Raw genomic sequence first — 85764 nt, forward strand, 5'->3', positions numbered from 1 at the left:
GTCCACACCTGCATATGTCGCCAGCCGTGAAAATGTACCGACGGCTGGACCGACGCTGGTTAAATTGATCCCACAAAGTGGGATGTTGGAGCCGATGGTCCTACCGGATGGTTTATGGGATGACTTCTACTGCATCGAGAGCCTCATCGTGGGGATCGTCGGAACGACGCTGGTCGTCCTGCTGCCTGGGGATACGGCATGGCCGCTCCCGGCTTATTGCGCCCTCATGGCCGTCGTCGTGCTCGGCTTTGTCTGGCGGTTGGAAAAGGCCCCGAGGCTCCCGCCGGCGTGAACGAGGAGGCTGGAGGGGCGGCAAACACGCCGCCTCTCCGGCTTCGGCGCCCCGCCTCTTTCGCGAACGACCGTGTGGCAGGTACACTCTTGCATCGACCTGCGACGACCGGAGGCTCCGCATGAACCCCATGGAACTGCGCCAGCGTTGCCACACGTTTTTCTCGGGAGAAAAGCCGACCACGGCCGCCGAGGACTTCGCCGCCATGGCGCGCTGGTGCGAAGCGAACGACATCGCCCATGACGCCTACGGCGAGGGCGCGCTCGTGCAGGACTTCGAAAAGAAAATCGCTGAACTGCTCGGCTTCGAAAAGGCCGTCTTCTGCATCACCGGCACGATGGTGCAATCCGTCGCCTTGCGGCTCGCCTGCGAAGCCGCCGGCAGCCAGGTGGTCGCCCTGCATCCGACCGCGCACGTGCTGCTGCACGAGCGAGGCAACCATCAATTGCTCGACCATTTCAAGTCGCTGCACGTCGGGGATCCTTTCCGCACCTGGACCACCTCCGACCTCGAGGCCTGGCCCGATCGGATCGGCGCGGCGCTCTATGAATTACCGATGCGCGAGATCGGCGGACAGTTGCCGGGCTGGGCGGAGCTCGAAGCGCTCAAGGCGCATTGCCGGCAACGGAGCATTCACCTGCACATGGACGGCGCGAGATTGTGGGAAGCATCGGCCGGCTACAAGCGCTCGCTGAAGGAGATCGCGCAAGGCTTCGATTCGGTCTACGTCTCGTTTTACAAGGGCATCGGCGCGCATGCGGGCGCGATGCTGCTCGGCCGCGCGGATTTCATCGCGAAGGCCGACATGTGGATGAAACGCATGGGCGGAAACGTCTATCGCCGCTCGCCCTATGTCGTGTCGGCGGCGATGCGCTTCGACGAACGGCTGGCGAAGATGCCTGCCTACCTCGATCGCACCGAACGACTGTATGACGTACTGCGCGATTTTCCGCACCTGCAAGTCAATCCGGCGCGGCCACACGTCAACATGCTGCATGTGTATTTCCCGGTCGGCCGCGGGCGCCTGACCGAAATACGCAACGAGCTCGCGGCGGAGTACGGCATCTGGCTGTTCGGCGGCGCGAAACATGCCGCCTTGCCGGATCAGAGCGCGATCGAATGGTATGTGGGCGAAGCGTTGTCGACCCTGTCCGACGCGCGGGTCCGGGAGATTCTCGCGCTCGTGAGCACGCGCCTCTCGGTGCACCAACCTTCGCGACCGTCCTCCGCCGGCTCGGCCTGAGAGGCCGGTGCACAACGGGGCACAACATGTGCCTTCATGCGCCACAACCTACCTCTACATCGGCTCACACCTCATCAAAACCGGCTCAATCATCGGATTCTTGATTGGCACAGTTCATGCCTGGGGCCGGCGCACGATGACACGTTACGCTTTTCCTCTCCGCTCCCTTGTCCTTGGCGCACTCTCCTTGCTCCTGCCCCTTGGCTTGGTCGCTTGCGACGGTGAAATCAACGAGGACACCCCGCCGAACGACGTCCCTGCGCACGTCGATCTTTTCGCCTGCGGCGTGCAGCTCACCTGCCCTGCCTACTGCATTCACCTCTCCATTGCCGACTGTAGTAGTGGCGGACCGGAAACGCTGGGGTGCGCGGGTGAACTCTGGCTCGAAGGCGGGAGCGGAGCGCTCGAAGTGCACGACCGGCCGGGCCCCGGCAATTGGATGGGCGACAAGCTCACTTTGTTCTTGGGCGACGGCAAGGCGCTCGTCCAAAACCGAACGCGCAGTTGCCTCGACGCCCCCTGCGAGACGATTCCCTGGGAGCTCGGCGCGCACGAGCTGTGCGACGTGGCGACGCCGCCCGCTACCTGCCAGCCCGACAACTGCTCCGAACTTCCCGTCCTGGAAAACTGCGCTCCGCTCGAAACCGATTGGAGCTGCGGCGAGGTCGCGACGGCGATGTCCCCCATGCCGTGAGCTGGGCCGGCGGCAGGAAAACCTCCCAAAGCCTACCGCGTGGTCTCTTTGCCCTCGGGCCCCGCCCCTCCGAACGCGTACAAACGCGCGCCGGCGCCGCTTCCGTTTGACGATCCCGCCGGTGACGTGCGAGCAATCTGCCGATGGCATCGGCAGGCAAGCCCCATGGCGAGCGGCGCACCTTCATCGAGGAGGCGCGACGTGCGCAGATCATCGAGTGTACGATCGCCGTGCTCGCCAGCCACGGGTACGCGCACGCGTCGCTCGCGACGATCGCCGAGCGGGCGGGGATCAGCAAGGGCGTCATCTCGTATTATTTCGAGGGAAAAGAAGACCTGATCGCCCAGGTGCATGCCGAGACGATGACGCTCGTCACGAAGCTCGTCCTGCCTGCGGTGATGAAGGAGGCAAGCGCGTCGGACAAGCTGCGCGTTTACATCGAGGGCAGCATCTCGTTCGTGGAGACGCACGCCGCGCATGCCACAGCGCTGCTCGAGATCTGGAACGGCCTCCGCACGCCGGAGGGCCGTCCTGCGTTCGACGCGCGTGCGCACGAGCCGGGCCTCGAATTCCTGGAGGGCATCATGCGCCAGGGCCAGAAAGAGGGCGAGTTCCGCGCGTTCGCGCCGCGCGTCATGGCCCTCGCGATCCGCGGCGCGATCGACTGCGTCTTGCTTCAGCGGGTCGCTTATGGGGACAAGGTCGACCTCCGCGAAGCCGCGCGCGAGCTCGTGGCGCTCTTCGACGCGGCGATGCGAGACGTCGGGGGGCGTCGACCGACGCGCGACGCTCCGCCGCCTAAGGCGCGTCGTGGGCGTCGATGAACGACGAGAGGCGATCCCGGAGCATCGGGTCGATGATCGTCGTCAGATGCGTCCGACCCGGCACGATGACGGCCTCGAGGTCCGGTAGCTCCCGCCGCAAACGCGATGTGGTGGAGTAGGGCTTGTCGAATTCTCCGATGATCGACAATACCGGAAACTCGATCGCGCGCAGATCGACCGGCGGCGGCCACCACGTGCCGTGCCCCTTCGCGATGGCTTCCACGACGAGCGGATCCGGCGGCTCGCCGCCCATGGCCAATTCGAGGAGCTTTTCCTCATCGGGATCGGTCCCTTGCGGGTCCATCGCCTCGGCCTCCGCTCGGATGACCTCCTCTGTCTCTTCGAGGCCCATGGCGCCGAGGCTCGCCGTGAGGAATCGCTCCGGCGCGCGGTCCATCAATCCAAGCGTGATCGCACCCCCCATCGAATAGCCGCCGATGTGAGCCCGAGGGATGTCGAGGTGATCGAGCAGCTCGATCACGTCGGTCAGCATGCGTTCGCCGTACGCCGCCACGTCTTTCGGTTTGTCACTCTCGCCATGCCCCCGCTGATCGAGCAGCACGACCCGATGACGTGACGCGATTGCGCTGGAGATCCCGGGCGCGATCCAGTTCCCCTCCGCCGATCCCAGGAAGCCGTGCACGAGGACGACGGGGGAGCCGGTCCCTGCGTACTCCACGTAATGCAGCTTGATTCCATCTCTCGCCGAGAACCAGTGGTCGACAGGCTCGCTCGGCAGAGCCGGGGCCTCTGGTTCGTCCGCGTCTTCGGCGGTACAACCGAGCAACGAAGACGCAGCGACCGTGAGCGCAAGCAGTAAGACTTTCGACATAAGGATCCTCCTGGACGGGGATGGCCCGGCGCTGGACGAGCCGCGCACACGTCACCATCACCCGAAACGAAGTCGAGCCGTGGAAGCAAAGAATGCGAATGTTGCATCGACGACGACGCGCACGTGTTCCGCGCGCCGCCGGGACACGACGTCCTCCGAACCGTACGACGAGGCCAAGCATGAGGCAGCGCGCGCGTGTTGTCCAGGCGATTAACAATTTGACCCGTCGGTCAAATTTTAGGATACAAGGCCAACATCCGACCGCTCGTGTGGGGCAGAAGGATGCTGTTCCCGGCCGACGCTCCATCGCGCGCGCCGCCACCCGCGGTTGGCGGTCTGCGCTCGAATCCTCAACCCGGTTGCATCAACATCCGCGAGACGCAGAGCCCGTGCAAAGGAACGTTTCGTGCATGAGCTTTTGGCATGCGCGTATCGATTGCCTTGCTCTTCGTCGCCCCGCTGCTTTCTCCCCTCGGCTGTTCTGCCGACGTCCACCTCGATCGTTGTGATCCGGAGTTCTCGATGGAGCTCATGGCGGTGCCCCCCTCGAACATTTCCATCGGGGGCCGATGCCTGTCATCGGCGCCGCCGCTGCTTTCTTCGGGAGAATCGGCGTGCGCCGTGATCGTCGCCGAGCACGTGTCCGATACCTGCGCCTGCGATGCGGCCGCGGCGCGCATCCCCGTGGCGCCCGAACACGAGGCGGCTCTCGGGATGCTGCGCGAGACGGACCTCGCGCGCGAGCTCGATTGGAACTGCTTCTGCGAGATTCCTCAGCTCAGCGGCGCCGCGGCGGAGGGGTGTCGGACCGACACATCGAATCCCCCCATCGTCGACGACCACCCCGTCCATGGCTTCTGCTACATCGACCCAGCGCACGAGCCGCCGATCGGGAATCCGGAGCTGCTGGCGGTGTGCCCCGCGGAAATGCCGCGCGTGCTGCGTTTCGTGGGGACAGGCAAGGCATCTCCCAACGCGCTCGCCTCGGGCTCCCACGTCGCGGTGATGTGTCCAGCCCGCGTGTGCGCCAGCGGATCGGGGGAGTGACGATTTCAGTATCGCGGGCCCTCCGAGGAGCAAGCAATTGCAGCACTTGCCAACGGAAGAGCACAGCTCGTACCCTTGCGGGGATGTCGATGGAGGGATCATGCGCTGGGTCTGCTTAGCCATGTCGATGCTCGCGACGTCCGCGGGATGCACGCCGACGGTGGACATCGGCGGCGCGGGCGGGGGCGCCTCGACCTCCAGCGGTGGCATGGGCGGGAGCGATGCCACAACGGCCTCCAGCGCAAGCAGCGCAAGCTCCAGCAGCGCCAGCAGTTCCAGTTCCAGCAGCGCAAGCTCCGGCAGCGGGGGGAGCGGCGCCGGTGAACCATTCTGTGTGCCCGAGCTGCCCGCGCCGCCCATGATGACCGGCGTCGGCGACGCGCGGGTGGCGGATCTGAACGGCGATGGGAAGCCCGATATCGTCTCCCACGAGGGCACCAGCGTGCGCGTACACATCAACACCGGCGGCGGTACCTTCGCCGCTCCGGTGAGCCACGACGTGGGGGCGGTGTTTTACGATTGGGCGCTCGGCGATCTGAACGGCGACACGAAGCTCGATCTCGTCTTCAATGTCGTTGGGGGAGTGAGGGTGATGCTCGACGCCGGCGACGGCACCTTCGGCGCCGCGGTTGATGTCCCGATCGCAGGGGTCGCGGCGTACGAGCACGTGGCGCTGGGAGACCTGAACGGCGACGGAATGCTCGACATCACCGTGTCCACCAAGACCGGCGGCGGCCCCTTTTCCGTCACGATCGCCGGCGTGACCACGCTGCTCAACGCCGGTGACGGGTCCTTCTTCGCCGGCGCGGCGTACGAGTTCGAGATCTTTGCCAACGTCGGGTCGATCAGGCTCGGGGATCTGAACGGGGACGGCGCGCTCGACATCACCGTCAGCGAACACAGCGTCGGCGTGCTCTTCAACACGGGCGATGGGACGTTCGCGCCGTTGGTCGACCTCGGGTATCCCCATGTCGTCACCGATGTGGCGATATCGGATCTGAACGGCGATGGAGCGTTGGACCTCGTCGTCGCCGGCTATCCCAAAGAGTTCGTGAGCGTGCTGCTCGGTGCCGGAGACGGCACATTCGCCGCGCGCGTCGACCATCCGGTCACGACCGGCTCCAGCCTGGCCATCGCCGACGTGAACGGCGACGGAGCGCGCGATATCGTCTCGGTGTTGAACCGCGACGGCGTGGATGTGCTCTTCGGCGCCGGTGATGGCTCCTTCGCGCCCGCGGTCCATTACGCTTCCGGGAGCGGGCGCATCGATGTCGCGGACATGAACGGCGACGGAGAGCCCGATCTCGTCCTCGACCACGGCGCCGTGGGCCTCGTCTGGAACACCGGCGGCGGCGCCTTCGCCGCGCCGACGCGCTACCCGATCTCGACTGCGCCGGTGCTGTGGCCCTCCGAGACGCCTGCCACGGCAGCCATGGGCGATCTGAATGGGGACGGCAAGCTCGACCTCGTGGTCTCCCATTCCGGTGAGAACAACGTGACCGTCCTGCACAACGCCGGCGACGGCACCTTCACCGCGCCGGTCGTCTCCGCCGCAGGGTCCACGCCCAGCTCGGTGGCCATGGGGGATCTGAACGGGGACGGCAAGCTCGATCTCGCCGTCACGAACCAGTCCACCGGCACGGTGAGCGTCCTGCTCGCCACGGACGATGGAGCCTTCGCGGCCCCGGTCGGCTACGAGGTGGAGTCGAAGCCCAACTCGATCGTGATCGGCGATCTGAATGGGGACGACAAGCTCGATCTCGTCGCCGCCAACACGTCGAGCCCCAGCGTGAGCGTTCTCTTCAACAAGGGAAACGGCACGTTCGACGGCGCGATCCATCTCGTCACGCAGTCGCCCCCCAATGCCGTCGCTGCGGGCGATCTGAACGGCGACGGCAAGCTCGATCTCGCCGTCGCCTGCGCCACGGACCACAAAGTGAGCGTGTTCTTCAACGAAGGCGACGGGACGTTCGCCGCCCCCATCGCTCACGCCGTGGGCAAGGCGCCCGCCGCCGTGGCGATCGCGGATCTGAATGGCGACGGCAAGCTCGATCTCGCCGTCACCAATCGCGGCGACGGCACCCTCAGCGTGCTGCTCAACCAGGGCGACGGGGCCTTCCACGCGACGAGCTACTTCCCGATCGAGCTAGCCAGGTCCATCGCGGCGGGAGACATGAACGAGGATGGGAAGCTCGACCTGATCATTTCCTCGGCCACCGGCACAGTCCAACTGCTCTTCAATACCGGCGAAGGCACGTTCGCCCCCGCGCTCGTCTATATCGCCGTGCTCACGCCCCAGGCGGGGGCACTCGGGGACCTGAATGACGACGGCAAGCTCGACATCGCCCTCGCCATCGACGGGGGCAACGCCGTGACCGTCATGCTCAACAAGGGCTGTCCACCGTAACGGCAAGGAGGAACCGATACCATCCACCTCTACGGAGCCCCATGGCGCCCCAATGAAGGGCGCGGCGCCGCGGCCCGCTTCTGCCGAGGGACGAGATTGCGGCTGCCGACCGCCCATCGCACCCTCGGCGCATGTACCACCTGCCGAATCCCCCGGAGGTCTTCGAAGGCCGAACGGACGAGCGCGCGTGGCTCTGCGAGCGGCTCACGCAAAGCCCCCTCTCCATCCTTTGGGGCCCGGTCGGCCTCGGCAAGACGGGGCTCGCGCTGCGCGTCGCCGCGGACCTTCGATTCTCACGCGCCGCCTATCACTCGGCGCTCGACACGCCCGAGGACACGACCTTCCTCATCGGCCTCGGGCGGTGCCTCGCCGGGCTCGCCGGAGAGACGGTCGAATGGCTGGCGCAGGGGCGCTCGCGCGCCGATCTCATCCTGCTGAACATCGAGCTCGCCGAGCGCGCCCGCGCCGTCGTCCTCGTCGACGACCTCCACGCGGTCGATCACGACCTCACGGAACGGTTGCTCTTATCGATCAGCCGTCACGCGCGCGCGAGCCGTTTCGTCGTGATGACACGCACGCGCCCCCGCCACGAGGAGCTCGCGGACAAGGCGCTCCGCATCGAGCCGCTCCCCGAGGACGACCTCGTCCGGCTCGTGCGTCGCTGCGCGCCCTTGCGCTCCGCCCCCGAGGCGGCGGCCCTCGCGCGCGAGGCCATGGGCTCCCCCTTCCGCGCCCGCCGCTTGGTCCTCTCGCAGGGCGCCGATCCGGGCGGGTCGCTGCTCGTCGACCTCGGCGACGAGGCGAAACGCGCCGTGCAAGCCTTGCGGGTCCTCCGCTTCGCGGTCGCGTTGCCCGCGCACGTCGCGCGCGAGCTCGACGAACGCGGGCTGATCCGGCTCACGGCGGGCGGGGTTCGTCTCGACGATCGCCTGCGCTCGCTGGTGGACACCGAGCCCCTCGACGCCGAGGCGCGGCGTATCGCGCTTTCGCTGGTCCTCCACACCGAGGGCCCTGCCGCGGCGTTCGAGGCCGTGCGGCTCGCCATCGAGGAGGGCGACGCGGCGCTCGGCGCATCGCTGCTCGACGAGCGCCTGTTCACGCTCTGCGCGGCTGGGTATGCCGAGGGGCTCTTCGAGCTGCTCGGCCGCCTCGAAAGCCCGGCCCTGCTCGGGCATCGGCTCGGCTGCGCCGACTGGATCCACGGGGGCGCGTCGCTCGCATGGGCCACGGCCCTGCCCGAGCCCGCCGATCCCCACGTGCGCCTGCTCTGGTGCAGGTTGCTCGTGCATGGCGCCGCCGTCGCGCAGGCGCGCGACACGGCCCGCGCGCTCGCGGAGCACGGGCCGCTCGACGTCCAGACGGACGCGGCGTTGCTCCTCGCCGACATCCTCCGCCACACGGCGGAGGTCGACGCGTCGGTCGCCTTGCTCGAACGGATCGAGGTCCACAATCCCTCCCAGCGGATCGATCGCGACCTGCGGCTCGCGACCGCGCTCATGTTGCGCGGCGACTTCGCCCGCGCGACGGACATGCTCGCGTCCATGCCGGACCAGCTCCAGGGCCTCCGGGTCGAGGAGCGCCGCCGGCTGCGCGCCACGCTCGCCTCGGCGCTCCTCGCGTCTTCCCGCTTCCGCGAGCTCGAACGCGTGCTCGGCCCCGGCGAGCCGCCCGCCGATTGTCGCCCGACCGAGCTCTTCGCGCATCTCGCGCTGGCGGTCGAGCGCGGACGCTTTGGCCTGGGGCAGCGTCTCCTCGATCGCGTCGAGCCCTTCATCGACGAATCCGTCTACCTGCGCTTCGTCCACCGGTACAACACGCTCCGGTTGCGCCTCTTCGCGGGCCCCGGGCAAGGCCTGGAGGAGCTCGCGCGCGAGCTCGCCTTCGACGCCCCGCTCTTCAAGTTGCCGGAGCTCGTCGTGTGGGCCCTTTGCGCCAAGGCGGCCGTCGACGTCACGCATGCGCCGCCTGCCGCGCTCGCGGATCTGCCGGCCGGCATGGCGGTCCCGGAAGGAACGGCGCGGGTGCTGCACGAGGCGTGGCAGGGGATCGTCGCGGCACGTCGCGGCGCGGCGACGGCCTCGTTCACGGCGCCGCCGGACCTGCCGACCGACGTCGGGCTCGTCGCGCGACGCGCGGAGGCGGAGGCTGCGATCGCCCGGGAGGAGCTCGATCAGGCCGACGGCATCCTCGAAGGCGCGCTGGATATCGCCCAGCGCGAGGGCTTCGCGATCGAAGAGGCGAACCTGCTCGCCCTCCTGCTCGACGTCCGCCTCCTCCGCGCGGCGCGGGGCACGAGCGCGCGCACGCTCGTCGAGCTCATCGCGCGCATGCTTGCGCAGGCCGCGGAGCGACTCGGCTCGGCGCGCCTCGCCGCGGAGGCGCGCCTCGCGACGTGGCTCGTCTCGGACCGGAGGGACCCGGCCGTCCTCCTGGAGATGGCCGAAGACCCGGCCTCGCCCGTCGTGCGCCGGCGGGCGCGAGGGCTTCTCGGACGCGAGGTCACGCTCGACGCCTTGGACCGAAGAATCGTGGAGCGCTCGACCCACGCGGTGACGAGGAGTGAGGATCTGGTGGTGGTGGTGCTCGACCTCGAACAACGCACCCTGCGGCTGCCCTCGGGCAAGCAGGTGGACCTGTCGTCGGCGGACCTGCACGTGCGCATCCTGGAGGTCCTCGTGCGCGGCGGCGGGCGCGCGACGAAGCAGGACCTGGTCCTCGGCGCGTGGGGCCTCGCGAGCTACCATCCGCACCGCGATGACAAGCGACTCCAGGTCGCTGTCCACCGGATGCGGCAGGTGCTGGAAGAAAACCCGAAAGAGCCGGCGCTGCTCCTCCGCGACGGAGACGGCTACCGCCTCGGCGCGCCCGTGCGCCTCGGCCGCCTCGGCGCGCGCGCGATGTAACCGCCCGTAACCGGAAGCGCGCCCGACCGAGGTGCATAGTGCTCTCCGTCAACCCAACGCGCTCTCTTGCAGCGCGGAAATCGATAACGGAGGCACCATGTCTCGTTTTGCTGGTCTGTGTATGCTCCTTGCCCTGGCTCCCCTTGCTTGCGTGGCCTCGCCGGGCGCGGAGGACGAGATGGAAGACGCGCTCGACGAGACGGTGTCGAGCAGCGCGTCGGCGATCACCACCGGGACCGAGGAGCTGTTCGAGAGCAACATCACGACCGGCGCGCTCACGGCGACGCAGATTCGCACCAAGTACAGCTCGAAGCCTGCCACGTTCGGCAACTTCGTGCTGGGCATGCGTCAACGATCGTGCGGAACGAGCGGTTGTGGAGCCTGGCAGGGCGCCACGATCCCCGTGTACGAGCAGAGCAACGTGCTGGGCGACGCGTACGATTTCAGCGTCCCCATGGCAGTGAACGGCTTGGCACAGCTCAAATATGGGACCGGGACCAATGCCAAGAATCCGGTCGTGTACGGAACGGCGTATGTCACCCCTGCCTGGTACAACGGGCAATGCTGGGTGACCTTCAACGGCATGTTCAAGACGGCGTCCGGCAAGACGACGGCGACCATCTCCCATGACTATCAATGCATCGCGAACGGCAAGATTGCGGACAATCGGATCCTCCCGAAGCTCCCCCACGCGGCCGTGAATGCCACTCGCTTCATCGCCCGCAGCGACATCAGCGAGACCACGCCGCTCTCGGACGGGAGTTATGAAGAGCGCCAGTACGCGATTTATGCGCGGCTCGACCCGGCAGAGACGACGACGCTGGTCGTCGGCGACGACGGCTCGCTCAGGGCGAGCTGGTGAAGCGAGCGAAGGGCGCGGCTTCGCCACCTACCCGCGGCGCCCTCAACGCGCCTCGAGCCGGGCGCCCCCGCCGAGGAAGCGCTTCGCCGCCTCGTGCTTCACCACGCGCGTCGGCGCGCACAGCCTCAATTTCCCGCCCTCGACGCGATCGACCTTCGGCGCGCCCAGATAGGGCGATGAGAGGAACGCGCTCCGCTCGATGCACACCTCCTTCGCCCCGGCCGCGGGCTTCGGGACGTTGATCTCGCGCCGCACCTTCGTGACGACGTGCCCCGTCTCGGCGGCGAGCGCGGTGCCCGCCGCGAGATACCAGCGCTCCACGCCGAGCACCCCACCGAATCCGAAACCCACGCCCCCGCTTGGCCCGGGACCGGGCGCTTCGTACGCTCTGACCTCGGCCTTCGCCGCGAGCACCGTCGCCGAGCCACACGGGCCCGACAACGGAAACCCGACCTGCGCACCCTTCGGCTCGACCGTCGCGGCCAGCGGCGCCATCAGCCAGATCCGCAGCGGCACGCGCGTCTCGGCGAAGCCTACGTCCTTCGCGTGCAGCGCGAACTTCGGCTCGAATGTCTCCCACGTCTCCTTCGGCGGCGTGAGGTACGCGTGCCCGATCGACGCCGCGGGCAACACGACCGGCAGCCACGCGAACGTGAACCCGACGAGCGAGCGCCCGTCCGCGAGCGGCACGATCGGCGCTCCGGGCAACACCTCGATCTTGCTTCCGTCGGGGTAGGACGCCGTGAATTTCGTCGTGACGACCGGCGCGAGATCCTCGCGCTTCACGAACAGCCGGAGCCGCTCGACATCGAACTGGCTCCGCAGGTGGAACCACGCGCAGTTGGTGACATCGTTTTGCGCACCGTCGAGGAACGGCGGCTCGACCTCGACGAATGCCCCCTTCGCCGCGACCACCCGCATCGGCACCGCCTCCGCGACGTGATCCTTGCGCGCATCGAGCTTCGCGAGCTGGAGCCGCGGCGCGTCCTCCATCGCCGCCAGGTAAAACGGCGCATCGACCCATACCAGCACGCTGCCCGCGAGCGGCGCGGAAAGCGGCGCACCTTGGGGCTCGGCGCGCTCCAGCACCGGCGCCGCGGGCTTCTCGGCCGGCGGCGGAGGCGGGACGGGCGCGGGGGGCACCGGCTCCGGCGCAGGCGTAGGCGCAGGCCGCGCCGCCACGACGACCGGCGCCGGCTCCTCGGCGACCGGCGCTGAACTCCCGCCACAACCCACGAGCACGATCGCCACGGCGATCGTGCTGAACCGCAACACGTACATGCCGAGATACAATCAGTTCCCGCCCACAAACGCTACCTTGCTGCGCTGCGGCGGGTTGCGATCGATGTATCGGCCCGCCCGTCGGACACGTCCGGCCATCCTTAACGAATTCGCTGCGGAAGAATGGGATGCGCCCTCCTGGCCACCTCCTCATACCACACGCGGCGCCCTTGCCATGCCGATGCTCATGAGCAATAAAAGGTCCCCTCACCCTGGAGATGACATGATGAACAAATCGCGCTTCCTTGCAATCGGTCTCCTGGCTGCCCTCGCCGTGCCCGCGTGTGCTGCGCAGGATTCTACGCTGCCGGAGGAGACGGGGTCGGCCGCCTCCGCCGCTGCGGCGACCCGAATCTATGCCTCGGAGGGAGACCTCGACTTCTCCTTCGAGACGCTCGGCACTTTCGAAGAGCGCGACGGCGTCCGCGCCCTCATTTTTCGCGGCACCGCGAACCGCTACCTGAAGAACGTGTTCAGCTTCGTGCCCGATGACGCCTTCGGGCAAGCGAACATCATCAGCGAGCGCCGGCTCGAAGTCGTGATCCACGAGGGCCACGAGCTGAATAGCTTGCTCTCGGGCCTGCCGCTCTTCGTCTCCATCAACACCTTCACGGGCACGCCCAACCAGTACACCGCCCGCGTCGAGATCGGGGCGCGTTTTTACGATTTCCTCGGGGCGAGTGACCTCTGGATCGACGAGGTCGTGCAGCCCTTCTACGCCGTCAACGGCATCGATAACGTCGTCTATCGCGGCGGCGTCGACGTGCTCGGAAACCCGCTCACCGTCACGGCGCCCGACGGCGCGCCGTCGGTCTTCCCCGTCGACGCGAATAGCTACCGCCTCGACTGGTCATACGCGAATCTGCACGACGCCATCGATCCGCACACGCAGCACCTCTCCTTCAGCGCGACGCGCCCCAACGGCACCGTCGCGAACAAGACGGCGCGCCTCGTCGCGCGCGTGACGGGCCTCGCCCTCACCTCCGGCGACCCCTACGAAGTATGGCAGACGCCCCCGTGTGAGCCGGCCGTTTATAGCTGCTACCACAGCCAACCCGCGGGCACGACCGACTTCGCGGCGTGTGGCACCTACCGCCAGGTGCAGCGCTGCGTCTATGCGAATGCGTGTGACGTGAACCAGGAGCCCCTCTCGCTCTCCCCGCTCGACGCTGCCTCGCTCGAACCGGCACGCGCGGCGTGGAACCAGGGATCGACCGGCTACAACTGGCGCAACCTCCAGCCCGTCGCCGCCTACGACACGCCGGAGTGCCCGGAATCGCCGATCACGATCGCGAGCGTGATCGACGAAATCGCCTCGACGGATCAGAACCAGCCGGCCGTCGAATACGGCACGTTCACCGATCGCGCCGGCCTCTCTTCGACCACGTTCTTCGGATCGAACGGCGGCAGCGCCCTGCTCGCCGCGATCGACGCGTTCGCGGGCGGCGGCAACATCGAGGCGTGGCACTACAGCGAGCAGGTCTCGTGCCACAACTGCACCGACAACATCACGCGCGTCGTGCTCTTCTACCCGGATAGCGGCGTGGTCCTCGTCCTCGACGGCAATTACGGCTACGATTCCTGATCGGAAACCGGACGGGTCCTGCGATCCGACCGACGGCCTCTCAGCCTCCCCGACCAGCCTCGAACGCGCGGACGGCGTCGAATCCGCGCGCAGCGAAACGAGGCGCATAATCACGCTCCAGCGTTCGCTCCACGATCTTGCCGTACCGCGCCGGAGGCATGAGCCCCCAGGCACGATCCTCCGCGGCAATCGCGTCATTTCCCTTTGCGCTGGGTGGCGCGTAGTTCCGCTGCAGGCGCCCGAACATCGCCGGCAGCTCGGCATCGACGAGGCGTCGCACATCGTCGGCAAAGGGAAATTCGAGGAAATGGTCGAGCATGCTCCAGCCGAAGTCCCGGTGCCGGACCTCGTCGCGCAATACGCGGTCGAGCGTGCGCCGCGCTTGGGGTACGGTGCACCCTTCGCGCAGCACCTTGAACAGCGGCACCGCCACCGTTTCGCCCAGGCAAAACACCTCGATCCCTGCGCGCGCCGCGGCCAGGTGAAGGGGCTCCGACGAACTGCGGCGCAGCCCGAGCGTCTCCTGGGCGAGGACAGGCGCCTCCTTTCCGCCGGCCGCTCGGTATGTCGCGTGGCTCATGCGGGCGTGGGCGAGCTCGTCCTTGACGATACGTAGACCGTCGTGGATGAGGTCGGGCGAGACGCCGAGCTGGATGAGCCAGAGCGTCAGGTGCTGCGTGATCGCAGCCGAGCGGTATTCGGCGTGCACGCGGCGGAGCCATTCGGCGCGGACCGCGTTGCTCGCGGCGGCGCGTGGAGCGCGCTTCGAGGAGGGCGAGGGCATGGCAGGTTCAGGGGCTCGGCGATAGGCATACCGAAACGGTCATGCCGCAAGCGTCGCACGCCAGGTTGTAGCAGGGATCGATGACCGCTTCCTGGCACGTCTTGTCGTCGCCACACGTGACGCCGACGCAGTCCACCTTGGCAAAACAGCCAGCCTGCGGAAGAAGGGGAGGCTCGCAGCCCGGGACGAGCCAGCGGCAGTCCTCGGTCGCGCTGCACTCCGCCTCGGTCGCGAGGGCCTGGCACGTGTCCGGGGGATTGTCGGGCGGGATCGGGGGATTGCACGGAATCCCCGCATCGACGACCCAGACGTCGTCTTTGCACGTGGCCTTTGCGGGTTGAGGACCGCAGCCGACATTGAACTCGTAGTCGCACGTGAGGTCGCCGCTACAAGCCTCTCCCTGCAACGGCTGCTCGGGAGGACAGGAAGGCGCCTCGGTGGGAGGCGGGTTCGACGTGACGGTCGTCTCGATACAACCGGGCAACAACGCGACGGTCGCCACCTGGGCAAAGGTAATGACGAAGGGCTTTCGTCGAGGCTTCTGCTTGCGGGGAAGAGGCATGGTCGTTCTCTCCAAGGATGGCGCAAGATGGCGCAACGGGCGCGAGAATAGGCTCGACGGGACGAGCCATGCAACAACCGTGCGTTCAGCGGCGCCGGGTTCCTGATGTGCCGTGGGAATTCGAGCGCTGGCCTTCCTCACGCCCGCAGCACGCGCTCACTCTCGTCCGCCCAGCTCAACCACGCGCGCTCACGCGTGATGCCGAGGCGCAGCGTCAGATAGATCATTTTTTTCCACCGCGGCATCGTGTCGACCGGCTCCGCATAGTGCTGCGCCGCGATCGCCTCGTAGGTGGCGAGCAGCGCCGCATGGTGCTCACGCGCGAGCGCGAGCTGGGCACGTAGATCCTCGATGCCGACAAGCTCGGCCGCGAAAAACTTGATCATCAGCGGGTCGGCGTGCCGGGGCGCCTCGGGCGGCTCGCGAAACCAGTCGGCGAACGCACGCCGGCCTTTCGCCGTGATCGTGTACACCTTCTTGTCCGGCTTGCCCTGCTGCGCGACTTCCTTGAATCGCACGAGCCCCGCCTCGGCGAGCGTCGCGAGCTCGCGATACACCTGCTGGTGTGTCGCGCGCCAGTAGAAACCGGCGACTTCGTCGAACTCCTTCGTGATCTCGTAGCCCGTGGACGGGCGCGCGCCGACGACGGCCAGGATCAAATGCTTCAGGGACAAGGCGAGGCTCCTCCGATCGGTCTACGTATGCACAGAGTTGCATATCCCGACGCCGGATGCTAGGACCTATGCCACAAGGTGCATATGTGGTCGCGATGCCTTCGCTGAAGACGCCTTCTTCCGAGCCCATGCGCTGGGTGATCCTCGCCCTCGGTACGCTCGCGCTCTGCTTCTCCAACGGCGTTCACGCCAACGTCGTCGCGGCGTGGGTCGCGCCGGCTTTGATGTTGCGCTTCGTGATGATGTCGCCGCCGCGCTCCGGATTCGCCGTGACGGCGGTCGCGTGCGCCGTCGCCTCCTTCGTCACGTTCCGAGGCGCCATTCCCATGCCGGACGTGGAGTACGCCGTCACGAGCGTGATCTCCGGCCTGTTCGGCGCGATCCCTTATTTGCTGCACCGCCTCGTGGCCCCGCGCCTCGGAGGCGTACCGGGCTCCCTCGTGTTCCCTGCGGCAAATGTCACGCTTCTCTACGTGGTCTCTCTCGGCAGCCCGTTCGGCACGTGGGCGAACGACGCGTACGTCGAGCTCGATTTCCTGCTGCTCTCGGAGCTCGCGTCGGTGACGGGGCTGTGGGGCGTCGCGTTCTTCGTTGCGTGGTTCGGAAGCGCAGTGCAGGGGCTCTTCGAATCTCGCGCGCCTCGCGAGAACCGAGCGCTCGCTGCGTTCGGCGGATGCTTGCTCCTCGCGCTCGGTTACGGCACCTGGGCCCGGTATACGCCCCTGCCCCCGCGTCCAACCGTGCGCGTCGCAGCGCTCAGCAATCCTTCGACCCTGAGTGACCTCTTCTTCCAAGGCTGCGCCTCACGCGAGGACACCACCTGCCGCGCCGAACACAGCCGCGCACGTCTCGACGTCCTCTTCGAGATGTCCAAAACCGCCGCACAAAAGGGCGCGCGGGTGATCGTCTGGTACGAAGGCGCGGCGCAATACGACGAAGGACTCGAGCCCGCGTTCGTCGCGCGCGCCCAGGACTTCGCTCGCCAACACGACGTCCATCTCGTCGCCGGCGCCCTCCAGGTCCCCCGGGATCCCAACGCGCTGATGACCAACAAGGCGATGGTGTTCACGCCCGAGGGCCGCCTCGCGTTCGAATACGTGAAATCGATCCCGGTGCCTGGCGAGCCGATCGTCGCGGGCAAGGGCGAGGTGCAAACGCTCGACACGCCGTACGGACGCCTCGGCGTGATCATCTGCTTCGACGCCGACTTCCCCGCGCTCGGCCGCCAGGCTTCGCAGCGCGGCGTCGATCTGCTGCTCGTGCCGGCCAACGATTGGCGCGCGATCACGCCGCTGCACGGCGAGATGACGGTGTTCCGCGCGATCGAGGGCGGCTTCAGTCTCGTGCGGGCCGCGAGCAACGGCCTGTCGGTCGCGACCGACGCGCGCGGCGTGCGCCTCGGGTCGAACGATTCCTTCGCCTCGCCTGGCGCCATCTTGTACGCCGACGCGCCGATGGCGGGCCGCGCGACCCTTTACGCCAGATACGGCGACGTTTTTGCTTCCCTCTGCGCCCTCGCGCTCGCAGCCCTCACAACCAGCGCAATCGGGTCGGCTCTTCGGCGGCGGGGCGAGCAAAGTCGATGAACTGCACCGAGCACCGACACGAGCGCCGAGCCGTGGCACGCCTTCGTACGCGCCGTCGTCGACACGCACCCCATGCCGGCGACAAAGATCCCTTACGCTGCGCGCCGCGGTGACGTATCGTCGTGCCATGTCGTGTGATCGCCGCTTCGTCCTCCTGCTCCTGCTCGCCGCGTGTGGCGGCACCTCCTCGCCGCCACCTGCGGAGCCCGCCGCGCGTACCGCCGCCGATCTCGGGCCGATGTGCCATCGCTACTACGCGCGGCAAGCCACGTGCAACGACGACTACCTATCCGCGGTGCTCGACCTCCGCATCGAGCTCGACATGCCGAAGGGCATTGGCGAGCGCGTCAAGACCGAGGGGCGCGACGTGGTTCTGAAGGAATCACGCGTCCAGTGGGAGAGCGACATGGAGCCCGCGAAAATCGACGCGATGTGCGACGCGATGGCGACTCGCACCCCCGCCGACCAACTGGAGCGGCTGCTCAAGCAAGGCGACGCCTGCGAGGCGGCGGCCGACTGCAAGGCGTTCGCGACCTGCGCGGTCGGGACCGAACGGTCGTACATCGCGTCGGGCGCGACACACCACTAAGCGGAATCGCGCACCAGCAAGTGTGGAGCGACTCGCGCCTCCGAGCGGGAACCTCGACGCATGACACCTCTCCTTCGCTTTTACAGCGTCCAAGACGCCTATGGCGAGTTCTCCAATTTCGCGCCGTATCCCGTCTTCCTGGACAAGAAACGCTGGCCGACCTCGGAGCACTATTTTCAGGCCCAGAAGTTTCTCGATCCAAAGGTGCAGGAGCGCGTTCGCTGCGCGTCCACGCCGCTGCTCGCGGCACGGCTCGGGCGCGATCGGCGACAAAAACTCCGCGCTGACTGGGAATCGGTGAAGGTTTCGGTGATGCGCCGGGCGGTCGAAGCCAAGTTCCGGCAACATGACGACCTGGCCAAGCTCCTCCTGTCGACGGCAGACGCTCCCCTTATCGAGCACACCGACACCGATTCATTCTGGGGCGACGGCGGGGACGGCTCGGGCAAAAACATGCTCGGGCGCATTCTCATGGACGTCCGCACGATCCTGCAGACGGAAAGACGGCCTTGAGATGCCGTCACGAGCCCGGCATTACCCGCCGCGGCGCTGGCGGGCACGCAGCTCTTGCAGCGCTTCGCGTTCCTCGGTGCGCTCGGCGATGGCGGCGCGCTTGTCGTGGACCTTCTTCCCGCGACCGACGCCGAGGGCCACCTTCACGTGGCCATTCCGGAAATGCAGATCGAGCGGCACGAGCGTGTAGCCCTCGCGCATGATGGCGCGCTCGATCTGCTGAATCTCGCGCGCGTGGAGGAGCAGCTTGCGCGCGCCGCGCTCGTCGTGCGGAAATGCGCGGGCGTGGAAGAAGGATGCGATGTGCATGTTCCTCAGCCATACCTCGCCCCGCTCGACCACCGCGAACGCATCGGCCAGGTGCACGCGCCCCTCCCGCAGCGACTTCACCTCGCTCCCGCGCAGCACGATGCCCGCCTCGTACCGGTCCGATAGCTCGTAGTGGAACGTCGCCGCGCGGTTCCGCGCGATGACGTGCTCGTCGCTTTGCTTCCGTCCTGTCATGGGCGGCGTCTTTTTGATGTCCTGGGCCCCAGCGCTGGGACGGGCAAACGGTCTGCAAGAAGAGACTCCATGTCTACCGACGAGAGTCTACGCATCGCGCATGCGCAGGGAAAGTGCGATGGAGACGCTCGGCTTCGGAAATCGCGCACCCGTTCTCGCGAACGTGCCATGGCCCGAGCAAGTACGTCCGCGGACCAGCGATCTACGGCGCAGCCCCATCCTCCGACGCGCCCGGAGCGCCGCCATCCGGCCCTCGTCCGAGCGAAACCTCTTCAGCGCCTCGTCACGGCCGAGGTCCGAAAGCGCAAATCAACGACTCTCTTGTAGCTCGGCGAAGTTCGTGAGATACGCGCCCGTCGTGGGCCAAGGCCCGGGGCAGACAAGGATCTCCTCGTCCAGAGAGGGTGGAGCGCTTCGCATGATCGACTCCGATGCGGACATCGATGCCATCCGTCGCAGGCCAGGGATGTTCATTGGTGACGTCCACGACGGCAGTGGCTTGTTGCACATGGTGTGGGAGCTGCTTGCGAATGCGCTCGATGAGCATGTTCGAGGCTCTTGCCGGGCCGTGTCGGTCGAAGTTGGCGAAGACGGCTCGATGACGGTTCGGGACGACGGCCGTGGGATCCCTGTCGATCGAGTCGATGGGGTTCCTTTCGTTCAGAAGGCCCTCACGTCCCTGCACCGAACGCCCACCTTCGATGGCCACACGCCCCACGAGCATGTGGGACTGCATGGCGTCGGGTTGGTTGCGGTGAATGCCTTGTCCTCGTGGCTCAGCCTCGAGATCTTTCGGGACGAAAAGCACTACAGACAGCGCTACGAACGCGGTATCCCTTGTGACGCCCTCGAAGCGGTCGGCTCGACGAGCCAAACGGGGACGGCAATCACGTTCCTTCCCGACCCGACCATCTTTTCGAACCCGTGGTTCAACGCAGGCGCCATCGCTACACGGCTGCGCGAACTCGCATGCCTCGTGCCCTCGCTGAGCTTCTCCTTTGTCGATCATCGGAGGCACCACTTCCACGAGCCGCGCGGCATTCGCGTATTTCTTGAAAGAACACGCTCCCCAGGCAAGCGTATCTTCGGCGTCGTCGCCGTCGAAGAGGTCGAGAATGACATCTCGGTCGAGGTGGCGATGGAGTGGCGAGATCATCCCCGGACGTCGATTGACAGTTTCGCCAACATTCAACGTACGACCGAGGGCGGCACGCACGTCCGAGGTCTATTGAATGGCTTGGCTCGTGGGCTGCGGGATGTCGAAGGAGCGCGCGTGAACAAGCGATCGCTGGAGCAACTCCGCGACATCGTTGCCAGCGGCTTGCATGCAGTCGTTTGCGTCCGGCTCCGGGACCCCACCTATGCGTCCCCTACGACGAGCAGACTCGCAACACCGGCAGTGGCAACCGTCGTTTCGGCGGTGGTGCGCCGCGCCTTCGCGCATGAACTTCGACACAACGCTGAACTACGAGCGCATATCGTCGGCCAGATCAAACGCGTCGACCACCCTTGAAATCAACGTCCGCGCTGGCGCGGGTCGATCATGCCCTGACGCCACGCCGAGGTAAAGACGCCCGCCCCTTTCCCCGCACCGCATACGCAATGCCGTCCTGCAACGACGCGAGCGTCACCACGCCGCCGAGATCCGCGCCGAGGTCGACCAGCGCCTGCGCCACGGCGGGCCGGATGCCCGTCATGATCACCTCTGCGCCGAGCAGCTTCGCCGCCCGCGCGGCGCGCACGAGCACCTCGGCCACGTGGGTATCGACGTTGCTCACGCCGGTCACGTCGACGACGACGATCTGCGCCCCGCGAGCGTCCACCCCGCGCAGCATCGTCTCCACGAAATGCGCCGCGCGCACCTCGTCGATGGCCCCGATGAGCGGAATGGCCACCGCCTCGTCCGTGAGGGGGACGAGCGGCGTCCCGATCTCCTGAATGGCCAGCCGTTGCGCCTCGATGATCTGCTCCTGGAGCCGCCGCTGCTCCTGGGCCGCGCGCCTCTGTTCCGTCACGTCGCGCCCAAAGATCGCCAGGCGCGCGGGCCGTCCGTCGCCATTCCGCACCGGATACGCGGTCACCTCGAACCAGCGCTCGTCGCGCGCGGCATCGAAACGCGCAGGGGTGCCGGTGCGCCGCACCTCCTCCACCAAAAAGGCCCGGCGGTCCGGCTCATCGAGCGGGAAGACGTCGCGCCTCCCGACCGCCTCCGCCGGAGAGCACCCGAGCCGACCCGCGGCCGCCTGGTTGGCCATGACGACCACGCCTTCGAGATCCACGAGCAGGAGCAGATCCGTCGACGCGTCGAGCATGGCCTGCGCGCGCGCCTGGCTCTCGCCCAGCCGCTCCTCGGCCCTGCGCTCGGCCGTCACGTCCGTCGCGATGCCGCCGATCCAGCGAATGGTCCCCTCGCCGTCGCGTATGGGGAACTTGATGGATCGGTATACCTGTATGCCGTCGTCCCCTGGGCCAGACTCTTCCGCCACGATGGCTTCGCCCTTCGCGACCACCAGGCGATTGTTCTCCCTCCAGGCCGCGAAGACTTCGGGAGGAAAGAACTCGCTGGCGTTGTGCCCGACGATCTCGGAGACGTCCTTTCGGCCCATGAAGGCCGCGCAGGAATGGTTCGTGTGGCTGTACGTGTCCTCCAGATCCATCACGAAGATGAGCGCCGGGACGTGGTCGATGATCGTCTGCGTGACTCGATCTCGCTGCCGGACGGTCTCCTCGAGCTCGGCCACACGCTTGCGTAGCGTATCGTTCTCGAGCCTCAGCCTCTCGACGATTTCCATCTCGTTCGTCATCACGCCTCCCGCGCGGATGAACTTTACCAGGCCCCTCCCCAACAGAACAGAGAGGAAAACGCTGCCCTGACCGCTGTAGAATCGGCGAAGTACGCTGGATCGCTCCCCCGGGGCGTGCCAATCCCGGCTCAGCGTGCCTTGGAGCGATTGCGCTTCGATCCATCCATGCTGGAAAGTACGGAGGCGGTGTTCATGGGGCCTTGCAGCACGTAGGTAGCGAACGGCCCGTTGTTCAGGGAGCAGCCTTGGCAAAGGTTGCCGTAGCGATAGTAGCCGCTGCTCACGTCGTACCCGCAGGTCGTGGTGGCCGCGCCGAACAAGCATGAACCGAGCGAATCATCGTTGATGAATCCGAGCGCCTTGCAGGTCGTCATGGTCTGACCGGCGACGGCGTTGATCCGATCGAGCGGTCGATTGTTGCCCGTGGCGCGGAGGCCCCACATCTCGCAGACGCCGGCCGCGTGGTCGAGGACGCTCGTCATGACGTAATCGAGGTTCGAGCCCTCGCGGGTCCTGCCCTGGTGGACGCCCTGCGTCTCGGTGCAGAGCGCGACGCCGAGGGCCATGTCGCAATAGGCGAAGAATGGATTCTGCCCGTTCGGCGCGACCCAGTATTCCCCGTCGGGCGAGCCCGGGCACTGGGCTTTCTGCGCGGCGCAATCGACCGCGGCCGGCACGCAAGCACCCGCGACGCAGTTGAGGCCCGTGCCGCACTGGGCCGTCTGGGTGCAAGCCGTGCAGACCCCGTCGACGCACAGATGGAAGGCGCAATCGTCCGTTCACGCAATCGGAGCCACTCAGGCAACCCTCCCCGTCGGCGCAGGGGCCACAGATGGCGCCGCCGCAGTCGACACCTGTCTCGGTGCCATTCTTCACGGCATCCGCGCACGTCGGCTCCGCCCCGCCACTCCCGCCAGCTCCACCCGCCCCGCCACTCCCGCCAGCGCCACCCGCGCCGCCCATGCCGCCGGCCCCGCCCGTGCCGCCCACGCCGCCGGCTCCACCCACGCCACCGCTCCCCGCTTCACCGCCGGCCCCGCCGTTGCCCGGGGGGTGGGGTCACCGCGTCCCCGCCACAGGCGACGACCAGAAGGGCGGACACGAACGCCCCCGACCAAACTCCGAAACGCGAATGTTGCATGCGAGCCTCCTTTTACACGAGTGGCAAACCGATAGAAGACCGCAATTGGGAGACGACGTCAATGGACACCGTTGCTCTCTCCGATCTCGAGTGCTAGCGCTCTTCCTATTTGCACCATCCGCTTGCAACCCGGCTGCGTTATGCCCCCGTGCGTTGCGACGACGGCGCCGTGGCCTGAGGGGTGCTGAGATGGCATTCGAGGCACGACGGGACGCGTCGATGGGTCTTCGCGTCCGCCCGCGAAGATGGTAGATGCCCGGCCCATGAGCCAGGCCACGATTCGTCGCGCCACGCCCGCCGACACCGAGACCTTGCGCGCGCTCGCCTGCGCGACCTTCGTCGAGACCTTCGGCCACCTCTACCCGCCCGAGGACCTGCGCGACTTCCTTGAAACGGCCTACGCCGAGGACAGGGCCCGGGGCGAGCTGTCCGATCCGGCGCAGGCCCTCTGGCTGGCCGAGGCGGATGGCCGCGCCGTCGGGTATGCCCACGTGGGGCCGTGCAGGCTACCGCACGAGGACGTCACGCCCGCGTGTGGCGAGTTGAAGCGCCTCTATGTGCTGAAGACCGAGCAGGGCTCCGGTCTGGGCAGCCGGCTGCTGAAGCTCGCGCTGGATTGGCTGGAGCGACCCGGGCGCCTCCTGTGGATCGGCGTGTGGTCGGAGAACCACGGCGCCCAGCGGCTTTACGGCAAGCACGGCTTCGTGAAGGTGGGCGAATACGAATTTCCGGTCGGGCGTGTGCGGGACCGCGAGATCATCCTGCGCCGCGGCTGACATCATATTCAGCGGCAAGTTCGACGAGGAAGCCAACAAGACCAACAACCCTCCTGGCGGACCCCCTCGACCCTCCCCAACGACCGTCCCCTCCCCCCGAAAGACGCCCTCGTCCCTGTTCGACGACGGCGCCATCCCTCCCCAAAAGGCTCTCACCCCTCTCGGACGACGCTCTCGTCCCTCCCCTTCAACGCTGACCATCCCCGCCGAGCCCCTCCCGTCCCCCGTTCGCAACCCCTCGTCCCTTCCGGGACAGGGTTCTCCGTCTCCGCGAGGACATGCTCGACCCTCTTGCAGGAGGGTCTCGTCCTTCCCCGCAGGGACGGTCCTTCCTCCCCGAGACCCCCGCGCCCCTTCCGGAGGAGGGTCTCCTCCCCCTCGAAGACGCTCCCGACCCTCTTGCAAGAGGGTCTCACCCTCCCGGAAGACACGCTCACCTGTCTCTGGAGATGGTCTCCCCCCTCCCGGAGACGGTCTCACCGATACGTCCGTTCGCTCGCTACCCACCAAAAACATGACGCCGAGCGTGCCCGCGGTCACCACGGAGGATCCGAGAAAACACGCGCGCCCGATGCTAGCATCGCTCCCCCGAAGCGAGGACGAGGGGCGGGAGGCACGAACGAACGGCGATGCTGCAGAACGAAAACAACGGCCCCCCCGAGGCGCATCCCAAGAGCCCGGACCCCAATCTCCCTTTGGCCCGGACCGAAAGCGCGGAATCACTCGCGGAGCCGGGCGCCGAGGCGGACGCCGGGCCTTTGCGGGCCGGCTCCAGCATCAAGCACTACGAGCTCATCCGCAAGCTGGGCGAGGGCGGCATGGGGATCGTGTTCCTCGCCCGCGACACCAAGCTCGGCCGCCTCGTCGCCATCAAGCTCCTCCTCGAACACAGCGGCCAGGGCGCCGAGCGTTTCCTCGCCGAGGCGCGCGCCACCGCCCGCTGCAAGCACGAGAATATCGTGGTCATCCACGAGGTGGACGAGCACGACGGATACCCGTACATGGTGCTCGAGCACCTCGAAGGCCGCACCCTCAGCGCCTTTCTGGCGCAACGCGAGGTGCCCGGCGCGTTCGAGCCCCGCTCCCCCGCCGACACCCGCAGCGGGCGCGTGTCGCCGAGCCTCGCCGTCGAGCTCGTCCTGCCCGTGGTGCGCGCGCTCGGCTGCGCCCATCAGCTCGGGATCGTGCACCGCGATCTCAAGCCCGACAACATCTTCCTGACCGGCGGCGGGCACGTGAAGGTGCTCGATTTCGGCATCGCCAAGCGCTTCGAGGCCGAGGAGCTGTCCGCGATCACCGCCTCCCGGCCGCCGCTCGTCAAGGGCTCCGGCCTGACCGAGGACGGCGCCCTCCTCGGCACGCTCCCGTACATGTCGCCCGAGCAATGGCGCGCCGAGGACATCGACGCGCGCAGCGACATCTGGGCCGTCGGCATCATTCTATTTGAACTCTGCACCGGCGCGCACCCGCTCGCCCCGGCCAACCTGTTCCAGCTCTCGCAGGTCGAGATCCTCGACATCCCCATGCCCAGCGTGAGCGACAAACGCGCGGACGTGGGCCCGCTCGGCGCCGTCATCGACCGCTGCTTGAAGAAACACAAAGAAGAGCGCTTCAGCTCGGCCGAGGAGCTGCTCGCCGCGCTCGAAGCCGTCTTGCCCGGCCGAAAGTCCCTCGCGCCGAGCGAGGACGAGAGCCCCTTCGCCGGCCTCTCTGCCTTTCAAGAGGCGGACGCGGCGCGCTTCTTCGGCCGTGATCGCGACGTCGCCAGCGTCCTCGGCCAGCTCCGCCACCAGCCGCTCGTGGCCGTGGCCGGGCCCTCGGGCGCGGGCAAATCGTCCTTCGTGCGCGCGGGCGTGATCCCGGCCTTGAAGCGCTCGGGCGAGCGCTGGGAGACCTTCCTCCTGCGCCCGGGGCGCCGGCCCCTCGCCGCGCTCGCCGAGGTGCTCCTCCAGATCGCGGCGGCCGCGCCGGAGAGCACCCGGGCAGGCGCGAGCGAGCCGAGCGACCCTGAGGATCTCGTGGCCAGCCTGCGCGCGCAGCCAGGGCTCCTCGGGGCGCGCTTGCGGTCGCGTTGCCGCCGGCAGGGGAGCCTGCACCGCATTCTGCTCTTCGTCGATCAATTCGAGGAGCTTTATACCCTGGGGACCGACCCCGCCGAGCGCGCGGCGTTCGCCGCTTGCATCGAGGGCGCGGCCGACGACGCCTCGTCCCCGCTGCGCGTCATTCTCTCCATCCGCTCCGATTTCCTCGATCGCATGACCGAGGATCGAAAGCTGATGACGGAGGTGATCCGCGGGCTCTCGTTCCTGCCGCCCGTGGGGCACGAGGGGCTGCGCGAGGCCTTGACGCGGCCGATCGAGGCGACGGGGTATTCCTTCGAGAGCGAGGAGATGATCGTCGGCATGCTCGGCGCGCTCGAACGCACGCAGAGCCCGCTGCCCCTCCTGCAATTCACGGCCGCGAAATTATGGGAGGCGCGGGATCGGGAGCGCCGCCTGCTCACGCAGGGCAGCTACGAGCAGCTCGGCGGGGTCGCGGGGGCGCTGTCGACGCACGCGGACGCGGTCCTCTCGGGGCTCTCGTCGCTCGACCAGCGGCTCTGCCGGACGGTCTTCCTGCGCCTCGTCACGCCCGAGCGCACGCGCGCGGTGGTGAATTTGGAGGAGCTTTCTGCGCTCGCCGAGGACGGCCGCGCGGTGGAACAGGTGGTCCATCACCTCGCCGACGCGCGGCTCCTGCTCATCGAGACCTCCGGCGGGCGCGAGGGCACGACGGTGGAGATCATCCACGAGTCGCTGGTCGAGCGGTGGGCGAAGCTCAAGCAATGGCTCGACGAGAACGAGCTCGACGCGCAGTTCCTGGCGCGGCTGCGCGCCGCGGCCGAGCCGTGGGAGGCGAGCGGGAACGCCGAGGGTCTGCTCTGGCGGGATCGCGCGGCGGAGGAGGCGCGCGTGTGGCTCGAGCGCCGGCGCGCGCAGGGGCGCGAGGCGTCGGCGGTCGGGTTCGGCGCGCGCGAGGAGCGGTATCTCCAGGCCGTCATCGCGCTCTCGAAGCATGCGCGGCGCATGCGCCGGCGGCTCGCCGCGGGCACCGTCGTCACCCTCGGCGCCATTGCCCTCCTCGTGTCGCTGCTCGCGAGCCGGGCGAACCGAGAATCCGCGCGCGCGGATGAAGCTTCGGCGCTCGCGGATGAAGCTTCGGCGCTCGCCCAGGACGAGGCCCGGCAGACGCGCAATACCACCCGCATGGCCCTGGCGCGCGAGCTTCTGGAGACCGATCCGACGACCGCGCTCGCGCTGCTGCGCGAGGTGGAGCCGCCCGGCGTGCCGCGCGAATGGTCCGACCTGGCGCTGACGGCCATGCACAGCGGGCTCACGCTCGTGGTGCTCCCCCACCACGACAGCGTCTTTTCCGCGGCGTGGAGCCCCGACGGCAAACGGATTGCTTCTGCGTCCCGGGACAAGCTCGCGCGCGTGTGGAACGCGGATGGGACCGGTGAGCCCCTCCTTTTGCGTGGTCACGACAGCGCGATCAATGCGGTCGCCTGGAGCCCCGACAGCAAACGCGTCGCCTCCGCCTCCGACGACAGGACGGCGCGGGTGTGGAAGGCCGACGGGACGGGCGAACCCCTCGTCCTGCGCGGGCACGAGGATGCGGTGAGCTCCGTGGCCGTGAGCGCCGATGGAAAGCGCATCGTCACGGCGTCGTTCGACAAGACGGTGCGGGTCTGGAAGGCCGATGGCACCGGCGAGCCCCTCGTTTTGCGTGGCCACGACAATGCCGTCCTGTGGGCGGATTTCAGCCCCGATGGGAAGTACCTCGTCAGCGCCTCGCAGGACCGGACGGTGCGGGTGTGGAATGCCGACGGGACGGGCCAGCCCCTGATCTTGCGCGGGCACGGGAACAAGGTGCGGTTTGCATCATGGAGCCCCGATGGCAAGCGCATCGCCACCGCGTCGGAGGACAAGACGGCGCGGGTGTGGAATGCGGACGGGTCGGGCGAACCTCTGATCTTGCGCGGGCACGAGGGCTGGGTCCGTTCGGCGAAATGGAGCGCCGACGGCACGCGCATCATCACCACGTCCGACGACAAACGGGCGCGGGTCTACAGCGCCGATGGCGTGGGCGAACCCTGGATCCTGCGGGGCCACGAGGGCTGGGCGCGTGCGGCCGAATGGAGCCCGGATGGCCGGCGCATCGTCACCGCGTCGTCCGACAGGACCGTGCGGATCTGGGACGCCCGGAGGATGGGGGAGCGGCGGGTCTTCCGCGGGCATGACGGCGCGGTCTCTTCCGTGGCGTATAGCCCCGGCGGCGAGCGTATTCTCACGGCGTCGGAGGACGGCACCGCGCGGGTGTGGAAGGCCGACGGGTCGGGCGAACCTCTGATCTTGCGCGGGCACGAGAACTGGGTCTCCTCGGCGGCGTGGAGCCCGGACGGCAGCCGCATCGTCACCGCCTCCGAGGACCGGACGGCGCGTCTCTGGAATGCCGAAGGGACAGGCGAGCCGGTGGTGCTTCGCGGGCACGAGAGCGCGCTCAATGCGGCGGCGTGGAGCCCCGATGGCAAGCGCGTCGTCACCGCCTCCGAGGACCGGACGGCGCGCATCTGGAACGCCGATGGAAGCGGCGAACCGCGGGTCCTCCGCGGGCACGAGGGCGAGGTCCGCTGGGTGGCGTGGAGCCCCGACGGCGCGCATATCGCCACGACGTCCTCGGATCGGACCGTGCGGGTGTGGAATGCCCATGGGGCGGACGAGCCACGGATCTTTCGCGGACATGATCATTGGGTCGAATTCGCGGCATGGAGCCGCGATGGAAAGCGCATCGTCACCACGTCCTCCGACCGGACGGCGCGCGTGTGGGACCTCGAGGGGACGGGCGAGCCGCTGGTGTTGAATGGGCACGAAGGCTGGGTCCGTTCGGCGGCGTGGAGCCCGGACGGTAAGCGTATTGCCACCGCCTCCGTGGACAAGACGGTGCGGATCTGGAATGGCGATGGGACGGGCGAGCCGGTGGTGCTTCGCGGGCACGAAGGCTGGGTCTCCTCGGTGGCGTGGAGCCCCGACGGCAAGCGCCTCGTCACCGCATCCGACGACCAGACCTCGCAGGTGTGGAACGATCTGATGCCGCTCGTCAGCCCCGAGGACCCGCAGCTATGGGCCGCGACGCCCTATTGCGTACCCGTCGATTGGACGGTCAAGCACCTCGGCGTGACCGAAGAGATGGCCCGCGCCGAGCAGCGGACCTGCCAGCGTCGCGTCGAAGCGGCCGCCGGTGGCGCGTCCCGATAACACAGGAGCCCTACGCCCAGACCAGCGGCAGGCTCGTGACGGCCAGGTTGAAGCCCCCCGTGAACCGCGGCGGCGCCTGGGGGTCGAGCCGGAACGGCGGGATACGCTTCAACCACTCCTGGTAAAACACCTTCATCTCCAGGCGGGCCAGGTTCAGGCCGACGCACCGGTGGGGGCCCGCATTGAACGTCATGTGTTGCTCCGTCCGGCCCAGGGTGAACTGCTCGGGATTGGGGAATGCGGCGTCGTCGTAGTTCGCCGCGGGAAGGAGCAACAACAAGGCGTCGCCTTGCTTGAGCTGGACGCCGTGAAGGACCACGTCGCGCGTCACGCGCCGGGGCGGGCACGCGACGCCGTAAAGGCGCAAGAGCTCCTCGACGGCGCCGGGCAGGAGGCTCGGGTCGGCCCGGAGTTTGGCCTGCAATGCCTGATCCCGCGCCAGGTGACGGACGCCGAAGCTCAGGGCATTCACGACGGTGTCGAGCCCGCCGAGGAACAGGGTGATGCTGTAGCCCAGCATCTCCTGGAACGTGGGCTTGCGGCCGTGGATGTTCGCGTCGAGCAGGCGGCTGATCAGGTCGTCCTCGCGCTTCTCCTGCCGGAGCTTGATGGACTCCGTCAGGATCCCCGCGATCCGTTTGAAAATCTGCTCGCGTGTCGCGTGATCCACCGTGGCGGAGGTGGCCTGCGTGGCGAGCGCACGGAACTCGGCCAGGCGGTTCGTCGGCATGCCGGCGAGCTGCATGAAGAGCGTGACGGGCAGCGGCTCGGCGATGTCCGAAAGGAAATTGCAGCGTCCTGCGTCGAGCACGTTGTCGATGAGCTCGTTCGTCATGGTCCGGATGGCCGTCTCGAGTGCGGCGACGGATTTGGCCGCCAGCGGCTGGTTGAGGGGGGCCCGGTACGCGGTGTGTTGCGGCGGATCCGTCGAAATGGGCAACATCAGGAAGCCCGGCTGCGGGGCCGCGTGCTCCCCTTCCCCCGCGGGTGATTCTGCGGCGTGGAAGAGGCTGTTGCTGTAGACCTCCGGGTTCATCGTGATGTCCACGATGGCCTGCTTCCGGGTGACGAACCAATGGCCCCCGTTGTGCGGGGAGAAGAAGATGGGCGGCGCCTCCAGGAGGAGGGAGCGCATCCGGGCGTGCGGGTCCTCGAGCATCCGCGGATCTCGGCTGCTGTCGTAGTCGTACACGAGCTCCGGCGGGACGTGCGCGGGGATCTGTTCCAATTTCTGACCGCTGAATGCGTGCATGTTCGAACCTCTCTCGGAAGGGCTCATTCACTCGTCTGTGAAAGGGGGAGACGGACCACGAGTCCATCCAGCGCGGGCGTCACCGTGATCTGGCAGGTCAGGCGGCTGGTCGGCCGGACGTGATAGGCGCATGCGATCATTCCCTCTTCCGCCGCATCGGGCGGGGGGACCTTCGGAAGCCAGGCCTCGTCGACATACCCGTGGCAGGTCGCGCAACTGGCAAACCCTCCGCATTCGGCGACGATGCCGGGCACGAGGTTGTCCATGGCCGCCTGCATGACGGACTGTCCCTCCTGCGCCTCGACCTCGTGCTCCTTCCCGTCCGCCTCGATGAATTTGATCTTCGGCATTCTTCCTCCTGGATTTCGATGAACGATGGTCTTCAAGCGGCGAGGCTGGCGAGCGGGACGGCCGCGTCGCCCAGGCGGGTGACGTCCACCTGCGCCCGGCTCGCGACGAGCCGCTTCGCGGCCATGAACTCCGCGGGGCGGCCCAGGACATCGGCGGCGAGGATCCGGTTGTCCTTGAGATAAAAGGCCGAGAACTCCTTGCCCCCGGCGGAGCCTCGCGTGACGCATTGCTCGTAGCCGGCGGAGAGCCCCACCATTTGCAGCTTCAAGCCGTACTGGTCCGACCAGAACCAGGGAATGGCGGCCGAAGGCTCCCGCTTGCCCATGAGGGTGGCGGCCGCGACGCGCGCATGCTCGATGGCATTGGGCACGGATTCGAGCCGGAGGCGTCCGCCCGCGAAGGCGCTCGGCTGGTTCGCGCAGTCCCCGATGGCGAGGATGGCCGGGTCGGACGTGCAGGCGTATTCGTCGACGACAATGCCGTCGTCGACGGCGAGGCCCGCCGCGGAGGCCAGCTCCGTGTTCGGGACGAGGCCAATGCCCACGAGCACGAGATCCGCGTCGATCTGCTCGGGGATGCCGTGACGAACGATGCGGACGGCGCGCACCTGGCACCCGGCCTCGTCGAGTTCCAGGCCCTGCACCTCGCAGGCGAGGCGGAAATCCACGCCCCGCTCGTGGTGAAGCTGCTCGATGAAGGTGGACACCTCCGGCCCCGTGACGCGGGCGAGCAGGCGAGGCGCCGCCTCCAGCACCGTCACCCGCAGCCCGAGCTGCACGGCCACGGCCGCGACCTCGAGCCCGACGTAGCCGCCGCCGACGAGGACCAACCGGTTGCCCGCGACGAACTTCGCGCGCATCGCCTCGATGTCGGCGATCGATCGCACCGAGAACAGGTTCTCGATCGGCGCGCGCGGAAGCCCGGGGAGGGGCAAACGACGCGCGCGGCCGCCCGTGGCCAGGACGAGTTTGTCGTAGGAAAGACGGCTCCCGTCCTGGAGGGCGAGCGCCCGCGTGGTGCGGTCGATGGCCTCGACGCGCGCGCCGAGCCGGAGCTCGATGTCGAAGCGCTCGTAGGTCGCCAGGGGTTTGAGGTAGAGCTCGGCCAGCGCGACCTTTCCGAGCAGGAACCCTTTCGAGAGCGGAGGGCGCTGGTAGGGCGGATGCGGCTCGTCTCCCAGCAGGACGATCCGCCCCGGGTAGCCCTGCTTGCGTAACCCGGCCGCGAGCTCGCCACCGGCCTGGCCGGCTCCCACGATCACGATGCGTTCATCCATGTCCGCGACGTACCTCTCGTGCGTCTCAAGGCAACTTGTAGTTGCCATAGTACCCAGACGTGTAGCTTTGGCAACAGATAGTTGCCTTTGTGGCAAATCTGCGCGAAAATCCCGGCGGATCCGTTAGATAGACCCAGGCCATGCAGCACGAGAGCACCCCCCCGCCCGGTCCTCGAACCCGCCGCACCGAAGGCACCCGCGTCCATGGACGCGCCGAGCGCGTGGTGTCGGCCGTGCTCGCCGCGACGCACGAGGAGCTCGGGCGCGTGGGCTACGGCGCGCTGCGCATCGAGGATGTCGCGGCGCGCTCGGGGGTGAACAAGACGACGATCTACCGGCGCTGGCCGACGAAGTCGGAGCTCGTCGCGGCGTCTCTGCGCGCGGCCAACGAGGAGCAGGAGGCGGTGGATACGGGCACGCTGCGCGGGGATCTGCTGGCCGTGGTGATGCGCTCCGTGCGGTTGTGCCAGACACCGACGGGCCGGGGCATCGTGCGGATGTTGCAGATGGAGCGCGCGGATCCAGAGGTGGAGGCCATTTCGAGGGCCCTGCGCGATCGACGGCAGCAGCGCAACACGGCCATGCTCGAACGCGGCATCACGCGCGGCGAGCTCCCCGCGGACGTGAACCTGGAGCTCATCCACGACCTGATCTTCGGGGGGATTTTCACGCGCCTCATCCAGCGCGGCGAGGACGTCAGCGAGGACTACGCCGCCGCGGCCATCGACACCGTGCTCGCGGGCGCCCGCGCAGGTGCGGCGCGCCTGCCCCGGTGAGGGCGAGCGCGCCCAATCGTCCAGCGCTCAAGCACGCGGCGCGCGCGCGCCGATGCTCCAGCAGGCCGCGGAGAAGCGGACGTCTGCGCCGTGCACATAGGGCTCGAAGGCGGCGCGCACCGTTTCGAGGACCTGCGCGCGCGTCCGATCGTCCACCTGTTGAAGGATCAGGCCGACGGGGCCGAGCCGGGTCAGGTACCGGACGAGCTCGCTCGCGGGCAGGGTGCAGGCGACGTCGATCGGCTGGATGTCGATCTCGGCCCAGCCGCTCTGCGAAAGGAGGGCGGAGACGCGGCGCGGGTCCGCGAAGGCGAACTGCCCCGTGGGCGCGTCTGGGCGGCGGACGGGGAGGTTCGGCAGGAGCGGCGCCGCGGCGCGCTCGGCCGTCGTCATGAACGGATTGTCCGCGGCGCTCCGCCAAGCGATGAACCGGCACGCGGCGTCGGGTTTTGCCGCGCGCCGCAGGTTCACGAAGGCCTGGACAGGGTCGTCGAAGAACATGACGCCGAAGCGCGAGATGAGCATGTCGAAGCTCGCAGGCTCGAACGCGTGGGTCTGCGCGCTGTCGCGGAGGAAGCTCGCGGGCGTCGTTTCCCGTGCGGCGCGGGCGCGGGCGGCGGTGATCATCGGCTCCGAGAGGTCGATGCCGACCGAGCGGCCCTTCGCGCCGAGCCGCCGCGCGACGGCGAGCGTCGTGCTGCCCGTGCCGCAGCCGATGTCGAGCACGTGACTCGCGGCTCCGGCGGCGACCGCTTCGACGAGCAGGTCTTCGAACGGTTGGAACATCTGATCGAGCAGCGCCTGCTCATCGACCCAGGCGTGTCCGGCAGGGCCGTTCCAAAGCTTCGATTGTTCGTCCTCGGTGGGATGCGCTACGGCCATGATCGTCTCCTTGGCTTGCCTTCGAGAAGTGGAAGCTGCACGGTGCCAGTTCAAGTCGACTTGAGGTCAAGAGGGTGAGAGACCTGGACATCGTGGAAGTTGCGCGTCGGTCTGGCGTTCCTGCCTCGACGCTGCGGTTCTATGAGGAAAAGGGGCTGATCACGTCCATCGGCAGGCGAGGCTTGCGCCGTCTGTTCGATCCCGGCGTGCTGGAGCGGCTTGCGCTGATCGCGCTGGGGCGCACCGCCGGCTTTTCGCTCGACGAGATCGCTCTGATGATCGCGCCGGACGGGAGGCCGCGTATCGATCGGCAAAGGCTCACGGCCAAGGCGGAGGAGCTCGACGCGACGATCCGCGACCTCTGCGCGATACGCGACGGCCTCCGGCACGCCGCGGCCTGCCGCGCGCCGAGCCACATGGAATGCCCGACCTTCCGCAGCATTTTGCAGGCCGCCGCATCGGGCGCGAGGGGAGCACGAAAGAAGAGGGCTCCGCTGCCGCCGCGGGGCTAGCTCGATTCTGCCCATGACGCGGAATGCGGTGCGCCATAGGGCGCGGCGCGACGTAAGCGTGCTGCGGATTGGCAGCTCGACGGCGGAGGACGTGATCGGCCTCGTCTCGATCGTAGCTCGACGCCACTTGGTCGTACGTCTCGCGAATCAGCTCGTTCGTATCCATGGTGCGGCCTATCGGGAGCGGAGCCCCCGGATGACCCGGGGCCGCTCGATTCCGTGCCTTCGTTGCGTTCGATCACATGGTGCCGCCACACGTCAGGACGGCGCCGCCGGACGTGAGGTTCTCGATGTGCTCTACTGGTTCGTCTACGAGAGCCTCACGTGGAACGCGGTGGCTGCCGTGCTCCCCGAGGGCCGGAGCCTACGCATTCTCGACGCCGGAGGCGGGAGCGGCAAGTACGGCGCGCTCTTTGCCGAGCGGGGTCATCACGTCACGGTGCTCGATCTCTCGCCGGGAATGCTCGAACAGGCCAAGGCCCGCTTCGCGCAGCGAGGGCTGCTCGCGCGTGCCGCCTTCGAGGTGGGGACCATCGTCTCCTTGCCCTTCGCCGACGGCGCATTTGATCTGGTGTTCTGCGAAGGCGATCCAGTCTCGTATTGCACCTCCCAATACCGAGAGGCCATCGCGGAGCTGTGCCGGGTCGCGGCTGCAGGGGCTTACGTGGTCCTCGGGGTCGACAATCGACAGTCTTATTTTCTAGGCGCCCTGGAGTCCGGAAAGAAGGCGGAGGCCATGGACATTCTTCTCACCGGGCGGGCGACCTGTCCGTACGGGCTGCCCGTCCACGCCTTCACCCTGCGCGAGCTCGAGGAAGCCGTGGATGCGGCTGGCGCGGAGGTGGTCGAGATCTTCGGCAAGCCGATCCTTTTTCGCGAGATGCTGGAGGCGCTCGGGGCGGCGCGGGGACCCGGCTTCGATCCATGGGAGGCTCGGCAGGAGTTCCTCGCATTGCAAGAGCGGATCGCGCACGAGGGGTATGCGACCGCGGGTGGCCACCTCCAGGTCATGGCGCGCCGCCGCTGAACACGCCAGTACCTGCTACTGCAACATCGCGCTGGCTTCCTGCGGCATCACGAGGGCGAGGATCTCCTCGCCGCTCCGGGAGGAGAGCACGGCGTACGTCGCGGGGCAGAGCGACAGGATCTGCTCGAGCCACGCGTCGGCCTCGAACGCGGTGAGCTCGTCGTGCGACGACGTGATCCAGCAGAGCAGCCCGAGCAGCGACGACGGCCCCGCGAAGATCCGCAGCTCGCCTCGCCCGCCCTGGAAGATCCCGCACGTCGCGGCGCCGCGGGTGAACAAGACCGAGAGGCGCACGAGGCCTGCAGCAGGGTCGTACCCGAGGGAGAGCGTCGAGTCGACGGCGACGCGCCGCACGGCGAGCCCACCCGAGGGTGCCCCGCCGATCGGCGAAAAACCGGCCTCGTGAAGGTGGTGCGCCGCACGCCGGCAGAGGTCGTCATGCTCTCGGTCCATGTTGCAGTCCATGTAGAACTATAGTTGCAACTATGATGCGTTTGCAATATAGAAGGCCCTCGTGATCCTTCATGCCGTCACATCTTCACGCCAGGACAGCTCGTTTCGCCTCGGCGGCGCTCCCGACGTCCTCGCGTCGATCCACGAACCTTCCGTGAACGTCGCGATCTGGACGCGTCCGGTCCCGCCGGGCCTCGGGCCCGAGATGGCGGCGTGGGCCGACAAGAAGGACGCTTTCGAGGGGATCTTCGACGCGGCGGAGATCAAGGCGGGCCGGCCCTTCGACCCCGACGACGACACGAGCCCGCTGCGCTCCGATCTCGGGCGTCTGCTCCGGCGCTTCGCGGAGCTCACCCGTGTCCGGCGCATCCAGGTGTCTTTCGGAGCGATACGGCACGATCAATGCCGCAAGTTCCACGTGGACTACGTGCGCCTGCGCATGGTGACCACGTACCTCGGGCCTGGGACGGAGTGGTTGCCGGACGACGGGGTTCGTCGGGAGGAGCTCGCGCCGGCCCCACTCGCGCCCGCGGAGGCCAATCGCCGGATCGTGCGGGACCCCGACAAGGTGCGCCGGGCAAACGCCGGAGACGTCGTGCTGCTCAAAGGGGAGCGATATCCGGGCGCGGAGCGGGCGGCGGTGCATCGATCACCGCCCATTCAGGAGCTCGGCGTCACGCGCGTCGTGCTCGTCGCGACGACCTACGACAAGAGATGAGGAAGGACGCAGCGAGCGCGAGGAGCCACGGTCGATTTCATCGGACGTGTTGCGTGACCCAGTCGACGACCGAGCGATGTCGGGGGCTCCAACCGAGCTCGGCGCGGGCCTTGTCGGCGCGGACGCGGCTGTTGGAGCCGAGCGCGAAGACGGCGAGCTCGCGGCCCCATTTCGCGACCGCTGCCTCGGCCGGCCAGGACTGCGCCTCGCCCAGCCCGAGCGCCTTGCCGATCGCGCGGACGAGATCCCCAAACGAAGCCTCGCCGTTCTCGACGTAGTAAAAGCTGCCCGCGGGCGCCTTCTCCAGCGCGAGCAGATAAAGGTCGACCACGTCGGCGATGTGGACATTGGACCAGATGTTGAGGCCGCGCCCGATATAACGAGGAATCCCGCTCTCCTTCGCCTGCACGATCAGAGGCGGAATCTGCACGCTCTGCGCGGGGGGGCCCAGCGTGTCGCCATAGATCAGGGTGTTGCAGAGCACGATGGTCCGCACGGCAGGCGCCGCGTCGACGATGCGCTGGTTCAACGCGACGCGGTGGACCTTGTCGGGCTCGGGTTTGACCGGGGTGTCCTCCGTGTAAATCGCGTCGGAGGGCGCGCCCATCGCCTCGTCCCCGACGATGCTGCTGCCGCTCGTGTGGAGAAAGGGTTTGCCCGACCCCGCGAGCCCGGCGAGCAGGGCCTCGACGGCACCTGCGTGATCACTGTCGGCGGCGTTGATGACGGCGTCGGCGGCCTTCGCCTCGGTGCTCAGCAAGGCGGCATCGTCGAGCGTGCCAAACACGGGCGTGATGCCCTTCGCGCGGACGCCGTCGCCCTTGGCCGTCGAGCGAACGAGGCCACGCACGGTATGGCCTTGGGAGGCGAGCTGCGCGGCGATGGAGCCACCGATGTAACCACTCGCGCCAGTCACGAAGATCTTCATGCGACGTTCCTTTCCACGCAGGAGGATGGAAGCTCCGCGGCCCTTCGGGAACCCGCGCCGGGTGCACGAGATCTGTGAAGTCGGTTCACCAAACGGACGAGGACAGGCTCGACGCGCGACGCGGCGTCGCGTAGACCCACCCAGGACAGGAGCAAGATGGACAATCGCGCAGGCGAGATGCAGGTCTTCGTGCGGGTGGTGGAAGCGCGGAGCTTCTCGGAGGCCGCTCGCCAGCTCCGGATGACGCCGTCGACGGTGAGCAAGCTGATCGGCCGGATCGAAGCGCGGATGGGCGTGCGTCTCGTCGAGCGTTCGACGCGACGTCTATCGCTGACCGACGAAGGACAGCTCTACTTCGAGCGGAGCCGCGCGCTGCTCGCGGAGCTCGAGGATCTCGAACGCGAGCTCGCGCGAGGAGGCGCGCACGCGAGCGGGACGGTGCGCGTCAGCGCCTCGGTGGCCTTCGGCGCGCGCGGGCTCGTGCCCTTGCTGCCGGCCTTCTGGGAGCGGTACCCCGACATCGTCGTCGACCTCTCGCTTTCGGATGAAATCGTCGATCTTTACCTCGATCGCACCGACGTCGCGTTTCGCATCGGGGCGCTCACCGATTCGAACCTCGTCGCGCGCAAGATCGGCACGGCGCGGCGCAGAATCGTGGGATCTCCGGGGTACCTGAAGCGGCGCGGGACGCCGCGGACCGTCGAGGATCTCGACCACCACAACTGCCTCGGCTTCAACTTCCGGCGGGCGGCGCCGGTGTGGCCGCATCGGCAGGCAGGTCGCCTCGTCGACCGGATGGTGCAGGGGAGCCTGCTCGCGAACAATGGCGAGACGGTTCGCACGATGGCGATCGCAGGCGTGGGGCTCGGGCGGTTGGCCGATTTCCATATCGATCCCGACATCGCCGCCGGTCGCCTCGTCGAAGTGCTGACGTCCGAGGAGCACAGCGACGCGGAGGACGTGCACGCGCTTCATCTCGGGGGCCAGCGCGTGCCCCCGCGGGTGCGCGCCTTTCTCGACGACACCGTTCCGCGGCTGCAAGCGTTCATGGAGGCCCAAGGGCGACAGGACGTGTCCGTGGCCATTGACACCGGCGCAGGGAAGGAGCACAGGCTGGTCTGATGGAGTACAGACAATTGGGCGGATCGGGGCTCAAGGTCCCGGTGTTGAGCTTCGGCACCGGCACCTTCGGGGGGTCGGGCGAGTTCTTCAAGGCGTGGGGTTCGAGCGACGTGGCCGAGGCGACTCGCCTCGTCGACATCTGCCTCGACGCTGGATTGACGATGTTCGATACGGCCGACATCTATTCGGGTGGCGCGGCGGAGGAGATCCTCGGGCGCGCCCTCCAGGGGCGGCGCGACCGCGTGCTCATCTCGACGAAGGGCACGTTCCGCGCCGGCCCTGGGCCGAACGACGTCGGGTCGTCGCGAAGCCACCTGCTGCGCGCGGTGGACACGAGCCTCACGCGGCTTCGCACGGACTACATCGACCTGTATCAACTGCACGGCTTCGACGCGGTGACGCCGATCGAGGAGGTGCTGAGCACGCTCGACACGCTCGTGAAGGCGGGGAAGATCCGCTATGTCGGCTGCTCGAATTTCTCCGGCTGGCACCTCATGAAATCGCTGGCCGTCTCCGATCGCCACGGATGGGCGCGGTACGTGGCGCACCAGACGTATTATTCGCTGATCGGGCGCGACTACGAATGGGAGCTGATGCCACTCGGGATCGATCAGCGTGTCGGCGCCGTGGTGTGGAGCCCGCTCGGATGGGGCCGACTCACCGGGAAGATCCGGCGCGGTCAGCCGCTGCCGCCGGCGAGCCGGCTGCAAAGCAAGGTCGTCGTCGATCGCGGGCCGCCGGTGGAGGACGAATATCTCTATCGTGTTGTCGACGCGCTCGACAAGGTCGCCGCCGAGACGGGCAAAACGGTGCCGCAGGTCGCGCTGAACTGGCTCCTGCAGCGGCCGACGGTCTCGTCCCTCATCATCGGCGCGCGCACCGAGGAACAACTGCGGCAGAACCTCGACGCCGTGGGGTGGACGCTGGCACCGGAGCACGTCGCCGCGCTCGATGCGGCGAGCGTGGTAACGCCGCCCTATCCGTACTGGCACCAGCGCGGGTTCGGGGAACGGAATCCGCCGCCGGTGTGAGGAGGCGCGTCCTCGACGGCTGGGACTCCACCGTCGAGGACCTTCTCTCCGAGCAGAACGGACCTGCTAATAGGTAGGACCCGTCTCCGCAGCGAGCTGCGTGAGCGCTTTCTCCCAGGTGGCGCCGCGCTCATCATCCTGCCAGTTCGTGGCCACGCTATCGCCGCGGCTCACCTCCCCGATATGCGCCATCGCTTCGACGTGCGCGGGGCTGCCGACGAACTGGAACATTGCCTCTTCGTCCTTCCAGACGGTGAGCGTACGCCCCGCGTGGCAGCTCGCGGAGCTGCCGAGTTGGAACGCCACGAGCCCCGGCTGGGTCTGGAGCGCCTCGCCGATGGGGCCCACGAGCTCCTCGAACTTCGCTTCGGACGCCGACGTGCCCTTCCGGTGGATCCACGTGCTGCTCACGATGTAGCTCCCCGGCGCAAGGTTTCCCTCGGCGTCGACCCCGGCGCCCATGAGGGGGGAGGACGCGAAGTCTTGCTCCAGTTTGTCCCGCGAACAACCGTCGTCCTTCGTATCGGGGGGCTCGGCCGAAGGGCCGCTGCACGCAAGGAGGGAAAGGGAGAGGAGAGCTTTTGCTACGAGGTTTCGTTTCATGGGGTGGCTCCTTCGAAGGGAAAGCAATCGCAGGGAATTCAGCGCGTGTCGGGCGCTCCGGACCGGACGGTGCCGAAGAGCAGCGGCGAAAACTCGCGGCCCAGGCGCTTCGAATGGAAGTCCTCGGCACGCGCGAAGATCCGAACCTCGACGTCCTCCGCCGGAGAGGCGGTGGACGTCAGCGTGGCGATCCAATGGCGCGCACCCGCCGAATCCCGCACGCGGAGATAGAGGTAGGAACCGGCGGAAAGGCGCTCCTCGACGTGGCCCGTGAAGCCGAACCTCGCCGAGGGCCCGAGCGTGTATTGCATCAAGGGGTTTTCGACACGCCGCTCCGAAGAGATCGTGTGGGCCGCCGAAAGCCCCGCGGCCAGCATCATCAGGGCGGCAAGGATCGTTCGTCGCATGCGCGGAAGCTACAGGCCCCGCCGCTCGCCTCCGGTCCGAGCCGATGGACGGCGCGCGCGAGCGGATGAGCGGCGCGCCCCGGCCGATGAACGGTCCTACGCCTTGCGGAGACCGGGCTCCTCGTTGAGGCCCAGCGCCGCCTTCACCGCGGGCAGGGAGCGCCGGCTCACGCGCGCGACCTGGCCATCGTCGAGCTCGACCTCGTAGATCCCCTCTTCGCTGCGCAGGGCCTTCACGCTGTCGATGTGGATGAGCTCACCCCGATGCACGCGCAAAAAGCCATGGGCACGCAGCCGCTCTTCGAGCGTGGACAGCGGCTCCTCGGTGCAATGTTCGTCCTGGTCCGCGCGAAAAAGCGTGTATTTGTCGCTGCTCCAGAAACGCGTGACGTCGCGGGCGTCGAAGAAACGAAGGACCCCACGCGTGACGGTGACGATACGCGTCGACGATCCCCCGCGGCTCGTGACCATGGAAAGGGCGCGGGCCGCTGCCTCCTGGGTCGCGAGGAGCCGCCGGCGCGCGCGTTCGATGGCGGAAAGGAGTCGCTCGGGTCGCACCGGCTTGAGCAGGTAATCGACCGCGCTCACCTCGAAGGCCTGCACGGCGTATTCATCGTACGCGGTGATGAAAATGAGCGGCGGCAGGTCCGTGTACCGTTGCGCGAGCGAGAGCCCATCCAGGCCGGGCATTCGGATGTCGAGCAGCATGAGCTCGGGGCCCCGCACCTCGATCTGCCGGAGCGCTTCTTCCCCGTCCCCGGCCTCTCCCACGACCTCGGTGTCCGGGATGTCTTTCAACAATCGAATCAAGCGCCGACGCGCGGGCTCTTCATCGTCGACGACCAGAATCTTCATGCCACCACGTCCTTCACGGGAATGGCCACCCGCGCGAGGCAACCTCCGCCGGGCGCCGCCGAGAGGGCGATCCCTCCCTGCTCCCCATAAAGCAGGTGCAGGCGTTTGCAGATGTCCTCCACGCTCGTCTGGCTCCCGCGGTGCGCCGAGGCGAAGGGCCCGGGCCCATCGTCGAGCACCTCCAGGGAGACACGATGCCCCTCGTGCCGGATGCAAACGAACACGCTCCCGCTGCGCCGGTGGGCCATTCCATGCAAAATCGCGTTCTCCACGAGCGGCTGCAGGATGAGCGGCGGGACGAGGATCTCGGCGGCCCGCTCGTCGAGCTCCACCTGCGTGCGGAGACGCGCGCCATACCGCGCCGACTGGATGGCCAGGTAGTCGCGCACCATCTCCACCTCGCGCCGGAGCGTGACGAACCGCGTCTTCGAGCTATCGAGCGCATAACGAAAGAGATCCGCCATGCGCTCGAGGGTGCGCTCCGCGAGCGCGGGGTCGTCGTGGATGAGGCTCGCCACCGTGTTGATGCTGTTGAAAAAGAAGTGCGGATTCGTGCGGCCCTGGAGCGCCTTGAGCTGGGCCTCGAGCGCGGCTTGCCGTTCGAGCTGGGCCATGCGTTCGATGTTCTGCGCCTTGTTCCGCAGGCGCTGCACGATGAGCGCTGGAAACAAGTAGACCCAAGAAATGATGATGCATTCGAGGACAAACTTGGGCAGGTCGTAGTGTCCCGGGACGATCCTCCTCTTGAAGGAAAGGACGAGCGGGGCCAGAAGCATCGGGACTGCGATCGTGACCACGACGTGGAGTGCGCCACGCGCAAGCGGCGCGCGAACGCGCGGTACCACCTTGGGCAGGACCGCCGCGTAGAGCGCGTGGAAGACGAACGAGTGCGCGAGAAAAGGAACGTAAACCCCCGCGATCCGCACGAGCGCCGTGTCGAGCGGGAGCGAGAACAGGTCTTTGAGGAGCAGCGGCGCGGCTGCGAGCGGCACGATCGGGTAGAGCCAGAGCATCTCGCGGGGCAGGAGATCTCCGCCCCCCGGCAGGAGGATCTCGAGACGGCTGCTCGGGCGGCTTTCGGAAGGCCTCCTCATACGAGGCGGAGCGTAGCGGGCCTCGCTCGCAGGGTTCAACCCGCCCCGGATGGATGGTCCCTCCGGGCCGATGAACGGCCGGCGGAAGGGCCGCGGGCCCGCGCCCTCAGCGTGTCCGGGCGTGCTTCTCCGCCAGCAGCACGAGGATCCGCGTGAGCTCGGCGCGCTCCCCCGTCGAGAGCCGCGCGAGCCTTCGCCCGAAGGCTTCGTCGAGGATCTTGCGGGCCGCCTCCATCGCTTTGCGCCCCGAGGGGGTGAGCGTCAGGCGAAAACGCCGCAGGTCGTCCGCCTCTGTCTGGCGCTTGACGAAGCCGGCCGCCTCCAGCCGCTTCACCATGAAGGTGATCGTCGGCTTGGGCATGAGCAACGCGCGCGCGAGGTCCGCCGGGTACGGGTGATCGTCGAGCTTCCCGAGGAGGAAAAACTCCTTCATCTCGATCCCCTGCGCGCGCACCTCGGGCTCCACCTCGGCCATGACCCCCATGGTCATCTCGAAGTGGAGCGTCCAGAGCTCCCAGGGCGAAGGCTTTCCCATGTTCTCCTACTTGCGCTTGACAACGGAACCGGCGGCGTTACTACTAGTTCAATCTTGAACTGTTCGGAAGTGGAACCGTTCGAGTGTAGAACTATTTCGGGAGGAGACGCGATGTCGCTCGATCATTACGTCACGCTCGGTCGCTCAGGTCTGCGGGTGAGCCCTTTTTGCCTCGGCGCCATGACGTTCGGAGAAGACCTCGGCTGGGGGAGCAGTGTCAAGGACTCCGAAGCCATCCTCGATCGCTACATCGAGCTCGGGGGCAACTTCATCGACACGGCAAACCTTTACACGAAGGGGCATTCGGAGAAGATCATCGGTGACCACCTCGGCCACGACCGCGAGAAGCGGGACCGGCTGGTGATCGCCACGAAGTTCAGCGGGAATCTGTACGTCGGGGATCCCAACGGCGGCGGTTCGAGCCGGAAGTCGATCGTGGCCGCCTGCGAGCAATCGCTCCGCCGGCTGCGCACCGACTACATCGATCTTTATTGGCTGCACAACTGGGACAAGTTCACGCCGATCGAGGAGACCATGGCGGCGCTCCACGATCTCGTCCGGTCGGGCAAGGTCCGCTACATCGGCGTGTCCGACACGCCCGCGTGGAAGGTGGCGCAAGCGCAGCTCATCGCGCAGTTCCGCGGGTGGGCGCCCTTCATCGGGCTGCAAATCGAGTATTCGCTCCTGGAGCGGACGATCGAAGGGGAGCTGCTCCCCATGGCCGAGGAGCTCGGTCTCGGCGTGACGCCGTGGTCTCCCCTGCGGAGCGGCGTCCTGAGCGGCAAGTACACGCGGCAAAACGGCCTGAAGCCGGAGGTGCGCCCCTGGGCCGCGAATTACCTCGACGAGCAGAGCTACGTGGTGATCGACGAACTCCAGCGGATCGCCAAGGAGCTCGACACCACCGTCGCGCGCGTCGCCCTCGCCTGGGTGCAGGCCCGCCCGACGGTGACGTCCACGATCATCGGAGCGCGCACGCTCGCGCAGCTCGACGACAACCTCAAGGCGCTCGACCTCAAGCTCACGCCGGCGCAAACGGCCTCGCTCGACGCGCTCACCAAGCCGAAGCTCAACTTCCCCGCCGATTTCCTCGAACTGGCCCGGATGATCCAGGCCGGAGGGACGACGATCAACGGACAACCCTCGCAGCTCATCCCCTTCGGCGTCACGAAGAAGGGCGATCACTACTGACGGAGGCGGACGGAGGGGGCGCGTGGTCCCGCGGGCCGGCGCCCCCTACCGAAGCTCGACCCTCCTGCCCGCATCATCCGTGCGCACCCAGCACCCCGCCTCTTCGTCCCACACGACCCGCCCAGGGTTGTCCCTCGGCGCTTGGCCCAGCAAGCGCGCGTCTTGCGGGTTTCGGGTGACCTCGAAGATCTGAGCGTCGATGTCGTAAAAGGCGACGGCCCCATCGCGGGCGCGCACGGCATAGAGTTCCTTTTTGAGCGTAGGCGCGCTCCCCGGCACCTCGATGGGCGGATCGGGCCGCGTCCCGGGCTTCACGAAGACCACCGCCAGGTGGTTGTTTTTCACGCCGATCAGCGCGAAGAAGCCGCCTTCGAGCGCGAGCACCTGTTCGATCTTCTCGAGCGCGACCTCCCCCACGCGCGCCGTGGCCACGTCCGCCGCGGGCGCGCCGTGCGCGACGTGCTCGACGGCGCAGCGCTCCCTCGTGGGCCCGTCGCAGCCGACGAACAGGGTGTCCTGCCGGCTCGAGGCCGACACCTGGAAATGCATGGCCATGTAATCGTGCGAGACCACGAGCGCGCGATGCGCGGGCTCCCAGCGGGCGAGGCGCCCGGCGCCGGCGACGAGCAGCTCGTCGTCCGACAGGAGCGAAAGGCGGACGGCGATCCAGTCGGTGCCGTGGGTGTTGATGCCCGAGAGCCAGGGCCCGACCTTTCCATCCTGGAGGCGGACCGCGGCGACCGAGAAGTTGTCGACCGCAAAATAGGCCGTGCGCTCGCTCGGCGCCTTGCCCGTGCAGCAAGCCGCGTCGATGATGTTGCCGCCGAGCTCGAAGACATCGAGCAGGCGTTCGCCCGAGAAGCGCCAGAGACGGTTGTCGTCACCGCCGCCGGCGAGGATGCCGGTGACCGGATCGAAGGTGACCGCGCGCTGATCGCGGGCCATCCCGCCATGGGTCGCTCGATACACGTTCATCGCGGAGGTCGAATCAAAGACGGACTCGTACGACGACGGCTTGGAGACGCCGTAGCCGTAGATGTCAATCGTGTCTCGGTTGCTCGCGACGGCGACCTGGTCGGGGCGCCCGGGCATGGGGAACACGTCGTTGGAGTCGCTGCCTACCACGCGGCTCTCTCGGGAGGTGATGTCGAGAAGGTTCACGTACGCCCCGGCGATCACAACGCGGGCGCCGTCGGCCGAGAAGCGCATGCGGCGGGGGTAGGCGACCTCGGGGAACGAAGCGACGGGGGCGAGCGACGGGAACGAGACGACCTCGACGCGGACCTTTTTGTCGCTTGTGTCGATGGCGTAAGCGATCGTCGCGCCGTCGGGCGAAGCGGCGACGTCGAGCACGGGCGACGGCACGAGACGGACGCGCATGGCGAGGGTGCGCGTCTCGTGGAGCCAGAGGCCGGTGGGGCTCGCCACGACGAACCACGTCCCGTCGCCCACCGGCGCGACGCTCCGCGCGGCGTGCGGGACGAAGCGGAGGGCGCCGTCCTCGCCGGGGAGGATCGCGCCGCGCAGGGGGCGCTCGAAGTCGCCGTCGACGGGGAGCGTCGACGTGTCGCCGCGCGCGCCGACGCGGCGCTCGGGGAGGAGGAGGGGCGCGGGTGCGCCCTCGGGGAGCGTTTCGGGGATGGGCAGCCGAAGCGTAGGGCCGAGGGGGACGGGGCGCTGCTTGAGGGGGCGCTCGGTCCACGGGCGCTCCTTGCGGCCGCACGCCGAGGGCCCGGCGAGGAGCGCGAGACCGGCGAGGGCGCAAAGCAGGCGGGCGGCGTGGTTCATGCGCGACGGACGATAGGCCACGCAGGTGGCGGCAGGCAACATGTGGCGGGGAGCAACATCCCTGATCTGCGTGTCCTGCGCCGCCGGGACGTGCCCGCGCCGAAGGCCCGCGCCTCCCTCGCGAACGCCGCGGGAAAACCTCGTGGGATTCTTACTCGTCCGCGGAAGAACCGGTACTCGCGTCCCCTTCGAGGTGGGCTTCCGCAGACGCTTTTGAGGAGGGTCACGGCGATGTAAGACGCATGTAAGTGCCTCGTCAGCCATCTTCGGGCCAGGTCTGTGCCGACCGGAGCGCAAACGATGACGCCGCGCGCCGGGCCCTTCCACCCCACGGAGACAGACATGATGGTCCGCAAGAGCTTCCTCCTCGTCGCCGGAGGTTTCCTCGCTTTGATCGGCGCCTGTAGCAGCGACGATGGCGCCGCGTCGAGTGCGTCGGCAGCGTCGGAGGTCGTCGAATTGCCCCTGCACGGAGAAGACAACCTCTTCCCCGGATTCGCCTATTCCACGGGGCTCCAGCCGAGCGGCTCGCCGGTGCAGGCATCGTTCGACCTCACGGCGAAGGGCGTGGCGACGGTGGACGCCAAGGCAGCGCCGAGCGGATCGAAGAGCGCGCCGAAGCTCAACGGCATGGCGGGCAGCGGCAAGGTCGCGCTTTCGGGTGGCTTTTCGATGGTGGGCAACCTCAAGGTCGACATCAACATGTTGCCTCCCTACGACGGCCCGATCCCCGGCCTCGACAACGTCGAAATCGCTTTCGAGGGGAGCACGGCGTTCGACCCCTTCTCGATCGGGACGGGCGTCACGACGCAGGCGCTGATCCCGCCCGTGCGGCTGCCCGACATCCCGCTGCCCGGAAACATCCCGGGCTCGCTCGTCCTGGAGATCGAGGACGGGAGCTTCGTCGAAATCGGATTCACCGGCACCTGCGCCGCGATTGACGGGACCGACGTGGCCTACGAAGGCGACATCGTGCGTGGCGGGTCGCTCCTCATTCAGCCGAGCATCGAGATCAAGGTGCCCCTCGTCGGCACGAAGACGTTCGAGATCCCCAAGTTCACGGTGGACCTCGCCCTCGGCACCACGAACCTCGCCATGAGCGCCGAGGTATCGACGTTTGGCCTGCCCGCGAGCGGAGACGAGGCCAAGGTGGGGACGTGCGAAGGCGATGGGGCGGGCGGCGGCGGCGGATCGTCGTCGTCGTCGTCGTCGTCCTCCTCCGGCACCGGTGGCACGGGCGGCTCGGGCACGGGAGGTTCAGGCGCGGGCGGCTCGGGGGGTTCGGGCGGGGGGCCCGCCTGCAACGAGGACCTGAATCCCGAGCCGAACAATACCAAGGACACGGCGACCAAGATCACGACCAACATCAGTTGCAGCCCGCTGACGGAGGACACACGGGTCGGCGTGCTCAGCGGCGAGAGCGACATCGACATGTATTCGTACCCGAACGGGATCGACACCTGCGCCGGCCCGGCCAAGCCGTGGCTCAAGGCCTATCCGACCAAACTCTCGACGTGGTTCTGCCTCATCCCGCATTGCGCCACCAAGGAAATCCCGGACATCCTCGAATGCCAGGACGGGCAATACTACACGATTGACGGCATGGAAGCCTGCTGCAACCAGGGCGCCGACGTGCTGATGCACCTCCAATGCACCGTCGGCGGGAGCACCCTGACGAACTACCTGGTGTACGTCGATCAGCCCGGCGTGAACGAGTGCACCGATTACGCCTACTCGCTCACGTTCGTCTCACCTTGAAGAGACGCCGCGCGCTGCACCCTCGCCCCGCAGCGCGCGGTTGTACCGCTCCACGAAGCGCCGGACCTCGCTCTTCGTGAAGAGGTGCTCGTCCGTCCATCCGTCATAGGGCGCGCCGAGGAGCGCGAGCCCCGGCGCCAGCGTCGGGACTGCAATGCCCAGCATGATCCCTCCGACCGCAGGCACGCGCCGGTCGGGCCCCGCGGGATTGTCCGTCGCGAGAATCACCACGCCCACCGCCGCCGCCAAGAGGCCGAGGCTCCCGAGGACCACGCCGGTCGCGCGCATCTGCGGGCTGCGATCGCGTAAGAAATCGTCGAGCTCGTGGGAGCCGGTCCGGTTCGCGTACCGGCGTATGAACTCGTTCTCCGTGATGCAGCGCTTCTTCGTGCAGAGCTCGAAATGGTCTCGATTCCGCGTCGACTCGCGAACCTCGATGCTCTCTGCATCGTACGTCGCCCCTCCCGCGCGCTCGGGTTCCGCCGCGTCTGCGGAGGGGGGCAGAGCGCCCTGGCCGCCGAGCGCGAAGGCAACAACCCCGCGCACGTGGCGCCGCTCGAGGCGCGTGAGTTCGAGCGGACGGGGGCCCTCATCGAACGCGACGTCCGCAGGGTCGCCGGGCGCCGTCTCGCGCGCGAGCATGATCTCCCCTTCGCCGAGCGTCGCCGACCGGACGTAGCCGACGCCGCACGAGGCGCTCTGGCAGCACGCTGCATAGGCCTTCGTCGCGGCCTTCTCGACGCGTGTGCGCACGTCGAAGCGGTAGTAGACGTGCGACGCGCCGGGCGCTCCGGCCGCGCGCGCGGCGTCCGGGGTGAGGACCTCCGCGTCTTCGATGACGTCGCCGGGGACCGGCCGCGGCTCGACGTCGACGAGCGCGTCCGCGCACGGGTTGGGCGCGAGCTGGTCGGCGAGCGGCCGCGTCGTGACGTAAGGCGCGAGGAGGACACGGCCGAGCAGGGACGCATCTTCGGAGGGGGCGAAGACGAGGTGTTCGTCGCCCGCGAGGGGAGCGCGCGCGCGGAAGGCGGCGAACGCGCCGCCGCGCAAGGTGGGAGAGGTGTTGTTCACACAGCCGGCGGTGGACGCCAGCACGAGGAGGGCGGCGAGGCCCGCGCGTGGTTTCATGGGGCTCCTGGGTCGGAGAAAGGGAACCACGTCCACCGTGCGGTCCCGGGGGCTTACATGCCGCTTACATCCGAGGGTTCCCCCGGGGGATTCAGCAGAACTCGATCGAGAGATCGGGCGAAAAGAAGTAACCGAGGTCGTTCCCGAGCAGGACCTCGCGCAGCCCGAGATCCCGCATGCGGGTCAGCATGACGTGGAGGCGGTTGCGCGCGGCGTCCGCCAGGATCCGCTCGCCGGGCCAGCCGATCTCGATGAGCTGCTCGAACGAGGACGGGCCGGCCGGCGCCGCGAGGTGGGCTCGCGCGAGCGCGACGAGCAGGCGCCGCATGACCGGTCGGTTCGCGCACGCGACGCGCGGGCCGCTCGGCGGCTCGACCCAGCGGCCGGTGGCGTCGATCCGCAGGACACGCGGCGCCGCGGGGGCCGGGGACGCGTGGGTCGCGAGCGCGCTGCCGAGCAGGCGCGCAAGCACCCGCAGCTCGGTGACCCACCGCGCGCCCGCGCCGTTCGCGGTCGCGAGCACGGCGCCGAGCCGCCTCTGGGCGCCGCTCTCGAGCGCGGCCGCGGCCCCGTCGTCGCCGTTCGTCCGCGCGCGCTCGGCCTCGGCCAGATCGAGGAACCCTTTGCAGATGTCGAGCGCGGGCAGGTGCGTGTCGACCCCCGCGTCGAGGTCTTGCTCGGCCGCCGCGAGCAGCTCGCGTGCCTCGTCGAGGTGGCCGACCGCGGCTTCGAGCACGCTCGCGACGACCGTGACGAGCCCCGAGTAGAGATGGCGGCCGAGCGCGCGCACCCGCGGGAGCGTCTCGCGTAGCTCCAGCCGCGCTTCGAGCGGACGCCCCTGCTCGAAGAGCACGACCGCGCCGCACGCCAGCGCGGCCACCTCCAGCGTGTGCTCGCCGGTGGCGCGCGCCGCGTCCCGGGCCTCGCGGTACCGGAGCGATGCCTCGCTCGGATCCCCGGCCTCCAGCGCGGCGTGCCCCAGGCCGAGCAGCAGGCGCGCGGGCGGCGCGAGGCCAAGCGCTCGGGCGTGGGCGAGCGCCTGCTCGGCGTAGGCGCGCGCGGCATCGAGCTCCCCGGCGTCGAGGTGCACGTACATGAGCTCGAGGCGCATGCTCAGCTCGAAGGGGGCCTCCCCCACCTCGCGGAAGCGTTCGAGCGCCTGCTCCACGAACATCCGCGCCCGCGGCTGCTCCCCGCGCAGCCGGGCGACGAAGCCGAGCATCGCGTACGCGAGGCCCTCCAGGCGGCGATCGCCGACCTCGATCGCGAGCCGGAGCGCGTGGTCGGCGGCGCTGCGGCTCTCCTCGAAGCGCCCGCGCAGGAGCAGGACGAGCGCGACGAAACGCCGGGCGAGCGCTTCGAGGGACACGTCGTTCGCGCGCACGGCGAGCGCCACCGCCTCGTCGAAATCGCGCTCGCTCACGTCGAGCCTCGCGACACGCCAGGCCACGCGCCCGCGGGCGATCAGCGCATGGCCGCGGACGCGCGGATCCACCTCGGCCGCGGACGGGTGCGCGAGCGCTTCGTCGAGCCAGAGCAGGTGCGCCGAGGGGGAGCCGTCGTGCCAGCGAGGCTCTTCGAGCGCCACGAGGATCCGGAGCGCGACCTCCACCTCCTTCGGAGCGCTCGACGCGAGGCCACGACGCACGACCGCGAGCAGGTTCTCGCGCTCGACGAGCAGCCGCCGCGCGGCGGCGCTCGGGTCCTTGCGCGTGAGCGCGGCAGAGCGCTCGGCGTACCCGAGGAAGTAATGCGTGTGTCGCTCGAACGCCGCCGCGCGTCCCTCCGACGCCACGAGCCGCTCCTCGGCGTACTTGCGCACGCTCCGGTACATCGTGAGCCCCAGCTCGCCTTTGCCGTCGTCGTGCCGCGCATGAGTCAGGAGCGACTTGTCACGCAGCGCTTGCAAGGCGAAGAGCGCGTCGTCCCCGCCGGGATCGAGCACGGCTTCGGCCGCGTCGGCGCCGATGCGGCCGTGAAAGACCGCGCATTGCGCGAAGGCCTCCTGCTCCCAGGGTGGAAGGAGCCCCCACGACCAGTCGATCGCGTCGCGCAGGGTCGATTGACGGCCGCCGGCCTTGTCGCGCCCCCGGAGGACGTCGATGCGCCGCTCCAGACGTTCGAGCAGCTCGGCCGGCGTGAGCGTGCCGAAGCGCGCGGCCGCGAGCTCGATGGCGAGCGGCAGCCCATCGAGCTCCCGCACGAGGCGCGCCACGACGGGCCCTTCGTCCGGCGTCGGGTCGTACCCGGGGACCACCTCGCGGACGCGCTCCATCCACAACGCGACGGCTTCGCTGCCGGCGAGATCATCCCGCTCGGGCAACGAGAGCGGCGTGAGCTCGTGCACGACCTCCCCGGGGATGCGCAATCGCTCCCGGCTCGTCACGAGGAGCTGCAGCTCGGGCACCGAAGGGAGCCACGCGCCCACGGTCGCGTCTGCGTGTTCGACGACGTGCTCGAACGGATCGAGCACCAGGAGCGCGGGCCCGAAGGCCGCGAGCGAGCGGACCATCCGCTCCCTCAGCTCACGCTCGCCGGCCCCTTCGGGTTCGGGCACGCCGATCGCGCGCGCGACGGCGGCGCGGATCCCGGCCACCCCGCGCGCGCCTTCGAGGTCGCAAAACACGACCCGCAGCGGCTCGTCCTGCGCGGGATCCGCGAGCCGGGCCGCCAGGCGCGCCGCGAGCGCCGTCTTGCCGATCCCCGCGGCGCCGGTGAGCGTGACGAGCGGCGCCCCTTCGGCGACGAGCTGCCCGACACGCGCGAGGTCGGCGCTCCGGCCGACGAAGCTCCGGGAGGCCCTCCGCGGACGGCCTCGGAGCGCGTGCTCCCCCTCCTGCGCGCGACGCCCTCGTGGGTCCGATCCGGGCTGCACACGAAGCCGCAGCGATGAACGAACACGCCCTCTCGTCACGTTGGATGCCAAGGACCGATGCTACGACCGCCGCGTCGAGCGGGAAAGCGTGGACGTTCCCGGGCCACGCGCGGGGCCCCTTGAATGCCCATACAAATTTCCCACCTCACACCAAAACCGAGCGACGTCACGGAGCGGAATCCCCTCGAAAAACGCCCGAGCCTCGCTGCCCGACCGGACAATCCCGCTCGGGCCTCCTATCCTCGCCGCCCCGTGCGACGCGAAAAAATCGTCATTCTCGGCGGCGGAATGGCCGCCCTGACCACGGCCTTCGAGTTGACCAGCGTGCCCGGCTGGGAAGATCACTACGAGGTCACCGTCTACCAGCATGGGCACCGCCTCGGCGGGAAAGGCGCGAGTGGCCGCAACCGCGAGCGATTCGATCGCATCGAGGAGCATGGCCTCCATCTCTTCTACGGCTTCTACGACAACGCCTTTTCCGTGATGCGCCGCTGCTACGAGGCGCTCGGGCGCCCCGCCGGCGCGCCCCTCGCGACCCTCGAAGACGCATTCAAGCCCCACTCCCTCATCGTCTTCGAGGAGCCCTCCGAGGGCACCTGGCAGCACCAGCCCCTTCTCTTTCCCCGGAACAGCGATCCCCCGGGCCTCGGCCACAAGGTCCCCACCCCGGCCGAGCTGATCCCGATCATGCTCCAGTTCCTCCTCGACCTCTTCGACGCGCAGCCCGCGCTCCGCGGCGGCGCGGACACGACCCCGCAGCCGCGGAGCGTCGGGCTCCGTGTCCTCCGGCGCGGCGTCGCTCGTTTGCTCGCGTCCTTGCGGGATCTGCTCGCCCCGCCCGCGCGGGGCCTCGTGGCGGTGCGCCGCGAAGAGCTCCTCCGCCGGCTGCTCGCCTGGTCTGCCGCTGCGTTCCGCCGCGGCGAGCGGCTCCTCGCGCGGCAGCCGGAGATCCGGAGCGCCTGGGTGGCCGTGGACATCACGCTGGCGATGATCCGCGGGATGATCGCCGACGGCCTGACCGACCAAGACGACGTCGATTGGCGGCGCCTCGACCACGAAGACTTCCGGGCGTGGCTCATGCGGCACGGCGCCTCTGCCTCCTCCGTGCGGGCCTCGACGGTCTCGGGCGTCTACGCCGGGGCCTACAGCGCCGGCCGCGAGATCGGCGCGGGGACGGGCCTGCACTGGACGCTGCGTATGCTCTATACGTACCGCGGCGCGATTTTTTACAAGATGCAGGCGGGGATGGGCGACGTGATCTTCGCCCCGCTCTACGAGGTCCTCCGCCGCCGCGGCGTGCGCTTTCGTTTCTTCCATCGCGTCGACAAGCTCCGCCTCTCGGCCGATCGCCGGCGCGTCGCGGCGATCGAAATCGGCCGGCAAATCGCGGTGAAAGACGGCGCCGACTACACGCCGCTCATCGACGTGAAGGGCCTGCCCTGCTGGCCGAGCGAGCCCCTTTACGAGCAGCTCGTCGGAGGCGACGCCCTCCGCGCGAGCGGCGAGAGCCTGGAAGACTGGGGCGCGCAGTTCCCCGATCAGGAGCCGCCGCTCGTCCTCGAAGACGGCCGCGATTTCGATCGGGTCGTCCTCGGCGTGGGCCTCGGCGTGGTGCCGGCCCTCTGCGAGGAGATCGTCGCCGACGCCGGAAACCCGCGCTTCGCCGCGATGCTCCGGGAGGTCACGACCACGCCGACCGTGTCGGCGCAGCTCTGGAAGCGCGACGATCTCCGCGCGACCGGCTGGCCCCTGCCGCCGCCGGTCATGATCCCCTACGCCGCGCCCCTCGATACCTGGGCGGACATGAGCCACCTCCTGCCGCGCGAGAGCTTCCCCGAGCCGGGTGGCCCGCGGAGCCTCGCGTACCTCACCGCGGCGATGGACGACGACGAGCCGCCGCCGATCGAGCGCTCCGCCTACGTGGGATACGCCGCGCGGCAGCTCCAGCGCGTCCGCACCCTCACGGCGCGCCACCTCGACACGTCCGCGGCCCACCTCTGGCCTGCGATCTCCCGGCCCGACGGCGCCCTCGACCGCAGCCGCCTCCACGCGCCGGCGTCGAGCGACGATCCCCTCGCCTTCCAGCACCATAGCCCGGTCCAGCACCCCTCCGATCGGTACGTCCTCTCGCCGCGGGGGACCACACGCCACCGCCTCGCCGCGGACGAATCCGGCTACAAAAACCTCGTCCTCGCCGGCGACTGGACCCTCACGCCGATGAACCTCGGCTGCGTCGAGGCGGCGACGATGTCGGGCATCCGCGCCGCCCAGGTGCTCACGGGCCTGCCGATCCCGATGCACGACGACTGGCTCCGCGGCCGCGCCGCCGCGCCGCCGCGCGCCCCCCTCTACATCGAGCGAGGCCTCAACGAGTCGACCTCCCCACCCTACGACGCGCGGTCGAGCGTCATGGTCGCGACGCTGCTCCAGGCCGATCCGCGCCGCCTGCGCGACCTCTGCGGCCGCCACCTCGGCCTGCACGAGGAGCGCGTCTACATCCCGCTCGGCCCGATGGTCGTCTTCTACGCGCAGGACAACCGCCTCCTGTCGGCCGTCGACGCGAAGGGCGCGGTCGCGGAGCGCGATTTTGGCTTCCTCGTCCCGGTGGTGATCTGCGAGCGCCGCGGCGGGCGGCTCGACCCCCGCGCCCTCGGCGCCTACATCCCTGCCCTGTGGGTCGACCTCGGCGCGGCGCTCATCGGCGGCCGCGAGGTCCTCGGCTTCCCGAAAGGACACGCCGATCTCGGCTTCGAGGCCCAGGCCTCCGGCGCCCTCGCCCTCCACGTCGACGCGTGGCTGCCGCCCGAGGGCGGCGACGCCCTCACCCCGTGGCGCCACGAGCGGCTCGTCGAGGTCCGCGACGCAGGTGAAGGGGCGCCCGCGGTCTCGCTCCTCGACGCCCTGCGCGCGAGCCACGACGCGGCCTGGCTCGGCGCCGCGGGCCTCGACGGCTGCGCGCAAGGCCAGGTGCTCGCCCTCGGCGTCGATTGCCTGCGGACAGGGTCGGTCTCCATGGTCTTCCTCAAGCAATTCCGCGACGCGGCCCGCCGCGAGCTCGCCTGCTACCAGGCGATCATCGAGGCTCCGTGCCGCCGCATCGGTTCCTCCCGCGTGAACACGAGGCTCCCGCGCCCGATCGAGGTCTCCGTCTTGCGACGTACCGGCCTCGCGGACGCGCTCGGGCTCGTCGGCGAAGGAGACGACGAGGAGCGGGTGCGCCTGCGGGCCCTCGCGGGCGTGTACATGGAGCTCGACTTCACGATAGGCGCCGGCGAGGTCGTGAACCCGCGCCGCGACAGGCACGACGGCGTGCGCTGAGGCCCAGGCTCTGCCACGCGGCGGCGCGGAGGGACCTGAAATCCAGCCGAACACGTGTCGTCCCCCCTCGACAGAGCGTGTTCGGCAGCGCAGCCGGAGCCTCCTCCCGGCGACCCCCCGAGGGACACGGACCGCCCGCCCTGCGGTGGACCTGGACGCTGGGGGGTCGTCCCCCGCGACAAGCTCCCTCGACGGCCGACGGTCCTTGTTCGGCCGCTCGACACGGCCCCTCGGCCACCTCCGGCCCTCGTCGTTCGGCTCGACCTCCCCCCGGAGACACGCCCAGCCCCGTGTCCGGGCGGCGTGACCGTCGCCTTGTCGCGCCGACGAGCCTTGTTCGGTTCCCTGCGCGAGGTCGCGTGGTGGGCATGCGGCTTGTCGCGGCGCAGAACATCCGAGGACGAGGGTGGATGTCGCCGGTCGAGGATGTGCAGGGCAACAACTCGGAAAGGATGCGGTTCGTGTACCATGGGAACATGCATTCCAGAGTTCTGGGGATTCACCTCGCGATCCTGATCGCGATGAGCACGGCATGTGAAGTCACCGAGGACCCGCCGCGCGATAGCACCGGCTCGACCGGCGCATCGACAGGGGGCACGGGCGGCATGGGAGGCGCGAGCGCGTCGAGCGGCGCCGGCGGCGCGAGCGCATCCTCCAGCAGCACCGGGGGCGCGGGCGGCGCGGGGACGGGGGGCGCAGGCGGTACAGGCGGCGTGGGCGGCGCAGGCGGCACGGGAGGCGTGGGCGGCGCGGGAGGCGTGGGCGGCGCAGGCGGCATGGGAGGCAGCGGGACGACGACGTCCTCGAGCTCCGGCGGCCTCATGTGCAATGGCAATCAGATGCTCTGCGGCGACGCTTGTGCCGACCTCGCCACGGACGCGAACCACTGCGGCGCCTGCGGTCACTCCTGCCTCGGCGCCGCCTGCAATGCGGGCCAGTGCGCCGCGACGGCTCTGTATACGGGCCATCAAGCCGTTCTGGTGCGCGTGGACGAACAACGCGTCTTTTTCTCGTCGCACATCGATATCCTGAGCATGCCGCTCACCGGGGGCGCCACGACCAAGGTGAACAAGGAGGAGGGCGTGTTGGCCTTCGGCGCAAGGAACATGGAGATCGCCGGAAACAACGTCTTCTGGACGACGCCGGATTCGCCGAACTTCGGCTACATCTCGAAGGTCAGCAAGAGCGGGTTTGGCCAGGTCCACATCGTGGAGCCCGCCGTGAATCACGGGCAGCCGCACAAGCTTGCGCTCGGAGACCTCGATCCCTCCGGCAACGCGACGGCCGTGTATTGGTGCGCGAACGGCAACGGTCAATTGCCCAAAACCGCCATCGTGAAGACGACGTGGAACCCCAGTGGCACCGGGACCTCGACGAAACTCGCGGACGCGTCGGCCCTGTACCTCCGAGGAATCACGCTGCACCAAACCGATGTGTATGTCCTCTCCGCCCAGCCCTCGCAGATCGTTCGCGTGCCGCAAGCAGGCGGCGCCGCGACGGTGTTCACGCCCGGCACCTGGTCCGGGATCGATCTCCTTTCGGACGCAGAAAACCTGTACGTGCTCGACGTGGGCCCAGGAGCGAACGGCAAGTACGCCGACGGCAAGGTGTGGAAGATCCCGTTCGCGGACGGCGTGCCCGTCGCGCTGGTGACGGGCGTGGCCAATCCATCGGCGTTCGCGACCGACGGCGAGCGTATTTATTACACGTCCGCGTGGAACGAGAGCGGGCAGCTCGCCGACGGAGCGGTGTTCGCCGTGCCCATCGCGGGCGGTCCAGCGGTCACCATCGCGGACAAGCAGCCGGCCCCGCGCGGCATCGCCGTCGACGGGACGCATGTGTACTGGGCGAATTATGGCGTCGGGCCCAACCAAGTGGATGGCGGGGTGCTCAAGGCGCCGAAGTAGGTGGGGAGCGAGCGGGCCTCGTCAGAGATCCGCGACCCGCCCGCCCATCATGACCTTGCGAACCCCATGGATGACGACGTTGATGTCCGTCAGGGGGTCGCCCTCGACCGCGATGATGTCGGCGTAGTAACCCACGGCGACCTTTCCGATCTCGTTCTGGGCGCCGATGCTCTCGGCGCCGTGGAGGGTGGCCGTGCGCAGCGCTTCGAGCGGGGTCATCCCGGCCTGCACGAGCCAGGCGAGCTCGCGTGTATTCTCGCCGAATCCGGTGAACACGGCGTCCGAGCCCATCGCGATCTTCACGCCGACCTGGTGCGCCTGGGTCGCGCTGGCGAGGTTGTCCTGGATGTATGCTTCGAACTTCGCCTCCAGATCGGGGGCGTAACCGAAGAACGCGAGGTTGTCCTTGTAATAGCGGTTGTGATCGATGGTCGGCACGTAGATCGTCCCCTTGTCGATCATGTTGCCGCAGTCGACCATGTCGAGGCCCTCCGGGTGCTCGATCGAGTCCGGGCCGGCCATGATGGCGAGCTTGGCCGTGTCCTGGTGGTAGGCGTGGATCGCGATGGGCAACCCCTCCTGGTGGGACGTGTCGACGAGCAGCTTGAGCTCGTCGAACGTGAACGTCGGCGAGCATTCGAGCGTCTGGTCGGTGCACTTGTCGGCCCATACCTTCACGAGGTCGGCGCCGCGCAGCACCTGCAGATGCACCCAGTTCTTCAATTCCTCGGTGGGGACCGCGGCCGGGTACTTGTAATTCGAGATTCCGCCGATGGAGTTGTACATCCGCGGTCCCAGCGTCTTGCCGGACATGATCTCGGCGCGCAGGGGGTTCAGGATGAAGTCGCGGCCTCCCTTGTCGATCGCGGTGGTGACGCCGGTCTTGAGCGTCGCCAGCGCGGCGTTGCGGGCGAGGTCCATGAGCTTGTAGACGTTGTTGTTCATCAGCCAGTTGACACGGGTCCAGGGGAGCGTGCCCGGCTCCTGGTCCGTCTGGTAGGTGAAGTGGACGTGGGCATCGACGAGGCCGGGGAGACCGGTGTACGCCGACCAATCGATGACGCTGGCCCCGCACGGGATCTGCTTCTCATCCGTGCCGACGTAGCTGATCCGATCCTCGTGGATCACGACGATCGCCTTGTCGATGACCGTGCCGTCCTCGGGATGGACGAGCTTGCCAAACCGAATGGCCTTGTCGCTGGTCACGCATTCACCACCGCCGGTGCCGCCGGTACCACCGCCGACGCCGCCGGTGCCGCCGGTGCCGCCACCGATGCCGCCGGTGCCACCGGTACCGCCGGTGCCGCCGGTGCCACCGGCTCCGGTGGTGTTCTCATTTCCCGGCCCGCAATGGACCGTCGCAAGGAGGAGGAGGGCCAACGAAGAGGTTCGAAAAGCTAGGTTCCACATGAGAGAACTCCTGACTGTCGGGAAGCGGCTCCATGCCGAGCGATGGGTGGACGCCGACACGCTAGGCGCGTGAACCACAAACTGACATCCGGATGCGCTGCGCAGGTTTTTCGCGTCCTTCGTGTCGACGAGCCGTTCTGGCGCGACAAGAGCCATTCTTGCGCAGAGCGCGCTCGGAATCCCCGGAACGGCGCGCTCGTGGGGGGACGGAGCCGCAATCCCACGCGCTTCCGCGGGGCGAGCCGTCGCTCACGCCGACGCCGTTCGGCGTACCATCCGCACGGCCAGGGCGGCGGTGGAGGCCGTCGTCGCCAGCGCGACGACGCCCAGCCAGCCCCATTGCGCCAGCGCCAAGCTGCCGAGCGCGGCGCCCGTCGCCATGCCCATGAACATCCCGGTGAACAGGAGCGCGTTCAGGCGGCTGCGCGCGCCGGGCTCGATGCCATACACCAGCGTTTGGTGCGCTACGAGCGTGCCCTGGACGCCGAAGTCGAAACCAATCGCGGCGACGACGATCAGGCCCAGTTGCGCCGTGGTCGGCAAGAGGGGGAAGAGCCCCAGGGCCGCGAACGACAGCGCGGTCAGTCCTGCGCCGAGGCGCGCGACGAACTCCGGTCCACGCCGGTCGGCCAAACGCCCGGCCAGGGGCGCGCCCAGCGCGCCCGCCGCGCCCGCCAGCCCGAAAGCACCGGCGGCGGCGCTGCCCAGGTGGAAGCGGCTATGCAACATGACCGCGAGCGTCGACCAGAAGGCGCCAAAGCCGATCGACAACATTCCCTGCGAGAGCGTCGCCTGGCGTAGCGCCCCGTAACGGCGCCACAACGCGACGAGCGAACCCATCAAAGCGCGATAACCGAGCTGGGTCGTGGGCTGAAAGCGCGGCAGGCCGCTCCAGGCGACCACGCCGATCATGGCAATGGACGCCGCGGCGGCGAGATACACGGCGCGCCAGCCGAACTGCTCGGCCACGAAGCCGCTGACCACGCGCGAGAGCAGGATGCCCAGAAGCAGGCCGGTCATGACCGTGCCCACGACCTTGCCGCGCTGCGATTCCGGCGCCAGGGTCGCGGCGGCCGGCACGATGTCCTGCGCCAGCGTCGCCGTCAGCCCGACGGCCAGGTTGGCCCCGAGCAAGGAGGCAATCCCCGGGGCGAAGCCGCCGAGCAAAAGCGCCAGGGAAAGCAACGCGGCCTTGACCAGAATGATGCTGCGCCGGTCATAACGGTCCCCCAAGGGGGCGAGCAGCAGGATTCCGAGGGCATACCCCAATTGCGTCATCGTGGGCACGAGGCCCACCAGCCGGTCGCCGGCCTGGAGGTCCGCGCCCAGCACCCCCAGCATCGGCTGACTGTAGTAGAGCGACGCGACGCTCAGCCCGGCGCCGGTGGCCAGCAGAAGCACGAGCGAGCGGGAGAGCCCGGCCTGCGTGGGAACGGCAACATGCGCTACATGAATAGATGCCATGGGAGACGCCTCTTCGGTTGACGTGTTGCCATCGTACAAGCCGTTCCGACGACGTGGTAGCTGCCTCCCATGCAGACTTGATATACGCTGCGCGCATGACCCACCCGGACACGAGCGGCATGGACCGCATCGGACTGATGCAGACCTTCGTGCGCATCGTCGAGGCCGGCAGCCTTTCGGCCGCGGCCGCGCAGCTCGGGACCAGCCAGCCCACGGTCAGCCGGCGCTTGCAGGCGCTCGAGCGCTCGCTGGGCCTCGAGCTGCTGCAGCGCTCGACCCACGCGATGAAGCTCACCGACGATGGCGCGCGCTGCTTCGCGCACGCGAAGACGCTTCTGGAGAGCTGGCAGGCGATGACCGCCGACCTACGCGGGGCCAAGGACGCGCCGGAGGGTCATCTCCGGGTCCTGGTTCCGCACGCGTTCGGGCAGGACCAACTGATCGCCCCTTTGATGGCGTACCTGCGGCGGTATCCCCAGGTCACCGTCGAATGGTTGTTGCATGATCGGCGTCCCGATTTCATTGCCGAGGGCATCGATTGCGCCGTGCAGGTCGGCGCGGTGGACGATCCCGCCGTGATCGCCCTTCGGTTGGCCGAGGTGCCGCGCATCGTGGTGGCGTCCCCGAAATTGTTCGGCGAGCGTCCGTTTCCGCGGGAGCCTGACGATCTCGCGGCGCTGCCTTGGCTCGCGCTGCAGACCTTTTATCGCAACGAGGTGGCGCTCGTGCGAAAGGCCGACGGCGTCACCCGCCGCTTTGCGATCCGACCACGGCTGAGCACCGATAGCCTGTATGCCTTGCGCAACGCGATTCTCTCGGACCTGGGGGTCGGAATCGTCTCCGCGTGGATGGTGACCGACGATCTGGAGCAAGGGCGCCTTCGGCACCTGGCGCCGGGGTGGGAAGCGCCGCGGCTTCCTGTCCACCTGGTCTATCCGTACGCGCGCTTCTACCCGGCCCGGCTGCGCGTGTTTCTGGAGGCCATGCGCGAGGCGCTGCCGACGATCGCTGGGTAGCTTCGCGCGCTGGGCGCGGCGATGGCGTATGCGTTGACGCCCGCGGTGCCGTCACCGGCACGTATCGCCGGAACAACTCCTCCCCTGGCGCGGAAGCTCGCCCGGTCGAGCCCGGCGCTGGACGCGCGCTTTTGTACGTCGGCCCCCTCGGCGAGCCTCCCCCTCGTGATCGCGCTCCGACGCGTCCCGCGGATCACAAGCCTCGCGCGCCGGGCCTTGACACGGCCGGCTCCGGTCACATGTTGGGCCGCCTGAATGAGCACCAAGGCCTCCCTTCACCTCGCCCGAGCCAGCAAAGCCGCGAAGCTCTTGAAGGAGGCGACGTCGCAGGAGGAAGCCGCGCTCTTGCTCGACGCCGGCCTGACGGAGCTGAACGCGGCCCTGGCCGCGGCGCCGAAGGCGATCGCTGAGCGCGTGCAGCGCGTCGTCAACGACATCGCACGGCAGATGATGAGCGTCGTCCACGAGGACGTGCTCGCCGAGGCGGCCGAGGCGGCGCAGGCCTGACGTCAGGTATCCGCTCTCACCAGCTTCCTCCTCTCACCCACATCCTCGGTTCCGGCGCCACGGGCACCTCCCGCTGCCCCCTCCGCGTGTGCGCCTTCCCCCGCGACAGAATGCTCTGCCCACCGGCTTGAGCCGCGTGTATTTCGGCGCCATTGCAAAATCGCAGCGCCGACCGGGCGCCCGAATGTTGGCGAGCCCTTGACATCGCGAATCCATTTGGGCCCACTGGTCGTGGCTGTCTGTCCGCTACGCCCTGCCGCTTTCCTTCACGGACCAACGCTCCTCCGGAAGGACCCCTCCCAGAAAGAACCTCACGCGATGAAGCGACCACCGATCCATCCTTTCGACCGCGCTCGCGCCGGCGCGCTCGCGCTCCTCGTCGTGCTCACGGGCTGCTCCGGCGGCGAGGAAAAGGGCACCTCCTCGGGCTCGCCGACCCCGCCTCCGTCGAACGGAGGCAACGAACCGCCGCCGCCCGTCGTCGAGGGTGCCACGTGCGACAACGGCGAGTTCGAGGTCCGCTTGATCGGGACGACCGAGCTCGACGGCGAGACATACAAGGTCGTCACCGCCACGCCTTGCGAATACGTCCTCTCCCACGTCCAAGGAAAGAAGAACTTTCCTATCGAGGAGCACGAGACGTTCTACGTGGCCGACAGCCATTTCGAGATCCCGTACATCCCCGGCGTCATGGACGACGTCGCCTATACGCCCGGCGAGAAGAACAAGGGCTGGGCGACGGGCATGGATGTCGAGGCCGAGGTGGCGAAGCTCGGCGCGCTTCCCGTCCTCTACCACGTCACTCCTGGGTACGAATACGGATACTTCACCGAGTACGACGACGACCAAGGCGACATCTTCGGGGCGTTCCGGCCCACCTGGCGGTTCGTCAAGAAGGGCGGCGACGTCAACCTGCTCTTCTTCGCGCCACCCGACACCACGTGGCCGCGTCACCGCGGTGGATGGAATCCGAGGGAGATCAACCAGGAAATCGGCTTCGGTTTCCTCGTCGACACCGACGGCAAGGTCTACGTCCCGAAGGGCGTGCCGCTCGGACGACGGGGGTGGGACGACGAACTCCGCTGCGTCGTCATCAACAAGGCGAAGCAGCCGGTGCCGGTGACGCGCACCCAGTTCCCCGGCGACGAGTCCTATTACATGGCCGAGACCCTCATGCCGGGATACGCGAGCATCAGCTCGCCCGGTCACCTGTACTGGGGCCACAAGGGCAAACGCATGATCGACGTCGCCAAGTGGGACGACACCTTGCCCGGCAATTTCGACAAACCATTCATCTGGGGTTGCAGCCCCGATGGCTACAACGTCGGCCACGCCGAGGGGTTCACCTGGCCGGAGCTCCGCGAGAAGAAGCGCGACGAATACCTGGCCGGCCTCATCGACGCGATCCCCAAGGAGAACCTCTATCGCATCAAGGTGTACCGCAAGGATGATCCGAACGGCGCCGCCGAGCTCCTGGGCGAGCTCTTCTACGAGTGGGACGGCGACGAGTGGCTGCCTCGCGCCACGGGCGAAAAGCTCATCACGATCGACGAGGCGCGGTCGACGTACCGGATCAGCGGGCACCTGGGTGAAGGTCAACGCGCATTCATCGTGATCGAGGATCTCTGACCCCTCGAACGAGAATGAGGACCGCAAGGGCGCAGGGAATGCGCGAGGGACGCAAGGAGGAGAACTCATGACGAAGCTCTCGAGGCAATTCGTTCACGCGGCTCTCGCCCTCCTCGCCTGCGCCTGCGGAAGCGCGCGCGAGGAGGGAACGGGGGGCGCAGGAGGCACCGGAGGCGCAGGAGGCACCGGGGGCGCCGGGGCGAGCGGGTCGACATCGTCGTCGACGTCGAGCGGGGACACCGGCGGCGGCGGCGGCCTGGGGATGCACCCCACGGAGCCGAGCACGCCCACGCGGGGCGGGACGATGACGTTCACCAATGTCGGCGCGCCCGGGTGGTGGCCGCGTCGCATCGATCGCGCGTCGGGTGATCCGGCCTGTACCTACAAGGACGGGACGGATACCTGGGGTGGACACTGCTGTATGAAGGAGCAGCACACGACGAGCACCACGCTCGCGCCCTTCGACGAGGAGATGACCCTCATCATGAAGGCCATCCGCCTAAAGCAGCTCGCCATTTACCAGCCCGGCGCCGACGCGTCTTCCTGGTCGATGATTTCCTCCTGGGACGCGAAGAGCGGCCACGGCTCGAACCTCGTCGTCACCGAAGGGCAGATGACGTCCTCCGACTTCACGGGCGATCTCACGAAGAAAGATTGCGTGAACTATTTCATGCAAGAAGCTTCGTTCGCATGCGGAGACGGGAAGGATTATTATTGCCCGAGCGATCCGGGCATCAACCACCTCGGCTGGTCGGGCTCGAAGCTCATCGTCTTCCTTGGGTCGATGACGTTCGATGACGCAGGCGTGAGCAAGTGCGACGGCGGCGGGCAAGGCCACGCGGGCCCGTGGGTGGCGTTCGTCGCGTCCGAGCTGATTCGCGACGGCGGCCGCAAGTGGAACGGGCTCTGCAATTGTTATTCGAAGACGGGCTCGGTCGGCGACGGCTGCGGCGAGATCAACGTCTTCGAGGTGGTGCTCGACAACAATCAATACAGCAACCGCGAGTTCATGAGCACCGGCGTACGCTCGTACCAAGCCGGCCACGTCGGCGGCAATGTCTGCGGGGAGGGCTGCGACCGCGACGCCTTCGCCGACGACGTCGAGGTCGTCGACGCCTGCGCGAAGAAAGCCTACACGAGCGGCCCCGAGATCGAGGTCGGCGGCGACGCGGAGGGCTGCCCCGTGTGGCGCCGGCCCATCGGCGATCGGTATTTCATGATTCTCCTCGACGAGAAGCAGCGGGAAATCCAGGTCGCGGTCATCCACCCCGAGAAGATCCCCGCGGCCGCCGCCGAGATGCTCCCGTTGCTCCCCGGCGCCCTGTCCCGCAATGCGATCGACGCGCTTCTCTCGATGCGCCTACCCGAGTGATCGACATCCACGCAGAGGTGACCATGCCCATGATCCATAACGCACGGACGCAATGGTTGGCGGGAGCGGCGGCCTTGGCGGCGCTCGTCGCGGTTGCCGCGTGTGGCTCGAGCGAGCCGTCCCCAGGCTCGGGCGACGGTGGGAGCGGCGGCAGCGGTGGCAGCGGCGGCAGCGGCGGCAGCGGCGGCAGCGGTGGCAGCGGCGGCAGCGGCGCGTCGATGGCCGAGAGCAGCAGCTCCGGCTCGACAGGCGGCGGGCCGCCGACGAACCATCCCACTGGCTGCAAGCGCGGCGTCGCCTACGGATACCATTCGAAGGCGGACATGCAGGCGCTCTCGCCGGCGGTGTCGTGGTGGTACAACTGGGCGCATGAGCCGGACGAAGGCCTCAAGCCCGACGTGTACAAGATGCTCGGCGTGGAATATGTGCCGATGGTATGGGGCGGCGGCGGCCTCGACAGCGCGCAAGCCACGAAGATCGCCGGCGAGATCCCCGACGGCACGAGCTTCCTTCTCGGCTTCAACGAGCCGAATTTCGGCGAGCAGGCCAATCTGTCGGCGACCCAAGCCGCAGCGCTCTGGCCGCATGTGGAGGCCATCGCCGACGCGCGTGGCCTCGCGCTGGTGTCGCCCGCCGTGAACTTCTGTGGAGGGTCGTGCCAGGAGACGGACCCCTTCAAGTACCTCGACGACTTCTTCGCCGCCTGTGAGGGGTGCCGCGTCGATTACATCGGCATCCACATCTACACGGCTTGCCAGGGCGACGGGACGAACAAGGCTCGGTGGCTCATCAACCACATCGAGACGTACAAAACGCGGTTCGACAAACCGTTCTGGCTGACCGAGTTCGCCTGCGACAACGCAGGCTCGCTCGCCGAGCAAAAGGCGTTCATGATCGACGCGCTCGACTACCTGGAAAACGAGCCGCGGATCGCGCGGTATGCGTGGTTCTCGGGTCGCCCGGACAACGTGGCCAACGCGAGCCTGCTGGGGGACGACGGCGTCCTGACGGAGCTCGGCCAGGCGTACGTGGACGCGCCGCAAACGACCTGCGAGTGACGATGCCGCCCGCCACGCCGAGTGACGTGGCTTTTCCTCGAGTCAGCTCGCCGGCTACTCGTCGATGTCAATCGCGCGAGGTCCGAGTTGCGGCGGCGCCGCGACCTCGGACGCCTCGGAGCTGTCGCCGTGGATCACGTCGGCGATGATCCGATCGGTCACCTCGTCGAGGTACGCGCGCATCGCCGCGTTGATCTGCTGGAACTCGGGCCACAACGTCTCGTGCACGAACGGCTTCGGCACCTTTACCATGACCGTGGTCCGACGCTGTCCGCGGTACCGATAGGGTTTGAGATCATAACGACGGAGCAGCGAAAGGAAGAGCTTTCGCGACCAGGCATCGGCGAGCGTGAACTGGAACTCCATCGGCGGGTCGAGCCGCTCGACACTCGCGAGCCGCTGCTGGATCCGTCGTCGGGCCTCGGCCGCCGCGACCCGCTCGCCTTCCGTCGTCGCGCCAGCAAACAACGCCTCGATCCGGGACAACTTCTCGCGCAGCTTGGCTTCATCCATCACGTTCCTCCTCGGGCTCACCCGCCTCGGACAAACCTGATAGCCTGAATGTCCAGCGATGCCAAGAGCCTTTGCGCCCCGTTCGTCGTGGTGTACGGGTTCCCCGCGAACGTTTGTCAGCGGAGGAGACGTGGGGCGCCGGCCCGGGGAGGGCGGGCCGCATCCCCGAGCCCACGCGGAATCAGTCGAACCCGCCCCAATCCCCTCCCAAGTCGTCGCCCCCGAAATCATCGCCCCCGAAATCGCCGCCGTCGTCCCCCGCATCTCCGGAATCGGCCACGTCGGGCTCCTGCGCGACGTCCGCAGCCGACCCGACCGGCGCTCCGGACGGGGTCACAACGTGGAGCATCGGCATGTGCATCATGTGCATGAGCGACGAGAGGAGCATCACGTCGAGCATCATCCCCATCGGGTTCGGGTAATACCGCGCGTAAGGGTCGTAGGCAGGGTTCGATGGATCGAGCTTCGTTTCCTGCTCCGCCTCGCGAGCCGGCTTCACGACGAGCGCCTCCGCGCGCTTCTGCGAGATGAAGGCCTCGGGCATCGTGGCCCGCAAAGCGTCCTCGAGGCGCGTGACGAACGATTCGAACTGGAGCCGCGCGCTTTCGAGGCGCGTGCCGTCCGAAACGAGCGGCGTGACCCGCGTTCGATATTCGTCCGCAGACTCGCCGCGCTTCGGTTCGAGCTCCCGGAGCCGGCCGCCGACCGACACGTAGGCCGAAGGGTCTCCCGTGCGGTGCTCAGTGAACGCCCGCGTCTCCACGAGCAGGTGCAACCCGGCCTCCTCGTGTTCGAGCGCCAGCCGCAGCTCCTGGAAGCCACTCCCGAAGAGCGATGTGTGCTCCGACATCGCGATCATGAGATCTGGCAAGTCGCCGGCCTTGCCGTCCGTGTCCTGGAAAACGACGGTATCGTCGACCACGAGGGACACGGCGTTGTCGAAGCCCAAGCCGACGAGCGCCCGCTTGATTGCGTCGACGAGCGCGCTCGCCTCGAACGCCACGCGCACGCGGTCCGTCGTGAGGTCGGGCGAGCCGCCGAGCCGTTGCTTGATTCTCTCCCAGAAGCTCGGCTCCCGATGGATGACCTCGCCCCGGAGCGTCACGTGTATCTGTCCGACGAGCCTCATGCCTGCTCCTTCGCGGTTGCGCCGCAGGGACGGCGTCCCGCAGGAAGTTTAAGAGCGAATCACAAGCCGTCACGCGGAGCCCGCAAGAAATCGGCCGAGGCCGCTCCGCGGGCTGCGTGGTCGACGTTGGACGCTCGGCGCTCGCCCCGCCGCAAGAAGTGCTCAGAGGTGGTCGAAGCAGCTCGGGTCGCACGACACCGCCCCGGACGCGGCGCAGACGCTGAATTGCTTCAGCATCGCGTCGCTGGCAGCGTCGCACGCGTCGTAGCAGATCTGGAGCCCGCCCGGGTTGAAGCACATGAAGAAGTTGTACACGTCGCAATGATCGTAGCACTCGAGCTTCAGGTCCGGGCAATCCTGAGCGCAGCTCTGCGACGTCTCGCCGGCGTCGCATACCCCGTTGCCGCACGGGTTCGGCGGCGCGCAATCCTCCGGACAAATCCCGAACGATTCGCCGGCATCACAGACCCCGTTGCCGCACGGGTTCGGCGCGCAGTCGGCCGGGCAAGAGGAGGCGTCCTCACCCCCGGTGCACTGCTCGTCCCCGCATACACTCGCGCCGACACAGGAGCCCCCCGTGCACACCTCGCCGCAGCCGCAGTTCACATTCGACAAGCAACCTTCGGTGCAGGTCAAGGTCGTGGGATCCGAGCAGTAGGTCCCCGGTTGACAGGCAATGGCGATCCCCTCGGGGCCACACGAAACGAAGCCTTGTTTCATCGGATCGCAGGTCCCGCCCGCGCCGGCTCCCCCGCCCTCGCCCGCGCCTCCGCCCTCGCCCCCTTCCCCGCCCGTACCGCCGGCTCCCCCCGAACAACCACTGACGCCGAGAAGGAATCCAACGAGGAGCGAGGGCACAAGAAGACCGATCAACGACCGCATGGGTTTCACCTGGAATCGCGGATGGACCACGAGCGCACGCGGGCGCATACCTCGCCCACGGCCCGCACGCGGTCCCCGCTCGCCTTTCGCGCTACCTGACGCCAGCCGCCTGCGGTTCTTGCACGGAAGGCAAAAAAAATTCGCCCGGCCTCAGCCGGCCGATCGTCCCAGCAAGCTCTCCAGGCTCACGTCCAGCGATTGGGCCAGGCCGAGCAGGCTCTCGACCTGCGAGGCGGAGAGCTTCAGGCGCGCGCTGAGCCCGCCGCGCGTGCGCTCGAGCACCTCCTCACGCGCCCGCGCAATCCAGCGGGAGATCGTCGAGGCATTCACGCGATGCATGATCGCCAGCCTGTCGAGCTTGATCCCCTCCGCGTAGTACATGCGCAGGAGGTTGCGGTCGCGGCTCGAAAGCGCCGACATCGCCTCGCGCAGGGCCTCGCGTAGCTCCTCCGCGTGGCGCTCGCGCGAGAGCCTCGACTCCGGATCGAGCGTCGGATCCATGGCCGCGAGCAGCGCTCGCTCGTCCGCGCGCACCTCGCGCCGACCACGCCTGCGCAAGCTGATCCCCGTCCGCAGGGCAGCCACGCGGATCCACGCCGGGAGCGGCCCGAGCCCCGCGTATGTCGCGAGCTTCGGCGCTCCGCCGTCGCCCACGAGCAACCGGTGGCCGAGCACCGATCGCACCTCCTCGACGAGCTCGGACGCGGCGGCCATCCCCCGGAGCGCGGCGTGCGCCTCGACGTCGATACGCCGGCCGATCTCGCGCAACGCGGCGGCGTCGCCCGCGAGGCACGCGAAGGCGAGCAGGAGATCGGCGGCGAGCACGCTGGAGAGCGCCTCTTCGATGTCGTCCTCGCCCGCGATGCGCTCCGCGAGATGCTCGACGAACGCTGCCTCGTCCACCACAACGTCGGGGAAGGCGCGCCGCGCCTCTTCGAGCAGCGCTCGCAAGCGGAGCTCCAGCGCGTCGACGTCGCCGAGCCTCGTCGCCAGCGAGGGCGCGAGGCGCCCGCAGAAGGCGCGGGACAGAGGGGGCAGCGGATCCGGATGCACGCGGCCATGATACACAAAGCCCCGCAACGCCGATGGAGCACCCTTCCGAGAACACCATCCTCGCGTTCGTCGAGGGGCGGCTCGTCGCGGCCGAGGCCGGCAAGCTCGACGACCACATCGACGCGTGCGAGCCCTGCCGTTTGCTGGTCATCGCGGCGGCTCGAGCGTCGCTCACGACGGGGAGCGACGCGGAGGAAGCCTCCCCTCCCCCTGCCTTCGATGACGCAGCCCCGCTGAAGCGCGGCGCACAGCTCGACCGCTACACCCTCGCCGACGTGCTCGGCAGAGGCGGCATGGGGATCGTGTATGCTGCACACGATCCAGCGCTCGATCGCAAGGTGGCGCTCAAGGTCCTGCGCGCCGAGGTGACCGCGCGCGTCGGGGCCGACATCGCGTCGGCGAGGCTCTTGCGCGAGGCGCGCATCGCCGCGCGGCTCTCGCATCCGAACGTGGTGACGATCTACGACGTCGACAGCCACGGTGGCCAGATCTTCATCGCCATGGAGTACGTCGACGGGCAGCCGCTCTCCGCGTGGCTCGAAGAGGGGCCACACCCCACCCGCGAGATCCTGGAGCGCTTCACGCAAGCAGGGCGAGGGCTCGTGGCAGCGCACACGGCGGGGCTCGTACACCGGGATTTCAAGCCCGCCAACGTGCTGCTCGGCAAGGACGGGCGCGCCCGCGTGAGTGATTTCGGCCTCGCCGGCTGGACCGGGGAAGACGCCTCGGGCAAGGCCACGGCCGAGGGGACGGCCACGCCGCTAACGCGGACGGGCGCGCTTCTCGGGACGCCGCTCTACATGTCCCCGGAGCAGCACCGCGGCGAAAGGGCAGGCCCGCGCGCGGACCAGTTCAGCTTCGCGGTCGCGCTGTACGAGGCGCTGTACCGGCGCTCGGCCTTCGAGGGCAAGACGCTCGACGAGCTCGCCGCAAGCAAGGCCCGAGGGCCCGCCGAGCCGCCCAGCGGCGGGGAGGTGCCGGAGCACGTGCGGCGCGTGCTGCTGCGCGCCCTGCGCCCGCAGCAGGAAGAGCGTTTTCCCTCCATGGAGGCGCTGCTCCAGAAGCTCGAAGCCGACCCCGCGCGCACCCGCCGCCGCGCCGCGGTCGCCGTCCTCGCGGGCGTTCTCCTCACCGCCGGCCTCCTCGTCCCTGCCTGGATCGTGCGCGAGCAGCAGCGCGTCTGCCGCGGCGCGGAGGAGAAGCTCGCGGGCGTGTGGGATGATGCGCGGCGAGCCGCCGTGCGCGACGCATTTGGCGCGTCCAAGGAGCCGTTCGCCCCGGTGGCGCTCGGGCAGGTGGAGCGCGCGCTCGACGCCCAGGCGGCGGCGTGGGTCGCCGGCCATGTCGATGCCTGCGAGGCGACGCGGGTGCGCGGCGAGCAGGCGGAGTCGGTGCTCGCGCTGCGCATGGCCTGCCTCGATCTGCGGGCCAAGGAGCTGAAGGCGCTGGTCGATATCTTCTCCGAGGCGGACGGCGCCACGGTCGGCCGCGCCGTGCAGGCCGTGAACGCGATGACCCCGGTGCGCACCTGCGCCGACGTGGCGGCGCTCTCGGGTCCGCTGCCGCCGCCGGACGATCCGGCGCTGCGCGCGCGCATCGACCACACGCGCGGGCAACTCGCGCGCGGCAAGGCGCTGTACGACGCTGCGAAATACGCGCCCGTACGCGCGCTCGCCGACGAGGTGGTCGTGGAGGCCAAGGCGATCGCCCACCAGCCGCTGCTCGCCGACGCGCTCGACCTCTTGGGAAAGGTGCAGCAGTCCCAGGGCGCGCACGCGGAGGCCGAGGCGACGTTCCTCGCGTCGATCCGTGCGGCGGAGGCAGGCCGCCACGATTGGCGGGCCGCGAATGGGCTGACGTCGCTGGTATTCCTGGCGGGACACCCGCTCGGCCGCCCTGCGGACGCGCACCGGTGGGCGGAGCTCGCCGCGGGGGCGATCGCCCGGCTCGGCGGAGATGTGGAGTTCGAGGCGGCGCTGGCCGGGAACGAGGCGACCGTCTACGTCGAGGAGGGCAAGCTCGACCGGGCGCTCGAAGCCGCCTCGCGCGCCCATTCGCTCGAACAGCGGCTGCATGGCGACGAGCACCTCCACACCGCCAAGGTGAAGACCAACCTCGGCGCCGCGCTGGTGGCGCTCGGCCGTCATGCCGAGGCGCGCGGCCACTACCAGAGCGCGCTCGCGACGTTCGAGGGAATGCTCGGGCCGGATCACCCCGCCTGCGCGACGGTCCTGAACAACAGCGTGGAGGTCCATGTCCGGCTGAATGATCTGCCGGCGGCGCGCGCAGCGGCCGAGCGGGCCTTGTCCATTCGCGAGCGCGCGCTCGGCCCCGAGCACCCCGCGCTGGCCACCACGCTGCTCAACCTGGCCGAGGTGAGGATGATGGAGCGCGCATTCGCCGACGCCCGACCTCGCCTCACGCGGGTGGTCGCCATTTACGAGAAGGCTTTCGGGCCCACGCACCCCAATCTCGCCGAGCCGCTGGAAAAGCTTGGCGCGCTGCACATGGCCACCGGCGAGCCGACGGCGGCGATCCCGCTGATCGAGCGGGCACTTTCGTTGCGTGCGTCGGGCGCCGAGGGGCCGTACAAGGACGCGTCGACGCGGTTTTTATTGGCGCGCGCCCTGGTTGCGGCGCGCAGCGACCGCGCCCGCGCGAAAAAGCTCGCGGAAGAGGCCCGAGCGACCTATGCCGCCGGAGGCGAGGCCTGGGCGGCGCCGACGGCAGAAATCGTGGCGTGGCTCGCGCAGCGGTGAAGCGAGCCGCGGCGGTCCTTCCGACGGCTCAACGCAGCACCGCCCGATAGAAATCGCGCGGATCCATCTGCTCGGGGAAAACCGAACAGCCGCCGTCATTGATTTCGATCACCGTATACCCACCACGTTCGAGCCGGGCCACGTCCGCCGTGAAGCAAGGGGAGCCGATGACCTCCCCCAGATAGGCGAATTGCCCCGGATCTTCCAGCGTCGACTCCACATCGTAATACGGCGCGTGCGCCACGAGCCGCCCCTCCCAGAACACGAGGCGGTGCTCGTCGGTCGCGCGGCGGCGTCCTGGCGCCCAGCCGGGCAACGTCGCGAGGTCGAGGTACGTTCGCACGACGAACCCCCGCTCGAAGCGGTCCCCGCGGAGCTCCAGGATCTTCTCGCAGACCTCGGCGAAATCGTCGTACGTCGCGCCCTCGGGCACGAAACACGCGCGGTGCCAGAGCTCCTTGACCGATTTCACGTGGTCCTTCACCACCCACGGCGGCGGCCCGAGTTCCAGGGCCACCTCCCACGCTTCCCGGATGTCTTCGCCTTCGGTCCAGCGCGTGGGCGCCGTGTGCTCACCGAGCAGCGGGATGTAGTTTGGCATGTACATCGCTTCGGCGAAGCTCTCGGGATCCACGATGAGCTCCTCGCCGCGGTCCTGCATTGCTTCGTACAGACCGGTGTATTCGTCTTCGCTCAACATCCATCCGCGGTAGAGCCACGTCCGGGACCGGGGCTTCGGCAGCCGGCGCAATGCGCGCTCCGGTTCGCCGTTCACGACGGGGTCGAGCGGGATCGCGTACGACTCCATGCCGAGCTCCTCGGCAGCGAGCACATCGATCTCGAAGCGATCTTCGGCGAACTGGGGGACATGAGGTCTTCCGAAGAGGAGGGTGACGTCACGCATGGAGTCCTCCGGGGTGGCGCCGCGCACGGCGATGGGTCGGCGCAGCGGGTCCGCCAAGGTGAGGCCATTTTCGCGGAGAACCAGTCTTGCAAAAATCGACGATTTGCGAGAGGATAGGCTCATCGGGGGACAAAAATCGGTCCCCGGCCCGTGCATCACGCGCCGCCGTTCGCGCCGAAATGCGCGCAGAAATCACGTTGATGATTGGCGCGCTCGGCGTGTGGGAGCACGCACGGAAGTTGCCCCACAAAGATCCGCGGTGGTAGGCTGCCCCGGATGAACATTGGGGATCGACTCGGGGGCAAGTACCGCCTCCTGCGCCAGCTTGGCGCGGGCGCCATGGGCGTGGTTTGGGAAGCCCTGCACGAGATCACCCAGCGGCGCGTGGCCATCAAGCTGCTCACCCGGCCCTCCGAGGACCTCCGGCACCGCTTGCTCCGCGAAGCGCGCATTTGCGGATCCATTACGCACCGAAACGTCATCGAGATGTACGACACCGGGGAGACACACGAGGGCGAGCCCTACCTCGTGATGCAGCTCCTCTCCGGCGAGACGCTCGCCGATCTGCTTCGTCGAAAGCGTCGACTCGAGCAGCCCCTCGCCGCCCAGATCGGGCGCGACATCGCCCGCGCGCTCGCGGCCGCGCACGCCGTGCACGTGATTCACCGGGACCTCAAGCCCGCCAATGTGTTTCTCCATCAGGAGCCCGGAGGCGACGGGCTCGTCGTGAAGGTCCTCGATTTCGGGGTCGCCAAAAACCTCGCGGTGAACGAATCCCTCGTGACGGCCGTCGGCGGCGCAGTCGGGTCCCCCGCGTACATGAGCCCGGAGGCCATCAAAGGGGCGCGGGATCTCGACGCCCGCACGGATGTCTGGTCGCTGGGCGTGGTGCTCTTCGAGATGCTCACCGGGACGCGACCTTTCCCCGGCGGGGGACAAGAGCTGCTCATTCGTGTCGTGACCGGCAACATTCCCCGCGTGTCGGAGATCCTGCGCCACATCCAGCCGGGGTTCGATGACGTCGTGGCCATGTGCCTCGAACGTGACCGCGCCAAACGGATTGCGTCCGCCGCAGTGGTCGAGCGCCTGCTTCAGGCCTACGTGGGACCCGAGGAAGGGTCGCGGGTGCACGTCGGTCTCGCAGAGCGCGCCCTTTCGCTTCCCGCGCCCGCCGCGGCGCCCCCGGAGGTGCCGGCGAACCTCGAAGCGACGGAGCCCTTGGCGAGACACGCTCCGGCGCCCATTCCACCGATGCTGCCGTGGACGGCGTCGCCGGCGGTGGATACCACGATGCCATTGGCGCCCTCGTCGGCCCCGAAGCCACCGGTCGGCAAAGCAGGGACGGCGATCCTCGCGCCGGAATCGGGGAAGCGGATCACGGGTCCCCGCGGCACCGCGCTCATGATCGACACGCGGGCCGTGCTCGCGCAGCAGGCGCTGCGTGCGACCGCTCCACCGAGTCCCCCTCCGCCGCCTTCCGTGCAGCACGTGGAGAGGCCCGTCGTACGGTCGAGCCAGGCTCCGGCGTCGCAGACCCGAAAGCGCTTGCCCCTCCTGGGCCTCGCCGTGAGCGCCCTCGTGGCCTTTGGCATCGGTGTGGGCGTGATCCTCGGTTTGGCTCGGTAGATCCCTCGCAATTCCGCATCGTTCCCCGACCAGGAACATGTGTTGCGGCTGAACGCGCACCCAGACCAATGCGGCATCGTCTTGGGAACCGCAGGCGATCTGCAAAAGTTCGTGAGCGGAGCACGGGTGCGAACAAAATTCTTGTGACACCGCTCGCTTCCATGGAATGCTCGCGGGACCATGAAATCGGGCGATCTCCTCGGCGGCAAGTACCGGCTCGAACAGGCGATCGGTCAAGGCGCGATGGGAGCCGTGTGGGCGGCGTACGACCACGCGATGAACCGCAAGGTCGCGCTCAAGTTGATCCTGCCGCAGCAGAAGGAGCACCTGACGAACGACCTGCGCCAGCGCCTGCTGCGTGAAGCGCGGGCGTGCGGGAAGTTGTGGCACCGGAACATCGTCCAGATCTTCGACGTGGGCGAAACGTCGCAGGGAGAGCCCTTCCTCGTGCTCGAGCTCCTGCAGGGGCAAACCCTCGGCGACCTGCTGAAAGAGAAGCGGCGCATCGAGCCGACGCTCGCGGCGCGCATCGCGGGCGAGGTCGCGAGTGGGCTCGCGGTCGCGCATGCCGCGCAGGTCATCCATCGTGATCTCAAGCCGGCGAACATCTTCCTGCACCGCGAGCCGGGCATGCCCGAGGACACGTTCGTGTCGAAGATCCTCGACTTCGGCGTGTGCAAAACCCTCGACTCGGTGGACAGCGTCGCGACGCAGACGGGCACCGCCGTGGGCTCGCCCGCGTACATGAGCCCCGAGCAAGTGGGCATGCGCAAGGACCTCGATCACCGCACGGACATCTGGTCGATCGGGATCGTGCTCTACGAGATGCTGACGGGAAGCCGTCCGTTCACGGGCTCGGTGCAGGACGTGATCCGTCACATCCTGATCACGCCCGTGCCGCCGCCATCGAGCAAGGTGCGCGACGTGCCCGTGGAGTTCGACGAGGTCGTGGCGCGTTGCACGGCGGCGAAGCGAGACGCGCGGTTCCCGAGCACGGACGAGCTTGCGCGCACGCTGCTCGCGATTGCGGGGATGCAGCGGCCCATGACGCGCAAGCCGACGTTCACGGGCGTGGATCAGCCGATCCCACAGACAACGGGCCCGCAGCGCAAGCCGACGTTCACGGGCGTCGAGGCAGCGCCGCCGCCGCCCATGTCGCGCCCCGAACGCGCGCCGACACTCACGCCGATGGACGTGACCGCGCCGTTGCCGAATCCCGCGCCACGCGTGGCGATGGCGTCGAGCGTGGACGACGACGACGAGAGTGATCTCGCCGCGACGATGCCGCTCCAGGGTCGGATGCTCGTGAACATGCGGCGTGCCGCGCCGTCGGTGGCGCGTGGGGAGGACGTGTCGACGGGGACGCAGCTCTTGCAGCCGAACCTGCCGATCGCGTCTCCAGCGCCCGCGTGGAAGGAGGAGATGCAGCAGGCGATCGCGGCGCATCGGCAGTCGTCGGTGCACCTGGATCCGCCGGTGCCGGAGCAAGCGGCGAACGGGCAGACGCAGATGATCACGCCGGAGATCCGGGCGACGCTGGCGGGCGGGCGTGTGGATCACGCGGGGACGACGTCGGCAGCGGGCGCGCTTTCGCACGGGACGGGCGGGTATCCAGCGCCGCCGATGCCGCTGATGGGTCCGGCCGTGGCGACGGGGAGGCAGAAGCGCGGGAAGGGTGTGCTGTTCGGCGTGATGGGCGCAGGGGTGGCGGCGGCGATCGGGGTGGTCGGGTTGCTGGTGGTGAATGCGGGGAAGATCGGCGCGGGGGAGGAGGCGGCGAGCGGGAAGGAAGCGGGGCAGGAGGCGGCGAGGAGCGCGGCGGCGGGGACGGTCGGGCAGGAGTTGCCGAGGCCTCCGGTGAAGGCGGAGGTGGCGGTGCAGCCGGAGGTTCCAGCGGCGGGGAGCGTGGCGGCCGAGGTGACGACGGCTCCTGCGGCGACGACGGTTCCCGTAGCGACGGCGGCTCCTCCGGAGATGACGGCTCCGGCGGGGGCGACGACGGCGCCGCCGGTCGCGAAGGCGCCGACGCCGACGGCCACGTACAAGGCGGCAGCCCCGAAGGCGACGGTCAACAAGCCTGCTGCGGAGCAGAAGTGCACGGGGGTTGGACTGTTCAAGAAGTGCAAGTAGGGCTGAAGCGTGCTTCCAGGCGAGCTTCTTGTGAACGCGCTGAAACTGCGGAAATCAGGAATGGCCCGTGCAACAGCAACACCTGCACCGGCTTCCCGCGCCGCCGCGAGTCTCCCACCACTCTTTGACTAAAATAGACGGGGCCGTCCGGACGAAACCGCTGGTTTTGCAGTCGGCTGGCTGGTCGCCGCGCCAGTGGACGTTGCGCGTGGCTTACTTTTCGTGGTTGCCGCCGGCTTCACCGATGCCGTCCCGACCGGCTGATCCAAAATCACCGGCGCATCCTGCATTTTCACGCTCGGCACCGCAGACGGCACCCCCGGCCCCTCCGGCTTCCCCGTCCCCACCCCCGGCGCCGCACTCCCCGCCCCCGCCCCTTCCTCCCCCGGCACCACCGGCGCCGATCCAATCCACACCGCCGCAATCACCCCGAGCACCACCACCAGCAGCCCCACCCCGATCAACGTCGAAAACTGCTGCTTCCGCTGCTTCGTCTTCAGTTCCGCCGCCAGATCCGGCTGCGGCAACACCAATCCTGGCGCCGCCGCCTTCTCCACCACCTGCACCAATCCGCCGAGCCCCGCCGTCTTGATCGCCGGATCCTCCGCCGCCGCTGGCGCCTCGGCCGGTTGGGCCCACGGCCGCGCCCTCTCCTCCATCGGCATCGGCCCGGGCCTCACCGAACCGACTCCATTGCTCGTCGTCGCCGTCCCCGCGCCATGCCCCGTCCCCGTCCCATTCTGCTTCGCCTGCTGCCCCTGGACATACCGCCAGTTCATACGCAGGTCCGGCATCTGCGAAATCCGCACCTCGTGCGCATTGAAAAGCTGCGCCGCGATCTCCGCCGGATCCTCCGGCACCTGCTCCAGGTACATCAGCACCACGTCCGCGGGCTCCGCCGTCGCCTCGCGCCGCGGCACGAATCGCACCGTCAAGCCTCCCACCACGTCCTGCTCGCGCCCATTCGAGATCGCCGTCCACTTGACGTCCGACTCCACGAGCACGTTCGCGATCCGCGCCATGCAATACGCCAGCGTCGGGAAATCGACCCGGTCCGGGTACACGATCACCACCCGCTTCGGCGGCGTCGAGTTCTCCACCGACCACCGGAACGACAAACCGCTCGGCCCCGGCGTATGCAGATCCTCGAAATCCGCCAGATACCCCTTCAGCAACGGAAACAGCGCGTCCGCGTTCTGCGCGTGCTGCACGTACGTGTGATACCAGCCGCTCCCCTCCGCCTGCGACTCCTCGTCCGGCAAGAGCTTCTGGTAAAACTGCACCGCCGTCCCGTAAATCGCCTGACCGTCGAGGTTCCGGTCGACGATCGCCGCCGAATGGCAAAACGGCGGGTCTTGCCTCCCCGCGTGATCCTTCGCCCCCTTGATGCGCAGCCCGAAAATCAGCGCGAGCCCCCCGTGCCCCGGCTCGTATTGCGTATCGTCGCGTGACAGGTTCCCGATCGCGAATGCATACGCGCTCCCGTGCCGCGGTTCGATGTATTTCACCAGCCGCGAGAGGTGGCTGAAATGCTGCCGCGTCAGCGGCTCCTGCGGCACCTCGGGCCGGTAGATGAAGTCGATCTGATGCCCCGGCACGTTCCCGTGAAGGAAATGGAACCAGGTCGCCCCGTAGGGCACCTTGTACGTCGGGACCTCGTATCCCGCTGTCACCACGTGTGTCTCGTCCATGTCCCCCTCCGCTCAACCCCGCCGCGGAGGTGGCTGGCGATTCACGAGTGGCGCCGTGAGTTCCATCGGGTTGATGTCCTCGATGGGCATCGTCCCCTTGACATTCAGCTTCGGCGGAGCGAACCCGGGGCGCTGACCGAAGCTCGGCGGGACCGCCTGCGGCGCAGGCGCGTGCTGCGGAGCCTGCCCGTAATGCTGCGGCGCCGGCATCTGCGGGTGCCCATTCGACGGCGGCGGCTGTGCGTGCGGGATCTGCGGCGCCGGGAACAGCGGCTGCGATTGTGACGTCGGCGCATTCATCCCGGGCGTGACCGTCGAAGCGCGCGACCGGAACTCCGACTTCATGCGCTGCAAAAGCTGGTTGTCGTAGGCCGACTTCGGGAGAATTTGCTCGACGAAGTGCGAGAACAGGACGTGCGTCGAGTGCCCGTAGCTCGCCGACCCGACGAGCACCTTCACGTCGATCTGCGTCGCGTATTGCCGCAAGCTGTCGATGAGCGGCGTGTAGAGCGCCCTCGCCTGCGCCTCGGCTTGCGAGGGCGAGCCCGGGATGAGGTCGCTCTTGTTGATGAAGAGCACCACGCTCTTGCACGACGCCACCGTCTTCGGGCTGAAGAAGTACTTCAGCGCCTGCGGGTTGAACTCGTTGAGCTGCTCGCCGATGCGGTTCGTGTCGACCTGCCGCGCGTCCTTGCCGCCGAGATCGACGACCATCAAGAGCCCATGAATCTCCTCGATGATGAGCTCTTGCTGCGCGTCCACGATGTGCTCGCCGCCCCAGTCGTGCACCTCGAACACGTGCTCGACGAGCGTGTCCTTGTTCCGCACGTGGCTCACCGTGCGCTCGTACCGCTCGATCTTCGTCCCCTCGATCGTCCCGAGGTCCACGAGCGGGTTCGACCACTTCAGCGTCAGCGAGCTCTTGCCCGTCGCCTTCATGCCGAGCGTCAGGATCCGGTAGACCTTGCGGTCGATCTTCGGCCGCTTCTCGAGCTCGGCCTTGTGCCAGTTGAGCTCCTCTTCCATGTGGTCGAGCCAGCCGATCTTCTTCTTGTTCTCGGCGTCGAGCGAGGCGGCCTGCGCTTGGAGCTCACGGTTCGCCGCGGCGAGCGACTGGTGCTTCATCTCGGCCGCTTCGAGCTCCTCGGTGAGCTTCGAAGCGCGCATGCCGAGGACGATCAAGACGACGACCAGCGCCGTGATGATGATGCCGATGATGATGAAGACCGTCGTCATTCGCCCCTCGTGTCGGACATGGTTTGGCTCGTGCCATCAGATCACGCAGCCATGGTAGCGCGCAAGAAATCTTACCACGAATTGTTACACGGTTCGCCTGGTACGCTACCATGCGTCGTATTGGCGGCATTGCCGGCACATCTGTCCTGACCAACGATGAAAGCTGGAAGCACGATCGGAAAGAAGTACCGCCTCGTCCGGGCCATCGGCGCAGGCACGATGGGCACGGTCTGGGCTGCGGAGGAGAGCGACACGCGCCGCGAGGTCGCGATCAAGTTGCTCTCGAAGTCGACGACGGAGCTCCGGCAGCGCTTCCTGCGCGAGGTACGGCTCTCGTCGCGCTTGTCCCACCCGAACATCGTGCGCCTGCTCGATGCGGGCGAGACCGACGACGGCGAGCCGTTCCTCGCGCTCGAGCTCCTCTCCGGCGAGTCGCTCGCCGACATGCTCAAGAACAAGCGGCGCATCGAGCCGAAGGTCGCCGCGCGGATCGCCCGCGACATCGCGAACGCCCTCGAAGCGGCCCATCAGGCGCAGATCATGCACCGCGATCTGAAGCCCGCGAACGTCTTCCTCCACCGCGCGCCGGGCGCGGGCGAAGACGAGTTCGTGGTGAAGGTGCTCGACTTCGGCGTCGCGAAGAGCCTCGGCCCGACCGAAGAGACGCAAGCGACCATGACGGGCATGGTGATCGGCTCCCCCGGATACATGAGCCCCGAGCAGGTCGGGGTACGCGCGGACATCGACCATCGCACGGACCTGTGGTCGCTCGGGATCCTGCTCTACGAGCTGCTCGCGGGTGTTCGTCCCTTCACCGGGTCGCTGCAAGATGTGGTGCGCCAGGTGCTGATCGCGCCCATCCCGCCGATTTCGGCGCGGGTGCGGGACGTGCCGCCGGAGCTCGAGGACATCGTGATGCGTTGCCTCGAACGAGACCGCGACAAGCGCATCGCGAGCGCCGCTGAGCTCGGCGCGCTGCTCACGCCGCTCGTGGAGTCGAGCCGCATCTGGCGTGCTCCGTCGAGCGCAGCGATCTCCGCGCCGCGGCCTTCGCAGTCGTCGTCGCCCCTGCTCGCTGCGCCCGACGCGACGCCCGATGGCACGGCGTTCTTGCAGGCGAACGCGCCCACGCCCGATCCGCTGCCGCCGTGGCGACGCGAGATGCAGGAGTCGCTCTCCGCGCACCGGCGAAGCGCGACGTTGACGGCGGGAATCCCCCTGCCTGCCGCCGAGCTCACCGCGCCGCCGACGGTGCGCGAAGAGCCCGTGACGAGCACCTCGACGATCCCACGGCGCAAGCAAGGCCGTGCGATCCTGCTCTTGTCGTTCGGGCTCGGCGCGGCGGCCATGCTCGCGCTCGTCGTGCTCGTCGTCGTGATCGGGTTGCCCGGGAGCGAGCCCACGGACGCATCGCAGGCGCCAACGGTCACGCCCGCCGCAGAAGCGCCGCTCCCTCGACCGACGGCTTCGTTGGAGCACCACGCGGCCCCGCCGCCCGCTCCAACGCCAACGCCAACGCCAACGCCCGCCTCGACGCAAACGGCTGCGCCGAGCGCGACACCTGCATCCACCGTCGCGGCCCCGCCGTCGTCCTCCGCGCGGGTGGCGGCGACTGCGACTGTGAAGCCCACGTCGACGTACACGCCGCTGCCGCCGTGCACGCTGACGCTCCGGGTCGGGTGCAGGAACGTGAACAAGACGAAAGGCAAGTTTGCCCCGTCAGGTCTCTGAGCGAGCGCGCTGAGCGTCGGGGGAAGCCTGCGATCCATCTCTGTGTCCAAAATTGCTACGAACTTGTCCTTTCAAAGCAAACACTGCTAGCGCCCTGTGCATGATCGCCGGGAACCGACTCGGAGGCAGGTATCGGTTGTTGCACCCGCTCGGAGAGGGCGCGATGGGCATCGTGTGGGAGGCCGAGCACATCGCGACCTCTCGTCGTGTCGCAGTGAAGGTCCTCCGCGTCCCGTCCCCGAGCCATCGGTATCGATTGTGCCGGGAGGCGCGCCTCTGCGGCGCCATCGCGCATCGGAATGTCGTCGAGGTCCACGACGCGTCGGAGACGGACGCCGGCGAGGCGTACCTCGCGATGCAGCTGCTCCACGGCGAGACGCTCGCCGATCGGCTGTGCCGAAAGAGGCGCCTCGAGCAACCGGAGGCGGCGCGGATCGGCCGCGACATCGCCCGCGCGCTCGCGGCGGCGCACGCGAAAAACATCATCCACCGCGACCTCAAGCCGTCGAACGTCTTCCTGCATCAAGAGCCCGGGACCGAAGGGTTCGTCGTCAAGGTCCTCGATTTCGGCGTGGCCAAGGACCTCAACGCGGACGACACGCTCGTGACCGAGCGCAACGGCGTCGTGGGAACGCCGGCCTACATGAGCCCCGAGCAGCTCGCGTCGCCGCACGACGTGGACGCGCGGACCGACGTCTATTCGCTCGGCGTCGTGCTCTTCGAGATGCTGACGGGCGTGCGTCCAGTCTATCCGCTCGAGCTGAAGGAGGGCCATAGCCTGCGCCTGCGTCCGACGCCGCGCGTCTCGGACTACGTGATGAACGTCGACGCCGAGCTCGACGATCTCGTCGCGTATTGCCTGGAGCAAGACCGACAGCAACGGATCGCGAAGACCACCGCCGTCGCCGATCGGCTCGACCTGTATCTCGCGCTGCGAGCATGCACGGCGCCGCGCGTGACGGAGTCATGGCCGCCGAGGGAAGCGAGGCGTGCGACACGAGATTGGCCACCGCCGGAGCCACGGATCACGCAGTCCTGGAACGGGAGGGAGGGCGCGTCGTGGATCCCCGAGACGCTGCCCTCACGGCCGGATGGATCGACGGCGGCAGCGATGGTCCGATCCCAAGCGGCCTCGACGAACGCGGCGGCGACCTCGATGCGATGGGGGCCGCAAACGCTGAACGTGCTCGGCGGGCTCATGTCGCTGATTCTGGTGGCGGTGATGGTGGGGGATCGGATGGCGAGACCGGCGCCGATGCCCGCGAAGGCGGAGCGAGGCATCGCGAGCGTGACGGCGGAGCTCGCGGCGCTGCAACGGCCGAAGTGCTTGGACGATCCGACGGTTGGGGACGAGTCGCGGAGCGCAGAGAAGGCGCAGGGCACGACCCCGAAGAAGAAGTAGGATCGGGAGCAGCCATGGAACTCGTTTGTCTCTGTCCCCTACGCGCGTCGACGTTTGCCTGGCAGGCGCATTCCGGAACGCATGCGCTGACGGTGATTGTCAAGGCTACTTTCGTAGTAGAGCCGGGCGCATGCTCGCTCGCGCCGGCGCAGGAGCCGGTGCACGAGGAGGACGGGCACTGGAACGACGATCTGGCGCGGAGCGTGGTCACGCCGAGCGATAAAGTGCCGTACAAGCCGCGGGCGGACGTGATGCTCGTCGGGCACGCGTATACGCCGGGAAAACAGCCGGCGCGCTCGGTGATAACGCGGCTCGTCGTGGGGGAGCTCGACAAATCGATCGAGGTCTGGTGCGATCGAGGGTTCCGCGTACAAGACGGGCAGCTCCTCGAGGGTCCGCGATTCACGAAGATGCCGCTCCGGTGGGAGCGCGCGGCGGGCGGGCCGGAGACGAACAATCCAGCGGGGCTCCGGTTCGACGCGGCGCCGGATGCGTATGGAATGGTGCCGCTCCCAAATTTGCAGCCGCCGGGGATGTTCGTGTCCAAGCGGTCGGATACGTTTGCCCCGGTGTGTTACGGGCCGGTCGGGGGAGAGTGGCCGGCGCGGAAGCAGCGGCTCGGGCGTTTGGCGGGGACATTTTCGCAGACGGGGTGGGCGGAGAGGCCGCTGCCGGAGAAGCTGGATCCGCAGTATTTCCAGGCGGCGCCGCCGGATCAGCAGGTGGCGGAGATCCGGCCGAACGAGCGGATCGTGCTGGAAGGGTTGCATCCGGAGCATGCGCGGGTGGTGACGAGTTTGCCGGGGGTGCGGCCGAGCGTGGTGGTGGATCGGGCGACGGGCGAGCGGGAGGACGTGAAGCTGATCGCGGATACGTTGTGGATTGACACGGACCGCGGGGTATGCTGCGTGGTTTGGCGGGGGACGATCGGGCTGCGGAGCGCGGACGAGGCCGGGCGGATTGTGGTGCGGATGGAGGGGACGGGGGCGCAGGCGAATGCTGCGGCGGCGGTCGAGGAGCTCGCGGAGGATTTGCTGGAGACGATTCCGCCGATAGCGCTCGCGGCGGGGGACGAGGACGAGGGGGAGGACCTCGCGGCGATGACGCTGGTGCCGGCGTTCGGGGCGAAGGCGGCGGGGCCGGTGATGCCGTTTATGGGTGGGGGAAGGCCGTCGGAGCCGGGTGGTGCGTCGTCATCGCGGGTGACGGGGGCGGGATTGCCATTCGGGCAGCAGCCGGGTTTGGCGGCGCTTCGGGCAGTGGACGTCGCGGCGGTGCCGGTGAATCCCGAGGGGACGCTGTTTGCGCCGATGGCGCGGAAGGCGTCGACGCCAGGAATACCGGCGATTGCGCCCCCGCCTTCACAGCCGGTTCCGCCTCCGGTGCCGCTTGCGCCGCCTGTTGCAGCGGTGGCACCACCGCCGATGGTGACGAGGGCTCCGTCGGTAGAGCCGATTGCGCCCGTTTCTGCGAGCGCGTGGGCAGCCTCGTCGAAGGAGGCGACGCCCGCGCCGACAATGGGCCAGATGATGGCGCAGGCGCAGAGTGAAAAACCGACGGAGAGAGAGCGCGGTCCCGCGCTGGCCGTGGCGCCGGTCAAGGAGGAGCCAGAAGCCACGCCGGTGGTTGACGAGGCAGCGGCGAAGCGGGGGTGGAAGCCGGTCGTCGTGAAAAGCGGCGACGGGAGCAAGGGGCCGCCGCTTTCGCCGAATCCGATCCTTGGAGGCGCTGTCGCGGCCTCGGATGCGGCGGCGGCGGCTGGGCGGTCAAAGGAGGGGTCGGAGAAGAAAGGGTATGCGCCGGTCGCATACGTCTCGCCGCCGAAAGCGGTGATCGAGCTGCTCTGGTACGACCCGGCGGCGATGCCCCGGATCCGGAAGCAGCCGGGGTGGAAGGAGATCCTCGGGCAGATCAAGGGGAAGGCGTTCGAGGACGAGCTGTCCGGGGATTCACCGCCGGAGAAGCGGCAGGAGGCGCGGGATCGGCGCGACGTTGCGGGGCTGCTTGCGCGCGGGGACGCGGTGGACATGGCGGGGATCCAGGCGGCGCTTGCGAATGCGGTGACGGAGGACGGGACGTTCGTGCCACCGCTGGTGCTGGTGGCGGGGGAGCTCGAGTTTCCGTTCGATGAGCTGGAGACTCTGAAGGCGACGATGGCGGCCCTGGCGCCGTTGGCGAGTGGGGACAAGGCGCTGAAGGAGCAGATTGATACGACGGAGGAGTTGCTCAAGACGCCGTGGCTGAAGGGCGCGAGTGGAATCGCGGAGGGGCTGACGGCGAAACTGAAGGAAGTGTTCGGGCGGGGGAATCGGGTGTTACCGCCGCGGTATCTGGAGGGGCATACGGAGCGGATGTTGCTCGAGCAGCGGGCGTATCAGAAGAGGACGGTGCTTGGGAAGACGTGTATCCGGAGCTTGTTGCAGATGCCGGGGGGGGGCAGGGTGGGGTGCCGGTGTATTTGCCGGAGGCGTTGGGGCAGGAGTTGCCAGCGTTTCAGCGGTTTGCGGTGCGGATGGTGGGGGAGGTGAGGGGAAGGGTGGATCAGTATGAGGGGCAGGAGGTGGCGGTGAGGGGGGTGGGGGTGGGGAGGGTGACGAGCCTCGGGCGAAGGTGATTTGCTTAATACTTGGCGGCGATGAAGCCGTAATAACGCGCGGCAATAAAATCTAGATCCCAAGTCTCCCCTGCAGGTGGTATGGTATACTGATTCGAACCCCAAGAATAAACTCTAAAATTCCCTTGATGAGGCAGCGTTACACTCCCCCATTCAAGGATCACCCAGTGATTGGGAAACGAGCCCCCTTTCGAATTGTTTGATTTGTCACTCTTCCCTTTTTTGGTCTTTTTGGCCTGGGTTGATTCGTCGTGCTCATCACCTTCCAGTAAGGCGGCGAGGATTAACAAGAAAACTTTGTAACCGTCGTTCTGCATGTTGATTGCTTCAATTAGCCTCCGTTTTGCAATATCATTATAAAGCCCCCCAATGTTCGTTTTGTTGACCACTTTCTGGTAGCCGACTTCCTTGAGCCAATCTTCGAGGTGGCCCGGGAGCGTGATACCGGCGGCTTCGTCGTCCACTTCGTCGTAGGAATCGAAGAGCACAAGCGACCCCTGTGAGTTGCGTATGCTTGCCATGGGAACGTATCACCTCGCCCACCCCCGTCCTGACGCCCCGTGTCCCTCGTGCCCAGGCTCCCCGCCGGAAGGAGCCTCAACATGTGTACGGAACAACAAGCGGCAGCCATTCGTGCGGAGGTCTCGCGTATCG

At 68.3% G+C, this 85764-nt stretch carries 68 protein-coding genes and 2 pseudogenes; 38 read left to right on the forward strand and 32 right to left on the reverse strand.

What is annotated here, in order from left to right; all coding sequences use genetic code 11:
- The 4 genes and pseudogenes from E8A74_RS54280 to E8A74_RS37605 all read left to right on the forward strand — a co-directional run.
- Positions 1–292, forward strand: a pseudogene (locus E8A74_RS54280) (hypothetical protein); the annotation flags it as partial.
- 130 nt (positions 293–422) lie between these two features.
- The gene (locus E8A74_RS37595) at positions 423–1535 is read left to right on the forward strand and encodes a threonine aldolase family protein (protein ID WP_211365539.1); all 1113 of its coding nucleotides are present in this window, start codon (positions 423–425) and stop codon (positions 1533–1535) included.
- Between the two features lie 187 nt (positions 1536–1722).
- Complete coding sequence (locus E8A74_RS37600; protein ID WP_136933924.1) at positions 1723–2229, forward strand: hypothetical protein; 507 nt, start codon at positions 1723–1725, stop codon at positions 2227–2229.
- Between the two features lie 143 nt (positions 2230–2372).
- Positions 2373–3053, forward strand: coding sequence for a TetR/AcrR family transcriptional regulator (locus tag E8A74_RS37605; RefSeq protein WP_136933925.1), 681 nt, complete (start codon positions 2373–2375; stop codon positions 3051–3053).
- Here the strand turns inward: E8A74_RS37605 and E8A74_RS37610 are convergent.
- A complete protein-coding gene (locus E8A74_RS37610; RefSeq protein ID WP_136933926.1) occupies positions 3028–3885 on the reverse strand; it encodes an alpha/beta fold hydrolase in 858 nt (285 codons plus the stop codon). The genes E8A74_RS37605 and E8A74_RS37610 overlap by 26 nt on opposite strands.
- Before the next feature lie 423 nt (positions 3886–4308).
- On the opposite strand from E8A74_RS37610, the gene E8A74_RS37615 reads away from it, so the two are divergent.
- From E8A74_RS37615 to E8A74_RS37630, 5 genes are all read left to right on the forward strand, one after another.
- Positions 4309–4932, forward strand: coding sequence for a hypothetical protein (locus tag E8A74_RS37615; protein ID WP_136933927.1), 624 nt, complete (start codon positions 4309–4311; stop codon positions 4930–4932).
- 147 nt (positions 4933–5079) lie between these two features.
- Positions 5080–5256, forward strand: a complete 177-nt coding sequence (locus E8A74_RS53190) for a hypothetical protein (protein ID WP_170229665.1) — start codon at positions 5080–5082, stop codon at positions 5254–5256.
- A 10-nt stretch (positions 5257–5266) separates the two neighbouring features.
- Positions 5267–7339, forward strand: coding sequence for an FG-GAP repeat domain-containing protein (locus E8A74_RS37620; RefSeq protein ID WP_170229666.1), 2073 nt, complete (start codon positions 5267–5269; stop codon positions 7337–7339).
- Positions 7340–7470: 131 nt separating this feature from the next.
- Positions 7471–10242, forward strand: a complete 2772-nt coding sequence (locus tag E8A74_RS37625; protein ID WP_136933929.1) for a helix-turn-helix domain-containing protein — start codon at positions 7471–7473, stop codon at positions 10240–10242.
- Positions 10243–10339: 97 nt separating this feature from the next.
- Entirely contained in the window at positions 10340–11104 is a 765-nt protein-coding gene (locus E8A74_RS37630; RefSeq protein ID WP_136933930.1) for a hypothetical protein, read from the forward strand.
- Between the two features lie 42 nt (positions 11105–11146).
- On the opposite strand, the gene E8A74_RS37635 is transcribed toward E8A74_RS37630, so the two are convergent.
- Positions 11147–12385, reverse strand: coding sequence for a hypothetical protein (locus tag E8A74_RS37635; RefSeq protein WP_136933931.1), 1239 nt, complete (start codon positions 12383–12385; stop codon positions 11147–11149).
- Positions 12386–12608: 223 nt separating this feature from the next.
- Between E8A74_RS37635 and E8A74_RS37640 the strand changes: the two genes are divergently transcribed.
- A complete protein-coding gene (locus E8A74_RS37640) occupies positions 12609–13970 on the forward strand; it encodes a hypothetical protein (protein ID WP_232379930.1) in 1362 nt (453 codons plus the stop codon).
- 40 nt (positions 13971–14010) lie between these two features.
- Here the strand turns inward: E8A74_RS37640 and E8A74_RS37645 are convergent, their stop codons facing one another.
- The 3 genes from E8A74_RS37645 to E8A74_RS37655 form a co-directional block, all read right to left on the reverse strand.
- Entirely contained in the window at positions 14011–14754 is a 744-nt protein-coding gene (locus tag E8A74_RS37645; protein ID WP_136933932.1) for a ferritin-like domain-containing protein, read from the reverse strand.
- Positions 14755–14761: 7 nt separating this feature from the next.
- A complete protein-coding gene (locus tag E8A74_RS37650; protein ID WP_136933933.1) occupies positions 14762–15316 on the reverse strand; it encodes a hypothetical protein in 555 nt (184 codons plus the stop codon).
- A 137-nt stretch (positions 15317–15453) separates the two neighbouring features.
- Positions 15454–15990, reverse strand: coding sequence for a PadR family transcriptional regulator (locus tag E8A74_RS37655; protein WP_136933934.1), 537 nt, complete (start codon positions 15988–15990; stop codon positions 15454–15456).
- A 95-nt stretch (positions 15991–16085) separates the two neighbouring features.
- Here E8A74_RS37655 and E8A74_RS37660 point away from each other — a divergent pair, with 95 nt between their 5' ends.
- From E8A74_RS37660 to E8A74_RS37670, 3 genes are all read left to right on the forward strand, one after another.
- Complete coding sequence (locus tag E8A74_RS37660) at positions 16086–17576, forward strand: nitrilase-related carbon-nitrogen hydrolase (protein WP_170229667.1); 1491 nt, start codon at positions 16086–16088, stop codon at positions 17574–17576.
- A 109-nt stretch (positions 17577–17685) separates the two neighbouring features.
- The gene (locus E8A74_RS37665) at positions 17686–18165 is read left to right on the forward strand and encodes a hypothetical protein (protein WP_136933936.1); all 480 of its coding nucleotides are present in this window, start codon (positions 17686–17688) and stop codon (positions 18163–18165) included.
- 60 nt (positions 18166–18225) lie between these two features.
- Positions 18226–18678 carry an NADAR family protein gene (locus E8A74_RS37670; RefSeq protein WP_136933937.1) on the forward strand — a complete coding sequence of 151 codons (453 nt, stop codon included), beginning with the start codon at positions 18226–18228 and terminating at the stop codon, positions 18676–18678.
- A gap of 21 nt (positions 18679–18699) precedes the next feature.
- Here the strand turns inward: E8A74_RS37670 and smpB are convergent, their stop codons facing one another.
- Positions 18700–19182 carry an SsrA-binding protein SmpB gene (gene smpB / locus E8A74_RS37675; protein WP_136933938.1) on the reverse strand — a complete coding sequence of 161 codons (483 nt, stop codon included), beginning with the start codon at positions 19180–19182 and terminating at the stop codon, positions 18700–18702.
- A 418-nt stretch (positions 19183–19600) separates the two neighbouring features.
- On the opposite strand from smpB, the gene E8A74_RS37680 reads away from it, so the two are divergent.
- Entirely contained in the window at positions 19601–20695 is a 1095-nt protein-coding gene (locus tag E8A74_RS37680) for an ATP-binding protein (protein WP_170229668.1), read from the forward strand.
- A 28-nt stretch (positions 20696–20723) separates the two neighbouring features.
- Here E8A74_RS37680 and E8A74_RS37685 read toward each other — a convergent pair whose 3' ends face one another.
- Both E8A74_RS37685 and E8A74_RS53195 read right to left on the reverse strand, forming a co-directional pair.
- A complete protein-coding gene (locus tag E8A74_RS37685; protein WP_170229669.1) occupies positions 20724–21986 on the reverse strand; it encodes a PAS domain-containing protein in 1263 nt (420 codons plus the stop codon).
- Positions 21987–22114: 128 nt separating this feature from the next.
- Positions 22115–22663: a fibrinogen-like YCDxxxxGGGW domain-containing protein gene (locus E8A74_RS53195; protein ID WP_170229670.1), complete on the reverse strand. Its 549-nt coding sequence runs from the start codon at positions 22661–22663 to the stop codon at positions 22115–22117.
- A gap of 727 nt (positions 22664–23390) precedes the next feature.
- Between E8A74_RS53195 and E8A74_RS37690 the strand changes: the two genes are divergently transcribed.
- From E8A74_RS37690 to E8A74_RS56125, 3 genes and pseudogenes are all read left to right on the forward strand, one after another.
- Positions 23391–23903 carry a GNAT family N-acetyltransferase gene (locus E8A74_RS37690; RefSeq protein ID WP_136933941.1) on the forward strand — a complete coding sequence of 171 codons (513 nt, stop codon included), beginning with the start codon at positions 23391–23393 and terminating at the stop codon, positions 23901–23903.
- An 818-nt stretch (positions 23904–24721) separates the two neighbouring features.
- A pseudogene (locus tag E8A74_RS37695) lies at positions 24722–27841 on the forward strand (nSTAND1 domain-containing NTPase); the annotation flags it as partial.
- A 75-nt stretch (positions 27842–27916) separates the two neighbouring features.
- Positions 27917–29197, forward strand: coding sequence for a WD40 repeat domain-containing protein (locus tag E8A74_RS56125; protein WP_420814227.1), 1281 nt, complete (start codon positions 27917–27919; stop codon positions 29195–29197).
- Positions 29198–29207: 10 nt separating this feature from the next.
- Here E8A74_RS56125 and E8A74_RS37700 read toward each other — a convergent pair whose 3' ends face one another.
- The 3 genes from E8A74_RS37700 to E8A74_RS37710 are packed head-to-tail and all read right to left on the reverse strand — an operon-like array spanning position 29208 to position 32076.
- A complete protein-coding gene (locus tag E8A74_RS37700; protein WP_136933943.1) occupies positions 29208–30449 on the reverse strand; it encodes a cytochrome P450 in 1242 nt (413 codons plus the stop codon).
- A gap of 23 nt (positions 30450–30472) precedes the next feature.
- Complete coding sequence (locus E8A74_RS37705; RefSeq protein ID WP_136933944.1) at positions 30473–30799, reverse strand: 2Fe-2S iron-sulfur cluster-binding protein; 327 nt, start codon at positions 30797–30799, stop codon at positions 30473–30475.
- A gap of 32 nt (positions 30800–30831) precedes the next feature.
- Complete coding sequence (locus tag E8A74_RS37710) at positions 30832–32076, reverse strand: NAD(P)/FAD-dependent oxidoreductase (RefSeq protein ID WP_136933945.1); 1245 nt, start codon at positions 32074–32076, stop codon at positions 30832–30834.
- Between the two features lie 140 nt (positions 32077–32216).
- Between E8A74_RS37710 and E8A74_RS37715 the strand changes: the two genes are divergently transcribed.
- On the forward strand, positions 32217–32852 hold the full coding sequence (locus tag E8A74_RS37715; RefSeq protein WP_136933946.1) for a TetR/AcrR family transcriptional regulator: 636 nt from the start codon (positions 32217–32219) through the stop codon (positions 32850–32852).
- Positions 32853–32879: 27 nt separating this feature from the next.
- Here the strand turns inward: E8A74_RS37715 and E8A74_RS37720 are convergent, their stop codons facing one another.
- Positions 32880–33734 (reverse strand): class I SAM-dependent methyltransferase, encoded by an 855-nt coding sequence (locus tag E8A74_RS37720; RefSeq protein ID WP_136933947.1) that lies wholly within the window; start codon positions 33732–33734, stop codon positions 32880–32882.
- A 74-nt stretch (positions 33735–33808) separates the two neighbouring features.
- On the opposite strand from E8A74_RS37720, the gene E8A74_RS37725 reads away from it, so the two are divergent.
- Both E8A74_RS37725 and E8A74_RS37730 read left to right on the forward strand, forming a co-directional pair.
- Positions 33809–34246, forward strand: coding sequence for a helix-turn-helix domain-containing protein (locus tag E8A74_RS37725; RefSeq protein ID WP_136933948.1), 438 nt, complete (start codon positions 33809–33811; stop codon positions 34244–34246).
- 292 nt (positions 34247–34538) lie between these two features.
- Complete coding sequence (locus tag E8A74_RS37730; RefSeq protein WP_170229671.1) at positions 34539–35273, forward strand: class I SAM-dependent methyltransferase; 735 nt, start codon at positions 34539–34541, stop codon at positions 35271–35273.
- A gap of 15 nt (positions 35274–35288) precedes the next feature.
- Here E8A74_RS37730 and E8A74_RS37735 read toward each other — a convergent pair whose 3' ends face one another.
- A complete protein-coding gene (locus E8A74_RS37735; RefSeq protein ID WP_136933950.1) occupies positions 35289–35726 on the reverse strand; it encodes a hypothetical protein in 438 nt (145 codons plus the stop codon).
- A 61-nt stretch (positions 35727–35787) separates the two neighbouring features.
- On the opposite strand from E8A74_RS37735, the gene E8A74_RS37740 reads away from it, so the two are divergent.
- Entirely contained in the window at positions 35788–36444 is a 657-nt protein-coding gene (locus E8A74_RS37740) for a DUF1826 domain-containing protein (protein WP_136933951.1), read from the forward strand.
- A gap of 37 nt (positions 36445–36481) precedes the next feature.
- Here the strand turns inward: E8A74_RS37740 and E8A74_RS37745 are convergent, their stop codons facing one another.
- Complete coding sequence (locus E8A74_RS37745; RefSeq protein ID WP_136933952.1) at positions 36482–37372, reverse strand: NAD-dependent epimerase/dehydratase family protein; 891 nt, start codon at positions 37370–37372, stop codon at positions 36482–36484.
- 156 nt (positions 37373–37528) lie between these two features.
- Between E8A74_RS37745 and E8A74_RS37750 the strand changes: the two genes are divergently transcribed.
- Positions 37529–38494, forward strand: a complete 966-nt coding sequence (locus tag E8A74_RS37750; protein WP_136933953.1) for a LysR family transcriptional regulator — start codon at positions 37529–37531, stop codon at positions 38492–38494.
- Positions 38494–39525 carry an aldo/keto reductase gene (locus E8A74_RS37755; protein ID WP_136933954.1) on the forward strand — a complete coding sequence of 344 codons (1032 nt, stop codon included), beginning with the start codon at positions 38494–38496 and terminating at the stop codon, positions 39523–39525. Before E8A74_RS37750 ends, E8A74_RS37755 begins: the two co-directional genes overlap by 1 nt.
- A gap of 66 nt (positions 39526–39591) precedes the next feature.
- Here E8A74_RS37755 and E8A74_RS37760 read toward each other — a convergent pair whose 3' ends face one another.
- The 5 genes from E8A74_RS37760 to E8A74_RS37780 form a co-directional block, all read right to left on the reverse strand.
- Positions 39592–40128 (reverse strand): antibiotic biosynthesis monooxygenase family protein, encoded by a 537-nt coding sequence (locus E8A74_RS37760; RefSeq protein WP_136933955.1) that lies wholly within the window; start codon positions 40126–40128, stop codon positions 39592–39594.
- A gap of 38 nt (positions 40129–40166) precedes the next feature.
- Positions 40167–40535 (reverse strand): hypothetical protein, encoded by a 369-nt coding sequence (locus tag E8A74_RS37765; RefSeq protein ID WP_136933956.1) that lies wholly within the window; start codon positions 40533–40535, stop codon positions 40167–40169.
- A gap of 96 nt (positions 40536–40631) precedes the next feature.
- On the reverse strand, positions 40632–41390 hold the full coding sequence (locus E8A74_RS37770) for a LytR/AlgR family response regulator transcription factor (protein WP_136933957.1): 759 nt from the start codon (positions 41388–41390) through the stop codon (positions 40632–40634).
- On the reverse strand, positions 41387–42484 hold the full coding sequence (locus E8A74_RS37775; RefSeq protein ID WP_136933958.1) for a sensor histidine kinase: 1098 nt from the start codon (positions 42482–42484) through the stop codon (positions 41387–41389). The genes E8A74_RS37770 and E8A74_RS37775 overlap by 4 nt, the downstream gene beginning before the upstream one ends.
- Before the next feature lie 106 nt (positions 42485–42590).
- Positions 42591–43019 carry a MarR family winged helix-turn-helix transcriptional regulator gene (locus E8A74_RS37780; RefSeq protein WP_136933959.1) on the reverse strand — a complete coding sequence of 143 codons (429 nt, stop codon included), beginning with the start codon at positions 43017–43019 and terminating at the stop codon, positions 42591–42593.
- A gap of 111 nt (positions 43020–43130) precedes the next feature.
- Between E8A74_RS37780 and E8A74_RS37785 the strand changes: the two genes are divergently transcribed.
- Positions 43131–44210 (forward strand): aldo/keto reductase, encoded by a 1080-nt coding sequence (locus tag E8A74_RS37785; protein WP_136933960.1) that lies wholly within the window; start codon positions 43131–43133, stop codon positions 44208–44210.
- Between the two features lie 45 nt (positions 44211–44255).
- Here E8A74_RS37785 and E8A74_RS37790 read toward each other — a convergent pair whose 3' ends face one another.
- Entirely contained in the window at positions 44256–46040 is a 1785-nt protein-coding gene (locus E8A74_RS37790) for a WD40 repeat domain-containing protein (RefSeq protein ID WP_136933961.1), read from the reverse strand.
- Between the two features lie 300 nt (positions 46041–46340).
- Here E8A74_RS37790 and E8A74_RS37795 point away from each other — a divergent pair, with 300 nt between their 5' ends.
- Complete coding sequence (locus E8A74_RS37795; RefSeq protein WP_136933962.1) at positions 46341–47756, forward strand: hypothetical protein; 1416 nt, start codon at positions 46341–46343, stop codon at positions 47754–47756.
- Here E8A74_RS37795 and E8A74_RS37800 read toward each other — a convergent pair.
- A complete protein-coding gene (locus E8A74_RS37800) occupies positions 47748–48884 on the reverse strand; it encodes a hypothetical protein (RefSeq protein ID WP_136933963.1) in 1137 nt (378 codons plus the stop codon). The two genes, E8A74_RS37795 and E8A74_RS37800, sit on opposite strands and share 9 nt — an antisense overlap.
- Before the next feature lie 91 nt (positions 48885–48975).
- Positions 48976–51759: an ATP-binding protein gene (locus E8A74_RS37805; protein WP_170229672.1), complete on the reverse strand. Its 2784-nt coding sequence runs from the start codon at positions 51757–51759 to the stop codon at positions 48976–48978.
- Positions 51760–52011: 252 nt separating this feature from the next.
- Between E8A74_RS37805 and E8A74_RS37810 the strand changes: the two genes are divergently transcribed.
- Together E8A74_RS37810 and E8A74_RS37820 are read left to right on the forward strand one after the other, a co-directional pair.
- The gene (locus tag E8A74_RS37810; RefSeq protein ID WP_170229673.1) at positions 52012–55077 is read left to right on the forward strand and encodes an NAD(P)-binding protein; all 3066 of its coding nucleotides are present in this window, start codon (positions 52012–52014) and stop codon (positions 55075–55077) included.
- Between the two features lie 476 nt (positions 55078–55553).
- Entirely contained in the window at positions 55554–56984 is a 1431-nt protein-coding gene (locus tag E8A74_RS37820) for a hypothetical protein (protein ID WP_170229664.1), read from the forward strand.
- A gap of 21 nt (positions 56985–57005) precedes the next feature.
- Here E8A74_RS37820 and E8A74_RS37825 read toward each other — a convergent pair whose 3' ends face one another.
- Together E8A74_RS37825 and E8A74_RS37830 are read right to left on the reverse strand one after the other, a co-directional pair.
- Positions 57006–58364 carry an amidohydrolase family protein gene (locus E8A74_RS37825; RefSeq protein WP_136933968.1) on the reverse strand — a complete coding sequence of 453 codons (1359 nt, stop codon included), beginning with the start codon at positions 58362–58364 and terminating at the stop codon, positions 57006–57008.
- A gap of 279 nt (positions 58365–58643) precedes the next feature.
- Positions 58644–59858, reverse strand: a complete 1215-nt coding sequence (locus tag E8A74_RS37830; protein ID WP_136933969.1) for an MFS transporter — start codon at positions 59856–59858, stop codon at positions 58644–58646.
- A 95-nt stretch (positions 59859–59953) separates the two neighbouring features.
- Here E8A74_RS37830 and E8A74_RS37835 point away from each other — a divergent pair, with 95 nt between their 5' ends.
- From E8A74_RS37835 to E8A74_RS53205, 5 genes are all read left to right on the forward strand, one after another.
- Positions 59954–60874, forward strand: a complete 921-nt coding sequence (locus tag E8A74_RS37835) for a LysR family transcriptional regulator (protein ID WP_136933970.1) — start codon at positions 59954–59956, stop codon at positions 60872–60874.
- Between the two features lie 255 nt (positions 60875–61129).
- Positions 61130–61381 (forward strand): hypothetical protein, encoded by a 252-nt coding sequence (locus E8A74_RS37840; RefSeq protein ID WP_136933971.1) that lies wholly within the window; start codon positions 61130–61132, stop codon positions 61379–61381.
- 318 nt (positions 61382–61699) lie between these two features.
- Complete coding sequence (locus tag E8A74_RS37845) at positions 61700–63010, forward strand: hypothetical protein (protein ID WP_136933972.1); 1311 nt, start codon at positions 61700–61702, stop codon at positions 63008–63010.
- A 67-nt stretch (positions 63011–63077) separates the two neighbouring features.
- Positions 63078–64382, forward strand: coding sequence for a DUF2403 domain-containing lipoprotein (locus tag E8A74_RS37855; RefSeq protein WP_170229674.1), 1305 nt, complete (start codon positions 63078–63080; stop codon positions 64380–64382).
- A gap of 29 nt (positions 64383–64411) precedes the next feature.
- Complete coding sequence (locus E8A74_RS53205) at positions 64412–65440, forward strand: glycoside hydrolase family protein (RefSeq protein ID WP_170229675.1); 1029 nt, start codon at positions 64412–64414, stop codon at positions 65438–65440.
- A 54-nt stretch (positions 65441–65494) separates the two neighbouring features.
- On the opposite strand, the gene E8A74_RS37865 is transcribed toward E8A74_RS53205, so the two are convergent.
- From E8A74_RS37865 to E8A74_RS37880, 4 genes are all read right to left on the reverse strand, one after another.
- A complete protein-coding gene (locus tag E8A74_RS37865; protein WP_211365540.1) occupies positions 65495–65953 on the reverse strand; it encodes a hypothetical protein in 459 nt (152 codons plus the stop codon).
- Between the two features lie 181 nt (positions 65954–66134).
- Positions 66135–67082 (reverse strand): hypothetical protein, encoded by a 948-nt coding sequence (locus E8A74_RS37870; RefSeq protein ID WP_136933976.1) that lies wholly within the window; start codon positions 67080–67082, stop codon positions 66135–66137.
- A gap of 162 nt (positions 67083–67244) precedes the next feature.
- On the reverse strand, positions 67245–67802 hold the full coding sequence (locus tag E8A74_RS37875) for a hypothetical protein (protein WP_170229676.1): 558 nt from the start codon (positions 67800–67802) through the stop codon (positions 67245–67247).
- Between the two features lie 312 nt (positions 67803–68114).
- Positions 68115–69017 (reverse strand): sigma factor-like helix-turn-helix DNA-binding protein, encoded by a 903-nt coding sequence (locus tag E8A74_RS37880; RefSeq protein ID WP_170229677.1) that lies wholly within the window; start codon positions 69015–69017, stop codon positions 68115–68117.
- A 32-nt stretch (positions 69018–69049) separates the two neighbouring features.
- Between E8A74_RS37880 and E8A74_RS37885 the strand changes: the two genes are divergently transcribed.
- Complete coding sequence (locus E8A74_RS37885) at positions 69050–71776, forward strand: serine/threonine-protein kinase (protein ID WP_136933979.1); 2727 nt, start codon at positions 69050–69052, stop codon at positions 71774–71776.
- Positions 71777–71804: 28 nt separating this feature from the next.
- Here the strand turns inward: E8A74_RS37885 and E8A74_RS37890 are convergent, their stop codons facing one another.
- Entirely contained in the window at positions 71805–72680 is an 876-nt protein-coding gene (locus E8A74_RS37890; protein ID WP_136933980.1) for an ATP-grasp domain-containing protein, read from the reverse strand.
- Between the two features lie 276 nt (positions 72681–72956).
- Between E8A74_RS37890 and E8A74_RS37895 the strand changes: the two genes are divergently transcribed.
- Together E8A74_RS37895 and E8A74_RS37900 are read left to right on the forward strand one after the other, a co-directional pair.
- On the forward strand, positions 72957–74306 hold the full coding sequence (locus E8A74_RS37895; protein ID WP_136933981.1) for a serine/threonine-protein kinase: 1350 nt from the start codon (positions 72957–72959) through the stop codon (positions 74304–74306).
- A 180-nt stretch (positions 74307–74486) separates the two neighbouring features.
- A complete protein-coding gene (locus E8A74_RS37900) occupies positions 74487–76436 on the forward strand; it encodes a serine/threonine-protein kinase (protein ID WP_136933982.1) in 1950 nt (649 codons plus the stop codon).
- A 128-nt stretch (positions 76437–76564) separates the two neighbouring features.
- On the opposite strand, the gene E8A74_RS37905 is transcribed toward E8A74_RS37900, so the two are convergent.
- Both E8A74_RS37905 and E8A74_RS37910 read right to left on the reverse strand, forming a co-directional pair.
- The gene (locus E8A74_RS37905; RefSeq protein ID WP_136933983.1) at positions 76565–78127 is read right to left on the reverse strand and encodes a hypothetical protein; all 1563 of its coding nucleotides are present in this window, start codon (positions 78125–78127) and stop codon (positions 76565–76567) included.
- Positions 78128–78139: 12 nt separating this feature from the next.
- Complete coding sequence (locus E8A74_RS37910; protein ID WP_136933984.1) at positions 78140–79363, reverse strand: GTPase domain-containing protein; 1224 nt, start codon at positions 79361–79363, stop codon at positions 78140–78142.
- A 156-nt stretch (positions 79364–79519) separates the two neighbouring features.
- On the opposite strand from E8A74_RS37910, the gene E8A74_RS37915 reads away from it, so the two are divergent.
- The 3 genes from E8A74_RS37915 to E8A74_RS37925 all read left to right on the forward strand — a co-directional run bounded on the left by E8A74_RS37915 (position 79520) and on the right by E8A74_RS37925 (position 85024).
- Positions 79520–81094 (forward strand): serine/threonine-protein kinase, encoded by a 1575-nt coding sequence (locus E8A74_RS37915; RefSeq protein WP_136933985.1) that lies wholly within the window; start codon positions 79520–79522, stop codon positions 81092–81094.
- Between the two features lie 100 nt (positions 81095–81194).
- Positions 81195–82496, forward strand: coding sequence for a serine/threonine-protein kinase (locus E8A74_RS37920; protein WP_136933986.1), 1302 nt, complete (start codon positions 81195–81197; stop codon positions 82494–82496).
- Positions 82497–82510: 14 nt separating this feature from the next.
- On the forward strand, positions 82511–85024 hold the full coding sequence (locus tag E8A74_RS37925; RefSeq protein WP_170229679.1) for a DUF2169 family type VI secretion system accessory protein: 2514 nt from the start codon (positions 82511–82513) through the stop codon (positions 85022–85024).
- 91 nt (positions 85025–85115) lie between these two features.
- Here E8A74_RS37925 and E8A74_RS37930 read toward each other — a convergent pair whose 3' ends face one another.
- Entirely contained in the window at positions 85116–85631 is a 516-nt protein-coding gene (locus tag E8A74_RS37930; RefSeq protein WP_136933988.1) for a hypothetical protein, read from the reverse strand.
- Positions 85632–85764 lie beyond the last annotated feature (133 nt).

The sequence above is a fragment of the Polyangium fumosum genome (assembly GCF_005144585.1).
In the GTDB taxonomy this organism is placed as follows: domain Bacteria; phylum Myxococcota_A; class Polyangia; order Polyangiales; family Polyangiaceae; genus Polyangium; species Polyangium fumosum.

What these genes read in the sequence shown, in the direction of transcription:
- E8A74_RS53205 (WP_170229675.1), top strand. Translation starts at nt 64,412, where the DNA reads ATGATCCATAACGCACGGACGCAATGGTTGGCGGGAGCGGCGGCCTTG.
- E8A74_RS37785 (WP_136933960.1), top strand. Translation starts at nt 43,131, where the DNA reads ATGTCGCTCGATCATTACGTCACGCTCGGTCGCTCAGGTCTGCGGGTG.
- E8A74_RS37840 (WP_136933971.1), top strand. Translation starts at nt 61,130, where the DNA reads ATGAGCACCAAGGCCTCCCTTCACCTCGCCCGAGCCAGCAAAGCCGCG.
- E8A74_RS37625 (WP_136933929.1), top strand. Translation starts at nt 7,471, where the DNA reads ATGTACCACCTGCCGAATCCCCCGGAGGTCTTCGAAGGCCGAACGGAC.
- E8A74_RS37770 (WP_136933957.1), bottom strand. Translation starts at nt 41,390, where the DNA reads ATGAAGATTCTGGTCGTCGACGATGAAGAGCCCGCGCGTCGGCGCTTG.
- E8A74_RS37690 (WP_136933941.1), top strand. Translation starts at nt 23,391, where the DNA reads ATGAGCCAGGCCACGATTCGTCGCGCCACGCCCGCCGACACCGAGACC.
- E8A74_RS37835 (WP_136933970.1), top strand. Translation starts at nt 59,954, where the DNA reads ATGACCCACCCGGACACGAGCGGCATGGACCGCATCGGACTGATGCAG.
- E8A74_RS37870 (WP_136933976.1), bottom strand. Translation starts at nt 67,082, where the DNA reads ATGAGGCTCGTCGGACAGATACACGTGACGCTCCGGGGCGAGGTCATC.
- E8A74_RS37765 (WP_136933956.1), bottom strand. Translation starts at nt 40,535, where the DNA reads ATGCGACGAACGATCCTTGCCGCCCTGATGATGCTGGCCGCGGGGCTT.
- E8A74_RS37900 (WP_136933982.1), top strand. Translation starts at nt 74,487, where the DNA reads ATGAAATCGGGCGATCTCCTCGGCGGCAAGTACCGGCTCGAACAGGCG.
- E8A74_RS37710 (WP_136933945.1), bottom strand. Translation starts at nt 32,076, where the DNA reads ATGGATGAACGCATCGTGATCGTGGGAGCCGGCCAGGCCGGTGGCGAG.
- E8A74_RS37750 (WP_136933953.1), top strand. Translation starts at nt 37,529, where the DNA reads ATGGACAATCGCGCAGGCGAGATGCAGGTCTTCGTGCGGGTGGTGGAA.
- E8A74_RS37800 (WP_136933963.1), bottom strand. Translation starts at nt 48,884, where the DNA reads ATGAAACCACGCGCGGGCCTCGCCGCCCTCCTCGTGCTGGCGTCCACC.
- E8A74_RS37775 (WP_136933958.1), bottom strand. Translation starts at nt 42,484, where the DNA reads ATGAGGAGGCCTTCCGAAAGCCGCCCGAGCAGCCGTCTCGAGATCCTC.
- E8A74_RS37855 (WP_170229674.1), top strand. Translation starts at nt 63,078, where the DNA reads ATGACGAAGCTCTCGAGGCAATTCGTTCACGCGGCTCTCGCCCTCCTC.
- E8A74_RS37610 (WP_136933926.1), bottom strand. Translation starts at nt 3,885, where the DNA reads ATGTCGAAAGTCTTACTGCTTGCGCTCACGGTCGCTGCGTCTTCGTTG.
- E8A74_RS37630 (WP_136933930.1), top strand. Translation starts at nt 10,340, where the DNA reads ATGTCTCGTTTTGCTGGTCTGTGTATGCTCCTTGCCCTGGCTCCCCTT.
- E8A74_RS37780 (WP_136933959.1), bottom strand. Translation starts at nt 43,019, where the DNA reads ATGGGAAAGCCTTCGCCCTGGGAGCTCTGGACGCTCCACTTCGAGATG.
- E8A74_RS37760 (WP_136933955.1), bottom strand. Translation starts at nt 40,128, where the DNA reads ATGAAACGAAACCTCGTAGCAAAAGCTCTCCTCTCCCTTTCCCTCCTT.
- E8A74_RS37645 (WP_136933932.1), bottom strand. Translation starts at nt 14,754, where the DNA reads ATGCCCTCGCCCTCCTCGAAGCGCGCTCCACGCGCCGCCGCGAGCAAC.
- E8A74_RS37595 (WP_211365539.1), top strand. Translation starts at nt 423, where the DNA reads ATGGAACTGCGCCAGCGTTGCCACACGTTTTTCTCGGGAGAAAAGCCG.
- E8A74_RS37915 (WP_136933985.1), top strand. Translation starts at nt 79,520, where the DNA reads ATGAAAGCTGGAAGCACGATCGGAAAGAAGTACCGCCTCGTCCGGGCC.
- E8A74_RS37890 (WP_136933980.1), bottom strand. Translation starts at nt 72,680, where the DNA reads ATGCGTGACGTCACCCTCCTCTTCGGAAGACCTCATGTCCCCCAGTTC.
- E8A74_RS37865 (WP_211365540.1), bottom strand. Translation starts at nt 65,953, where the DNA reads ATGGATGAAGCCAAGCTGCGCGAGAAGTTGTCCCGGATCGAGGCGTTG.
- E8A74_RS37930 (WP_136933988.1), bottom strand. Translation starts at nt 85,631, where the DNA reads ATGGCAAGCATACGCAACTCACAGGGGTCGCTTGTGCTCTTCGATTCC.
- E8A74_RS53190 (WP_170229665.1), top strand. Translation starts at nt 5,080, where the DNA reads ATGCACGCCGACGGTGGACATCGGCGGCGCGGGCGGGGGCGCCTCGAC.
- E8A74_RS37845 (WP_136933972.1), top strand. Translation starts at nt 61,700, where the DNA reads ATGAAGCGACCACCGATCCATCCTTTCGACCGCGCTCGCGCCGGCGCG.
- E8A74_RS37895 (WP_136933981.1), top strand. Translation starts at nt 72,957, where the DNA reads ATGAACATTGGGGATCGACTCGGGGGCAAGTACCGCCTCCTGCGCCAG.
- E8A74_RS37700 (WP_136933943.1), bottom strand. Translation starts at nt 30,449, where the DNA reads ATGCACGCATTCAGCGGTCAGAAATTGGAACAGATCCCCGCGCACGTC.
- E8A74_RS37705 (WP_136933944.1), bottom strand. Translation starts at nt 30,799, where the DNA reads ATGCCGAAGATCAAATTCATCGAGGCGGACGGGAAGGAGCACGAGGTC.
- E8A74_RS37875 (WP_170229676.1), bottom strand. Translation starts at nt 67,802, where the DNA reads ATGAAACAAGGCTTCGTTTCGTGTGGCCCCGAGGGGATCGCCATTGCC.
- E8A74_RS37635 (WP_136933931.1), bottom strand. Translation starts at nt 12,385, where the DNA reads ATGTACGTGTTGCGGTTCAGCACGATCGCCGTGGCGATCGTGCTCGTG.
- E8A74_RS37905 (WP_136933983.1), bottom strand. Translation starts at nt 78,127, where the DNA reads ATGGACGAGACACACGTGGTGACAGCGGGATACGAGGTCCCGACGTAC.
- smpB (WP_136933938.1), bottom strand. Translation starts at nt 19,182, where the DNA reads ATGACAGGACGGAAGCAAAGCGACGAGCACGTCATCGCGCGGAACCGC.
- E8A74_RS37640 (WP_232379930.1), top strand. Translation starts at nt 12,609, where the DNA reads ATGATGAACAAATCGCGCTTCCTTGCAATCGGTCTCCTGGCTGCCCTC.
- E8A74_RS37820 (WP_170229664.1), top strand. Translation starts at nt 55,554, where the DNA reads ATGCATTCCAGAGTTCTGGGGATTCACCTCGCGATCCTGATCGCGATG.
- E8A74_RS37885 (WP_136933979.1), top strand. Translation starts at nt 69,050, where the DNA reads ATGGAGCACCCTTCCGAGAACACCATCCTCGCGTTCGTCGAGGGGCGG.
- E8A74_RS37790 (WP_136933961.1), bottom strand. Translation starts at nt 46,040, where the DNA reads ATGTTGCCTGCCGCCACCTGCGTGGCCTATCGTCCGTCGCGCATGAAC.
- E8A74_RS37605 (WP_136933925.1), top strand. Translation starts at nt 2,373, where the DNA reads ATGGCATCGGCAGGCAAGCCCCATGGCGAGCGGCGCACCTTCATCGAG.
- E8A74_RS37680 (WP_170229668.1), top strand. Translation starts at nt 19,601, where the DNA reads ATGATCGACTCCGATGCGGACATCGATGCCATCCGTCGCAGGCCAGGG.
- E8A74_RS37745 (WP_136933952.1), bottom strand. Translation starts at nt 37,372, where the DNA reads ATGAAGATCTTCGTGACTGGCGCGAGTGGTTACATCGGTGGCTCCATC.
- E8A74_RS37715 (WP_136933946.1), top strand. Translation starts at nt 32,217, where the DNA reads ATGCAGCACGAGAGCACCCCCCCGCCCGGTCCTCGAACCCGCCGCACC.
- E8A74_RS37755 (WP_136933954.1), top strand. Translation starts at nt 38,494, where the DNA reads ATGGAGTACAGACAATTGGGCGGATCGGGGCTCAAGGTCCCGGTGTTG.
- E8A74_RS37720 (WP_136933947.1), bottom strand. Translation starts at nt 33,734, where the DNA reads ATGGCCGTAGCGCATCCCACCGAGGACGAACAATCGAAGCTTTGGAAC.
- E8A74_RS37830 (WP_136933969.1), bottom strand. Translation starts at nt 59,858, where the DNA reads ATGGCATCTATTCATGTAGCGCATGTTGCCGTTCCCACGCAGGCCGGG.
- E8A74_RS37735 (WP_136933950.1), bottom strand. Translation starts at nt 35,726, where the DNA reads ATGGACCGAGAGCATGACGACCTCTGCCGGCGTGCGGCGCACCACCTT.
- E8A74_RS37685 (WP_170229669.1), bottom strand. Translation starts at nt 21,986, where the DNA reads ATGACGAACGAGATGGAAATCGTCGAGAGGCTGAGGCTCGAGAACGAT.
- E8A74_RS37795 (WP_136933962.1), top strand. Translation starts at nt 46,341, where the DNA reads ATGATGGTCCGCAAGAGCTTCCTCCTCGTCGCCGGAGGTTTCCTCGCT.
- E8A74_RS37650 (WP_136933933.1), bottom strand. Translation starts at nt 15,316, where the DNA reads ATGCCTCTTCCCCGCAAGCAGAAGCCTCGACGAAAGCCCTTCGTCATT.
- E8A74_RS37925 (WP_170229679.1), top strand. Translation starts at nt 82,511, where the DNA reads ATGGAACTCGTTTGTCTCTGTCCCCTACGCGCGTCGACGTTTGCCTGG.
- E8A74_RS37670 (WP_136933937.1), top strand. Translation starts at nt 18,226, where the DNA reads ATGACACCTCTCCTTCGCTTTTACAGCGTCCAAGACGCCTATGGCGAG.
- E8A74_RS37910 (WP_136933984.1), bottom strand. Translation starts at nt 79,363, where the DNA reads ATGACGACGGTCTTCATCATCATCGGCATCATCATCACGGCGCTGGTC.
- E8A74_RS37615 (WP_136933927.1), top strand. Translation starts at nt 4,309, where the DNA reads ATGCGCGTATCGATTGCCTTGCTCTTCGTCGCCCCGCTGCTTTCTCCC.
- E8A74_RS37920 (WP_136933986.1), top strand. Translation starts at nt 81,195, where the DNA reads ATGATCGCCGGGAACCGACTCGGAGGCAGGTATCGGTTGTTGCACCCG.
- E8A74_RS37660 (WP_170229667.1), top strand. Translation starts at nt 16,086, where the DNA reads ATGCCTTCGCTGAAGACGCCTTCTTCCGAGCCCATGCGCTGGGTGATC.